87 protein-coding genes, 4 pseudogenes and 2 riboswitches (2 of these 93 only partly in view) are annotated in these 115,343 nt (G+C 56.7%); of the genes and pseudogenes, 51 read left to right on the forward strand and 40 right to left on the reverse strand.

All coding sequences use genetic code 11. The features are described from left to right. Both ACR0AW_RS10290 and ACR0AW_RS10295 read left to right on the forward strand, forming a co-directional pair. Positions 1-77 carry the 3' portion of a mandelate racemase/muconate lactonizing enzyme family protein gene (locus ACR0AW_RS10290; RefSeq protein WP_170776311.1) on the forward strand. 1,027 nt of this gene lie to the left of the window's left edge, so the window shows 77 of its 1,104 coding nt (coding positions 1,028-1,104); its start codon lies beyond the left edge, outside the window; it ends in the stop codon at positions 75-77. Between the two features lie 29 nt (positions 78-106). Beyond that, positions 107-1,468 carry an aminotransferase class III-fold pyridoxal phosphate-dependent enzyme gene (locus ACR0AW_RS10295; RefSeq protein ID WP_480439006.1) on the forward strand — a complete coding sequence of 454 codons (1,362 nt, stop codon included), beginning with the start codon at positions 107-109 and terminating at the stop codon, positions 1,466-1,468. Positions 1,469-1,641: 173 nt separating this feature from the next. Here ACR0AW_RS10295 and ACR0AW_RS10300 read toward each other — a convergent pair whose 3' ends face one another. Beyond that, positions 1,642-2,121 (reverse strand): invasion associated locus B family protein, encoded by a 480-nt coding sequence (locus ACR0AW_RS10300; RefSeq protein ID WP_170407630.1) that lies wholly within the window; start codon positions 2,119-2,121, stop codon positions 1,642-1,644. An 18-nt stretch (positions 2,122-2,139) separates the two neighbouring features. Beyond that, positions 2,140-15,351: an autotransporter outer membrane beta-barrel domain-containing protein gene (locus ACR0AW_RS10305; protein ID WP_170732783.1), complete on the reverse strand. Its 13,212-nt coding sequence runs from the start codon at positions 15,349-15,351 to the stop codon at positions 2,140-2,142. A 384-nt stretch (positions 15,352-15,735) separates the two neighbouring features. Here ACR0AW_RS10305 and ACR0AW_RS10310 point away from each other — a divergent pair, with 384 nt between their 5' ends. Then, on the forward strand, positions 15,736-16,773 hold the full coding sequence (locus ACR0AW_RS10310; protein ID WP_170732849.1) for a zinc-dependent alcohol dehydrogenase family protein: 1,038 nt from the start codon (positions 15,736-15,738) through the stop codon (positions 16,771-16,773). 65 nt (positions 16,774-16,838) lie between these two features. Here the strand turns inward: ACR0AW_RS10310 and ACR0AW_RS10315 are convergent, their stop codons facing one another. Further along, complete coding sequence (locus ACR0AW_RS10315) at positions 16,839-17,651, reverse strand: helix-turn-helix domain-containing protein (protein WP_480439008.1); 813 nt, start codon at positions 17,649-17,651, stop codon at positions 16,839-16,841. Positions 17,652-17,773: 122 nt separating this feature from the next. On the opposite strand from ACR0AW_RS10315, the gene ACR0AW_RS10320 reads away from it, so the two are divergent. The 11 genes from ACR0AW_RS10320 to ACR0AW_RS10370 all read left to right on the forward strand — a co-directional run bounded on the left by ACR0AW_RS10320 (position 17,774) and on the right by ACR0AW_RS10370 (position 31,951). Next, positions 17,774-19,750: a CocE/NonD family hydrolase gene (locus tag ACR0AW_RS10320; RefSeq protein WP_480439010.1), complete on the forward strand. Its 1,977-nt coding sequence runs from the start codon at positions 17,774-17,776 to the stop codon at positions 19,748-19,750. 25 nt (positions 19,751-19,775) lie between these two features. Beyond that, positions 19,776-21,341 carry an ABC transporter substrate-binding protein gene (locus tag ACR0AW_RS10325; protein WP_170509482.1) on the forward strand — a complete coding sequence of 522 codons (1,566 nt, stop codon included), beginning with the start codon at positions 19,776-19,778 and terminating at the stop codon, positions 21,339-21,341. A gap of 86 nt (positions 21,342-21,427) precedes the next feature. Beyond that, positions 21,428-22,366, forward strand: coding sequence for an ABC transporter permease (locus ACR0AW_RS10330; RefSeq protein ID WP_170732785.1), 939 nt, complete (start codon positions 21,428-21,430; stop codon positions 22,364-22,366). A gap of 11 nt (positions 22,367-22,377) precedes the next feature. After that, positions 22,378-23,235 carry an ABC transporter permease gene (locus ACR0AW_RS10335; RefSeq protein ID WP_170732786.1) on the forward strand — a complete coding sequence of 286 codons (858 nt, stop codon included), beginning with the start codon at positions 22,378-22,380 and terminating at the stop codon, positions 23,233-23,235. Then, on the forward strand, positions 23,232-24,212 hold the full coding sequence (locus ACR0AW_RS10340) for an ABC transporter ATP-binding protein (RefSeq protein WP_170465722.1): 981 nt from the start codon (positions 23,232-23,234) through the stop codon (positions 24,210-24,212). The genes ACR0AW_RS10335 and ACR0AW_RS10340 overlap by 4 nt, the downstream gene beginning before the upstream one ends. Continuing rightward, positions 24,209-25,153: an ABC transporter ATP-binding protein gene (locus ACR0AW_RS10345; protein WP_170732787.1), complete on the forward strand. Its 945-nt coding sequence runs from the start codon at positions 24,209-24,211 to the stop codon at positions 25,151-25,153. The genes ACR0AW_RS10340 and ACR0AW_RS10345 overlap by 4 nt, the downstream gene beginning before the upstream one ends. 3 nt (positions 25,154-25,156) lie before the next feature. Next, on the forward strand, positions 25,157-26,800 hold the full coding sequence (locus tag ACR0AW_RS10350) for an amidohydrolase (RefSeq protein ID WP_170732788.1): 1,644 nt from the start codon (positions 25,157-25,159) through the stop codon (positions 26,798-26,800). A 1-nt stretch (position 26,801) separates the two neighbouring features. Beyond that, complete coding sequence (locus ACR0AW_RS10355; protein WP_170732789.1) at positions 26,802-28,307, forward strand: M81 family metallopeptidase; 1,506 nt, start codon at positions 26,802-26,804, stop codon at positions 28,305-28,307. Positions 28,308-29,058: 751 nt separating this feature from the next. Beyond that, complete coding sequence (locus tag ACR0AW_RS10360; RefSeq protein ID WP_170732790.1) at positions 29,059-30,006, forward strand: hypothetical protein; 948 nt, start codon at positions 29,059-29,061, stop codon at positions 30,004-30,006. Positions 30,007-30,220: 214 nt separating this feature from the next. After that, positions 30,221-31,279, forward strand: a complete 1,059-nt coding sequence (locus ACR0AW_RS10365; protein ID WP_170732850.1) for a glycosyltransferase family 2 protein — start codon at positions 30,221-30,223, stop codon at positions 31,277-31,279. Between the two features lie 12 nt (positions 31,280-31,291). Then, positions 31,292-31,951: a sulfotransferase gene (locus tag ACR0AW_RS10370; protein ID WP_170561660.1), complete on the forward strand. Its 660-nt coding sequence runs from the start codon at positions 31,292-31,294 to the stop codon at positions 31,949-31,951. Between the two features lie 289 nt (positions 31,952-32,240). On the opposite strand, the gene nadC is transcribed toward ACR0AW_RS10370, so the two are convergent. From nadC to ACR0AW_RS10395, 5 genes are all read right to left on the reverse strand, one after another. Continuing rightward, a complete protein-coding gene (nadC, locus tag ACR0AW_RS10375) occupies positions 32,241-33,092 on the reverse strand; it encodes a carboxylating nicotinate-nucleotide diphosphorylase (RefSeq protein WP_170732791.1) in 852 nt (283 codons plus the stop codon). 12 nt (positions 33,093-33,104) lie between these two features. After that, positions 33,105-34,643: an L-aspartate oxidase gene (locus ACR0AW_RS10380; protein ID WP_170732792.1), complete on the reverse strand. Its 1,539-nt coding sequence runs from the start codon at positions 34,641-34,643 to the stop codon at positions 33,105-33,107. Further along, positions 34,640-35,611, reverse strand: a complete 972-nt coding sequence (nadA, locus tag ACR0AW_RS10385) for a quinolinate synthase NadA (protein WP_170732793.1) — start codon at positions 35,609-35,611, stop codon at positions 34,640-34,642. The genes ACR0AW_RS10380 and nadA overlap by 4 nt, the downstream gene beginning before the upstream one ends. A 77-nt stretch (positions 35,612-35,688) precedes the next feature. Next, a complete protein-coding gene (locus ACR0AW_RS10390) occupies positions 35,689-36,570 on the reverse strand; it encodes an NUDIX hydrolase (protein WP_170561666.1) in 882 nt (293 codons plus the stop codon). An 865-nt stretch (positions 36,571-37,435) separates the two neighbouring features. Further along, on the reverse strand, positions 37,436-39,475 hold the full coding sequence (locus ACR0AW_RS10395; RefSeq protein WP_480439015.1) for an alkyl/aryl-sulfatase: 2,040 nt from the start codon (positions 39,473-39,475) through the stop codon (positions 37,436-37,438). Positions 39,476-39,792: 317 nt separating this feature from the next. Between ACR0AW_RS10395 and ACR0AW_RS10400 the strand changes: the two genes are divergently transcribed. Next, entirely contained in the window at positions 39,793-41,490 is a 1,698-nt protein-coding gene (locus ACR0AW_RS10400; RefSeq protein WP_170732795.1) for a tetratricopeptide repeat protein, read from the forward strand. A 564-nt stretch (positions 41,491-42,054) separates the two neighbouring features. On the opposite strand, the gene ACR0AW_RS10405 is transcribed toward ACR0AW_RS10400, so the two are convergent. Next, positions 42,055-42,408 (reverse strand): hypothetical protein, encoded by a 354-nt coding sequence (locus ACR0AW_RS10405; RefSeq protein ID WP_170732796.1) that lies wholly within the window; start codon positions 42,406-42,408, stop codon positions 42,055-42,057. Positions 42,409-42,748: 340 nt separating this feature from the next. Beyond that, the gene (acdA, locus tag ACR0AW_RS10410) at positions 42,749-43,966 is read right to left on the reverse strand and encodes a 3-sulfinopropanoyl-CoA desulfinase (protein ID WP_170732797.1); all 1,218 of its coding nucleotides are present in this window, start codon (positions 43,964-43,966) and stop codon (positions 42,749-42,751) included. Between the two features lie 94 nt (positions 43,967-44,060). Here acdA and ACR0AW_RS10415 point away from each other — a divergent pair, with 94 nt between their 5' ends. Then, a complete protein-coding gene (locus ACR0AW_RS10415) occupies positions 44,061-44,990 on the forward strand; it encodes a LysR family transcriptional regulator (RefSeq protein ID WP_170732798.1) in 930 nt (309 codons plus the stop codon). A gap of 293 nt (positions 44,991-45,283) precedes the next feature. On the opposite strand, the gene ACR0AW_RS10420 is transcribed toward ACR0AW_RS10415, so the two are convergent. The 5 genes from ACR0AW_RS10420 to ACR0AW_RS10440 all read right to left on the reverse strand — a co-directional run bounded on the left by ACR0AW_RS10420 (position 45,284) and on the right by ACR0AW_RS10440 (position 51,891). Then, positions 45,284-46,009, reverse strand: coding sequence for an alpha/beta fold hydrolase (locus ACR0AW_RS10420; protein ID WP_170732799.1), 726 nt, complete (start codon positions 46,007-46,009; stop codon positions 45,284-45,286). Then, a complete protein-coding gene (locus tag ACR0AW_RS10425) occupies positions 46,006-47,562 on the reverse strand; it encodes an ABC transporter permease subunit (RefSeq protein ID WP_170635906.1) in 1,557 nt (518 codons plus the stop codon). The genes ACR0AW_RS10420 and ACR0AW_RS10425 overlap by 4 nt, the downstream gene beginning before the upstream one ends. Beyond that, positions 47,559-48,614, reverse strand: coding sequence for a betaine/proline/choline family ABC transporter ATP-binding protein (locus ACR0AW_RS10430; protein WP_170635907.1), 1,056 nt, complete (start codon positions 48,612-48,614; stop codon positions 47,559-47,561). Before ACR0AW_RS10430 ends, ACR0AW_RS10425 begins: the two co-directional genes overlap by 4 nt. An 89-nt stretch (positions 48,615-48,703) precedes the next feature. Beyond that, entirely contained in the window at positions 48,704-49,657 is a 954-nt protein-coding gene (locus ACR0AW_RS10435) for an ABC transporter substrate-binding protein (protein WP_480444206.1), read from the reverse strand. 41 nt (positions 49,658-49,698) lie between these two features. Then, on the reverse strand, positions 49,699-51,891 hold the full coding sequence (locus ACR0AW_RS10440; protein WP_480439018.1) for a DUF1989 domain-containing protein: 2,193 nt from the start codon (positions 51,889-51,891) through the stop codon (positions 49,699-49,701). Positions 51,892-52,139: 248 nt separating this feature from the next. Here ACR0AW_RS10440 and ACR0AW_RS10445 point away from each other — a divergent pair, with 248 nt between their 5' ends. Beyond that, positions 52,140-53,150 (forward strand): LacI family DNA-binding transcriptional regulator, encoded by a 1,011-nt coding sequence (locus ACR0AW_RS10445; protein ID WP_170732801.1) that lies wholly within the window; start codon positions 52,140-52,142, stop codon positions 53,148-53,150. A 390-nt stretch (positions 53,151-53,540) separates the two neighbouring features. Here ACR0AW_RS10445 and ACR0AW_RS10450 read toward each other — a convergent pair. From ACR0AW_RS10450 to ACR0AW_RS10465, 4 genes and pseudogenes are all read right to left on the reverse strand, one after another. After that, positions 53,541-53,768 (reverse strand): annotated as a pseudogene (locus ACR0AW_RS10450) (transposase); the annotation flags it as partial. A gap of 59 nt (positions 53,769-53,827) precedes the next feature. Beyond that, positions 53,828-55,366 carry a glycosyltransferase family 2 protein gene (locus ACR0AW_RS10455; RefSeq protein WP_480776500.1) on the reverse strand — a complete coding sequence of 513 codons (1,539 nt, stop codon included), beginning with the start codon at positions 55,364-55,366 and terminating at the stop codon, positions 53,828-53,830. Positions 55,367-55,437: 71 nt separating this feature from the next. After that, on the reverse strand, positions 55,438-56,568 hold the full coding sequence (locus ACR0AW_RS10460; RefSeq protein ID WP_170611817.1) for a glycosyltransferase family 61 protein: 1,131 nt from the start codon (positions 56,566-56,568) through the stop codon (positions 55,438-55,440). A gap of 522 nt (positions 56,569-57,090) precedes the next feature. Beyond that, a complete protein-coding gene (locus ACR0AW_RS10465; RefSeq protein ID WP_170394191.1) occupies positions 57,091-57,849 on the reverse strand; it encodes a hypothetical protein in 759 nt (252 codons plus the stop codon). 588 nt (positions 57,850-58,437) lie between these two features. On the opposite strand from ACR0AW_RS10465, the gene ACR0AW_RS10470 reads away from it, so the two are divergent. The 13 genes from ACR0AW_RS10470 (at position 58,438) to ACR0AW_RS10530 (ending at position 68,849) form a co-directional block, all read left to right on the forward strand. Further along, complete coding sequence (locus ACR0AW_RS10470; RefSeq protein ID WP_170732803.1) at positions 58,438-59,433, forward strand: glycosyltransferase family 2 protein; 996 nt, start codon at positions 58,438-58,440, stop codon at positions 59,431-59,433. Positions 59,434-59,505: 72 nt separating this feature from the next. Continuing rightward, positions 59,506-60,201, forward strand: coding sequence for an FkbM family methyltransferase (locus ACR0AW_RS10475; protein ID WP_170732804.1), 696 nt, complete (start codon positions 59,506-59,508; stop codon positions 60,199-60,201). 399 nt (positions 60,202-60,600) lie between these two features. Next, a riboswitch (TPP riboswitch) is annotated at positions 60,601-60,701 on the forward strand. Positions 60,702-60,780: 79 nt separating this feature from the next. Beyond that, positions 60,781-61,569 carry a bifunctional hydroxymethylpyrimidine kinase/phosphomethylpyrimidine kinase gene (gene thiD, locus ACR0AW_RS10480; protein ID WP_170732805.1) on the forward strand — a complete coding sequence of 263 codons (789 nt, stop codon included), beginning with the start codon at positions 60,781-60,783 and terminating at the stop codon, positions 61,567-61,569. Next, positions 61,566-62,594, forward strand: coding sequence for an FAD-dependent oxidoreductase (locus ACR0AW_RS10485; protein ID WP_170732806.1), 1,029 nt, complete (start codon positions 61,566-61,568; stop codon positions 62,592-62,594). The genes thiD and ACR0AW_RS10485 overlap by 4 nt, the downstream gene beginning before the upstream one ends. After that, a complete protein-coding gene (thiS, locus tag ACR0AW_RS10490) occupies positions 62,591-62,788 on the forward strand; it encodes a sulfur carrier protein ThiS (RefSeq protein WP_170732807.1) in 198 nt (65 codons plus the stop codon). Before ACR0AW_RS10485 ends, thiS begins: the two co-directional genes overlap by 4 nt. Position 62,789: 1 nt before the next feature. Further along, entirely contained in the window at positions 62,790-63,560 is a 771-nt protein-coding gene (locus ACR0AW_RS10495) for a thiazole synthase (protein ID WP_170732808.1), read from the forward strand. Next, positions 63,557-64,153, forward strand: coding sequence for a thiamine phosphate synthase (locus ACR0AW_RS10500; protein WP_170561737.1), 597 nt, complete (start codon positions 63,557-63,559; stop codon positions 64,151-64,153). The genes ACR0AW_RS10495 and ACR0AW_RS10500 overlap by 4 nt, the downstream gene beginning before the upstream one ends. Beyond that, on the forward strand, positions 64,150-65,118 hold the full coding sequence (locus tag ACR0AW_RS10505) for a HesA/MoeB/ThiF family protein (protein WP_170395061.1): 969 nt from the start codon (positions 64,150-64,152) through the stop codon (positions 65,116-65,118). Before ACR0AW_RS10500 ends, ACR0AW_RS10505 begins: the two co-directional genes overlap by 4 nt. 42 nt (positions 65,119-65,160) lie before the next feature. Next, positions 65,161-66,069, forward strand: coding sequence for an ABC transporter substrate-binding protein (locus tag ACR0AW_RS10510; protein WP_480439085.1), 909 nt, complete (start codon positions 65,161-65,163; stop codon positions 66,067-66,069). After that, positions 66,066-66,737, forward strand: coding sequence for a thiaminase II (gene tenA / locus ACR0AW_RS10515; protein WP_170732810.1), 672 nt, complete (start codon positions 66,066-66,068; stop codon positions 66,735-66,737). Before ACR0AW_RS10510 ends, tenA begins: the two co-directional genes overlap by 4 nt. Beyond that, the gene (locus ACR0AW_RS10520) at positions 66,734-67,459 is read left to right on the forward strand and encodes an ABC transporter ATP-binding protein (protein WP_170423093.1); all 726 of its coding nucleotides are present in this window, start codon (positions 66,734-66,736) and stop codon (positions 67,457-67,459) included. Before tenA ends, ACR0AW_RS10520 begins: the two co-directional genes overlap by 4 nt. After that, positions 67,456-68,109 (forward strand): TenA family protein, encoded by a 654-nt coding sequence (locus tag ACR0AW_RS10525; RefSeq protein WP_170732811.1) that lies wholly within the window; start codon positions 67,456-67,458, stop codon positions 68,107-68,109. Before ACR0AW_RS10520 ends, ACR0AW_RS10525 begins: the two co-directional genes overlap by 4 nt. After that, on the forward strand, positions 68,106-68,849 hold the full coding sequence (locus ACR0AW_RS10530; RefSeq protein WP_170732812.1) for an ABC transporter permease: 744 nt from the start codon (positions 68,106-68,108) through the stop codon (positions 68,847-68,849). The genes ACR0AW_RS10525 and ACR0AW_RS10530 overlap by 4 nt, the downstream gene beginning before the upstream one ends. Before the next feature lie 258 nt (positions 68,850-69,107). Here ACR0AW_RS10530 and ACR0AW_RS10535 read toward each other — a convergent pair whose 3' ends face one another. The 3 genes from ACR0AW_RS10535 to ACR0AW_RS10545 all read right to left on the reverse strand — a co-directional run bounded on the left by ACR0AW_RS10535 (position 69,108) and on the right by ACR0AW_RS10545 (position 72,476). Then, the gene (locus tag ACR0AW_RS10535; RefSeq protein WP_480444201.1) at positions 69,108-70,064 is read right to left on the reverse strand and encodes a glycosyltransferase family 2 protein; all 957 of its coding nucleotides are present in this window, start codon (positions 70,062-70,064) and stop codon (positions 69,108-69,110) included. Then, positions 70,027-71,775 carry an ABC transporter ATP-binding protein gene (locus tag ACR0AW_RS10540; protein ID WP_480439024.1) on the reverse strand — a complete coding sequence of 583 codons (1,749 nt, stop codon included), beginning with the start codon at positions 71,773-71,775 and terminating at the stop codon, positions 70,027-70,029. The genes ACR0AW_RS10535 and ACR0AW_RS10540 overlap by 38 nt, the downstream gene beginning before the upstream one ends. Positions 71,776-71,912: 137 nt before the next feature. After that, a complete protein-coding gene (locus ACR0AW_RS10545) occupies positions 71,913-72,476 on the reverse strand; it encodes a DnaA N-terminal domain-containing protein (RefSeq protein WP_480439026.1) in 564 nt (187 codons plus the stop codon). Between the two features lie 590 nt (positions 72,477-73,066). Between ACR0AW_RS10545 and ACR0AW_RS10550 the strand changes: the two genes are divergently transcribed. The 3 genes and pseudogenes from ACR0AW_RS10550 to istA all read left to right on the forward strand — a co-directional run. Beyond that, on the forward strand, positions 73,067-74,374 hold the full coding sequence (locus ACR0AW_RS10550; RefSeq protein ID WP_170423104.1) for an AAA family ATPase: 1,308 nt from the start codon (positions 73,067-73,069) through the stop codon (positions 74,372-74,374). After that, positions 74,371-75,477, forward strand: coding sequence for a ParB N-terminal domain-containing protein (locus ACR0AW_RS10555; RefSeq protein WP_170512126.1), 1,107 nt, complete (start codon positions 74,371-74,373; stop codon positions 75,475-75,477). The genes ACR0AW_RS10550 and ACR0AW_RS10555 overlap by 4 nt, the downstream gene beginning before the upstream one ends. A gap of 761 nt (positions 75,478-76,238) precedes the next feature. Continuing rightward, positions 76,239-76,870: pseudogene (gene istA, locus ACR0AW_RS10560) on the forward strand (IS21 family transposase); the annotation flags it as partial. Between the two features lie 188 nt (positions 76,871-77,058). Here istA and ACR0AW_RS10565 read toward each other — a convergent pair. Continuing rightward, a complete protein-coding gene (locus tag ACR0AW_RS10565; protein ID WP_170776322.1) occupies positions 77,059-77,487 on the reverse strand; it encodes a MerR family transcriptional regulator in 429 nt (142 codons plus the stop codon). 346 nt (positions 77,488-77,833) lie between these two features. On the opposite strand from ACR0AW_RS10565, the gene ACR0AW_RS10570 reads away from it, so the two are divergent. Further along, on the forward strand, positions 77,834-78,106 hold the full coding sequence (locus tag ACR0AW_RS10570) for a hypothetical protein (RefSeq protein WP_170732852.1): 273 nt from the start codon (positions 77,834-77,836) through the stop codon (positions 78,104-78,106). 41 nt (positions 78,107-78,147) lie between these two features. Here the strand turns inward: ACR0AW_RS10570 and ACR0AW_RS10575 are convergent, their stop codons facing one another. Continuing rightward, entirely contained in the window at positions 78,148-78,810 is a 663-nt protein-coding gene (locus ACR0AW_RS10575; protein WP_170402530.1) for a L,D-transpeptidase, read from the reverse strand. Positions 78,811-79,025: 215 nt separating this feature from the next. After that, a riboswitch (cobalamin riboswitch) is annotated at positions 79,026-79,238 on the forward strand. A 76-nt stretch (positions 79,239-79,314) separates the two neighbouring features. Here ACR0AW_RS10575 and ACR0AW_RS10580 point away from each other — a divergent pair. After that, on the forward strand, positions 79,315-79,998 hold the full coding sequence (locus tag ACR0AW_RS10580; RefSeq protein ID WP_170392744.1) for an energy-coupling factor ABC transporter permease: 684 nt from the start codon (positions 79,315-79,317) through the stop codon (positions 79,996-79,998). 105 nt (positions 79,999-80,103) lie between these two features. On the opposite strand, the gene ACR0AW_RS10585 is transcribed toward ACR0AW_RS10580, so the two are convergent. Then, positions 80,104-80,343, reverse strand: a complete 240-nt coding sequence (locus ACR0AW_RS10585; protein WP_480439028.1) for a transglutaminase-like cysteine peptidase — start codon at positions 80,341-80,343, stop codon at positions 80,104-80,106. A 257-nt stretch (positions 80,344-80,600) separates the two neighbouring features. Between ACR0AW_RS10585 and ACR0AW_RS10590 the strand changes: the two genes are divergently transcribed. After that, entirely contained in the window at positions 80,601-81,851 is a 1,251-nt protein-coding gene (locus tag ACR0AW_RS10590; protein ID WP_170407417.1) for an aminotransferase class V-fold PLP-dependent enzyme, read from the forward strand. Between the two features lie 21 nt (positions 81,852-81,872). After that, positions 81,873-84,317: an FAD-dependent oxidoreductase gene (locus tag ACR0AW_RS10595; RefSeq protein ID WP_170732816.1), complete on the forward strand. Its 2,445-nt coding sequence runs from the start codon at positions 81,873-81,875 to the stop codon at positions 84,315-84,317. 16 nt (positions 84,318-84,333) lie between these two features. Here ACR0AW_RS10595 and ACR0AW_RS10600 read toward each other — a convergent pair whose 3' ends face one another. Beyond that, on the reverse strand, positions 84,334-85,221 hold the full coding sequence (locus ACR0AW_RS10600) for a LysR substrate-binding domain-containing protein (RefSeq protein WP_170732817.1): 888 nt from the start codon (positions 85,219-85,221) through the stop codon (positions 84,334-84,336). 203 nt (positions 85,222-85,424) lie between these two features. Here ACR0AW_RS10600 and ACR0AW_RS10605 point away from each other — a divergent pair, with 203 nt between their 5' ends. From ACR0AW_RS10605 to ACR0AW_RS10635, 7 genes are read left to right on the forward strand one after another with little or no spacing between them, the layout of a single operon-like run. After that, the gene (locus ACR0AW_RS10605) at positions 85,425-86,780 is read left to right on the forward strand and encodes an MmgE/PrpD family protein (RefSeq protein WP_170732818.1); all 1,356 of its coding nucleotides are present in this window, start codon (positions 85,425-85,427) and stop codon (positions 86,778-86,780) included. 16 nt (positions 86,781-86,796) lie between these two features. Further along, entirely contained in the window at positions 86,797-88,038 is a 1,242-nt protein-coding gene (locus tag ACR0AW_RS10610; RefSeq protein WP_170732819.1) for an FAD-dependent oxidoreductase, read from the forward strand. Position 88,039: 1 nt separating this feature from the next. Then, a complete protein-coding gene (locus ACR0AW_RS10615; protein WP_170423136.1) occupies positions 88,040-88,303 on the forward strand; it encodes a sarcosine oxidase subunit delta in 264 nt (87 codons plus the stop codon). Beyond that, a complete protein-coding gene (locus ACR0AW_RS10620) occupies positions 88,303-91,140 on the forward strand; it encodes a 2Fe-2S iron-sulfur cluster-binding protein (protein ID WP_170732820.1) in 2,838 nt (945 codons plus the stop codon). The genes ACR0AW_RS10615 and ACR0AW_RS10620 overlap by 1 nt, the downstream gene beginning before the upstream one ends. Next, positions 91,140-91,691 (forward strand): aminomethyltransferase family protein, encoded by a 552-nt coding sequence (locus ACR0AW_RS10625; protein ID WP_170776323.1) that lies wholly within the window; start codon positions 91,140-91,142, stop codon positions 91,689-91,691. Before ACR0AW_RS10620 ends, ACR0AW_RS10625 begins: the two co-directional genes overlap by 1 nt. Then, on the forward strand, positions 91,688-92,653 hold the full coding sequence (locus ACR0AW_RS10630) for a D-2-hydroxyacid dehydrogenase (RefSeq protein WP_170732822.1): 966 nt from the start codon (positions 91,688-91,690) through the stop codon (positions 92,651-92,653). The genes ACR0AW_RS10625 and ACR0AW_RS10630 overlap by 4 nt, the downstream gene beginning before the upstream one ends. 4 nt (positions 92,654-92,657) lie before the next feature. After that, the gene (locus ACR0AW_RS10635) at positions 92,658-94,196 is read left to right on the forward strand and encodes a trimethylamine methyltransferase family protein (protein ID WP_170732823.1); all 1,539 of its coding nucleotides are present in this window, start codon (positions 92,658-92,660) and stop codon (positions 94,194-94,196) included. Positions 94,197-94,238: 42 nt separating this feature from the next. Here the strand turns inward: ACR0AW_RS10635 and ACR0AW_RS10640 are convergent, their stop codons facing one another. The 6 genes from ACR0AW_RS10640 to ACR0AW_RS10665 form a co-directional block, all read right to left on the reverse strand. Continuing rightward, positions 94,239-94,979 carry an aspartate racemase/maleate isomerase family protein gene (locus ACR0AW_RS10640; protein WP_170732824.1) on the reverse strand — a complete coding sequence of 247 codons (741 nt, stop codon included), beginning with the start codon at positions 94,977-94,979 and terminating at the stop codon, positions 94,239-94,241. Continuing rightward, entirely contained in the window at positions 94,976-96,043 is a 1,068-nt protein-coding gene (locus tag ACR0AW_RS10645; protein ID WP_170732825.1) for an aminotransferase class I/II-fold pyridoxal phosphate-dependent enzyme, read from the reverse strand. The genes ACR0AW_RS10640 and ACR0AW_RS10645 overlap by 4 nt, the downstream gene beginning before the upstream one ends. After that, positions 96,040-97,692 carry a hydantoinase B/oxoprolinase family protein gene (locus ACR0AW_RS10650; RefSeq protein ID WP_480439032.1) on the reverse strand — a complete coding sequence of 551 codons (1,653 nt, stop codon included), beginning with the start codon at positions 97,690-97,692 and terminating at the stop codon, positions 96,040-96,042. Before ACR0AW_RS10650 ends, ACR0AW_RS10645 begins: the two co-directional genes overlap by 4 nt. Then, positions 97,692-99,788 (reverse strand): hydantoinase/oxoprolinase family protein, encoded by a 2,097-nt coding sequence (locus ACR0AW_RS10655; protein ID WP_170732827.1) that lies wholly within the window; start codon positions 99,786-99,788, stop codon positions 97,692-97,694. The genes ACR0AW_RS10650 and ACR0AW_RS10655 overlap by 1 nt, the downstream gene beginning before the upstream one ends. A 257-nt stretch (positions 99,789-100,045) precedes the next feature. Beyond that, positions 100,046-100,255, reverse strand: coding sequence for a hypothetical protein (locus tag ACR0AW_RS10660; RefSeq protein WP_480439034.1), 210 nt, complete (start codon positions 100,253-100,255; stop codon positions 100,046-100,048). 94 nt (positions 100,256-100,349) lie between these two features. Further along, positions 100,350-100,649, reverse strand: coding sequence for an ABC transporter substrate-binding protein (locus ACR0AW_RS10665; protein WP_480439036.1), 300 nt, complete (start codon positions 100,647-100,649; stop codon positions 100,350-100,352). A gap of 284 nt (positions 100,650-100,933) precedes the next feature. Here ACR0AW_RS10665 and ACR0AW_RS10670 point away from each other — a divergent pair, with 284 nt between their 5' ends. The 4 genes from ACR0AW_RS10670 (at position 100,934) to ACR0AW_RS10685 (ending at position 105,415) form a co-directional block, all read left to right on the forward strand. Beyond that, the gene (locus ACR0AW_RS10670) at positions 100,934-101,758 is read left to right on the forward strand and encodes an ABC transporter permease (protein WP_170732828.1); all 825 of its coding nucleotides are present in this window, start codon (positions 100,934-100,936) and stop codon (positions 101,756-101,758) included. Then, positions 101,755-102,675, forward strand: a complete 921-nt coding sequence (locus tag ACR0AW_RS10675) for an ABC transporter permease (protein ID WP_170596389.1) — start codon at positions 101,755-101,757, stop codon at positions 102,673-102,675. Before ACR0AW_RS10670 ends, ACR0AW_RS10675 begins: the two co-directional genes overlap by 4 nt. After that, positions 102,665-104,305 carry an ABC transporter ATP-binding protein gene (locus tag ACR0AW_RS10680; RefSeq protein WP_170732829.1) on the forward strand — a complete coding sequence of 547 codons (1,641 nt, stop codon included), beginning with the start codon at positions 102,665-102,667 and terminating at the stop codon, positions 104,303-104,305. Before ACR0AW_RS10675 ends, ACR0AW_RS10680 begins: the two co-directional genes overlap by 11 nt. Positions 104,306-105,103: 798 nt before the next feature. Next, positions 105,104-105,415, forward strand: coding sequence for a helix-turn-helix domain-containing protein (locus tag ACR0AW_RS10685; protein ID WP_170611906.1), 312 nt, complete (start codon positions 105,104-105,106; stop codon positions 105,413-105,415). A gap of 83 nt (positions 105,416-105,498) precedes the next feature. Here ACR0AW_RS10685 and ACR0AW_RS10690 read toward each other — a convergent pair whose 3' ends face one another. The 7 genes and pseudogenes from ACR0AW_RS10690 to dctP all read right to left on the reverse strand — a co-directional run bounded on the left by ACR0AW_RS10690 (position 105,499) and on the right by dctP (position 112,555). Continuing rightward, complete coding sequence (locus ACR0AW_RS10690) at positions 105,499-106,173, reverse strand: adenylate kinase (RefSeq protein WP_170732831.1); 675 nt, start codon at positions 106,171-106,173, stop codon at positions 105,499-105,501. A gap of 121 nt (positions 106,174-106,294) precedes the next feature. After that, entirely contained in the window at positions 106,295-106,702 is a 408-nt protein-coding gene (locus tag ACR0AW_RS10695; protein ID WP_170732832.1) for a universal stress protein, read from the reverse strand. 127 nt (positions 106,703-106,829) lie between these two features. Beyond that, entirely contained in the window at positions 106,830-108,344 is a 1,515-nt protein-coding gene (locus ACR0AW_RS10700) for a malonate--CoA ligase (RefSeq protein ID WP_170732833.1), read from the reverse strand. A gap of 5 nt (positions 108,345-108,349) precedes the next feature. Further along, a complete protein-coding gene (locus tag ACR0AW_RS10705) occupies positions 108,350-109,606 on the reverse strand; it encodes a malonyl-CoA decarboxylase (RefSeq protein WP_170732834.1) in 1,257 nt (418 codons plus the stop codon). After that, on the reverse strand, positions 109,603-110,919 hold the full coding sequence (locus tag ACR0AW_RS10710; RefSeq protein WP_170423173.1) for a TRAP transporter large permease: 1,317 nt from the start codon (positions 110,917-110,919) through the stop codon (positions 109,603-109,605). The genes ACR0AW_RS10705 and ACR0AW_RS10710 overlap by 4 nt, the downstream gene beginning before the upstream one ends. Before the next feature lie 5 nt (positions 110,920-110,924). After that, positions 110,925-111,467 carry a TRAP transporter small permease gene (locus ACR0AW_RS10715; RefSeq protein ID WP_170732835.1) on the reverse strand — a complete coding sequence of 181 codons (543 nt, stop codon included), beginning with the start codon at positions 111,465-111,467 and terminating at the stop codon, positions 110,925-110,927. A 101-nt stretch (positions 111,468-111,568) separates the two neighbouring features. After that, positions 111,569-112,555 (reverse strand): annotated as a pseudogene (gene dctP / locus ACR0AW_RS10720) (TRAP transporter substrate-binding protein DctP). 138 nt (positions 112,556-112,693) lie between these two features. Between dctP and ACR0AW_RS10725 the strand changes: the two are divergent. Further along, complete coding sequence (locus ACR0AW_RS10725; RefSeq protein WP_170423179.1) at positions 112,694-113,350, forward strand: GntR family transcriptional regulator; 657 nt, start codon at positions 112,694-112,696, stop codon at positions 113,348-113,350. Between the two features lie 104 nt (positions 113,351-113,454). Here ACR0AW_RS10725 and ACR0AW_RS10730 read toward each other — a convergent pair whose 3' ends face one another. Beyond that, a complete protein-coding gene (locus tag ACR0AW_RS10730; RefSeq protein ID WP_170732836.1) occupies positions 113,455-113,619 on the reverse strand; it encodes a hypothetical protein in 165 nt (54 codons plus the stop codon). Between the two features lie 508 nt (positions 113,620-114,127). Between ACR0AW_RS10730 and ACR0AW_RS10735 the strand changes: the two are divergent. After that, positions 114,128-114,520 (forward strand): annotated as a pseudogene (locus tag ACR0AW_RS10735) (IS5/IS1182 family transposase); the annotation flags it as partial. Between the two features lie 240 nt (positions 114,521-114,760). Continuing rightward, on the forward strand, positions 114,761-115,343 hold the start of the coding sequence (locus ACR0AW_RS10740) for a bifunctional 2',3'-cyclic-nucleotide 2'-phosphodiesterase/3'-nucleotidase (protein ID WP_170732837.1). It continues 1,397 nt past the right edge of the window; the window shows 583 of its 1,980 coding nt (coding positions 1-583); the start codon lies at positions 114,761-114,763; its stop codon lies beyond the right edge, outside the window.

Raw genomic sequence — 115,343 nt, forward strand, 5'->3', positions numbered from 1 at the left:
CCCCACCCGAAGGCCCCGGCCTTGGCGTCACGCCTGATGCAGACGCTTTGGGCCAGCCAGTAACCATCATCGATTGATCCCAACCCCGCACGCCAAGAGGCCTGTTATGGAAGACTTCAGCAACGCCTACCCCTCCCATGATCCCGAATGGGTCAAAGACATGCACGCGGATCATTATCTGCAAAGCTGGTCTAAACAGGGCAGCCGCCCGCGTGTCATCACCGGCGCGCAGGGCAGCTGGTTCTGGGACAGCGAAGGTAAACGCTACCTCGATTTCCAAAGCCAACTTGTGAACGCCAATATGGGTCATCAGCACCCCAAGATCGTACAAGCAATTAAGGATCAGGCGGACAAGCTTTGTTATATCGGCCCGGCCATGGGCTCGGATGTTCGATCAGAACTCGCGGCAATCATGACCGAGATCACGCCTGCCAACATCTCATCAACCTTTTTTACAACAGGAGGGTCCGCCGCCAATGAAACCGCGATCCGTTTGGCGCGGCATTACACCGGTCGGACAAAGATCATTGCCCGCTACCGTTCCTACCACGGGGCAACCGGTGGCACGCTATCGCTGACCGGCGACCCGCGCCACCATCTGACCCGCGCCGATATGCCGGGCATCGTGCGGATGCTTGATCCTTACGTCTATCGGTTACCAACTGGCCACAAAGACCCGGCCCAGTGCCCGGTCGCCCAAGGCGGGCCGCATCTGGAAGAAATCCTGATGTATGAAAACCCCAACACCGTGGCCGCTGTCATTCTGGAACCTATTGTCGGCACAAACGGGATCATCGTGCCACCCGACGGATATCTGCAGTCGATCAAGGCAACCTGCGAAAAATACGGCATCCTACTGATCGCGGATGAAGTCATGGCCGGGTTTGGCCGGACCGGAAAATGGTTCGCCGTCGATCACTGGGGTGTTCAGCCGGACATCATTTGTTCGGCCAAGGGCATCAACTCGGGTTACGTGCCGCTTGGCACCATGTCCGTCAGTACCGAGCTGCATGACTGGCTGCGCGATTACCCATTGCCCGGAGGCCTGACTTATGCCGGCCATCCGCTGGCCTGCGCATCTGGCGTTGCCGCGATCCGAGCCATGCAGGAAGAAGGCACGCTGGCCCACGCCACCGCGATGGGTGAGAAGATGCGCGCCGAACTGCGCAAGCTGGCAAAGAAACACCCCTCGATCGGGGATATTCGCGGCAAGGGCATGTTCAACGGGATCGAACTGGTCAAGAACCGCGACACCCGCGAACCGCTGGTGCCGTTTGCCGCCAAAGGCGAAGACGCCAGACCCATGAGCGAGATGATGAGCTTTGCGATGAACGAAGGCCTCTACCTGTCCTTCTTCTCGAACGTGATCCGCCTGACCCCACCGCTCAACATCAGTGAAGACGACCTGATGACAGGGCTGGCGATTCTGGACCGCACCCTCGACATCGCCGACCGGGAGTGTCTCTGAGAACTAGTCGGCGCGAACGATCGCATTTCGGAAATCCAAAGCCATCACATAGCCCTACGCCGCAGCCTCCGCTCGTTGCGAGCGCAATAACAAAATGAACGCTCTGGTCAGACCCTTCTACGCGTTGCTGACCAAGAAGGCCTGCGCGGCCTTCTGGAAGGAAGGCCAGGCAATCACGGCAGCATATCGGATATTCTGCTAAATCCCGCCAGATCGAAACCAAAGGAAATTGGATCGCCGACCCGGTTTACGCTTTCAATACTCAACAGATTGCCAGCGCGCATCTTTGACATCCAGTCCTGAGAGACAGGAGAACGGGCAAAACAACCCTGTGCTTCGCAGGTTAGAAAATCCAGCCGCGCGATCTCGGCATCATCCACTTTAGCAATCAGCCCTTCAGAGAACAGCAGGCCAAATGGCAGTGTCAGCACCGCTTCGATCTCGTCTCTGCCGGCAGGTTTGACGAACGCAATCGAAGCAAGCCTTTGATTATTCTCGGTTAAGATAATGGTCTGGGTCATTTCACAAATCAGTTCAGTTCCGTTGACCTGATTGCTGCAGTTGACCGACCACAATGGCGCTTCGTTTTCCTGTGCGCCAAGTTGAGTTGTCAAACCGAACGACGCCACCAAAGCGTAGATCCAAGTTTTCATACTGCTGTTCCTCATAAACTAGAATTGTATCCCAAGGCCAATGCCAACCTGCAGGGCTTCGGTTGAGTCCCCAAACATATGGTCCAGGCTCAGGTTGATAAAGCTGCTTTCATCCAAAGCAAACAATCCCAACCGCGCGGACACGACGCCGTGGGCGTCACCGATATAGCTGGTATTCACGAACCCTCCGTCGGCGGCGCTGGCCCCACTGAAGCCAGCGGTTACCGACACCGTGTCGTCAGACGAGAGGATGGCACCGGCGCGCAGGCTCGCACGCAGTTTCTGCGAGGCGCTCAGGATCTGCTCGGCCCCGATCTCAATCGACGGCGTCAGCGAATAGATCATCTCGTTGTCGTCCTGCAAGACGATACCTGACAAAGTGGCATCGCCATTGCTTTCCGTCGCCAACCGCGTCGCATCGACGGCCAGTTCGGGGCGCAGATACGCTCCACCAGCGCCAAGTCTTTGATCATACGCCAGGCTGAGCCGCAGGTTCTGGTTGTTCATCTTGTGCTTGATCTCGCTGACACCAACGGTGTCCACAATTGTGCCATTGGGCAAAACGCCCCGGATCCCACCTGCACGGCTTGTATCGTAGTTTGACCAACCTGCCGACAGCATGGCCGCAAACTCCCACGCGCCTGTGTATTTGGTCAGCGATGCACCCAGATTGAACCGATCGCCGGATGCATTGTATTGCGATCCGTTCTGCAGGCTGATCTGGTCGTAGCCCAGGGCAAACCCTGCATACAACTCATCCCCCACCGGTAGACGGACACCCGCCGACCAATTGGTGTTATTGACGTTCAGATCGTTGTAAATCCCGGTCTGCTCGCGGTCGAAGAAATAGCGGCCGCCGGTAAACCAGATACAGTTACGCGGATCATCCCCGGCTTGATAATTGGTGTAGCGTTCACAGTTTTGCAGCGTATCCGCGAATACCCGCGTGCCAAAATACGCATCCACCGCATCTGCGGCGTAGTCCGCTGTCGACAAGCTCTCAATGGCCGCGATCACATCGGCCTCGGATTGCATGTTCCCGATCAGCGCCAAAAGCTCGCCCTGTTCGGACGTTCCCCGCCCGTTCAGGACATCATTGATATAGTCACCGATCGCGGTCTGGTTGGAGTTCATCCTAGGCGTCGAATAGTCTGGTGTGATCACCAGATCGATCGAACTGCCGTCCGACGTCGCCCCGTTCAAACCAATGGAGTAATCAAGAACCACAGTGTCCTGGATGGTCGTGCCAGCATCTGCGGCCGTTCCATCGGGATTGATGATGACAAGCGGCAACGCGCGTTCGAGCGTGTTCAACCGCGGCACCAATGTACCACCAATGGTGGCATCCCCGGTGACATTGATCAGATCGCTGTCTCCGCCCGATATGCCAGTGGTTCGGAAATACACGTCGAACGTTGAAGTCGCAGTGCCGCCAAAGGCCAGACTTCCGGTCACGTTCGTGGTCTGGCTGACATTTTCGGTGAAGGAAAAATCATCCGCTTGAACAGCAGCCGTCAGGCCTCCGTCGACGCCCCAATTTGCGCCCAGAACCAAGTTGCCATCCACCTGCATGAGCCCGGCGTCGCCCAGATTCACGGTATCCAATGCATAGAAGGTTGCACCATCTTCCACGGTCAGGCCATTCGTCCCGTCACCAAGGTTCAGGTTCCCAAGCGCGCGTCCGGACAGCGTAATTTGTTCATTGCCATCGCCGCCGTTCACCAGTTGGTTATTGCCCGCGATCAGCACCGTGTCTTCTGATAGGGTCAGCGTGTTGTCGGTACCTCCGTCGACAATGATCGAGGCAACCGAATTCGCTTGCCCGGTGCCGCCCATGACAACACCATCGAAACCAAGCATGATGGCGTCTGCCCCGTCACGGCCTTCGGATTGAGCAAAGACACCAATGCCCCCGTCGCCGACCGACAACACATTGCCGGTCAGGGTCATGTCGATAGCACCGCCCGACCCGGCGCCACCTGCGGCACCCCGGAATATGGAGTCGACGATGCCGCCACCGCCACCCAGCGATTGCACTGCAACACCGATCGCGTTCTCTCCGCTGGTGATCGTGTTACCAGTTTGCGAGAATAGAATGTCCCCGCCGTCCCCGCCATTTGCAGCTGACAGATTTACGGTCACCTGGCTGGGGTCCAGGTCTGTCGTGACAAGACCACCGCCACCACCGATGCTCTGGATCACGAACGCATGCGATCCGGTACCACTTGTGTTTACGTCACCGGTATTGGTGAAATCGACGTTGCCGCCATCTCCAGTTGAATCGTCCTGCGCCCCGAGGGTCACATCGACGCCTCCAAGACCAGCAACGACAGCTTCACCACCGCCCGCGCCGATGCTTTGAACGCTTTGGCCAAAGGACCGGTCACCGCTGGTGAAGACATCTCCATTCAGATCAAGATCGATATCACCGCCGTTGTTGCGGAAGCTTGGATCGGACCCCAGGATTACCGAAGCAAACCTGTTGGTATCAGCCGTGCCCGTGCTGTTGAGCACCAGCTTACCGCCGCCGCCGCCAATAGATTGCGCCGTACCTGCCGAGGAAAACGCACCATCAGTGCCGACATCGCCCGTCCGGCTGCCGAACACATCGCCACCTGCTGCATCATTCGTATCAATCGCGCCCAGGCGCGCATCAATCTCGATACCGTCGCCATCCTGAAGGCTGATGTTGTTGGCCGATGTGCCACCACCGCCGCCAACACTCTGCAGCATCAGACCTGTCGAGCGGTCGCTGGTGGTCGCTATGTTACCGACGTGCGACTGGGCAACCTGGCTGCCCGCTGTGCCCGAAACATCATCACCGCCCAGCGAGATGTCACTGATATAAACAGTGCCGGTTCCACCCGCGCTTGCCGTCGCAGTCGTAAAGTCGACCGATGTTTCAGAGTTGCCGCCGCCGCCGTTAACGGATTGTGCGAAGATGGCCTCGCTGCCTGCACCATTCACCAGAATGTCACCAGTTGAATTGACATTCGCGGTTCCCACCGATCCGGTGGTCCCTTCTCGCGCGCCCAACACATGAGAGATCGTGTAATCCAGCGCCGAGACTAAGGGCGACGATACCGAATATCCCGCATTGCCGCCGCCGCCACCTACGGATTGGGCATAGATACCGAACCCGTTTTCAGCGTTCACGACAATCGTACCGGTATGGTTGACCGTGACATCTCCACCATCCGCCCCGTCACCACCAGAACCGCCAATGGCGATCTTCGAGTATGACTGGCCGGTCATGGTGTTTTTGAGGTCGTTCACATCCATCGCGACGGCCAAACCACCGTTACCGCCGCCGCCACCAACGGATTGCGCGAAGATACCGTAGGCCCCTTCGCCATCAACGCGGATGTCGCCGGTATTGGTGACAACCGCGTTTCCGGCAGCATTGCCACTGCCACCCGAACCACCGATGTTCAACTGCGCGGTCGGAGAGCTGCTGTCCCCCGTCTTCAGCCGCAAAGTCCCTGTGATCGAACTCCCACCGTTGCCGCCGCCACCACCAACGGATTGAGCAAAGATGCCATGCGCACCTGCACCAATGGTGAGGATCGTACCTGCATTTGTGACGGCCACGTTGCCTCCGGTTCCACCGGAACCACCCGAGCCACCCAGGCCAAACTGCAACGCCCGCCGAGTGCTCGCCTCGGCCCCGCCATAGCGACCATCAACCGAGATTGTCGATCCGCCATTGCCGCCGCCACCGCCGACAGACTGTGCGAAGATACCGTGGCTTTCGGCTCCGCTGGTCACGATGGTACCATCGGCTTCGTTCACAACAGTGGTTGTACTGCCAGAACCACCGGTGCCGCCGGTGCCACCAATAAGGATCGCGTTTGTCGTAGACCCCTCCGAGGACCGGCCCAGAATAATGTTTCGAACCTGCTGTGCATCACCACCGCCACCGCCGACCGATTGCGCGTAGATACCCACCGACTTGTCGCCCGTGGTCAGGATCACGTCCCGGTTGGTCACAGATACCGCCGCCGACATCGCACCCGAGCCGCCGTTGCCGCCGATGGACAATGTCGCGGTGTTTCCAATCTCCTTACGCAGGCTGATGATGCGGTTTTCCACGACACCACCCATGCCGCCGCCGCCTCCGACGGACTGCGCAAAGATACCATGGGCCATGGTGCCTGCAGTGCTGATTATTCCGTCACTCACTACGGTAACGATGTCCGAGGTCATACCGTCCCCACCGGTACCGCCTATATTGATCGATGCTGTGGTGCCGACTGTGGACGGGTTGACCACAGCTTTGATGGTATCGAGGTTCGATTGTCCGGCCTGTACCATGCCGCCAGTTCCGCCTGCGCCACCGATGGATTGCGCCATCAGCCCAATCGAGCGATCTCCTAACGTTGCGATCTGGGCAGTGTTGGTGACGTCCACCGTGCCACCAACGCCTCCGGTGCCGCCGGTACCACCGATGGACAAGGCAATTGAAGTACCCTTGCCAGCCGAGTTGCTGGCCTTGCCACCATTGCCGCCGCCGCCGCCAACGGACTGGGCAAATACGCCATGTGCGTCATCGCCCTGTGTGACAACAGTGCCCGCCACCACAGAAGTCACATCGCCTGCTGCGCCACCCGTACCGCCTTCAAGCCCGACTGACAGGCTGGCTTTGTTGCCTTTGCTGTCGCCGGATTTCGGGGTGCCGATGCTGACCGAAGTTGATGACGAGTTACCCCCGCCATTGCCGATGGACTGTGCAAAGAAGCCATAAGACCGGTTGCCCGTCGTGCTGATCGCGCCGTTCGAGCTGGCATAGACGTCCCCACCGCTGCCCCCGGTTCCACCCGTGCGGCCGATCTGGATGTTTACATTGCCGCCATCAACCGACGTCGATGCCGAATTGTAGCCAGCATTGCCGCCGCCGCCGCCAACTGACTGCGCAAACAGACCATGGGAATCTGCGCCCGAGGTCGCGAGGTCGCCTGTATTGCGCACATCCACCGAACCACCGATGCCGCCCTCACCCGTGCCGCCGCCAATAGCCAAGCCAAAGCCTTTGTTGGTCGCGTCGGAGGCAAGCTCATAGGTCATGCCGAGGTTCAAGGCGGCGTTGCCGCCGCCACCGCCGATGGATTGCCCAAACACACCGTGGCTGCCATCTTGCAAGGTGACGATATCACCATAGTGGTCAACATCGACCTCGCCACCGTCCCCTGCCGTACCTGCATCGCCACCGATGGCAACCACCGCCGACACTCCGGTTTTGTTGCCCGAGGAATCTGCAGGGTTCACCTTGCCTTCAAGCTCATCCAAAACCGCGTTGTAGTTGGCGATGACCGAGTCATCGACGCCGGTATTGGTCGGTGTCTTGCGATCCGTGGAATCGCCGGTGCCGCCGTTACTTTGATTGCCGGTGGTCTTGCTGATACCCACAACTGCGTTGATCCCGGCATCGCCGCCGCCGCCGCCAATGCTCGACGCCTCGATACCGTGCGATCCAACGCCATCGGTCGTGATTGTCCCCGCAGCAAGGGCCGCTGTGCCACGCGCGACGGTCACGTCACCCGCATCGCCGCCACCGCCGCCAAAGCCGCCGATCCCCATCGCGATCGGTGAGCTGTCCTTAGTACCAACAAAGGTTGCATTGATGCCGCCAGTGCCACCGCCGCCGCCGATGCTCTGGGCAAAGATTCCACGCGCGTGATAGCCATTTGTTGCGATGTTGCCGGTCTGAGTGACCGACACGTCACCCGCATCCGCACCAGTACCTCCGTGGCCGCCAAGGCCGCCCACAATGCTCAGATCCGTTTTGCCGTCCGAGTTGTTGGAGTCGCCATAGTTCAGCTGCCCGGTCACATTCAATGCACCGTTGCCACCGCCGCCTGCGATCGACTGGGCCAAAACTCCATGTTTCCAGTTGCCGGCGACTGACACAGTTCCCGCGTGATTGACGCCCACATTGCCCGAGACATTGCCGTCACCGCCAAAGCCTCCGACGCCAAACGTAACCGAAGGGATCTTGCCATCTTTGCTGAGCGCGATTCCACCCGAGACATTCAGACCGCCATTGCCGCCGCCGCCGCCGATGGACTGCGCCAGTAGACCCGCCGAACCGTCAGTATCCGGCTTTTCTTCGTTGAAGACACCCATGTCGATGAACAGGCGTTCCAACCCGAAGTTCGACGCCAATTCCTCGGTCTCATCTACGATCGAGTCGCCCAGGAAATCACGCAGTTTGTCTTCGAACGTCGTTGTATTGGGGATCGATATATCGTCCGGGTTCGTTGTAACCGTAATATCCGCTTGCGAGGTGACCGTGACGTCTCCGGCCTGACCGCCATCGCCTGCGAAACCACCGACGCCCACGATCAGAGAGCTGTCGGATACGATCCCGCCTGACACGTTCAGACCACCGTTGCCACCGCCGCCGCCAACGGATTGGGCCAGCAGGCCGGATTGGCCAGTGCCGTGAGCTGTGATCGTACTGCCTGCGCCAATGTTCACATCGACATTTCCGGCGTCTCCACCGCCGCCACCAAAGCCCCCGACGCCCACGACAACCGCGTAGGATTTGCTGCTATCTGTCTGGCCTGCGCCGGGTTTGCCGCTGATCGCGAGGCCGCCCGAGACGTTCGTACCACCGTCACCGCCGCCGCCGCCAAGCGACTGAGCAATGATGCCACTGGCTCCTTTGCTTTCATCAACAGCGAATGTTCCATCCGGTTGCTCGACCATCGGAATGGCCTGCACATTGCCGGTATAGTCCAGATCGACGTCACTTGCGTCACCGCCAGCCCCGCCAAAGCCGCCAACACCCGCTGAAACCGAAAAGATCGTGTCCGACCCCGATGGTTTAGTCAGCGCCAGAGTGCCCGAAATATTCACGCCCCCGGTACCGCCACCGCCACCAAGGCTTTGCGCAAACAGACCATGCGACCCGTCACCCGCCGTCACTACATCGCTTTGAACATCCAACGTGACCGCATCGGCATTGCCACCACCGCCACCAAAGCCACCAAGTCCCAGGGCAACCGCTGCACCGGATTTGCCGGTGAGATTGACAGCGCCAGAAACGTTCAGACCGCCGTTACCGCCCCCGCCGCCGACCGATTGGGCCATGACACCAATACTGTCTACGCCAGTGGTTACCACCGAAGTTGTGCCACTGCTGTCCGTTCTTGAGCGCAATGTGCTGTTCACTTCACCAGCGTTACCCGCCCCGCCACCGAAGCCGCCAACGCCCAGACTGACCGAGCCGCCATTTTCCTGGCTGATACCCAACGAGGCCGAGATATTAGTGCCGCCGTTGCCACCACCGCCGCCAAGGCTCTGTGTCAGGATCCCGGTGCTGCGATCGCCGGTCGTGGTCACTCCGCCGGTGATTGTCGATTGCACCAACGCTCCGGCATCAGCGCCGCCGCCGCCAAAGCCGCCCACACCGATGCCGACCGCCGCATTGGCTGATCGGGACAGAGACAACGCTGCCGAGATGTTGGTGCCGCCGTTGCCACCACCGCCGCCGAGGCTTTGCGTCAGAATGCCGACCGAGTCATCACCGGTTGTCATGACATCTCCGGTGACCCGCTGCGTGACGTTATCTGCCGCACCACCGTCCCCGCCAAAGCCGCCGACGCCGATCCCCAAACCGCCGGAATAGTTGCTGGCTACAGAAATGGCCCCGGAAATGTTTGTGGCGCCATTGCCGCCACCTCCGCCAAGGCTTTGTGCGATAATACCTGCCGACCGCGGACCCGAGGTGCTCACATTGCCCGAGAACGTGTTGTCGACTACCCCGCTGGTCCCGCCACTGCCGCCGAAGCCGCCCACGCCGATACCTGCCGCACCCGATCCAGTGCGTGCGATGCTCAGAGCGCCCGAGATGTTGACGCCGCCATTACCGCCGCCGCCGCCAACGGATTGGACCAGAACGCCCGTCGCGTTCTCACCACTTGTAGTGACATCGCCGGTGACCGACCCCGTCGCCGCGCTCGCAGCACCGCCATCGCCACCCGAGCCACCGATGCCAACCCCGACGGCGCCGCCCCCGGTCCCCGAGATGTTCACGGCTGCTGATACGTTCAGCCCGCCATTGCCGCCGCCACCCGCAGCAGATTGCACCAAGACGCCGCCAGAATTGTCACCGGTAGTGGTAACATTGCCAACGACCGTGCCTTCGGCCGTATCCGCGTCGCCCCCGTCACCACCGCTGCCACCAAGACCAACAGACGCACCACCGCTGCCGGTTCCTGCGACAGTGACTGTGGCGGAAACATTCATGCCTCCATTGCCCCCACCGCCGCCAAGGCTTTGCACGATCACCCCGCCGGATTCATCGCCATGTGTCGAGACGTTTCCGTTCAATGTGGCTTCAACTGTGCCTCCGTTGCCGCCGGTACCGGACGCCCCACCAAGACCCACGGATGCCCCACCCGAGCCGGTGCCCGCCGCGGCCACTGCAACCGAGACGTTCATGCCACCATTACCGCCGCCACCGCCGACAGATTGCGCCAAGAGACCGCTGGAGGTTTCACCTTGCGTGATCAGATTCCCGGTTACATTCGCCGTGACCGCCGAGGCGTCACCGCCGCCAGTTCCACGACCGCCCAAGCCAACTGCCGCAGCGCCAGAACCCGTACCTGCGCCACCGACGGAAGCAGAAACGTTGAACCCGCCATTGCCGCCGCCGCCGCCGATTGATTGCGCCACAACTGCGCTGGACTGCGCACCTTCGGTTTGAACACTATTGGCAACCGTCAGGCCAACAACACCCCCCGTGCCGCCGCTGCCACCGGACCCACCCAGGCCAACGCTGATCGCGCCCGATCCGGTGCCGGCCCCAGCCAAAGCCGGTGAGACATTGAAGCCACCATTACCACCACCGCCACCAACGGACTGCGCGAGGATACCCACCGAAGCATCCCCTCGGGTTACCACGTTAGCTGTTGTGCTGGCCGTCACCAAACTGCCGTCACCCCCGGCGGACCCTGAGCCGCCCAGACCAACCGAAACTGATCCCGCACCCGTTCCAGCCCCGGACACGGTGGGCGAGACATTGAACCCGCCGTTACCACCGCCACCGCCAAGCGACTGCGCAACAAACCCGCTAGAGGCGAAGCCATCCGTCAGGATGGTGCCATTCGAGGTCAGCGTGACAATGCCGCCATTGCCGCCGGTATCACCTGAACCACCCAGTCCTACACTCACCGCACCACTGGCTGTACCTGCGCCCGACAGAACCGGGGCTACGTTGAACCCACCGTTGCCACCTCCGCCACCGATGGATTGCGCTACGACGCCCGAGGACTGATCCCCCTGCGTTTCAACCGCATTGTTCGATGTGGCATCGACCGTGCTGCCATCGCCTCCACCGCCGCCGTTGCCACCCAATCCGACCGAGACGCCAGCCCCTGCAGTGCCCGATCCCTGAACCGATGCGCTGACGTTAAACCCGCCGTTACCTCCGCCACCGCCGATGGACTGCGCGAGGAATGCTGTCGCCGAGTCGCCTTGCGTCAGAATTGTCCCACTGGATCTTAGCGTAACCGACCCGCCATTACCGCCACCTGCGCCCGTTCCACCAAGCCCGACGCTGACCGCACCGCTTGCAGTACCTGCACCGGCCCCGGTCCCCGAGATATTAAACCCACCATTGCCGCCACCACCGCCGATGGATTGGGCGACGACGCCTGAAGAACGGTCCCCGACAGTTACAATCGTATTTGTATTCGTCAGATTGACAGTGCCACCCGTCGAACCCGTACCTGCGTCGCCGCCAAGGCCAACTGAAACTGCACCGCTCGCAACCCCAGCCCCTGCAAGTGACGCGCTAACATTAAAAGCGCCATTGCCACCGCCGCCGCCAACGGACTGTGCCAGAACGGCAGTTGAGTCCGCGCCACCGGTGCTTACGGTGCCTGTGACTCGACCGGTCACCGATTGACCGATTCCACCTCCTGAGCCGTCGCCACCAAGGCCTACGGTGACGGCACCGCCACCTGCCCCCGCACCAGCAACACCGGCCGTCACGTTGAAGCCACCATTGCCACCACCGCCGCCGATGGATTGGAAAACTACGCCGCCTGAACCTTCGGACACTGTTGTGACGTTTCCTGCAACCTGGCCTTCAACCACGCCGCCATTGCCGCCTGTATCGCCGTTGCCGCCGAGCCCGACGCCAATTGACCCAGCACCGGCTCCTGCCGCTGCCACTCCGGCGGTGATATTGAAACCACCATTACCACCGCCACCGCCGATGGATTGAATAACGACAGCCGTCGAGCGTGCACCTTCGGTCCGAACGTCGCCGTTGACGCGCACGCCGGTTACCGTACCGCCTATGCCGCCGCTGCCTCCGTCGCCGCCAAGTCCGACTCCAATCGTTCCGGCACCGCCACCGCCGGCCGCCAAGCCAGCAGCGACGCTGAAGCCGCCATTGCCACCGCCACCGCCGATGGATTGCACCACGACCGCACCGGCATCATCCCCACGGGTGATGACATCCGCATCAACTTGGGCCGTCACTGTACCGCCCGCACCTCCACCGCCAGCTTTACCGCCGAGGCCTACACTGATGGACCCGGCAGCGCCGCCCGCAATATCGGCACTGGCACCGATGGCATAACCACCATTACCACCGCCGCCGCCAACGGATTGCGCAACGACACCGCTGGAGAATGCGCCACTGGTTTCGATTGAGGTCCCACCGGCACGCAAAGTGACGTTGCCACCGATACCGGCACCACCACCATCTCCGCCGACACCGACGTTGATCCCGACCGCAGCGCCTCCGCTTGCGCTGATACCGGCCGCGATGCTTCCACCACCATTACCGCCACCGCCACCCACGGATTGCGCGATGATCGCGCTGGAGCTTGTGCCAGTCGTGGTCACGTCAGCATTGGTATAGACCTGAACAAGTCCACCATTGCCCGCACTGCCGGCCTTGCCGCCAATTCCAACTGATACGTTGCCCGAAAATAGTGCCGAGGCGCCACCGGTCGCGGCGACCGCCAATCCACCATTGCCACCACCACCGCCGACGGACTGAAACAGCATACCTGTCGACCGGTTTCCGGTCGTGACGACAGTGCCTTCTAACCCAGCTGCTGTTGCGACGCCACTACCATCGAACTGGCCAACCGTGACCGGACCACCCGTGCCGCCCGTACCACCGTCACCGCCAACCCCAACAGCCAGCGAACCCGATACCGGACCTCCAGAGGCTGCGACAGATACGGCATAGCCACCATTGCCCCCGCCACCGCCAACAGATTGCAGCATCACCCCAACCGAGTCGTCGCCACCGGTTTGTACAGAAGCTGAACCGCTGCCGCTAAGCGTGACCGTCCCACCGTTGCCACCATTGCCAGCGGACCCACCAACCGAGACCGATGCCGCGCCAAATGCGCCAACCGCAACCGAGACCGCTCCGCCACCGTTGCCGCCACCGCCGCCGACGGATTGTGCAAATACACCTGCCGAGCGCGCGCCCGAAGTCCGGATAGCCGACGGCTGGCTGCCATCGGTGTTGGATAAGGTTACGTTGACATTGCCACCGGTCCCTCCGGCCCCGCCATCACCACCGATGGCTACCCCGACAAACGCACCTACCGAACCGGACGAACCACCATTGCCGCCACCGCCACCAATCGACTGGGCCAGAATACCCATCGCATCATCACCCGAAGTGGTGATGATCCCGTCATTCACGATCGTCACAGTGGACCCGCTGCCACCGCCGCTGCCATTGCCACCGACCGAGACCATTCCACCGGACGAGCCACCATCACCGCCACCGCCGCCGATGGATTGCGCGATAATCCCGCGGGCGTTGTCGTCTTCGGTTACAATACGCCCGTAGTTGCTGACGCTTACCGCAGCGCCCGTTCCGCCCCGAGATCCTGTGCCACCAATCGCAACAAGCCCATATGAATTTGCACCGGTTCCGCCGCTGCCGCCGATGGATTGCGCCATGACACCGTCAGCCCCAATGCCCGAAGTCAGGATGCTTCCCGAACCTTGCACAGTGACATTCACCGCGTCCCCGCTACCGCCGTTCGAGCCCACACCACCAAGAGAAAGTGATACCAGGCCGCCTGCAGTTCCGCCCGAACCACCGCCGCCGCCGATGGACTGGGCAACAATACCGCGCGCGAAATCACCTTGTGTTTCAATCGCGCCACCATGCGAGACGTTAACCCTGCCTCCATTTCCGCCATTATCGGCCCCGCCAATGAGCGAAACCAACAAGTTGCCACTTGTCCCCGCTGACCCCCCCGAACCGCCGATGGATTGTGCGTAAATACCGTTCGCATAGTCGCCGGTCGTCAAGATGCTACCGCTTGAGGTCGTGTTTACCGTTACGGTGCCACCGCTACCGCCATAGCCTCCGTTACCGGACGAGCCAACCAGCCCCCATTGTGACCCACCATTACCGCCGTTGTTCGAAACGCTCAGCGCATAGATGCCATCAGCCGAGTCGCCGGACGTAGAAATGTCACCCCGCTGCGTAACGGTTACATCGCCACCATCTGCCGAGTGGCCACCGGTGCCCCCACCCGGAGCCGCGAAGCCGCTGCCACCATCACCAGCCTCGCCGCTGCGGCTGAACGCAAATATACCGTCATAGCCGTCGCCCGATGTCTGGATCGTGCTGCTGGAGGATTGTGTTGCGTTTACCGTGCCGCCTTCCCCGCCGTCGCCGCCATCGCGCCCGTCCCAAAAGCTCAGATACGAGTCGCCGCCCTGACCACCGTCACCGCCAACGCTACCCACTTGCCAACCGACATTGCTGGTTGCGTTGACATTCCCGTTCAGGGTTTGAGTCTGGGTTGGGCCATCGGCACCGTTTCCACCTGAACTTGGTGGCACAACAAGCGCACCATCGCGCCCATTGCTGCCATCTCGCCCGTAAACGACCTGGCTCACACCGTTAGGTCCGGAGACGTTCACCGGCGGGGTGACAGAGCCAGGAGTACCCGAACTGTTGAAGTTGCTGTTGTACTGAGACAGGGTCAGCTGAGTGGACAAGCTGGCCGTTCCGGTCGCACCAGAATTACTGATCTGAGCCGTTGTTCCCGTTATGGATACAATCTCAAATGCCAGTGGGGGATTGTCGGAGTTGTAAATTGTATCGCCGGCATCTTTGACGAGAAACACATAGCCATCCGCCGTCTCAACAAAAGCCGTCGTCCCGGCTGTAGGTGTTGAAGCGGGATCCACGATCAGTGCAGTGACCGTCGTATCCAGACCAGTCACAGGGTTGTTAACAGTGTCTCCAACAATTGAATCTGCAGTCGGCGCGGCAAGCAAAGGTGTTGAATTAAATAGAAAAATAGAAAGCGCAAACAGCAGGTTTGAAAACTTTGACACCTTGAGACCCTACAACCCAATTCACCAGCACAGAAGGCAAAGAAGAGCTGCACCCAAAAGCAACACATTGCTTTTGGGAATTTCCCCATCACCACCTAAAGAAAGATATGCGCAAGTTTAAGGAGAGTGGATTTCTTAAATTTGTCTAAAACTGGATTTGGTTAAAATAGTGCTAAAATGCCACAACCTGGGTTCATCCCTATGGCTGGATCAGTTCGGCTGAGTTGGTTTAGGTTCACACAACTTTTCGAAAAAATGAAAGAGCACACTATGAAGGCTGTCCTGTTCGAGAAGTTCCAACAAACCCCCAAGGTTGTCACTGTCGACGACCCTGCACCCGATATTCATGGCGTTGTTCTGAAGGTCGAAGCCACCGGCGTTTGTCGCAGCGATTGGCACGGGTGGATGGGGCATGACAGTGATATCGAGCTGCCTCACATACCCGGTCATGAGTTGGCTGGCGTGGTCGAAGCCGTCGGACGGGATGTAAAGAACTGGAAAGTTGGCGACAAAGTAACCGTGCCTTTCGTCTGCGGCTGCGGAACGTGCAGCGAATGTCACGCAGGGCATCAGCAAGTCTGTCTGTATCAAGAGCAACCCGGCTTTACCCATTGGGGCAGTTTCGCGGAATATGTGCCAATTCATCAGGCTGACCTTAATTTGGTCGCGCTGCCTGAAACCATGGAATTTGCAACCGCCGCCAGCCTTGGCTGCAGGTTTGCCACTTCATTCCGCGCGGTCGTCGATCAGGGAAGGGTCTCGGCCGGTCAATGGGTTGCCGTGCATGGCTGCGGTGGGGTCGGTCTGTCAGCCGTTATGATTGCTGCCGCCGTCGTGGCCAATGTCATCGGGGTTGATCTAGACGAAGCCAGACTCGAACTTGCGCAAGAACTGGGTGCAGTTGCGACCATTAACGGTACAGATGCTGATGTTCCCGAAGCGATCCGCGAAATCACCAAAGGCGGCTCCCATGTGTCAATCGACGCATTGGGTCATCCCGTCACTATGACCAACTCAATCCTCTGCCTGCGTCCGCGCGGCAAGCACATTCAGGTCGGTCTGATGCTGGGTGATCACGCTTCGCCAGCAGTACCCATGCCAAAGATCGTAGGACAAGAGATCGAACTGCTTGGTTCGCACGGGATGCAGGCGCATCGCTATGGCGCGATGCTCGACATGATTAAAAATGGCAAGTTGGATCCGGCCCGGTTGGTGGGGGAAAAAATCAGCCTGGAAGACGCGCCCAAGGCCTTGATAGGGATGGATAAGTTTACCTCAATCGGTGCGACGGTCATCACAAGGTTCTGAGTCACAAACAGGATCCGCCCCGTGCGAAAATGGCGCCACTAAACGGCGATTTCAAAATGCATCACTCAATTGGCAAGTTCTGTTGGTATCGCTGAAAAATGGGCATCGCCTGATCCCAAAAGGTACTTTCGGACCGCCAGGTCGATTGATTTACTCTGTTCTGAATAGACACCGCAGGCAGTGAGCGCTTCACGGGCGGTAATGCGCTCATCAAGCCGTTTCCAGATTGTTTTCGCCGCATAAGGGTGTGGAAACGGCCGCCAAGCCACACCCATTGTCATGCCACGCAAGTATTTTAGCTGTTGGCGATGCGCGGAATAAAGGATGGTCTGCGCTATGCTTCCTTCCTTGCCGCTTTCATGTTCGGTGGCGAAGATCCTGTTACCGCGCAGGGCAACCAGCCCTTCGTAGCGCGAAATCTGCCGAACGCTTTTGTCCGGGGACGTGGCGTTTTCGTGCGAGCGGATCGTCACGACGCCATCCACCTCCTTAAGTCGGATCAGAGAACAAAAAATGCGCCCCTGCCAAGACGGGGTGCAAAAGAAAGAATGATAGAAGCCCACATAGCGTCTGAGATTCTTCACCTGATCACTGTACGGCTTAACAAACAAGCTGGCAGGAGTTTCTTTCCGACGGACGATCGAGTCTTTCAATGTTTCTTCAAAATCCGCCCGAGGTGCAAAAAGCTGCGCCTCAGGCAGATCGAAATACCGAGCGATACGGCGCAGGTTGTGGGCTGATGGCAAGCTTTCGCCGTTGAGGTAGCGATTAAACTGCTGCCTGTTCAGGCCGATTTCTCGACAGACTTGCGAGATATTGCCTCGCTCGGCGCACAAAGACCGTAAATTTGCGGAAAAACTTTCGGACATAAGCGTCATTTCTTTCGCGTTTTGACGCTATAATGCTAAAGATTGAATAAAAGCGCGTAAAGTAGCTCAGTTCAATAATTTTCGGAATGCGGGTTGGCTGTACCAAACGCAACAACGGGACCTCGCTCCGAATGTCCACAAAAATCATCGAAAACTCCTGGATCCCCCTGCCGGATGGTCGGAAACTGGCTGCACGAATTTGGTTGCCCGAAACCGGGCCGTCACCCGCCATTCTGGAATACCTCCCCTATCGCAAACGGGATGGAACTGCGCCGCGAGATGCAACCACTCATCCAGTATTTGCCGAGGCAGGATACGCCTGCATCCGCGTCGACATTGCCGGAACCGGTGATAGCGAGGGGCAGTTCGACGACGAGTATTCGGAACAAGAACTCCGCGATGGTGAAGCCGTCCTGAGTTGGATCGCCGCACAAAACTGGTGCGACGGAAACATTGGGATGATCGGTATCTCCTGGGGAGGGTTCAATGGGCTGCAGCTGGCCTTTCGCCATCCGCCCGAGCTCAAGGCGGTGGTCAGTGTCGCCTCGACCGTGGATCGGTACGCCGATGACATACACTTCATGGGCGGCTGCCTGTTAAGCGACAATATCAACTGGGGCAGTCAAATGTTCGCCTATTTGACACGGCCCGCAGACCCCGAGCTGCGATCTGATTGGCGAGAAGACTGGCTTGCCCGACTTGAGAATGTACCATTCTCAGCAGCCGATTGGCTGCGTCATCCAACGCGCAGCGCGTTCTGGAAACATGGCTCGGTCTGCGAGGATTGGTCGGCGATTCAAGCTCCGGTTCTTGCGATAACGGGTTGGTCGGATGCATATGTCAACGCTCCGCCAGCGCTGGCAGCAAATCTGGCCGTGCCGTCAAAGGCACTGATCGGACCGTGGGAGCACCGCTATCCGCATATCTCGAAACTGGAGGCAGGAGATTTCCATTCCGAGGTGATCGGCTGGTTTGATCGCTGGCTGAAGGGGCAGCAGAATGGCGCCGAAGACCTGCCCGCCTACCGAACCTATATGCAGGATCATTTTGGCCCGAGCAAAAAGAACAAACCCAGGCAGGGCCGCTGGATCGCCGAGACAGAATGGCCGTCGCCCAATGTCAGCGATGAAGTCTGGCATTTGGGATTGGGTGGGTTTTCCGACGTCGCCATTACGGCCGAGACAACCGTATCGAATCCGGCCCATATCGGACAGGCTGGCGGGTATTTCTGCCCGGGCATGCGGATCGACAATGAGTTGGCCGAAGATCAAGCAGCCGATGACGCACTGTCGCTTTGTTTCGATACGGCACCGCTGGACAAGCCGCTTGAACTGCTTGGACGGGCGCGACTGAAACTGTCCTTCACCGTGGACAGACCGGTAGCCCAACTGATAGCGCGGTTGTGTGATGTCGCCCCGGATGGGGTTTCTCAGCGGATCACCTATCGGGCGCTGAACCTGACGCACTACAAGAGCCACGAGACCCCTGAAGCGTTGGTTCCCGGTCAGGTCTACAGTGCGGAAATCGCACTAAATGAGTGCGCGCATCGCGTGAAACCCGGTCATATCCTGCGTCTTGCGCTGTCTACCGCTTACTGGCCTATCGTTTGGCCCGCGCCAGAAGCGGCAGAGGTGACGTTACAACTGCAAGGTTCGGCGCTGTATTTGCCGGTTCGGACGATGTCTGAGGAAGCTGATCCTGCACATCCCGGACCAGCGCAGGATTATCCGACGTTGCAAAGCACCGAGCTGCGCGCGCCGTCGGGCCGATCCGAACGGCGCATAGAAGCGGATGGAACCGTCGTACTTGAGACATTCGACGACTACGGCAAAGCACAGGACCCCGGCCACGGCCTCATCGTCGGAAGCCACGTCGCCATGCGCTATGCGATCCATCCCGATGACCCAGCGACCGCGCAATTCACGGCGGGCTGGCGTTTCACGTTCGAGAGGGACGAATGGCAGGTCGAGATCAGCACCGAAAACGCGATGACCTGTGACGTCGAGAATTTCTATCTGCATCGAAAACTGCGCGCCACCGAAGGCGCGGACAAAACAGAAGTTCTGACAAAGGAATGGAACGAAACCATCCCGCGCAGGCTTCTGTAAACGATCTGACCCAAGGGAGAACATCATGAAAATCGAATGGACAAAAGCAAATGTCGGGCGCAGAGGCTTCTTGAAAGGGGCAACTGCGCTTGGGGCGGCATCCGCGCTGCCTGCAAGCTGGGCCAATCGCGCCTTCGCCGCTGATGACGGGGTGTTGCGGGTGCGCGCCTACGGTGATGCCCAGAACATGGACCCCGCACATTCCGTCGGTGTTGTCGAAGAAGAAGTGCATGCCTCGATTTACAACAAGCTGATCCAATACAAGCCCGGCGAGGAATGGGGTTGGCAGCTGGATGCGGCGGCGATGATCGAGCAGGTTGACCCGACCCATATCAAGTTCGCCCTACGCGATGATATCGGTTTCACCAATGGCTTCGGTGCGATGACCGCTGAAGACGTGAAATTCAGCATGGAGCGCATCGTGGACGATGCGACCGAAAGCCCGAACAAGCCCGATTTGGGTCCGTTCAGCCATGTCGAAGTGAGCAGCGAACGCGAAGGTACCATCGTTCTGAACGAGCCGTTTGCTCCGATTTGGTCGATCGCCCTGCCCTACATAACCGGCAACATCGTCTCGAAAGCTGCGGTCGAGGCCGCAGGGGGCCGCATCGGGGCTGATCCGGTCGCTGAATCCGGCCCTTATCTGCGGGACAGCTGGTCACCCAAAGAAAAAACCGTGCTTAAGCGCAACCCGGATTGGAAGGGTGACGCACCAACATGGGACACAATCGAAATCCTGCCGATCGACGACGAAAACACCGCCGAGATCGCCTTTGAGGCGGGCGAACTGGACATGACTCGAGTTTCGCTGGGATCGGTCGAACGCTATCGGGCCGGTGTTCCGAACGGCGGATCTTTGGTCGAAAAACCCTCACTGTTCTATGTCTGGTTGGGCATGAATCTGGATCACCCCAAGCTTCAGAACCCAAAACTGCGTCAGGCGATTCAACATGCAGTCGACGTACCAAGCATCCTAGAGGCGGCCTATTTTGGAGCCGCTGAACCCTCGACAGGCATCATCGCACCTGGCCTTGCGGGCCACCGCCCGCAATCTCTGGTCCCTCCGGCGGCAAACTTCGAGAAAGCGGCGCAATTGCTGGCGGAATCTGGCGAGACCAATGTGACGCTTACGCTGGACACGCTGAACAAGACCACTTTCACAACGACGGCTCAGATCATTCAGGCAACTCTGGCGCAGATCGGGATCACGGTCGAAGTCAACGTACTGGAATCCGGTGCATTCTGGGCAAGCGGAGACAACGAGAATCTGCAACTGGTTCTGAACCGCTTCTCGATGACCCCCGATCCATATTATGCGACGGCCTGGTTCACCACCGAACAGGTCGGCATCTGGAACTGGGAGCGGTTCAGCAACGCTGAATTTGACGAAATTCACAACTCGGCATTCAAGGAAGCGGATGTGGCCAAACGCGCTGAGATGTATCAGCGGGCGCAGGATCTGATGGAAGAAAGTGGTGCATACCGCTTTATCACCCACGAGGCGACACCGGTGATTCATTCGGCGCGTGTCACCCCCGCGCTAAGACCCGACGGTCTGGCACTGCTGCGGTACTTCGGCAAGGCGACCTGACCTCCCCAAGGTCGGTTATGTCCGGCGGGGTTTGACGCCCGCCGGACAAAACAGCTCGCCACCCATCCAAAAGGAGCCAGCTTTTCATGTTGAAGTTTGCAACCCGCCGCTTCGGGCTAGCGCTGCTTATCCTGTTCGTGGCGGTTACCGTCATGTTCCTGATGATCCGCGCCGTCCCCGGGGACCCGGTCCAGATCATGTTGGGGCCACGCGCAACACCTGAGCTTCAGGCCCAGCTCACCGCTGCGTTGGCGCTGGATCAACCAATCTGGAAACAGCTGGTCATATTCTATAGAAACCTGGCCCGTGGCGATCTGGGAATCGACGTATTCTCGGGCCGGTCAGTGACAGATATCGTGTTCCAGCAGCTACCCTACACTCTGGAACTGATCTTTGCGTCGATCCTGTGGTCCGCCACTTTGGGAATTGCACTTGGGGCATATGCCGCTGCCCATCCAAACACTCTGATCGATCGCATTGCGGCGGCGATTTCGGTCAGTTTTGTTGCAGCACCCGCCTTTGTCGTAGCACTTCTGTCGCTATTGGTCTTTGCCGTGCATCTTCAGTGGTTTCCAGCCATCGGCGCGGGCGAAGGCTTCTGGGGTCGCATTGATCACCTCGTTTTGCCCGCCTTTGCCATCGGGCTAAGCTGGGTGGGCTACATCGCGCGGTTGGTGCGCGCCTCGATGTTGGAAGTCTTAGGCGAAAACCACGTTCGGACCGCACGTGCCTTCGGTATCGCAGAGCGCCGCGTGGTGATGGTTTATGCCTTGCGTATCGCCATTCTTCCGGTTGTCACGGTGATCGGCGTCGGCATGGGTTTCCTGCTGAGTTCGGCCGTATTCGCCGAAATAGTGTTCGCGCGCCCGGGTCTGGGCAAGCTGGTGATCGACAGCATAACCACCCGCAATTACCCGATTGTCATGGGCTCGGTTCTGATCTCAACCGGTTTGTTCGTCGTGTCGACCGCACTGGCGGATCTGATCAATGCGTGGCTCGACCCACGCGCTAGACAAGCGCATTGAGGAAAGCCGAAATGGAAAAATCTCGTTCTGAACTTGGTCAGATCATTGTCGGCGTCGCCCGCGACCCTCTGGGTCTGATTGGTTTGGTCATTGTCGGCACCATCGTCTTCTGTGCGATTTTCGCCTATTGGATTGTGCCCTATGATCCTGTGGCCATGGATATCAAAGCCCGGTTGCAAGGCCCGTCTGCCGAGCACCTTCTGGGTACGGACCAACTTGGCCGCGATACGTTTTCCCGCGTGATTGCCGGCGGTCAGGTTGCGTTGAAAGTCGCCTTGCCTGCGGTCTTTGGTGCGATGGTAATTGGCCTAACCTTGGGAATGATTGCGGGGTATGGGCCAAAATGGCTCGACAACCTGTTGATGTTGTTCTTTGACACCATCCGATCCTTCCCAACCGTGATGTTCGCGCTGGCCGTTGTGGCCCTGGTCGGTCCCAGTTTGCAAACGGTTGTGTTCGTGGTGATGGCGACTTCGATCCCAACCTATGGCCGTGTGGCGCGAACGCAGACCCTGACGTTGCGCAATTCCGAGTACATTCTGGCCGAGCGGTCGATGGGGACCAGCATGGCCCGCATCTTGGGTGTGCACATGCTACCAAATATCGTGGGGGTTCTGGCCGTCCTGGCTGCTATGGACATCCCGACGGTAATCGCGCTTGAGGCGGGGCTGTCCTTTCTCGGGCTTGGCGTGAAGCCCCCAACCCCCAGTTGGGGCGCACTTCTGAAGGACGGGTATTCCCTGATCCGACAGACACCTTGGCTGGTGGTGGGCGGCGGTCTGCCGATCATTCTGGCAACCCTGGGCTTTACGTTTTTAGGGGAATCCCTGCGCGACGTGGTTGATCCCAAACTGAGGAAACAGCGATGACCGAAACTCTTCTGGAAATCGAGAACCTCAGCGTCGATTATGAAACGGCACGCGGAGATCTCAAAGCATTGCGGGATATCACCTTTGACATCCGCAAAGGAGAGATCGTGGGTATTGTCGGTGAGTCTGGTTGCGGAAAATCAACCTTGATCTCGTCGATCCTGCGGCTGACCGCACCGAACACGCGGTTCCGGCAAGGCGAAATACGCTTTAAGGGGCAGGATCTGTTGCAAGTGCCTGAACGCAGGATGCGGGATTTGCGCGGGGCCGATATCTCGATCATCTTTCAGGACCCGATGCAGACCCACAATCCGGTTCTGACCATTGGCCAGCAGATGGTCGATATTCAGCACCGGTCCAAGGCTAGTAAGCAGGAAAAACTGGCCAATGCGGCAAAGATGCTGGGGGCTGTCGGTATCCCGGACCCAGAGGCTCGGTTAAAGCAGTTCCCGCATGAGTTCTCGGGCGGGATGCGGCAGCGGATCGCGATTGCCATGGCGTTGATGTCGAAACCCGACCTGCTGATCGCGGATGAGCCGACCACCGCGCTGGACGCCACGCTTGAGGTGCAGATCATCGAACGCCTGCAAGAGCTGCAGCGCGAATTCCATTGCGCCATCCTATTTATCTCGCACCATCTGGGTGTGATCGCGGAACTGTGCGACCGAGTGGTTGTGATGTACGCAGGCGCCGTTGTCGAAAGCGGTGAAGTGCGCGAGATTTTTCACAATCCCAAGCACCCTTACACGCGCCGTCTAATCGACTGTGACCCGGGCCATATCAAGGAACGCGCACGGGTCCTGCCAACCATTCCGGGCGAAGTACCCGATCTGGCCAACCTGCCCGGTGGATGTATCTTCCGCGACCGCTGCGACCAGGCGATGCCGCGCTGTGCAATGGACGTTCCCCCCTTGGATCTTCTGAAAGAAGGGCATCACGCCGCCTGCTGGCTGAACCATGAGGAGGCCGCGACATGAGCCTGCTGAACGTCCACGACCTGCAAACCAGCTATGGCCCTGTCAACGTGCTGGCTGGCGTCAGTTTTGAGGTCGAAGCTGGCGAAACCTATGCTCTTGTCGGCGAGAGCGGCTCGGGCAAGACAACTGTCATCCGTGCGATTGCTGGTCTGGCCCCGGCGCAAGCCGGCTCGGTCGTGTTTGACACGCAGGAGATACGGGGTGCGCCGGAACGGGTCATGCGCCCACTGCGCAAGGACATGGCGATGATGTTTCAGGACCCTGTGGGCAGCTTGTCACCACGCCTGACAATCCGAAGCTTGATCACGGAACCCTATCGCATTCAGGGCATGAAAGATCGCGATCTGGATACCGAAGCCAAGCGTCTGCTGGAAATGGTGAACCTGCCGGTGCATTTCGCGGACCGCTATCCCTATCAATTGTCCGGTGGCCAGGCACGACGGGTTGGTGTCGCCCGCGCTTTGGCGCTGGAGCCGAAACTGATCCTGGCGGATGAACCAACGGCAGGGCTGGATGTCTCGGTACAGGGTGAGCTGCTGAACCTGCTCAATGACCTGCGGGAACGCCTGGGCCTTGCGATGGTGATCATCACCCACAACCTGAACGTGGTGCGCCACGTGGCAGACCGCATGGGCATTATGTATCTGGGTCGACTGGTCGAGGAAGGCACGACCGAGGCGATCTTCGACGATCCGCGCCACCCCTATACCCGCTGCCTGCTCAGCGCCAACCCCGAGCCGGACCCCGATGCGTGCCTTGAACGGATCGCGCTCAAAGGTGAGCCGCCCAGCCTCTTGCAACGCCCGTCGGGCTGTGAGTTCCGCGAAAGATGCCCGTTTGCCAAAGACATCTGCACACAGACACCGCAATGGGAGGTTGCGGCGGGCCACGGGCTGCGCTGTCTCGCACCCTTGTCGGGTGCGCCTGCTCCGGGTCACTAAAGGATGAGGGAAACACTCTATTTTGGCGGTCCCATCCTGACGATGGACGCCGACAATTCCCGACCCGAGGCGGTGTTGGTGCGGGACGATGTCATCATTGCGGTGGGGGACGAAGCAACGCTGCGGCGGCAGATGTCATCCGATGCGGGTGTATATGACCTAGCTGGCCAGACCCTGATCCCAGCCTTCATCGACTCGCACGGCCACTTCCCAGATCCCGGCTTCATCCAGCTGTTTCGGGTTGATCTTGCATCACCTCCGCGCGGCGCGTGTATGGATATGGCGCAAGCTTTGGAAAAGCTGCGCTGCCGGGCCGAAGAGACGCCTGAGGGCGATTGGGTGATGGGCGTTTTGTTCGACAACACCGCCATTTCAGAAGGCCGCATGCCCTCCCGGGCCGAACTGGATGATGTCTCAACGGCGCATCCAATCTGGGTTCTGCATGCTTCGGGTCACAACGGCGCGGCCAATTCGATGGCGCTGAAGCTGCATGGCGTCAATCGCGACACCCCGGACCCGGCCGGAGGGCGTTATGGCCGCGACCCCGATACCGGCGCCCTGACGGGGCTGGTCGAAGGGCTGTTGGCCATGGGCGAAATGGGCGATACTGATTTTCTGATCGGCCGGGACAGGTTCTGGCAAGGGTTCAACGCCTGCCGTGATGAGTATTTGTCCCACGGAGTAACTTATGCACAGAACGCTTGGGCATCGCAGGTTATGCTCGACCACTTTGCCAGCCTTCGTGCCGATCAGGATCCCGGCATTGATTTGGAATTATTGCCAATTGCCGATCTGGAACCGGCTCTGAGCCAGGGCTGGATCGACGATAACTGGCCCGGCAACCCACATTTTACGCTGGGTGCGCGCAAGCTGTTTACCGATGGCGCGTTCCAGTTACAGACTGCCTATCTGTCTGCGCCCTACCACAAGCCGCTGGACCCCGATCACCCCTGTGGCATGATCTATGCCACGCAGGTCGACATGGATTTCGAGGTTCTCCGCCTACACGCTATGGGGTTTCAGATCCACTGCCATTGCAACGGGGATGCCGGGGCCGAGATGTTCATCGATGCGGTGGACAAGGCCTTGTTAGCGCATCCGCGAGACGATCACCGCCATACAATCATCCACGGCCAGGTTCTGCGCGACGATCAACTGGACCGCATGGCGCGGCTTGGAATAACTGTCAGCTTCTTTTCAGCACATGTGCATTTCTGGGGGGACCGACATTACGATACCTTCCTCGGCCCGGAACGCTCTGAACGGATTTCGCCAGCCGCAACTGCGGAACGATACGGTGTACGCTATACGATCCACAATGACGCGTCGGTTACGCCAACGCGGCCAATCCATCTGGCGCATTGCGCGGTGAATCGACTGACTGCGTCCGGCCGGCAACTGGGTGAAAAGGAAAAGATCAGCGTACTGTCTGCGCTTCGGGCACAAACTATCGATGCGGCGTGGCAAGTGTTTAAAGAAGATCAGCGCGGTTCGATTGAGCCCGGAAAACTGGCAGATTTCGCCATCCTTTCTCGCAATCCCCTAGATGATCCTGAACGGCTGCTCGACACATCGATTGTTGCAACCATCCGGCGAGGACAGATTGTGTTTGGCGCCACCAAATCCAGAAAAGAACTGGAATTTTAGAATGACAGCCAAACGCATTGCCATTGCCGGATTTCAACACGAAACCAACTGCTTCGGAGCGACCAAAGCGGGTCTGCCCGAGTTCGAGATGGCAGATTCCTGGCCCGAAATGTTGCATGGCGCGCGTGTCATCGCAGACACCAAAGGCATGAACCTACCCATCGCCGGGTTTTCTTCCGCCGCGAACCAGGCAGGTTTCGAGCTTTTCCCAATCCTGTGGTGTGCGGCAGAACCTAGCGCTCATGTCACGGATCACGCGTTCGAGAAGATATGTACTATGATCTTGGATGGCCTTCGCGGCGCGGGACCGCTGGACGGAGTGTATCTCGACCTGCACGGTGCCATGGTGACTGAAAGCCTTGCCGATGGTGAGGGAGAACTGTTGCGCCGAGTACGTGATCTGGTAGGGCAGGACGTTCCGGTCGTGGCGAGCCTGGACCTGCATGCCAATATCTCTGACCAGATGATCTCGCAGGCGGACTATCTGGCAATTTTCCGCACGTACCCGCACCTCGATATGGGCGAAACCGGCGCGCGATGTGTGCCGGTTCTGCAAAGGCTACTGGCCGGAGAGAAACTGCACAAAGCCTTCCGGCAGGTGCCCTATTTGATCCCATTGCACGCGCAATACACCTGGGCCGCACCGTTTGATGAGATTTATCAGATGCCCACCCAGTTCGAACATACCCATGTCTTTGCAGAAATCGCGCTGGGTTTTACTGCGGCGGATTATCCCGATACTGGTCCGTCCTGCGTTGCCTACGCGACCAGTGCCGCGCAAGCGACCGCCGCAGTAGATCAAATTGTCGACCTTTTTCTGGCCCGAGAACCTGATGTGGACTGCTCTATGTTGTCGTTGGACGAAGCCGTTCTGGCCTGTCGTTCGCATCGCGACAAACCGCTCGTGTTAGCGGATGTACAGGACAACGCAGGCGCAGGCGGCACATCCGATACCACCGGACTTCTGGCCGCTTTGATAGAGGGGGACGCGCAGAAGGTGTTGATGGGTCTCTTCCACGACGCCGAAAGCGCAGAGAAAGCGCATCGTGCAGGCCAAGGCGCAAAACTGAACCTGGCCATCGGCGGAAAATCAGGTCTGCCCGGACACCACCCCGTTGAGGCAAAGTTCGAAGTTCTGGCCATCGGAGATGGCATCTGCCGATACTCAGGTGAGATGTACGGAGGCGGCATCGCGACGCTTGGCAAAACGGCCGCTCTGAGGATGATAGAGTCTGGCGCGAAGATAGACTTGGTCGTCACCAGTGTGCGCAACCAATGCCTAGACCGCGCTCATTTCACCCATATCGGCCTGAATCCCACATCCTATTCAGTGATCTGTGTCAAAAGCACCACACATTTCCGGGCGGATTTCCAACCCATCGCAAGCGACGTGAAAGCCGTTGCCGCTCCAGGCACCTTTCTCTGCGATCTGGACCAGATCCCCTACTACAACATCGCAGGCAAACGCCGCATCGAAACAAGTGGACCCAAAACCAGAAACCATTGATTTCCCACCCGCATCGCAGCTCGCAATCGACATAGCAGGCGCAGAAACTGCATTGAGACCCGGCTCGTGAACTAAGAGATTGGAAACTTCTCGCTTCCCGTTTTGACATTGCCGCGTCATCTTTCGCTTCAAGCCTACAGAATATAGGGCTTACACCGCTTCTGTTCGGCAGAAACCCAAGCCTGTTACGACCAAGCTTTGATAGAGTAACCCTGCGGCAAATCCCGACCCAGCGAACGGAGCTTGCTAGCGCGATTCACGGTTCGAAATCGAGCGGTGAATATGTCTGACTTATATTGGTTGGCTGGCGCACATATAGCGCGTCTTGAGCCCTTATTCCCCAAATCACACGCCAGTCATCTACGCGAGACCCGCGGAGTTACAGACCCAGATTGTGATGATCTGCTAAAACCCGCTTTTTATCGGAATAGTGAACGAAACCGCAACGCTGGGAAATACCATCACACCGGATACCTCCGCTCAAACAATCTGGTCTGAGATCCGGCCTGTTCGGCGTTGGATGTAGACGGCAAGTGTAGCTATCGATAGACAACTTCCACAGGGTCAAACCGAAAACGAGTGCCCGAGGCAACCCAGGCAACAGGAAGAAACTATGAAGCGCTGTGCAATTGTACAATTTGAACCGCGCCATGAAGAAGTCATCCCCAGCTTGGTGGCCGCCTGTAATGCCAACGGGTACCGACCACGAATCTTTCTGCATCGCCGGATCTTAAAGCTGCGCGGAGATATCATGGCCTTGGTCCCGGGATTGGAATTTGATGTTGAGTATGTGCCTTTAAGCACGCCGGATTACCGGGCTGCGGATGCACCAAAACATATCAAGTCTACTATGGCTGCAATTGAAGCGGCCGAACATGACTTCGTCCTCATGGCCTCTTTGAGTCGTCCAAAAGCGGCAAGCTGGGCGCATGGAGTGAAAAAGCCATTGATCATGGTCCTGCATAATCTGGATCAGTTCAGCCAGATGGCACCCCTGCGCGAGACGCTTCAGATGCCAAATGCGCGCTACATCAGCCTGAGTGCACATGTCACGGCTGAATGGATCAGCCGGGTGGGCAAAGCCCATATGGACAGGATCGCGACGTTGGAGCCGTTTTATTGGATCGATGATCCGGAACCAAAGTTGGGCCAGCCGCGTCAGGTCGTGATCCCCGGCAACGTTAACATGCGGACACGTGATTACCCTGGCCTGCTGGATCTTCTTGGCAATCGACCGGACGCCTTTCAGAATCTGCATTTCATTCTGCCGTCAGGAGGCGGAGATCGCGCCAAGGTTGAAAGTGAGATCCAGGACCGAAAGCTTGACGCGCGTTTTACGTGCGTGCCTTTGGACGACAGCGGGCAGGTGGGGCATGCCGCGTATTTTAACGCACTGGCGGGCGCTCAGGTGATACATCCGCTCATGCCATTTGACTATGAACAATATCAACGGATCAAGATCACATCTGCCCTGTCCTCTTCGGGTGGATTCTGTGTGCCGATCGTCATGGACCGCTGGTCAGAGGCCTGTTACCGACCACCAATGCTGATTGCTGACAATGGGTTAGAGGCAAGCCTGACCCGCATTTCAGAGGCGAGTGATGCAGAACTCAGCGATCTGCAGGTAGCTCTGAAGTCTTACCGCCGATCTGCACTTGAAAACGGAGCCGTCGGGCTACGACGGCTAATTGAACAATAAGTGCCTCTATCCGGTTCACTCTCAGCCTTTTAGATCCACCTACCACCGAGTTGGAAATCACCCAAGTTGGCAACATGATGCCGCGCCGTACTTTTTTCGTTCCTACGCGAAATTCGCAGTTCAGAACATCTGCAAAACCGTTATTCTCAATGAGCACCACATGACATGCGGTCTGGCGGATCACCAGACTGAAGCGTCGGATCAAAGGAATAGAATGACACGAAAGCTAGCGATCCTGACGGTCAAAGATGAAGGCGCGTTCCTGTTGGAATGGCTCGCCCATCATCAGATGGTTGGTTTCACTGATTTTCTGATCTTCTCAAATGATTGCGCGGATGGCACCGATCTGATGTTGCACCGACTCGAAGAGATGGGGCAAATCACTCATGTCAGCCATGAAGCCAAGCCTGATAAGAGCGTACAGTGGCAGGCTATGAAACAAGCCGCCAAACATCCTCTATTGAAAGAAGCAGACTGGATACTGGCGCTCGATATTGATGAGTTTGTAAATATCCATATTGGCGACGGCTCATTAAACGCGCTCATCCATAGCCTACCCGAGGCGGATGCGATCACGCTCACCTGGCGGCTATTCGGAAATGCAGGGATCGTTTATTTTGAAGATGCGCCGGTGACCGAACAGTTCACTTCCTGCGCCCCCAAACCCATCCTTTGGCCCTGGCGCGCCTCAATGTTCAAAACGCTTTATCGCAACAACGGGATTTACCATAAACCAGGCATTCATCGGCCAATTTCGCCTGATCAGACCCGCGTGGATGAGGCGCGCTGGTATGATGGATCAGGCCGTTTGCTTGGTGGCGATCATCGCCGCCAGCGGGTATTTTCCAACTATACGCAAGATACGACCATGAGGGTTCAGCTTAACCATTATGCTTTGGGCGCGATGGACTCCTTTCTGCTCAAACGTGCGCGTGGACGTGGGGTGCATTTCAAAGAGAAAATCGGCATGGATTATTGGGTCGATTACAACTTTAACAGCGATCAGGACGTCTCTATTTCCCGCTACCAATCGGCACGGGCTGCTCGGGTTACCGAGCTAAAATCAGATGCCACACTGAAGAAGCTACATGACAAGGCCTGCGAATGGCGGCACAAGCGATTTAAGGAACTTTTGGAGTCAGAACCTGAACGCGCGTTTTTTGCTCGCCTGATGATGGCTGGCCAAACCACACCTCTGACGGAGCATACGGCCCGTCAGCTTATTTCAGTTGCCATGCGCGCGAACCAGAAAGCCGCCGCAGAGTCCGAGTAGGAGCCTTCCTTCGTGCCGCAATCATCAAAAACCCATCCTGAATATCTGTCTACTCGTGCAGGCCGTACGCGGCGGATATTTCAGGTCGGTTTCAACAAGTGCGGCACAAGGTCGATTTCCGCCTTTCTAGATAACAACGGCATTCCGACGGTTCACTTCAAGCGTGGCAATCTGGCCCGCGCGCTCGCTAACAATCTTAAGTATGGCTATGCGCCGCTCAATGGCATTGACCGTTGGGTCGGCTACACCGACATGCAGATGGTGAGCGGCTCACGCGTGATTGAAGGTTGCCGTTATTTTCGTCAACTCGCGGCATATTATCCCAATTCCTATTTCATATTGAACACTCGAGACAAAGACAGGTGGATCGCAAGTCGCCGAAACCATGGCAATGGGTTTTATGCCGAGCGTTATCGTAAGGGTATGAATTTCGAGTCGGTTGATCAGGTAATTGATCATTGGTCAGAAGAATGGGACCGGCATCATCAGGAGGTGCCCGATTTTTTTAAGGACCAACCGGATAAATTATTGATATATAATATAGAAACAGACAGCCCTGACCAGATGTCCGAGTTCCTTGCGCCTGATTTTGAGACTGATCCGACTTTCTTCGGCCATGAGGGTAAAACGTCCGGAGGCAATGACGCCGACGATGCGGTTTCTCCGAATTGAGATGTCATGGCCTGCTTATTTAAGCAGCATAAGAAATCGAGTGTGGGCGAGAACGAAAGGTTCGGTCGCCAACTCTCTGACGAATGAATGCGACTTAAAACTTGCCCAGCTTAGCTGGCTAACGGAGTGACAAGACTGAACAGGCAGGCTGCGCCGCCGCGCACCTTTTGATTGCCTTGATTCCTAAGGTGCGCGCGATGCTCTTGCCGTTGGCAATCTTTTGGAAAGGCCGTTGATTTCGACAATTTGGGCAATGAGCGTCGTAACTGTTGGTTTACTCTTGGTGCTGTTAGAGCACAAAATCCAGACCAATATCGAGGCAGTGTGCACTGTGGGTGATCCAGCCCATAGAAATCAAATCAACACCGGTGTTCGCCACAGCCCGCACATTATCTGGGGTTATCCCGCCTGAAGCTTCGGCAATGGCTTGACCATCAATCATGCCTATAGCTTCGCTTAAGGTTCTTGGATCCATGTTATCTAGAAGCACCGCATCAACACCGATTTTCAGTGCTTCGGCCAACTGCTCCAGCGTGTCGACCTCGATCTCGATCTTGACCATATGACCGACTGTCTCTTTGGCCCGAGTCAAGGCTGGGCGGACACCCCCGGCTATGGCGATGTGGTTGTCCTTGATCAGCACCGCGTCACTTAGGGAGTAGCGATGGTTCATGCCGCCGCCTGATCGCACAGCGTATTTCTCTAACGCCCGCAAACCGGGCGTTGTTTTTCGGGTACAGACGATGGCAGCACGCGTGCCTTCGACGCGGCGAACCATATCGGCAGTCACACTTGCAATACCCGATAGATGACCCAAGAAGTTGAGCGCCGTACGTTCGGCAATCAGCAGACTGCGCGACGGCCCTTTGAAAGTGGCGATCACTGCGCCGGGCGCAACTGTCCCACCATCCTCGACATGGCGGATTACTTTGATCGCCGGATCTATCAGCTCACAAGCCAATTCAGCACAATCCAGACCGGAAATACATCCGGATTGACGCGCGCAAGCCACAACTTCGGAAACATGATCCGAAGGAATAACAGCCGAAGAGGTGACATCTCCGGCGAGGCCCAAATCTTCATCAAGTGCGCGGCGGATCACCGGCTCCAGCATCGTTCGGGGCAACGGGGCTAGGGGCATGATAGTCATTTCTCAAGCAGTCCTCAAAAAGGGTTCCTGACTGGTCAAACTCGCATGAGCAAGTACTTCGGTCAGAGTCATCAAAAGAGATTGCGCGTTCGCCTCAGGATTGGGGAAGTCACTTCGGTAATGTCCGCCCCGCGATTCACGGCGCAGATCGGCAAAGACCGCGATCGAAAGCGCGACTAGTGCCGGGTCAGAAGCGCAGGCAGCGGTTTCGACCAACGGAGACAACTTTGAAATGACTTGACGCAATCCCACCTCGTCGCGGATCAAACCCAGAAATTTTGTAGCCAAAGGCCGGACAGAGCTAGGGTCAGAACGAGGCAGAGCGGTAACTGTAGGAACAAATGACAGGTTTCTCATTTCTGCCTTGGCAACATCATTTGCGGCGCGGCATCCCATCACCACCGCCTCCAGCAGTGAATTGCTAGCAAGGCGATTGGCACCATGCAGGCCAGTGGCCGCGCATTCACCTATGGCCCAAAGGTCTGACAGAGTGCTTCTTCCATGCTCATCAACGGCGATACCGCCCATGTGGTAATGCGCAGCCGGAAGTATCGGTATGGGATCGCGCGCCGGATCAATTCCGCTTGCTGCGCACAATGCATGGATGCCAGGGAACCGCTGGACAAATTCGGCACCAAGCGCGGCACGAGCATCAAGAAACACTCGCCCACCTTCCAATATGACCTGATGCACGGCACGAGCCACCACGTCGCGCGGGGCCAGTTCAGCCCCCGGAATATGCGACATGAAGCGCTTGCCGGTTTGGTCAATCAGAATTGCGCCTTCGCCCCGGACGGCTTCACTGACCAATGCCAGTGGTGTCTGCTTGGCATCCAGCGCTGTGGGATGAAACTGGACAAATTCCATATCGCGCAACGCTGCCCCGGCGCGGGCGGCCATCATGACACCCTGGCCGAAATTACCTGAAGGGTTGGTGCTGACACCAAACAGACCGCCGCAACCGCCTGTCGCCATAACGACCTGAGATGTGCGCAATACCTCTGCTTGGGCATCTTTTTGCAGATGAACGCCTGTGACGTGTCCGTCTAGCGTCAACACCCGTCGGGCTTCGACTCCGGTCAAGCAAGTGATCGACTGGCATTGCAACACGGCACTCGCAAGGGCCGATGTGATTTCGGCTCCGGTGCGGTCGCCGCCTGCATGCAGTATGCGGCGGCGGGAATGCGCGGCCTCGCGCCCCAAGGCATATGTGCCGTCGGCGGTTCTATCGAAACGAACGCCATGTTTCTCTAAAGCAGTGATCGCCTTTTGCGCTTCGCAGAGAATGGCCGACGCCAGGGTTTCGTCGCACAGCCCGTCGCCCGCCCGCAAAGTATCGGCCAAGTGTTGCGCAGGATCACCATCCGCGCCTAGTTCGGCGGCAATCCCTCCTTGAGCCCAAGCGCTGGAACATTCCTGGCCCAGCCCTGCACGGGTGATTAGTACTACGGGTTGTGGAGCCAGTTCCAGCGCAGCCGTCAGCCCGGCGATGCCGCCACCGATGATGGCAGTTCGACCATGAAGCCCTTCGAGCCCGATCATTTCACTGCCAGCATCCGTTCCACCGCGCGGCGCGCATCTTCTGCGATGGCCGGATCGACGGTGACCTCGTGATGGCCAAGTTCCAATGCGTTGCGAATGTTGCGCAGACTAATGCGCTTCATATGTGGACACAGGTTACAGGGGCGCACGAATTCCACCTCAGGATGGTTCAGCGCCACGTTGTCGCTCATCGAGCATTCGGTCAACAGGCAAACCCGCGTCGGTTTTTTGTCGCTGACGAAATCCGACATGACTGCGGTAGAGCCAGAAAAATCTGCTTCGGCAACCACTTCGGGCGGGCACTCAGGATGGGCCAGGACCGTAACACCCGGCCACGCTTCGCGCATTTCACGTATATCGGCTGGAGTAAACAATTCGTGCACCTCGCAATGTCCATGCCATGCGATCAATTCGACATCGGTCTCTTTGGCGACGTTCTTGGCGAGATACTCGTCCGGGATCATCAACACGCGCGACACCCCGAGGGATTCCACCACCTTTACTGCGTTGCCCGACGTGCAGCAGATATCCGATGCCGCCTTCACCGCTGCCGAAGTGTTTACATATGTGATCACCGGAACGTCGGGATGGGCTTCACGCAAAAGCGCAATATCCTCGGGTGTGATGGAATCCGCCAGTGAACACCCCGCCCCCAAATCTGGGATCAGCACTGTCTTATCCGGATTCAGCAGCTTGGCAGTTTCCGCCATAAAATGCACACCAGCCAACACAATTACATCGGCATTAACCTCGACAGCTTCTCGCGCAAGCGCAAGGCTGTCGCCCACGATATCGGCAACTCCATGGAAGATCTCCGGCGTTTGGTAATTGTGGGCGAGGATGACCGCATTCCTCTCACGCTTGAGATCAAGGATGGCTTCCAGATCATCTTCAAACAGCATCCATTCGGGTTGCGGGATGATCTGCTTTACCCGGTCGTAGAGGTCTGGAAGGCGAAAATCTTTCATTGGCTTCTCCATTTATACTCGAATCGAGTATATTGAGGTCATGCTTATTCTCGATTCGAGATTATGTCAAGCGAGGTTCAGGACCGGGAGAGAGGTAATCTGACGCCCGACAGCATGCGAGCCTCTAGAATGGCCGGCCGATATCGGAACAGGCGTGCCGGACGACCACCGGTGCCGCTGGACATTTCGCCGGTATCTTCAATCAATTCCTGCTGATCAATCTGGCGGCGAAAATTGGGTTTGTGCAGGTGTAGACCAGACAGCGCTTCAACTGTGCGCTGTAACTGCAGCAAGGTGAAGCTTTCGGGCATGAGCTCGAACACAACCGGAGAGTATTTTATCTTGGCCCGCAAGCGAGATATGCCGGTGGCGAGAATGCGACGGTTGTCCGCTTCCATGTGACGACCGAATTCAGGAGTGTCAACAAGCCCTGCTTCGTACATAAGCTCATAACGTTGCAAAACCAGCTCTTCGTTCCAGGTCTTCCCATTCAGACCAAACAGATAGTCCACACGCTGCAGTTTTAGCGGATCACTCCCTGCCCAAGCTGAGATACGTTTGATAATTTGTGGTAGTTCTTCGGGGCTGCGATCGCGATGATCCTCCCATGGGAAGTATTGATACCAGCTACGCCATGCCGGACGTCCAGCACCAGTAGTATCCTGCTCCCGCACCAGACCGAGATAGCTGATCGAGATACGCTGAGAGTTGTCGGCATAACCCGAGCGTGGATCGCGATCCTTGTCTGCAAAGGTGTAAAGCTGTTCAAGATATCCCACCGGATGGCCGGTCTGCGCCTCAATCCAGGCCCGCAAGCCGCTTTGCAAGCTGCGGTGTGAAGATTCGAACGGTCCCGAAGGTAGCGCGTTACCGCCACGCAAGGTCATGACACGCGGCTGATCATCAGTCACGGCGATTAGGATTGCGATCAGTTCGGCAGGGGCTAGTCCACTTGGCAAGGAATTTCCTGTTTGTAGAATGTCGCGAAGCGTTGGTTAGAATGTGCGTTCTAACCCAAATTTAGTACCTTGGCTTGAAGAAAAATACAGTGTGACGGGTGCTTCTTCAGAGAACAAGCATTTCTGGCCCAGTTAATCGTCCCACTGTTCTAACATCAGGTTACTACTTTCGGTCCAATGAACCTGAAATACAGTTTCGTCTCACGACTTGAGAAGTGTCGCAAGATATGGGTTCGGGCTGACCAAACAGCCCGTTGAGGTATTCGTTTCGCTAAAGTAGTTCTCAGAACGGTCTTACGTATGATCTTTTTGAAGGCTGCCGTTTCCGCAAAGACATTAATGATTACACTAAATACTTCGATTTGCGACACACAGTGTCTTATCGAAATTTGGAAGCGATCATAGCATTTCGCAGCTAAGGTCTGACCACTTCACATTCGACAGTTGGGTTGTGAAGCTTCCTCCAGTTCGAAGATACCCATCCGACCCGCGGCGCTAAGCAGCCAGTTCTTTGAATCGTTGTACGGGACGGGGTCCAGGAGTGAATTGAAATCTACGGATCGGGACCTCTAGGTAGTTTGATATCTTGGCTGATGTTCACAAATTGCAAGTTTCAGAACAACCCAGTTTGATTTTTGCGTCATGCGCTTTGACTTTCTTAGGCTGAAGATTCTGATCCCGCATTGACACCACGGATGAAAGAGTCCGCGCACGGCGGTAACAATCCAGCAGTCGTTCGGACGGGGCATTCTGCTGCTCCGATACCAGCACTACTGGTCGAAAACTTCTCCCGGTCCAATAGTCAGAAAGAGAGAGGCCCAGGGCAGCAAAACCCTGAGCCAGCTTTCAATCGGACGGTCCCGCCTCAGCCGCCACTCGAGTTTGCTAACCCGGGCTGGGCAAAATCATTGGCGGGTGGTGTCAAATCCTGCGCACCGGTGCCGGGCATCAACTCGAAACCCAAATCGAATTGATCCAGGGTCGAAGCCAGTTGCGCTACGATCTCGGCGTTGCCCTCAGACTGCGCGGTGCCATCAGCGAGCATCTCGGTCAATCTGCGCTCACCGGTCATGACCTTTTCCAAGTCCGTGCGGCTCAGACTGATCGAAAGATCGGCGCCTTCCGCCACCTGATCGACGATATGAGTCAGAGTGGCATTGCTCATCTCGATAACGATGTTCTCGTCCCGGTCGGGGATCGACAGGTTGATGGTGAACTCCATATCGGCGGCTTTGGCGCTATTGACGCGAATGGCCAGAAAGTCGAGCCACATCGTGGTCTGCATCGCCTTGATCGTATCGGGACCGGTGGTCTCGATGGTAGCGCCCTGCGGAATACCGTTGCGCAGTTCGAACGCCGCACCAAGGAACGAGTTGCGGACCGAAGGGCTTTCCTTCTGATACCCGATCTGCTCGAACGCGTCGGCCAACAGGTCCTTGGCGGCCTGGTTCTGTGGCTCGGCGTAGACCAGTTTGTTCAGAATCCCGGTCGCTTCAAGGTATTTGCCGGTGTTCACCAGTTCCTGCCCTTTTGTCAGGATCGGTTCGGCACCGCCCATCATCTCGACAAACAGCGGCGCGCTGTCTTCTGGCGACAGGGGTGTCAGCGTGGTGGGGTTGGCATCCCAGTAGCCCAGATAACGGTTTATCACCGCCCGGCTGTTATGCTCGACCGAGCCATGATAGCTGCGCGCGGCCCATTGCTGCTGCAGGCTTTCCGGCACGTCATAGACGTTGTGAATCTGATTAATGGTCACGCCTTTGTTGGCCAGATTCAGTACCCCGTTGTTAAGATTGGCGTAAGTGTCACGCTGCGCACGCATCACTTCCTGAATGCGCTCATTTCCGTAACGGGGCCAAGAGTGAGAGGCGAACATCAACTCGGCATCCTGCCCAAACTTGTACAGCGCGTCATTGACATGCTTGGACCAGCTCAGCGCATCGCGCACCAGTGCGCCACGCAAGGTATAGATGTTGTGAATTGTGCCAGTGATGTTTTCCGCCGCCCAGAATGCCTTGAGGTCGGGGAAATAGGTATTCATCTCAGCAGGTGCTTCAGTACCCGGTGTATTCTGGAAGATCATACGCACGCCGTCTACGATGATCTCTTCATACGCGTCCGAGACATAGCGGGTCGGTTCGATCAGGCCCGTGGTGCCAGCCGAGATGTTCTTGCCGATGGACTGATCCACATGACCGAACGGGCTGCGTGGCAGCAATACGCCGTATTGGAAAAACAGACGGCGGTTCATCACGTTGCCCGCATAGACGTTTTCGGAAACCGCATGTTCCATGAAACCTTCGGGCGCGATCACCTCCACGCCGTTTGCCACGTCCTCATCGGTGATCACCCCGCGCACACCGCCATAATGGTCGGCGTGGGAATGCGAATAGACAACCGCCTTGACAGGAAGTTCGCCCACGGTGTCGTTCAGCAGCTTCAGCGCTGCAGCGGCAGTTTCCTTGGAGGCCAGCGGGTCAAAGATGATCCAGCCGGTATCGCCACGAATAAAAGTGATGTTGGACAGATCGAAGCCACGCACCTGATAGATGCTGTCGTCGAGAATCTCGTACAGGCCGAAATTCATGTTCAGGATCGCCTGACGCTGCAACGACGGGTGGATCGAGTCGAACTCTTTGCCCTCGAGCAGATAGTCATAGCTGCCGATGTCCCAGGCGACGGTGCCATCCTCGGTTTTGATCTGGCGGTATTCTGGAACCGCAATTAGCCCCTTGCGGCTTTCTTCAAAGTCACGCTCGTCATCGAACGGCAGGTTATTGCGTTGGGTTTGCTGGAATTCGATCGTGTAATCCGAGGGCAGCTTGCCCTTCGTGTCAAAGTGCTGAGGACTACCATCCTGCGCGACGGCAAGACCTGAGGTCAGCGTCAAAAGGGTGACGGTCAAGAGTAAGGTGGTTCGGCGTGGCATATATAATCGGTTCCTATCATGAACGCTTCAAAAGAGATCGCAGCGCAGGAGGTCTGACGGGACGAACCACGAGGTTGAAATTCGTCCCGCCGGTGCATTGACCTCCAGATGTGCCGAGATGCGCGATCTTTTGGAAGCCGGGTGCCTGCCTGTACGACCAGCAGTGCGGCCCTCTTATCCGCAGAATTTTTCCCGAGAAGTGCAAACATGTTGCCACCTGTCGAAAAACACATGTATCAACGAGGCCAACATAATAGTTTTCCTTGGTTTTCCCGAGGCAGAGGGATATTGAAGTGGATACTACCGAGCGTGAAATTCGGGTACAGATGCAACGTATCCTGGAGCATCCGGATTTCACCGCCAGCCCCAAACGCCGCGCATTTCTGAACTATATCATCGAGGAATATCTGGCTGGTCGTTCAGATCAGATCAAAGGCGTGTCGATTGCCATGTCCGTCTTTGACCGCGACGAAAGCTTCGACCAGCAGGTCGATCCGATTGTCCGACTTGAGGCGCGGCGACTAAGGCAGGACATTGACACCTACTATGCCGGGCCCGGTCGGGGCGATCCGATACGTCTCACCATACCCAAAGGAGGATACGCGCCGCGGTTCGAAAAATCTTCACTGCCCAGCCCTGATCAGGCACCTGCTGACGCCCGGCCAAATGCCGGGTTCAGCGGACGACGACGCGCTGGGATTGGACTGGCTGTCGCCTTTGGCCTGGCATTGTTTGGGCTAATCTGGGGATTGACCCGTTCAGGGACGCCTGAGGAACAGGCAAATCACAGCTTGCCCAAAGGGCCCGTCGTGGCTGTACTGCCCTTTGAAACTCTGGGAGAGGGCCCCGATTACCTCGCCGATGGTCTTACCCGGCAGTTGACGACCGAGTTGATCCGGTTCCGGGACATCTGGGTCTTGCCCCTTGGCAGCACACTGCATTCTGGTGAAACCGAGATTGATACGGCGAGCTTGCGTAAAGAATTCAACGCTGATTTCGCGCTGGAAGGCAATGTGATGGACAGGGGCGACATCTTGCGCCTGTCCGCACGCCTCATTGATCTGAAAGACCGAAGATATATCTGGTCGCAAAGCTATGAGGTCAGCAATACCTCCGAGGAAATCTATGCGGTACAGGACAGCATTATCCGAGATGTAATGGGTAAACTGGCCGGGAAATACGGGCTACTGACGCTTGGCGAGATGCGAGATGCCGATAGAATTCCACCCAACAATCGCGATGCTTATGACTGTGTGCTTGGTTATTACAGCTATCAGGTAACCATCAATCTGGATCGCCATGCTGAAATCAAATCCTGCATCCTGAACGCGCTTGAGAAGGCTCCGGATTATGCCGAGGCCTGGGCGGTGCTGTCGAACCTGTATCTGCAACAGATACGTTTTGGGCTGGGCGGAAATCGCGAACAGATTCTGGCCGCAGCCGATGCCGCAGCACGCCGGGCGGTCGAGATCGACCCAAATCTGGCGGCGGGACATCTGATGATGGCCAATATGCGGTTCGTGCTCGGTGATTTTGCCGGGTTCCGCGAGGCCGGGCAACGGGCGATTGACCTGAATCCGAATGACACCGACATTCTGGCCCATTACGGGATGCGTCTGGCGTTCAGTGGCGAATGGGACAAAGGACTTGCTATTGTAGACCGGGCAATCGCTCTGAACCCTGTGCATCCTCAGTGGTATCTGTTTCCGCGGGTTTTTTACGAGTTCGACCAGGGCGACTATGCAGCGGCGCTGGCACAATTGGAACAAATCGATATGCCAGGTTTCTTCTGGACCCATCTATGGCAGGCCGCGCTACACAGCAAACTGGGAAATGGGGAACAGGCCCAGGCGGCCCTACGCAGCTTGTTGGTTCTACGCCCAGATTTTTCATCTGTTGCATCGGATATACTTGCCATTTGGCAACTTGACGCCACTTTTAAGGAGAACCTGTTGGCCAGCCTTCACAAGGCTGGTTTGTCAGATTCTTGACCGGCTTATCCAGTTTCCGCACACCTATTCATCGGTGGGTTTCACAGTTATCTGGAATCGCATCACCCTTGTACGCAGCAATAAGTAAACCACGTCAGATGGCTGACTTTATATCATCAGATCGTCGTTCATTTTCTAGCTTTCACGCAAGCGGGCCAACGGTCGCTGCCGGTCCATGTCTGGAATGGTTTGTCAGAGTTGGCACATTTTGGGGACGGCCTTTTACGTAGTTTCGGCATTGCAAAACACTTTGCTCATCGGTGCTAAACATGCGGAAGTTGATCACCTGTAGCCTGAAAGAAGCGCGCTTCTGGGTGGGATATGTCAATTCGATGCGCCAACATGCAAGGCAATCGAAACGCGTCTTTGGAAGATCTGCGCGACACTGTTCACCCACCCAATCAGGCCGGTTTCTTTAACTGTTACAACTGAAACGTTTATTCGGCATTAGAGCACTCCTTCTCTGGTCAGAATTTACCCCAAATTACGAATTCTGTTCGGACCCTTTTCTGAGTCACGGCCAAGGCCCCGTTCGATAAACCACTGAGTAATCTGCAGCCATTACTAGCCCACCACACCGTGACCACGCACCTGCATGCAGTTCACAAGCACATGACGCCGCGCCATTTCGTCATTGTACTGGCCGCGCACAGATCCGACTATGCCACCTGCGATCGCACCTCCGATGACATCTTCCTTCTCGCCAACAACCCAACCAGTAACCGCGCCATCAATAGCGCCGAACGTAGCATCTATTTTACGCTGCCCAGGATTGAAACTCGCGGCCATCAATCGGCATTCAGCCTCATCTGTGTAGAAGGTCGCATTCCTGGTTCCGTCAACCATCAGTGGCTTCTGCATCGGGTACTGAGTGCATGCGGTAAGACTGATGAGAGCAACAAAAATGAACTTTTTCATCGCAGCTTTCCTTTCGGGAATCGAAGTAATTGCTTGGCGTACGCGCTAAACTTGCCTGCCTAGGCAAATCTCATTTAGGAAGTTTACGATTGTCGAAAAATAGCCCAGCCATTTTACGCAGCGTAAAATTGCATTTGTTTCGCTGGCTCGGTCGCAAACTTCTCTGGCGCATGAATACAGCGCCTTTCTTGCGCAGCTAAGTTGGCTAACTAGGCAACTAGCTTAACGCGAAAAAACCGTCGGCCGAGCATGCCGCAGGCGTGACGGCACGCAGCCGCGTAGGGCTGCGGCACAAGAAAGTCGGCGGCCCGAAAGTCTTTTTCAATTTTTACAGGGTCTTCTATTCAGCCGCGTAACGCTCCATGTCGGCAAGGCGCGTATATCCGTCCCGCGTCTGTGGTGTTTTAATGCCTAGAATATTTCCGGCGATTTGGGTCCGGAGAATCTGTGCGGTCCCGCCGCCGATAGTGAACATGCGCACATCGCGATACATCCGCTCCAGAGGTTCACGATCGCTGTAGCCGCGCGCGCCGAACATCTGCAGCGCATCGCTGACCACCTTAATAGCCATCTCGGACGCAAAAAGCTTGGCGCGGGCGGCCATGGTCATATCGGGATACTGACTGCCGTTTGGGCCACGCGATCGTGCCGCTTCATGGAGCAGCAGCCTAGCTGCATGAACTTTCGTGTCCATATCGGCCAGCATCCATTGAAGCCCCTGGAATTCTGCAAGCGGGCGCCCGAATTGTTCACGTTGAACGAGGTAGCGTTTTGCATGTTCAAGTGCCCCTGCCGCAACACCCATAGCAACTGCTCCCGCACCGACGCGTTGCGAATTGTAAGCGTTCATCAGGTCGGCAAAGCCACGCTTCAATCCTGAAGGCGGTTTGACCAGCCATTTCTCGTTGATCTCGATATTTTCGAACCGCAATTCTGCTTCGGGCATACCGCAAAGGCCCATCGTGTATTCGCGACCCACCACGGTGAACCCCTTGGGCGTATCACCTGACATCGGATCGGCAAACAGAATGAAACCGCCAATCCCCTGATCGACGCCTGCCTCATCGAGCACGCGGGCAAAGATCAGGTGCAGCTTCGAGACCCCTCCACCAGTGATCCAATGCTTGGACCCGTTGAGGATGTATGTGCGACCCTGTTTCCGCGCGGTAGTCTGCAATTCGGTCGCGGCACTTCCCGAGTCTGGTTCGGTTATGCAGATCGCGGGCTTATCTCCTGCCAGGACATGCTGAGCACAAAAAGCCTTCTGCTCATCATTGCCGTACCCCATGACCGCACTGATGCCGCCCATGTTGCTCTCGACAACGATGCGGGCGGTCAGGGTGCAGGCTTTCGCGATCTCTTCGACCACCATGGTGACATCCAGAAAACTCGCGCCCTGCCCACCATATTTCTTTGGAATGGTCATACCCATGATGCCAGCATCGGCCAATTCACCAACATTCAGCCAGCAATACCTGCGCGATCTGTCCCAATCTGCGGCACGTTTCTCAAATTCTGGGGCCAGTTCTTTCGCAACGTTCACAAGCGGATGCGGCATGCGTGTCCCTCGTCTCTGTTTTTAACAGAATACGCTTGCAGTAATACAACACAATCGAATAAAATTGGATATCTAATCCAATATACCTTAAGTTATGCAGACACGTTCTCTCAGAACCCTCATACGGGTCTCGAATGTCGGCTCCTTTGCGAAAGCGGCCGAGCAGCAAAACATGACATTGTCTGCACTTTCAATGCAGATGAAGGCGCTTGAGGTGGAGCTTGGCGTCGACCTCTTTGACCGCACCGTACGACCACCGCGACTTACGCCAATCGGCCGGAGCGTCGTCGAGGCATCGATCCCGCTCCTGCAGCACGAAGACAGCCTTCTCAAAATCTGTCGCCCGACGGACACGCTTGTTGGGCATTTCCGAATAGGATTTGTCACAACTGCTGCCGTTCGCTTGCTGCCGAACTTCCTGAACAACGCAAAACGTCAAGCACCGCAAGCGACCTTCTCATTCGAAACCGGCCTGTCCAAGGTTCTACAAGAAAAGGTTGTAAGCGGTCAGCTTGATGCCGCCCTTCTTACAGATGCAGAAGGTGTTCCCGACACGCTTGCGGAAAAGGTGCTTCGAGAGGAACCCTTTGCCTTTGCAGCCCATGAGAAATTGCTGAAAGACGGCCTCGCGGGTTTATTGAATGCGCAGCCCTTCTTTCACTTTATGCCCGACACCGGGATCGGAAAACTCATTGCTGGAGAGATGCTTAAGCACAAAAGACCAAAGGGTTCCGAAACCATTGTCCTTGATAACCTTGAAGCGATTATGGAGTGTGTTTCGGCAGGGTTGGGTTTTACGCTTCTGCCTGTCCCCGATGTTTTGCGGTATCGGTCTGACTACGTCAAAAGTATTTGTCTTCCACAATCGTCGGCTCGGAAACTTGTCCTTGCGACCGTACGCAAGGGTGCGCTGGCTGGAAGTGAGGCGATGCTTGCCTCGCTATTCTCGACGGGCGAGGCCGCCGCTGCGAGCGAACAAGACACACCTCTCCCACACTCGCGGCTTCGGCTTGATCGACTATGATCTTGAAACGCACACGTGATCTCCGTTGCGTGTCCGGTCAGTTTGGACGAGTGCCCAAATAGAACCGGCTTCCGATCTTGAAGCCCTCAATTGGGTTCACACATTAACGGCCCGTTATTACCATTTACCTATGGTTGCCATTGCTGCGATTTGGCCCTTAGTATCGGTCATTCGCTGCATCTGCGATGGCAACTCCTCCAATTTGATATAGCGGCCATTTAAGATCGGGTGTGCAATATCTTCTACGCCGCAGAGACGCTAAAATCAGCAACGCTATCAGCACAAGCATCTTTTTAAGTCCGGCGTAAGAAATCCGACAGCACAACATTGAAGATATCGGGTTTTTCCAGATGTACCGCGTGGGCGCAGCCGGGAACGACGGAAAGCTCAGCCTGATTGATCGACGTCCAAAGTTGTTTGGTCTGTGTCCACGAATACGTGCGGTCCATGTCACCCCAGATCACCAGAGAGTTAGCTTTGATGGCAGAGAGATAATCACCGGCGCGCCAAGCGCGCATTGCGTCCAGCCCCTTGAGCATGGCATCCGGTGTACATTGCGCTGCAATCTCAGCGCAGTCTGAGTAAGCTTCAGCAGACCGGCCATCCAAGAACCATGTCGCAGCGATGCGGCGAGCTGTTTCCTGGAAACCCTCGGTTTGGGCACGCCGTTTGCTTTCCTCGATTGTCTCGAAACGGTCGGGCAGGATGCCGACCGCACCGGTGGAGTAGAGGATCAATTGATCTATGCGTTGTGGGGCGCGGTGTATCATTTCCTGCGCTATCATTCCGCCCATCGAATGTCCCAAGAGGTTGAAGTGTTCGACGCCGAGGTGAAATAAATGGTCCAGAACCCAATTAGCAAACCCACCGATCGTTTCGATGCTAGGCAAGTCTGCATTCTGTCCGAACCCAGGCAAATCTATCGTGATCAGCTTTTGGGATTTTGAAAGCGCGCGCTGTTGTGGTGCCCACTGCGCGCTTCCACCCATGAAACCATGGACCAGGACAAGCGGCGTCACTTTCGCTGTCCCTGCACAATGCGATCAAGTATCATGGCGCAGAACAGGATGGCAAAGCCTGCCAGAATTCCCTGTCCGACATTGGCGTATTGCAGCGCCTCAAGTACATCCTCGCCCAGACCCTTGGCACCAATCAGCGAAGCCACCACGACCATGGCGAGCGAGAGCATGATGGTCTGGTTGATTCCTGCCCGGATCGAGGGGCTTGCCAGGGGCAGATCGACCTTAGTGAGCAAATACCATTTGTTTGCACCAAAACTGATTGCCGCTTCGCGCACGCTTTCAGGTACACCGCGCAGGCCCAGTACGGTCAGGCGCACAACAGGAGTACCGCCGAAAATCATAGTGACAATAACGGCTGCAGGCTTGCCAACGCCAAAGAACGCGATCACAGGCACCATGAAGACAAACGCAGGCATGGTTTGCATGAAATCCATAATTGGTTGGATGAAAGCATAAAAACGCGGGCGTCGTGCAGCGAACATACCAAGTGGTATGCCTATAACGATTGATAGACAAGCTGCGGTGCCTAGCAATGCCAGTGTCGTCATTGCCGCCTCCCAAAAGCCCAAAAGACCCATATAGGCCAGGAACGCCCCTGAGTAGATAGCCGTGCTGATACCGGCAGTTAGCCAAGTTAGCAGTATGATCAGACATGCAATTACGATCCAAGGTGTCTGGACAAGGATGACCTCTAAGGCATCGAGCAGTGCACGGATACCGATCGTCAGCCCATCAAAAAAAGCTTCACTGTTGCGGACGCAAAACGCGATGAAGTCTTCCACCCAAGTGATGCCGGTCAAACGGATATCGGGATCTGTTGGAAAGTGACTGAGCAATGAAAAACGCCCGGGGAAGCTGTAGTGCAACATTGCCGCTGTTACGATTAACGCCATGAAAATTGTGCTGAACACGATCTCAGAAACAGGCATAGCTGAACGGATCGAACGATCCGAAATCCATTCTGAAAACCGTGCCTCAAGCGCCCAGTTTGCCACAACCGACTGCACCGCTTTTATGACCAACAGAATAATAAGGCCCGACAATATGATCGCGGGGCCTTGGGCGGCCAATGCTTCGGCTTCGGCTCGTATACCGCCGATATTGGCCTCAAGAGATTCGACAGTACGCTGGTAGACATCAATCTTGTCGGAATTTGCTTCGATCGCAGCAGCCAATTGCTGACGACGCAACTCCAATGTTCCTTCAATTGAAGCGATACGAGCCATCGCGTCGGCTGCGAGGTCTCCAAAAAGACCGCGGGCAATCTGCACATAGGCGAGTGTTTCGATGATTAGGAATGGGAGTGCCCAAGACCACAAGCCACGCGCTCCGAACCAGATTGGACCGAAAATCCCGGCCATCAGATTGAAGGTCGCCGTAAAGCGAGCGGACGCGCCGATCTTGTCAAAGTTTTTGATGTAATAATCGGGGTTAGTACGTACAAATGTGCGAATGTTCTCGCGCCGTTCTTCAGCATATGCCAGAGCAGCTTCGCTTTCGGTGTCTTCCAGCGGGTTTACGCCATCAGGGTTCGCGTCGGATGTGCTCATGATACTTCCGTCCCCTCGATTACTGTGCGCAGCAAATCGGCGCGGGTAATCAAACCCACATCCCTGCCGCCGTCCTCCACCAGGATGGCGCTGTTGTGGTCAATCGCCAAATTGATCAGAGTGCTAAGATTTTCCGCCTCATTGACGCGCGGTGCATCTGCGTCCAACGGGCCATGGGTGGCTACATAGTCTGAAATTGGTTGCATCACTGCGTGCGCGCGCACCACTTTGAGGCGCGAGATACCCGCTACGAAGTCTGCCACGTAATCGTCGGCAGGGTTCATAACGATGTCTTCGGCAGTGCCGATCTGAACCACTTTGCCATCGCGCATGATTGCAATTCGATTACCGATGCGCACCGCTTCGTCCAGATCGTGCGTAATGAAGATGGTAGTCTTCTTCAAAATCTTACTGAGCCGAATAAATTCATCCTGCAATTGTCGTCGAATGAGCGGATCGAGCGCCGAGAACGGCTCATCCATCAACAGCACATCCGGGTTCGCAGCCAATGCGCGCGCCAAGCCCACGCGCTGCTGCATTCCACCGGACAACTCGTGCGCGAATTTTGACCCCCAGGCCCCCAACTCGACAATGTCCAGAATCGCGGCGGCCTGCCGCATACGTTCATTTTTGCTAACTTGTCTGATTTCCAGCGGTAAGGCGACGTTGTCCAAAACCGAACGGTGCGGCATTAGAGCGAAGTTCTGAAACACCATACCGATTTTGTTGTTACGGAACTGCTGAAGCTCTTGCGGCCCCAGTGCCATAACGTCGGTTCCTTCGATCTCTATCTTGCCACCGGTAGGTTCCAGAAGCCGATTGAAGTGGCGCACCAACGTGGACTTGCCGCTGCCAGACAGGCCCATGATACAGAATATCTCACCGCGGTTCACAGACAGGCTGACATCAGCCACGCCGACAACACAGTTGAATTCAGCTAGTACCTCAGCTTTGCTCAGCCCACGCTCACGGATTGCCTGCAATGCGACTTCGGGTTTCGCTCCAAAAATCTTCCAGACATTCGATATTTTAATAACTGTATCGTCACCCATGCGTCCCCCAGCGGCCTCGGAATGGGCCTAGTTGGCTCAGGGTGGCAGCGAAATGGAACTGCCACCATGGTCATTTCTTCAGGTTGGGTTCAAAGACCCAGCCAACCATCCACACGCTCGGGGTTCGCTTCGACCCATTCTCTTGCTACGTCCGCCGGGTCGCGGCCATTGGCGCTGATTTCGAAGGCAAAGGCTGAAACATCATCAGCTGTTAACTTAAAGTTGGCAAAAAACTCAGCAATAGCCGGCGAACGGTCAACCAGCGAGTTGGACCATGCGATCTGCACGTTCTTAAGCGCGTCCTTGGTGGCAACTGTCGACTTTTCATACCAATCGGGATCATCCGACGGCTGCACCATCACATATTTTTCGGGGTCAAATGTGGGCTCCGACAGCATTTCCACGTCAAACATGTACCAAACTGCATGAGGTTTATAGCAATAGAATGCATAGCCCTCGCCCTTGGCGATGCTATCCTTGATACGCGCTGTTTTAACGCTTTCTTCGGCACGGACCGGTTCGATAAAGTCCAACAAGCCGTAGTCGCGCACCTTGACTTCGTTTACATTTGCTGAAGCCCAGCCTGGAGCACCGATCCACATTTCACCACGGCCATTGCCGTCGCTATCCATCAGTGCGGCAACATCAGGACGACCCAGATCGGCAATATCGGTGATGTTGTTCGCTTCACCAAAGTCCTTGGATACACAGAAACCTTGATTACCTTCGTAAGGGTTGGACGACAAGGTGACCGTTCCCGCGTCATCTACGTATTTTTGAGTAAAACTTTGTTGATTAGGTAGCCAAACATCAGGGTGAACATCGATGTCGCCCTTACCTTGGTCCATCGCCTGGAAAATCGTAGCGTTATTGCCGGGTACATACTCGACTGTGCCTCCGATCCTCATCTCGACAACCGCGCCTAGAAGATGTGCGATTGCCTGAGCACCAGTCCAGGATGGGACTCCGATTTTTACCTCTTCAGCCGCAGCGGCGGGCAGGGCCAAGAGGCCCAGCGAGACTGACACTGTCAGGGATTTCATGCTTATATTCATAGTAACTCTCCTGCTGGTAAGTTGAATTCTTATGCGCGCGCCCGCTTTCGTTGCGGGTCTATGAATGGAATTTCTGTGACTTTCGCACCAAGGCGTTTCATGCGCCCGTCAAGCTGCCCGATTTCCAGCCTATTTTCAGTTTTCGAGTGTTCCACCGAAAGGCGTGCGATCGCGATACCGTGCTCAAGCAAAGGAGACTTGGTTGCAGAGGTAATCACCCCGACCTGTCTTTCTTTTGCAAATACCGCATCTCCATGCATGGGAATATCGTCAGTTTCCAAAAGTAATCCCTTGAGAACCTGCCGCGGACTCTGCCGATTACGCTCCAATGCTGCCTTGCCGGTGAATTCGGCCTTGGTCAGATCAACAGCAAATCCCAGGCCGGCCTCGAACGCGTCGACGCCTGGCGCAAATTCAGCATTTGCAGCTGCTAGGCCCGCTTCGATCCGGATGATCTCCAGCGCGGCTGATCCCATAGGGGTGATCCCGAAACCTTCACCTGCTTCCATGATTGCGTCCCAAATGGCTACGGCATCGGCCTTTGAACAGAAAATCTCGTACCCGAGTTCCCCAGTGTAGCCAGAGCGGGACAGCATAAAAGGTGCCCCTTCGCGACCATTTAATCGGGCAACAGTACAGCCAAACCATTTGAGCTGATCAAGGGAGGGCACATGTGGTTGTGTGAAAACGATTTTGCGCAAAACCTCTCGGGACTTCGGCCCTTGCAAAGCCAGGTTTGGTAGCGAATTCCGCAGATCATGGATACGCACTTGGAACCCGCGTTCCTCCGCCAATGACTGCAATGCCCGACCGCTCTCCTCGGCGCCACAACACCAGCGGAACAGGTCATTTGCGAGTCGGAACAACGTACCGTCATCTATTACCGCGCCGGTATCGTCACACATCAGCGTGTAAGTACCCCGCCACTCCGGCAGTTTGGCGACATTGCGCGTGGTTGCCAGCTGCAACAGTTTCTCAGCGTCTGGCCCAATGATGTCGAATTTACGCAACCCACTCATATCCTGCAAAGTTACTGCTTCTCTGCAGGCCCAATATTCGCCCAATGTACCATATGACGGAAAGCTAACAGGTGCCCACATGTCCCGCGCAGGCGCAAAATGTTGGGTCAGCGGCTCCAGACGCTCGTGAAAGGCCGATTCCTGACTTATGGACATGGGGGCATCTTCCTTTTCGCGATAAGCGACCGCACGGCGGATTGGAGTATCTGGACGGTAGATCCGCACGTGCACATCTGTGGGATTCCAGCCATTTATCGGGTCAATGTCGTCTGGGCACGCCGTGGAAGCGCATACCAAGTCTTCCATTGCCCGCATTGCGACGTAATCGCCTGGGCGCGAATAGCTTTCATCTACCAGCAGTTCGTGGGAATTATGATCAATCCAAGTATTCCAGAAGAAATTAACTGCAGGCCAGGCCGCGCGGCGTCTAACTCCATATTGCGCCAGTGTTTCAGAAATGTTGTCAGAACAGTTGACATGGCCTGGAAAACCTCGCTCAGCGTATCCCCGTGCGGTGCAAGCCAACCCGTAAGTATCGTGTCGTCCGCAAGTGTCATGAACGACATTTAGAAGCGGGTTCATGTCACTATCGAAAAACTTGTCGAGCATACCAGGGCCAGGATAAGCGCGCCGGACCAAAGACCGAGTTGCAGTACTGTCGATCAGCCATTCTTCACCTTTTTCGAGTTTATCTGCTCGCATTGCGATAAAGTCCGAGCATTGTTGGCCCTCGACATCAATGATTTGGACTATTTCGCCTTGCTTAACTTCATATGACAATCCAGTGCCGCGCTTTACGGTGAATTCCTTTCGCACATCACCCAGGGGTTCGGGCAATATCGAACTACTGGCATTTGCCATTTGATGAGAGATACTGACTGATCCACCTCTGGACCCGGTTGCCAGTTGATCACGATCCATAGCCCGCATGATCCAAGCTGAAATTGTAGCACTGGCTTTTAGAACGATCAGATCATCATTTTCAGGAAGGTAAGCGATACCAATCTCGGATTCTGGTTTACCTCCCTGAGCTGCAATCCAATTGATCAGTTTTTCGCCATCTACTTTGGAGAAATCCAAAACTCCTGCTTTAATAAGCGCTAGCGACACAAGCGCATCTCCGCCCACTTCGTCAAAAGCAATGACTTGCAGTTGGTTTTTAGGCCAATTGCCTGTCACCGACAGAAGATCACCTGGTCGCATGATAACATTCAGTATTTCGCGCGGACCTAGCGTATATGTTTTTCCGTGCGACGGTTTCTGAAACCCTGGGTAAAAGCGTCCAGGCGTCATGTAACCGCTATTGCTGAACTCATGTAGTATCGAATAATCGCGCATCGTATTCCAAAGTGAGTCGCTTATTGTAACTAGTTACATAATCTTGATGAAACTAGTTACATGTGTCAAGGTAACTGTCGCGAGATCGAGGATATCCAAGGAATTCAAAGGAATTGACCGAGCAGAAATATAAGAAGCGCGCGAACCTTCGGGATGTTGCCAAGGCAGCAGATGTTTCCGTTGCGACGGTGTCGCGCGTACTGAATTCTCCGAAAACCGTGTCTGAAGACACGCGCCACCGTGTGCTTGATGTTATTTCGAAGCTGCATTTTGTACCAAGTGCTGCAGCCCGTGCGATCAATTCCGGGAGAACCCGAGTCGTTGGGGCCATGGTTCCAACTCTGGACAATGCAATATTCTCAAAATTTCTAGCTGCTCTTGAAAAAGGTTTGGCACTAAATGGTTTGTCACTCGTAGTCGCAACTACAAATGGCGACCCGGACGTAGAAACGAATAAAGCGCAAGGTCTGGTTGATATTGGTGCAGAAGCACTGATTGTTTCCGGCATCACACACAGTCAAGACTTCGAAAAGATCATCGAACGGACACGCCTCCCTGTGATCGCCACCTCCTACTATGAAAGGGACCACCATTTTCCGACCATCGGTTATGATAACGCCGGCGCTTCTTGCACCGCTCTCAATTTTCTTCTGTCTGCTGGGCATAGAAATATTGCCGTGATTCACGGGCCAACAAAAAACAACGATAGGACGCTGGCACGGCTTGATGGTTTGAAGAATCCGGATGTGAACCACACCCTGCAAATGTACGAAACGGAAATTTCAATAAAAGGTGGCTGCGTCGCAACTCAGAATCTTCTTGCAGGGGACACGGCCTTTTCTGCTATTCTCTGTTTTTCCGATGTCTTGGCGATGGGCTCTCTTTTTGAATTGCAAAGAAAGCGGGTAAAAGTGCCTCATGAAATGTCAATTGTTGGCATCGACGATCTGCCCTCTTCATCCTGCACCTTTCCTGAAATCACGACCGTGCATTTGCCCGTCACACGGATGGGTGAAGCCACTGCCACAGCGATAGTTGAGTGGTTGGAAAACCAAGCCGTTCCTAAATCGAAACTTCTTCAGGCTGAACTGATTGTGAGGAACTCCACACGAAAATTGGCATAGATTGGCTTCTTGTACTGAAAATAGACTGAAGCGGTGTAAAATGTGTGTTTTTCATCTAAAAGCTGACGCAATGAACATATGACTGCCATTGGGCTACTTCCAGTGAAAGGAGGCTTTGTCCGATCAACCGCCATTCGTTACCTGGCATTGAGCGCCTGGATTATTAGGTTCGCGACGGGCCGAACTCGAAAAGAATAGACGCCAGATCGACGGTTGCTTTGGGTTCGTAGCAGACTTCAGAGGCGACACAGAAACTCGTGATATTTTCCCTTGTCAACGCCGGCTTGACGGTGTGGGCGGACATGGTGGATCGGATGGTCAGTCATAGAAACGCTACACTTACCTGCCATTCGCGCACTTTGCCAGTTTGGAACAAAGGGCTTGTCGTCAGTCAGAAACGGCCTTTTGCAGAAGCTCATTCTCCTTCTGCAAACGCTTGAGTTCCTTTCGTTAATCGGCTCCCATCCCACCATATTGCTTACGCCACAGGTAGTAGGTTTGTTCCGTTATGCGAACCTCGCAGATCACATCTGCACGCATCATTCCCTAACCAACAAGCACATCAACTTGTCGCAGTTTCTGATCTATTTCCTCTGCCTCGTGTCTCTTGATCGAAATTCTCGATCCTCCGCTTTTCAATCATAACGGTGGTTCAAATCAAATGGGGTATTCCATTGTCAGCTATGCATATCCGCATCTATGATGGCGCGGATCCGTTCCGAATCCTCAAGTTCGATGCTGGTGATCTCGTCATAAAGGTTGCGAAACTCGGGCTCATCCATCAAAAACTCAATCTTAGCCTGGTGCCAGGCAACAGCTTTTTCGTGTAGCCGCGCAATCTGGGGAATGGCTAGCAACGCTTCCATCGCCACTGACAATCTGGCCAGGTTGCGTTGGATAGTAACGTCCTGATACTGGTTCCAATCCATCCGTATCCAATAGTTGCGCCCGACAGTGCGATCCACATGCAGGGCTCGTCCGCGTTGACGCTTGACCAAGAAAGACTGCGCAGATCTTAGTGCGTAGTGGTTTAGCTGGACCAGTTCATAACCGATGGTCTTGATATCGGACCTCCAGCCATTCTTTGCCACTTTGTGCGTGATATCCTGACCCGATCCATTGACCCATAGCACCTGTTCGGCTTTTGCTTCTTTCAGCTTATTTGGCCGGTGACAGCTTAGTTTACGATAGGCACGAATATTCCTGGTGGCGGTCTTGAAGCCCCAAGCGGTATGCGGTTTGGGCAGATATGACGGAGCGCATCGGTCAAATTGCGCCAGGACCGGCCTGTCTTCGTAGGTCTTTATCCCGGCCGACCCAAATTGCCGCCAGGTCATGGCAATATTGCTGACTCCGTCGGGCAGGCGCTTATAAAGTTCCGGCAGTGTCCCGTTACCAAAGCGGATGTTGATAAACTCATCCACATCAATATGGATAACCCAATCAGCACGTTTGACCACCTTGAGCTTTGCAGACTGGTTCAGAGCCCACTGTTGCGGGGAATTGCCCTTCCATTTGTTGTTGTCGACATGCGTGACCAGACCGGTTTTGGCCAGCGCATCTAGCATCAGATCCGTGCCATCCTCGCAGCCATTGGTATAGATAACAAAGTGATGCACACCGATCGATTGATGGTATGCAATCCATTCCAATAGGAAAGGGCCTTCGTTTTTCATGCAACCGATCAGCACCGTGCCGCTGGTACCCTCTGGCGGCCTTAGGTCCACCGGCACCGTGTCACCCATGGGTTGACTTTCATCAAAACTGGTCAGGTCATTGCGCGGCAAGAAGCGACGGGCAAATGGCAGCACTTCTTTTGGAGTGGATTCTTCTTTTGCAGAGGAGGCCAGGGTAGAGAATGCAGGAGGCTGCGCAGTCAGATCATCTGGCCAGTCAATCCGGTTAACTATCGCATCGGCCCCAAATTGTGTGGCCCAAATTCTGGCGCGATCAGATCCTGAATCAAGATCAGTCAAAATCAGGATGTCGGCCGCCAATTGCCCCAAAACTTCGTGGACTCGACTAACAGAGACTTCCGTGGTGAGGTTTTCTGCTAGCCCTGGCATGGCCAAAAGCATGAACCACGGTCGCTCATTAGCAATCGCACTAGCGAGTGCGGGCAAAAATTCGGGCGGCTCGGCCTTTGCACGTCTTCGCCGTGTAATCTGCGCAAACGTAACCAGTTGCTGCTGCAAATCCGCATTATCGATACTCAAAACAGACGCAACCCCATTGGCTTGGCGCGCCTGATCCCGAGCTGTGTCGCGTATATCCAGGATTAGCTGCATTAGTCAGCGGGCTCTTGATGGATGGGAACCAGCTGGTCGCCAAGGGCTTTTTCCAGTTTTCGGATGGTTCGCCGCCGCTGCCGCCAGAACATTTCTTCCCAGGCCAGATCAGGTGAGACAAATCCTGCATCGGCAAGCATTTTATGCAATCTGGACATGTCAAGCTCTCCAAGTGAATGGCGGTTGGGACGACCGCGCGAAGCCAATACCCAATCGGTGCGAATGGCATTGGCGACTAAAGGCTCTTGCCCGCAAAAGGCCGCTAGCTGAGCTGAGATATTGTGATGCACCGAAGAAGTGCGGCGCGGGATCATTGCAACCTGCTGATCTGGACGGCCTACCAGAGCAAAAAGATGCAGTGCCGACCCGTCTAGTGCAACGATCTGACGGGCGGCTTTGTAACGCGCGATCTGCTTTTCCATCGGGTGTTGTTCCGGATAGAAAATCTCGTACCCGTTCTGGCGCAAATTCTCTTCGAGAAACTCTTCTCCGATAACGCCACCCCGCCGTATTCCAAGACCTGCGCGCGAGATATAAAGCCGCTCCGGCCCATCAGGGGGAACGTCGGCGCCAAAATTTTGATGGATCAAGGCACGATATTCAGGCGTTCCCGCCACAATCGGGCCCAGCCCAAACCCCTGACCGGGCACATGCAGATATTCTATCTGAGTTGGCTCGGTCACCACTTTGATTGGAAGATCAATACCCAGAAGCGTAAAAAAATTATGCTGCATAGGGCGTGTTTCATCCCCATTGGCGGGTCGCTTGGGGGTAAAGAGGACCCCATCAATATCCTTCGCGATTGCCGGCAGCGGCCAAAGACGTGCGGTGCTTTCAGCCAGGAAATGACCAAAGTGTACCCATAACAGCCCCGCATAAAGCCAGCGACCCGACAATTGCGGCAAAGGGACTGTTGGCGATACCGGTTGGGTGGTCATGGCACGCTTTCCCCGCCAAAGCGCCCCATGCGCGCAATATTCCCGGTCTTCAGTCAGAACACCGGCTTCCTGCACCGTATCGGAGACTGCGGGCGGAACCACGATAGCCCGCTCAAGTGCAACAAGTTCACGTGACCATCCTTGATCAGGCTGAGGAGGTTGGTTCAGATCATTATCGTTAAGCGTAGACATCTTTGTTCACACCCGGTCAGAGCGACCGGGTCGACAAAGACATGCTTTTAGTCGGTCTTCTGGTGTTAAAGGCCGGGATAGATGATCGGCGAATATCCTTGTGATCTGTAGCCAGCTTCTTTGACATTCGCCTATCCCATAAACTGGACCCCAGATTAATCCAAGATCTGTGTTCGGGCTTCATAACATTCGGCCCTATTCACCCCAGTATTCTGATATGGCCGTACCTGCGCCGCTGCAAGTAATCGTAGTGAAATTTCTACGCCAGAAAAAGTAAAGGCTCTATCCGTAGGAAGACAATCGAATATGTTGACAGTGTCGCAGTTTATCATCCTTGCCTGAAGCGACCGCCATTACTTTGATTGCCAAGTTGTTGCACGTTGTACTCAATACAGTGGCCGGTTGGGGAACTGTCTGCCGAACAACTTGGCACTACGGTGTTAGCAGATGACGCCTAGTGTTTTTGATTCCGATCGTCCGAAACTTGGACACATACTGGCGCTTCTGACTTGCCCAGACATTTTAATCTTGGTCAACAGACTTCAGCACATCCTGTGGCATCGCCTTAGAGGGATCGATGTCATGTTTCTTGCATAGCTTGGCGACCTGGCTGTTGGGATGCGGCAAAGGAAACCCACCGTCCATATTGTATTTCTTGCGCATGCTTGAGCCGCCAATGTGATGAACCCCCAACGCGTTTTCATCGAGCGATATGCGGGAAAACCGCGGCCGAAAATAATTCAAGCGCATGGCTGTAGGTTCTTGGGAATAGAATGACTCGGGTGGCAGGGCGTGTTTAACTTCACCGTTTTTGCCCAGAAAATAAGAGATAGCCTGAGGCCCGAACGTATAAAATGGCAGCTGCGACAGGTTTTCCAACGGTACCGAGAAAGAGCCATCTTCATTGGACTTGCCGATGGAAACATCAATATTTTTTTTCCACGGCCAGTCATTGGGGATCACGATCTCAGACCCGTTCATAAAGTCATACATACCTTGCAATGTTGGAGAACTGTGCGGCAACCGGAGAGCCGCATTGTTAAAATAGCGTTTCTCTTTTGCGAAAACATACGGAATGTCGGGGATCGGCTGCATACACAGCATATCGCAATCCATCCAGATTTCGTCGGATTCCCGAAGCATGTTGATCCTGAAAAAATCCGACAACGGGGCATAAGCGCTGTTTCGCTTTTCGTTTCGCCATATTTTCAGGTGGTCAGGTAAGAAAATACGTGCATCCGCATTTTCAACGCCCGGTGGCGTATTCGTGATTTCATTCAAAGAGTACAACTTGACCTTATGGCCGTGATCCACAAAGCTTTTGAGGCAGAGTTGCTCGAAAAAAGTCAGACTGGATCCATGCCAAAACGATGAAATTACTGGAGAAATTTCCATGCTGGATCAATGCCCGTTATATTTTTCGCTTGCTCCGCATTAGCATGGCTCCGGTATTCGATCCACTGGTTTAATGATCCCGATACAAGCGCAATTGTGATGGTGACCCAACCGTCCAATATGAACTGTCTGTAGCGCAGGTCCGTTAGTCAGAATTCTCGCACCTTTGTGTTTCGCGAAAAAGAACGAGCGGTAACGATCAAACTTCAGGGGCTCGCAATAAGCAGTAATTGTTTGGTTACCTCAACTTTGGTCCAATTTTCTCAGTCCTCCCCGACAAAGGTCGCAAGATCACCCAAACTGTCTTAAATCGGATCGTCCAATAAGACCTCAGGATGCTCTTGCTTAAGGCGGAAAATTCACCGATCAAGGTTGCCACAAATCCAGACTTATTGGGCAATAGAGGAAGCCGGTGACTCTAAAGACGTGCAATCAGGGATTTTGGCCCTTCCCAAACACAGGACTCCTTTAAAGATGGCCACCTGGGGTGTCGTTACCATGGTCAAAGAGCCGCCAGAGCTGGTGGCTATATTTGCTTCCTATTATGCGTCACTCAGCGCGCAAGAGATCTTTATCTATCTGGATGGTGATGATCCGAAAGCGCGGCAACTTCTGGCTCAGATACCGAACTGTCGCGTTGAAGTGATGGATGACACGTTTTTTCGAAGAAACTGGGACTGTGCTTATCCAGAAAACAGTTTCAGACGCCAAAGACTGATAGCGACAAAAGCCTATCGAGAAGCAACGGTCGATTGGATGCTTTTCCTCGATGCGGACGAGTATCTGCAAGCCGATGATTTTGCGCAAGAGCTTGCTGACCTGCCCTCGGATGTTGATACGATTTCAATTCCTAATGGCGAGCGCGTGTTTTCGACCGAGGACACCACACCCGGACTTTTTGGTGGTCTTATGCTGAAGCCTAAGCACACCCGCGGCTATGTCGCCCGAAGCTTATTCGGAGAAGAACGACTCAAGTACAGCGACAGAGGATTTTGTGCGCATCGTTTCGGAAAAAGCGCCACCCGAACGGGGAAAAACATCAAGTTAGGTGTTCATGCGCCACAGCGGTGGAGAGGCAACATCAAGCGACATGTTTCTCAACAATCGGTCATTTGTCACTTTGACGGACTGACCGAAATCCACTGGATGCTCAAATTGCTGAGATATCATGATATGGGCACATATGAATCACCTAAGGGCAGCAACGATTTCCGCTATGAACAGGTCCAATTCCTGAAAAATTCATCTTCATTGAATGCTGTTCAAGAGCTTCATGACATTATCCGAAAATACGACAAGGACACCGAAGAAAGACTAAGGGGTCATGGTCTTCTCGATGATGTGCAGGTCCGCCCTTTCCGGGGTTTGGATACCTATTATCCTGACCACGAGTTTGATTTGTCGGTTGAGTGGTTCAACGATGTTCTGAAGATGAATATGTCGGACCTCTATGCGAGATTACCGACATGATGTTTGATGCAAATAGTCTGACCTTATGCAAAACATGCTCTACCGACCGCTCATCCTTGGAATGGAGCAAGAATGACCGAAACGAACCCTGATGTTGCGATCCAGTACCGTGGATTGAAGATACCTTCATCGCCATTTCTGGACGAAACGATTATAAATCTGATCGAGCAGGACAATTATGAAAGCTGGGAAATGGATGGCGCTTTGAGCGTCGTTCAACCTGAGGATCGTATTCTGGAAATGGGCGCCGGGCTGGGTATCGTGAGTGGTGTTGTCGCGCTCGAGAACAAACCAGAGGCTATTCTCAGTTTTGAAGCCAATCCAAATCTAATTCCACACATCCGTCGTTTACATGCCCTAAATGGGCTTTCAGACCGGATCGAAGTCCGGAATGCGATACTAAGCGCCAATCCAAAGGATCCCGACTCTATTCCGTTTCATATTGACGCTTCATATCTAGGGTCTTCAGTTTTTGATAATGAAGGTGAATCAATAACATCAGTGCGCGTAGCTAAAGCGGACTTCGAAGCGGTGAAACGAGAGTTCGCTCCGACGGTTCTTGTGATGGATATTGAGGGGGCGGAACTGGATTTCTTGAGGAATGCGGACCTGTCGGGCATTCGAGCCATTGTTATTGAATTCCATCGCCTCATTTATGGGCACAAAGGTGTACGGGCCTGTAAAAGGATTCTTTCTAACGCGGGTTTTCTACGGCTGGACGATTTGTCTTGGAGGGTCGTTTGGACCTGCACGCGAGATATTGGCTGAGCCCTCTTCATTGCGATGGGCAATTTTCGGGTTAGGTGATTTGGCCAAGCCAGTTGAGCGCCCTGAAATGAGACTATCGGCCGGCTTGTGACCTGAATTTGCCCATCGCAATTCACGCGCTGCAACTATCTGCATCTATGAGCAGTAACTTGTGACAGAATCTCAAAAAAACTGTTTCTGCCTTCAATTTCGGATCGCGGGGCTGGGTCAACGACCACGATGTCGGCGCTGAGTGTCCCTGTCTTATTGTGCCGTTTTCCGGTCATAGCATCTGGAAACACCACCATTTTGCGACACCGGCAACACCCCGAGTTAACTGCAAAGCTCAAAGCGAAGCCGCACCCATCAAACTGTGTGCAACAAAACTGTTGACGAGACCTGATCTCATCAATAGTCGGTAACCATCTGTTGGGGTGCCCCTCGGGGCTGAGATGCTGACTTGCAAACCCATTGAACCTGACCCGGTTAGGACCGGCGGAGGAAACAGACATACCGGGCGCCCCGTGTCACAACTCGTGTCACAATGCAGGCTACGGGTCTTTCCACGCACATCCTGACCATGACAATGAGGGATGTGCCATGGTTGCGACAGCATTGACGATTGCCGGTTCCGACAGCGGGGGCGGCGCGGGAATTCAGGCAGATCTTAAATCATTCGGCGCAATGGGCGTGTTCGGTTGCAGCGTGGTCACCGCGATAACCGCGCAGAATACCTGTGACGTGACCGCAGTACATCCGGTACCCGACAATATTGTCGCGGCTCAGATCAAGGCGGTCCTGGACGACATCCGCATAGACGCCATCAAGATCGGAATGCTGGGCACGCCATCATTGGTCGAAACAGTGGCCCGTGCATTGGAAGGTTTTTCCGGACCTGTCGTCCTCGACCCCGTCATGGTGGCGAAATCCGGGGTCGCCCTGCTTGAAGATCAAGCGATTGCCGCGCTGAAGCAGTATCTTCTGCCGCGCGCTGACCTGCTGACACCAAACCTGCCCGAGGCGGACAAGCTGCTGGGACAAACCCATAAGGGCGACAGTGCCGGACTGGTTGCGCCGTTGCTGGCGCTAGGTCCTAAGGCGGTTCTGATCAAGGGCGGCCATGCCGATGGCATTGAGTGCCTTGATGTGCTGGCAAAGTCAGGGTTCGTTGTCACGCTGGGGGCACCGCGGATCGCGACCCGCAACACGCATGGTACTGGCTGCAGTTATTCCGCAGCAATTGCGGGCTGCCTGGCGCGCGGCATGGATCCTGAGACCGCGGTGCGGCGGGCGCATGGCTGGCTGCACGCTGCAATAAAACGTGCCGACGGGTTGGAGATTGGACAAGGCCACGGCCCGGTGCATCATTTTCACGAGATGTGGGCATGAGCGCTGTCACCATACTGGGTGCAGGGGTTGCCGGGCTTTGCGTGGCAGCCGAGCTGGTGTCACGCCGTGTTTCCGTACGGATGATCGACCCGGCAGGTCCCGTGAATACGCATTCCTGCAGCTGGTGGGCCGGGGGCATGTTGGCACCGAAATGCGAGGGCGCAGTCGCCGAACAGCCCGTGGTGGAACACGGGTGTAAAGCAGCGGATTGGTGGCAAAAGCAGGGGGCGCAGTTCGGTCTGGATGTGACCCGGAACGGTACCTTGGTTGTCGCTCTGGGCCGGGATCAGAGCGAGCTGACGATGTTTGCACGGCGCGCCGAAGGCGTGGAATGGCTGGACCGCGAGGGCATCGCGCTCCACGAGCAGCATTTGGCCGAGCAATTCGGCAAGGCGTTGTTCATCGCAAGTGAAGCGCATCTCAATCCCCGCCCGATGTTGACCGGGTTGCATGCACACCTGGTGGCTTCGGGCGTTGAGTTTCTGACTGCAGGCGAAACGCTGGGTCAGGTCATCGACTGCCGTGGTCTCGCCGCGCAGGATCGGCTGAGCGATTTGCGCGGGGTCAAGGGTGAGATGCTCATCGTGCGCTGCCCGGATGTGTCACTGTCGCGTCCCGTGCGGCTGCTGCATCCTCGTTTCCCGCTCTACATTGTACCGCGCGGCGATGGCGTATTCATGTTGGGCGCAACCCAGATCGAAAGTGGGCAGCGCACCCGCGCAAGCCTGCGATCCGTGATGGAACTAATGAATGCGGCCTATGCGCTGCACCCGGCATTTGGTGAGGCCGAGCTGCTGGAAATTGGCGTCGATGCCCGCCCGGCCTTTGCGGACAATCAGCCGCGCATCCGCCATTTCGAAGATCGCATCATGGTGAACGGGCTGTACCGCCATGGCTATCTGCTTGCTCCGGCGTTGGCGGGGATGGTGGCAGATCTGGTGACCTGCGGCACGCAGCCCGCGCTTTGGTACGAGAACTGCGAAGGCACGAAAAGCGCGTTTGAAACGCTGGGGAGAACCACATGAAACTGATGGTGAATGGTGAGGTCACCGAGGCCAAGGGCCCCAGCCTTGCCGATCTTCTGGTCGAACTAGGCAAAGGCAATGACAAACTGGCCACGGCGGTGAACGAGGTGTTCGTTCCGGCATCAACACGTGCGGCGCAAATGCTTTCCGATGGGGACCGGATCGAGCTGGTTTCGCCGCGGCAGGGGGGCTGACATGCCGGAATTCTACGGCAAGGAAATAGCGTCGCGCCTGATGTTGGGCACCGCGCAGTATCCGTCGCCCGCAGTGCTCGCCGATGCGTTTCGACGTTCGGGCGCAGGCATTGCCACGGTGTCGCTGCGTCGCGAGGCGGGTGGTGAAAGGGCCGGGCAGGATTTCTGGTCTCTGATCCGTGATTTGGGTGTCGAGGTGTTGCCCAATACCGCCGGGTGCTACTCAGTACGCGAAGCGGTCACTACGGCGCAGATGGCGCGCGAACTTTTCGAGACCAACTGGATCAAGCTTGAGGTGATCGGCCATGCCGACACTCTGCAGCCCGACCCGTTCGGCCTTGTGGAGGCGGCGCGCATCCTTGCCGACGATGGGTTCGACGTCTTCCCCTATTGCACCGAAGATCTGGTGCTGTGCGAGAAACTGATCGAGGCAGGCTGTCGTGTGTTGATGCCTTGGGGGGCGCCGATCGGCACCGGACTGGGGCTGAACAACCTTTACGGCCTTCGCTCGGTACGGGCTCATTTTCCCGAGGTGCCTCTTGTGGTTGATGCAGGGCTGGGCCTGCCATCACAGGCGGCACAGGCCATCGAAATCGGCTATGATGCGGTGCTGCTGAACACGGCGGTCGCTAAGGCAGGTGATCCGGCGGCGATGGCCCAAGCGTTTGCCCGCGCGGTTGAAGCCGGTGCCTTGGCCTTCGGTGCCGATGCTATGGAACCGCGCGACATGGCCTCGCCCTCAACACCTGTTTTCGGAAAGGCCATGCTGTGACGCTGCCGTCGTTCTACCCGATATTCGATGACATCTCATGGCTGCGCCGAATGCTGCCGCTCGGAGTGCGGTTGGTGCAGCTGCGCATCAAGGAACATCCCCTGGATGCGGTGCGCGCGCAGTTGGCGGAGGCGCGGGATTTGTGCCGCGACCACGGCGCGCTGTTGGTGGTCAATGACTATTGGGAACTGGCGATTGAGCTTGACTGCGACTGGGTGCACCTAGGGCAGGAAGATCTGGATACCGCTGACCTTGACGCGATCCGAGCTGCTGGATTGAAACTTGGAGTCTCAACCCATGACGAAGCAGAGCTTAAGCGTGCGCTGGCTTTGCGGCCTGACTATGTGGCACTCGGGCCCGTTCATCCGACCATTCTTAAAAAGATGAAATGGCACCAGCAGGGTGTCGAAAAGCTGACCGACTGGAAGGCGCGGATCGGACCTATTCCGCTTGTGGCGATAGGTGGCATGTCGGTCGAGCGCGCGCAGGGTGCGTTCGCCGCCGGGGCCGACATCGTGTCCGCCGTGACCGACATCACCTTGAAGGACGACCCAGAAGCCCGTGTACGCGAATGGCTAAGGATCTGCCTATGAGCCGCTATGCACGCCAGATTGCTGTACTTGGCTTTGGCGCGTCGGGGCAGGAAAACCTGCGCACCGCGCATGTACTGGTGATTGGCGCAGGAGGGCTTGCCGCACCAGTGCTGCAATATCTGGTCGGGGCCGGTGTGGGACGTATCCGTTTGGTTGATGCTGACAAGATCAGCCTGTCGAACCTGCACCGCCAAACGCTGTTCCGTGAACGCGACATAGGGCAATCCAAAGTGCAGGTGGCAGCACGTGAAATGATGGCGCTGAATGATGAGGTGCGGATCGAACCGGTCGAAACCCGCTTTGATCCGGCCAATGCCTCGCAACTTTGTCAGGGCATCAATCTGGTGCTGGATTGTGCCGACAGTTTTGCCGCCAGCTATGTAGCCTCGGATGTTTGCCTTGATGCCGATTTGCCGCTGATCAGCGCCAGCGTGGTGGGCTCGGAGGGCTATGTCGGGGGCTTCTGCCACAAGGCTCCGGGTCTGCGCGCGCTGTTCCCGGATCTGCCTGCAAGGCTGGGTTCCTGTGACGCCGATGGCGTGCTTGGCCCGACGGTGGGTATGATCGGCAGTCTGCAAGCGCAGATCGCGGTTGCGGTGCTGAGCGGGGACCTTACGCCAATGGGGCGTCTGGTGACCTATGAGGCCACCAGCATGCGCTTTGGCGGTTTTCGCTTTGACGGCGCGCCGGATCCCGCACCAGAGCCGGACTTCATAGCGCAAGAGATGCTTCGGGCCGACGATCTGGTAATCGACCTACGCGCCGCAGATGAAACTGGCCCGGAGCTGGCCGGGGCTCAGCGCCTCAGTGTCGATGAAATCGATCCGCGTGACCCCCTTTTGCAAAACAACAGACGCCTCATCCTTGCCTGCCGTTCCGGTCTTCGGGCCTGGCAGGCTGCGATGCGGATTTCCACGAAAAACGGGCCCGAAATCAAGCTTCTGGCCCTTGGTGACAACAACTGAAACGAGGAAACCGAATTGAAACATTTTCTGACCGTAGCGGCGATGCTGATGGCTACACCGGCGCTGGCACAAGACAAGATGACTCTGCTGCTGGATTGGTTCGTAAACCCTGATCACGGTCCGATCATCGTAGCGCAGCAAAAAGGTTATTTCGCAGACCAGAATCTTGAGGTCGAGATTGTGCCGCCTGCTGATCCCTCGGCCCCACCGAAACTGGTAGCCGCCGGGCAGGGTGACATCGCCGTGAGCTATCAACCAAACCAGCACCTCCAGGTAGCCGAAGGTCTGCCGCTGATGCGCGTAGGTACACTTGTGGCAACGCCACTCAGCTGTCTTCTGACACTAAAGGACGGCCCGATCCAAGAGATCAGCCAGCTAAAGGGCGGCAAGATCGGGTTCTCGGTCGCTGGCGTGGAAGAGGCAGTGCTGGGCGCCATGCTGGGCAAGCACGGCGTCGCGCTGAACGAGATCGAGATGATCAACGTCAACTTCTCGCTCAGCCCCTCGGTCATGTCGGGGCAGGTCGATGCGGTGATAGGTGCCTATCGCAATTTTGAGCTGAATCAGATGGAAATCGAAGGCGTCGAAGGCCGATGCTTCTATGTCGAAGAAGAAGGCGTGCCGACATATGACGAGCTGATCTATGTCGCCAACCCCGAGCTGATGGACAAGGACAAGGTGCGCCGCTTCCTGCGCGCCACCGAGCTGGCCACGCAATACATCGTCAACAACCCGGATGAAAGCTGGGAGGTTTTCAAAAGCTACGCGGAAGAGCTGGACGACGAGCTGAATGCAAAGGCTTGGGTCGACACCCTACCCCGCTTTGCCTTGCGTCCTGAGGCGCTGGACGAAGGCCGCTATATCCGCTTCGAGGAATTTCTGGCCAAAAGCGGCCTAGTCGAGGGCACCCGCCCGGTATCGAAAATCGCAGTCGATCTGGGGGCACAATGAACTACGGCACCTCATTTGAGGCATGGCGAGCGGCGGCCGGGGAAACCTGGGCTGCCTATACCCGCCATGCATTCGTGCGGGGCATGGGTGATGGAACCCTCCCGCGCGCGGCGTTTTTGCACTATCTCAAACAGGACTACGTTTTTTTGATCCATTTCGCCCGCGCTTGGGCGCTAGTGGTGACCAAGGCCGAGTCCGTCGCGGATATGCGCCTCGCCGCGGGGACAGTGAATGCACTGATCAATGACGAGCTTGCCCTGCATATCGGCATCTGCGCCGAGGCTGGGATTTCCGAGGAAGAACTTTTTGCAACGCAAGAGCGTCAGGCTAATCTTGCCTATACACGCTATGTACTGGATGCCGGGCATTCCGGGGATATGCTTGATCTTCTGGCCACACTGGCCCCCTGCGTCATGGGCTATGGTGAGATCGGGGCAGAGCTTTCGGCGACAAAGACCTCGGAAACCTATGCCGATTGGATCAACACTTATGGCGGGGAAGATTACCAACAGGTCTGCTGCGATGTTGGCGCACTGATCGATGGCGTGGTAGCGCGGCGCATCGGGGATGACCCGCAAAACTGCCCACGTTGGGCAAATCTTTGCGACCGCTTCCACAAGGCGACCGAGCTTGAGGTCGGCTTTTGGGGCATGGCATCGCAGCCATGAGCCCGGCCCCCGCCCTATATCTGCGCGGATCACTGTCGATTGGCGACACATCCATCGCGCGCGGCATTGATCTGCGACTTGATGCAGGGCGGTGGACCTGTCTTCTGGGGGCCAGTGGTGTGGGCAAATCCACAGTGCTCAAGCTGCTGGCCGGACTGGGAGACCATGTTTCTTTGGACGGTGAAATCTGGGCCTCGGACGGTGGCGCGCTGGCCGGGCGGGTGGCCTTAATGGCGCAGAGTGATTTGTTGCTGCCTTGGCTATCAGCGCTCGACAATGTGGCAATAGGAGCACGATTGCGCGGCGAGAAATTCGATCGGGGCCGGGCCGAGCAGGTACTGGAGCAAGTTGGGCTAGGCACACATCTGGGCAAGAAACCGGGAAAGCTCTCCGGTGGGCAAAGACAGCGCGTGGCCTTGGCCCGAACCCTGATGGAAGACCGCCCCATTGTGTTGCTGGACGAACCATTTTCAGCCCTTGATGCCCTGACTCGGGTGCATATGCAGGACCTCACCGCACAGCTGCTGAAGGGACGTACGGTGCTGCTTATCACCCATGACCCGGCCGAAGTGGCGCGGCTGGGGCAGAACATCATGATCATGACGCGCGACGGGCTGCACCCGGTCGAAACTCCAATGGGCAGCATCCCGCGCCCTGTTGATGATCCGGGCGTGCTAGGCATCCAGGCCGCGCTGCTTCAACAACTCAGGACGGACAGATGAGCGCAAGCGAAACTCTCAGGGCGCTGAAACAGGACAACTGGACAGCGGCCACGACACATGACTTTACCAATGCGCTGGCTACCGGAACGCTCGATCACGGCAAAATGGCTGGCTATTTACAGCAGGATTACCTTTTCGTGGAAGGCTTCGTGCGTCTGCTGGCCTCAGCAGTGGCGCATGCACCCAACCTCGCCGATGCTGTGTCGGGCGCGCGCTTTCTGGGCCAGATCTGCGGGCCAGAGAACACGTACTTCCTGCGTGCATTAGACGCGCTGGACGTGCCCCAGGCAAGCGAAGCCGCACCCGAAACCCTGGCGTTTCAGGCCCTGATGGACGAAGCCCGCACATCCGGGCGCTACGAGCGGATGCTGGCGGTGTTGGTGGTCGCGGAATGGGTCTATCTGGATTGGGCCAGCCCGGTCGAAGCCCGCGCCGAAGATCTGCCGTTCTGGCTGGGGGAATGGATCACTCTGCACTCAGGCGACGGGTTCGAAAGTGTGGTCGCCTACCTACGTGGGCAATTGGACGCGATCTGGTCGACCCTTTCGGACCAGGCACAGGCCGAGGTCGCTGCAACCTTCGGCAAGGCCGTCGCCCTTGAGCGTGCCTTTTTCGATGCCGCATGGGCAGGCTTCCCGGTAGCCCGATGACAGGTTGGCGTGCGGGTATCGCCGCCACCGCAATGGCAGTAGCGCTTTGGCAACTGGTGGTTTGGGCCACCGGCTTGCCGCGTTTTATCTTGCCCCCGCCAGCGCTGGTTTCCGAAACCATTTGGAACAGCCGCAACCTTCTGCTGGAGCATGGGCTGGTCACCGCGACCGAAGTGCTGATCGGGCTGGCCCTTGGTGCAGTGCTGGGCGGGCTGTCGGCCATCGGCCTTGCCGCCTCACCGCTAGCACGCGCGCTGGTGCGACCAATTTTGGTGTTTTCCCAGACCATCCCCGTCTTTGCTCTGGCACCGATTCTGACCCTGTGGCTTGGCTTCGGGCTCGAGGCCAAAATCGCCATGGCGCTGCTGATCATTTATTTCCCGGTTACTTCGTCTTTCTTTGATGCATTGATGCGCAGCAATCGCGACTGGCTGGATCTGGCTCGGGTCATGGGGGCGTCACCCGCCCTAGTAATGTTGCACATCCGTATTCCATCTGCTCTGCCCGGATTTGCCAGCGGCCTGCGTCTGGCTGCCGTCTATGCCCCGATCGGTGCCGTCATCGGTGAATGGGTCGGAGCGTCGCGTGGGCTGGGATATCTGATGTTGCTGGCCAATGGCCGTGCCAAAACCGATCTGATGTTCGCCGCGCTGATCGTGTTGGCGGTACTCACCATCATCCTGCACGCAACGGTCAACGCCCTGTGCAATCGGTACCTGGATCAGCGTGATCAGATATGAACAAAGTACTGACCGTAAGTATACGCGAACGCGGAGATCGACTTTAATCGTGCCACCAGCTGTGATGAATGAGCTCAAAGCTAGAGTACATTGATTTCCAGAGCGCCATGTTAAACAAAGCTAGTTGGTCGAGCGGCGAACACAGAGTGTGCCGCAGTCACTTGTCCAAGAGTCCTACCGTAAGGATCAACTTGAATTAAGCCGAACCAGAACGCGTAGCGTCATGGTCTGAAAGTGGTTTATCATTGCCAGTGGCCACTACTTCCGCTGGTCAGGCCTCCGCAGCCAGAGAAGCCGAATGGTTTCCGTAATTTTTGCAACGCGGATCACATAGTGAACGCCCCACACACCAAAAGCCTGTTTGGTTGACAGATCCTGATTCCTCAGAAGGTTTTTCAACGTCTTGAAGGAAGGGATCAATTTCTGCAAAGGCGGGATGTAATTTACGATGCCGCGCTTGGCATTGCGGCGCAGCCTAGCACCCTCAATACGACGGGCTTTGGTGATGTGATCCCCAAGACTGTCGCGCGCCGGGTGACGGACGATGGCGTCTTCGGCAAACACAATCGCTTCGCCCGCAGATTGAGCACGATCATTCCATTCCATGTCCCCGCCGGACAACACCGTGTCGTTGAACCGACCGATGCGATCCATAAGCTCCCGCCGTACGATCAGATTGGCCGTAACCGCACGCCCCCGTTCCACCCATTTTTTTTGCTCTAACCCCAAATGAACATCATATAGTTCGGTCGTCTTCCAATCCTGCCCGTTCGGGATCAGCACAACATTGCCGCCAAAGCGATTAACCTCGGGGTGGTCTTCGGCTATTTTCAACCCGGCCTCTAGATAGAGCGGGTCAGGCTGACAATCGGAGTCGGTGAAAAACAGTAGCTCCGAGGTGGCTTCTTCGATTCCCCGGTTGCGCGCTGCGTATGAGCCGGGTTTTGCCTCACTTAGGATGCGGGCGTTGGCGGGCAGGCGAAACCCGTCTGGCATGGGGTCGGTCGGATCATTGTTGACTGCAAGTATCTCGAACTGGTTTGTGTTCAGTGTCTGAGAGGCGAGCCCATCCAGACAACGCTGCAATTGGTCCCAGCTTTGATAGGTCGGGATGATCACTGACGCGCTCAGGGACGAACGCGCCTGTGTAATGTCAGGCCGTTGGATCACGTCGGGATCATTCGGCATTGACGGCGTTCGAGTACTGATGGTCATACAGGGTTTTGAATGGCCCCGGTTTCTTCAGCAACTGTTGGGCGCTGCCCTGCTCAAGAACTTCACCAGCCTCAATCACCACGATCTTGTCCGCATGCATGATGGTTGAAAGCCTGTGAGCCACGATGATTGTCGTACGCCCTTCGGTCAGGCGGCCCAAGGCTTCCTGAACCAGATGTTCCGACCGCGAGTCCAGCGCACTAGTTGGTTCGTCCAGCAGCAGGATCGGGCTGTCGCGCAGAAGCGCGCGCGCAATCGCAAGGCGCTGTTTTTGACCACCGGACAGGAAGGCACCATTTTCACCAACCAGAGTGTCAAAGCCTTTCTCAAGCGACATGATGAAGTCATAGGCATTCGCGGCCTTGGCAGCCTCGATCACGTCGTCTTGCGAGGCACCCTCACGGCCAAAACGGATGTTGTCGGCGATTGAGGCCGAAAACAGAAACGTCTCTTGCCCGACGAACGACATGTTCTGGCGCAGTGATTTGAACGAGGCGTACTTGATATCCTGACCATCGATCGATACCGAACCACTGGTCGGGTCATAGAGGCGCAGGGCCAAATTCAGAATGGTCGACTTGCCGCCGCCGGACAGACCAACCAGAGCGGTGGTCTTGCCAGCTTCGAACGTCAACGAAAGCCCTTTCAGGATCGGATCGCGACGACGGTAGCCGAAAGTGACGTCGTCGAACACCACCTCTCGCGGACCATCAGGCAGGCTTTTGGGATTGGCCTCTTCCGGCAGAGTTTCAGGCTCGTCCAACATATTGAACAACATCTGCACCCGGCGCAGACCCAACTCCATCTTCACCCGCACCTTCGTCAGGCGCTTCGCGGGCTCATAGGCCATCATCACAGCGGTCACGAACGACATCAGTTCACCCGGAGTGGACGCTGCAGCGCCAAACAGCTTACCAGCGCTCAACCCGATGACCGAAGCAATTGCAAACCCGGCCAGGATATCCGTCAGCGGGCTCGTTGCAGCTTGCAAACGCGCAAGCTTGTTGCGGCGCTTCTCAACGCTTTTCACCGCCGAATTCATCTCGAGGGCCATGCGCTCTTCCAATCCGAAGGACTTGACCACACGTATACCAGCCGAGGTTTCTTGAATGACCTTCATGATCGCGCCCATTGATTGCAGCTCCATATCCGCAATCTCTCGCACTTTGCGAAGCAGCATGCGAACACCCAAGATCGCCAAGGGGCCGACGATAAGCGTAAACAAAGACAAGATCGGTTGCTGGTAGAACATCACGGCCAAAAGACCAATCAATGTAAGCATATCGCGCACCGCAGTGGTCACCATGATCTCGATCACCGTGCGCGCAGCCTGGGCGGTTTGTGTCACCTTCAACAACAGATCCGAGCTTTCGGTCAAATTGAAGAATGACACCCCTTGCCGCAAAAGCTTGTCGTAAAGCTTGATCTGCTGTTTCGAGACGATCCGGTTACCGGCACGGGTCAGAGCCACAATTTGAACGTAAGTCGCAATCCCTTTGACCAGGAAGATCGAGAATACGGCCATCGAAACGCCGAAAATCTTGGCTGAGTTTTCACTGTCAAACAGCGAATCCACCACATCACGCATGATAAATGCGATACCTGCGGTGGTTGCCGCAACAAATACCATCGCGATGATCGCGATCGTATAAGGTACCGCTTGCTCGCGCATATTCTCGGAGAGCAGTCGCCACAGGACGGAATCACTCAATACAGCCGCAAATTTTGATTTGATCTTTTGCAATGCACATGTCCACTGTGATCAGGATCGAGCTATGTCACATCTGACGCGCTCATAAACAGTTTCCGCTAGATAGTCGCCTGTTGCCAGTTGAGCAAGCCCGCGCCCTATTCTGCCGCTTCAATGCGAATTGTTCGAACCGAAGAGTCTACACGCGAATAAGCGGCCAAAACCCTCCCCGACCATTTCTGTGCAATGTAATCCGCCATAAAACGCGTTGGTGCAATCAGAATCGCCACCCCCCCTGCCCTTTCGGCTTCGTTCAGATGCTTGAACCAACTGGACCAAAGTTCTGGGTCACGCTCATGTAGGATCGATTGAACCTGTGTCCAAACGTCTTCACCCTGCGGCGGCGGGATTGATGGCTTTGACTGAAATGGCACAACATTAGTATCGCGCTCTGGCTTCTGCTGCATTCGTTCCTGGAAATCCGTTCCGATCACGGGCCAGGCTTCCATTGTGTCCAGCATGATCTGCTTGAGGTCGAGTTCATAAACTGCAACCCGACCCCGAGCGGCGGGTCGTTTGACCGCAATCCAGCCTGCGCTGCGCAGCTTAGCCATCTCACGTTTAACTGTGCGTTCGTTCACGGACCACAACCGAGCGATCTCTTCCCGGCCAATCGACAGTTCATTGGAGCGCCAGTTATAGCGCGTGGTAATTAATGTCATGATGCGAAGAACACTGCGATGACGATGCTTGTCACCTGATAAGGCGTGAACGGCGAGAGCCGACAAGATATCGTACTTCAGTGCAGGCGCATTTCGCCCGACCGGTTTCGCAACCTGCATCCGTTTCCTCACCGCTCTTTTTTGCCTCATGCGGGTTGACCCCGCCGTAATCGCGCCGTTTCCCAACGCTTTTCGTGATTGTTCACTGATTAGCGTCCAATACTTCGATTCTGTCAAGAGTTCGTTGAGATCACGCTATTTGATAGGTGCTATTCGTTATCAAAAAATAGAAGAAATAGGTGAATTTATGGTGATGGGGGACATGCTGGGTGTCCCCTTATGGAGCAATAATGTCCCCCTATATGCCGTATCAGCTTGAGTTACGTCCCCCTAAATCTGGTAGGATATCCGAAGTCAGGACGATTGCAGAGAGCAGCAGTGTTCCGAATCGGTCAGCACTAGATACGGACATATTTTCTTACCCATGGGTAACATCACAACCTTACAATAATTTCTTTTGCCAAATATGCAAATCGGGCGTAAATAACAAAAGAGAGAAAAATAACGTCCAGAAGAATGAGAACTGAGGCATGTACACGCACGAAGACCTGAATGCATTGCGCACCCAGTCCCTGAAATTGCAGGGCTGGATTCGCCAGCAGACTTTCAGCCCTGAGATGGAGAAGACGCTAAGGCGGTTCTCAAGCTGGGAGGTGTCCGAACTGATCTTTAAGGTGAACCAATCGACTTTCCGAGGAAAGCTGGCCGCCGATCCTTCATTGCCGGGAGGCGAGGTCGAGCCTGATGGGCGGCAGCGTTGGTTTAGTCTGGAAGAGGTAAATGAGCTCAGGCGGCGGCTTAAGGTTAATCGCAAAGCGCTCACTCCTCCACGCCCTGCGGGCAAGCGGGCGGTTCGGGCCGCTGTTGCCAATTTCAAAGGGGGGGCCGGCAAGTCGACCGTGGCGTTGCATCTTGCGCACGCCGCTGCTCTGGACGGCTACCGAGTATTAGTGGTGGATTTTGACCCTCAGGCGACGCTCAGCCATTCGATGGGTCTGACCGATGTCGCTGAAGATTTCACCGTCTGGGGTATCATGGCGCGGGATCTAATCCGTGAAACCGAGCGCATGAATAACCGCCCTGCGGCTGCGGAGTCAGGAACTGCCCTGCCCCGCCGAGAATTACCACCTTCTATAACGGATATGGGCCTCGGCGAACTGCGCATTTCTGATTTTATCAAGCAGACCTCATGGTCAACGATTGATGCAATCCCTTCTTGCGCCAATGCTGCTTTCGTCGAATTCGCATCGGCACAATATCGGCACCTGAATCCTGAGTGGTCTTTTTTTGCAGCTGTGTCTCGCTATCTGGATCAAATACCGAATGATGCTTATGACCTGATCCTGTTCGATTGCCCGCCTGCGATAGGATACCAATCCATGAATGCGGTGTTCGCAGCAGACATGTTGTATATCCCGTCGGGGCCCGGATACTGGGAATACGATTCAACCACCTCATTCATTGGACAGTTGGCTGAAGCCCTCGAAGATCTGGCCTATGGTTTCGACAAGACCTTACCCACGGGTAAGATTGGTTTACCCAAGACATTCTGCGAAATTCGGTTTTTGCTTACGCGCTACGAACCGGGGAACGCACTGCACACAGCGATGTATGACGCATTCCGCAAAGTCTTTGGTGAGCACCTCGCCGAGCACCCGGTCGAGATGACGCGCGCGGTCGAGCAATCGGGTCGATTCCTGAGTTCAGTTTATGAGATGGATTACCGTGAGATGACGAGGGAAACCTGGCGTCGCGCGCGTTCGACATTTGATAATGTTTATGATGAATTCCGGGGCGTCATGCTATCGGCCTGGGACAAGCTGGAGGATGACGTATGAGCCGAAAACGCAGAATGTTCGATATCGATATGCCAGCGATGGAAGAAATCCCGGTTGGCAAGGTTCCGGATAAAGCGCTTGAGAAAAGGCGCGGACCAATGGCCACTGCAATCTCCGAGAACGCTAATGCGCTACGCGACCAGCAAACTACCGAAGATGCAATCAGAGTCGAAAATGACAGGTTAGCGCACGAGCTTGTGCGACTACGTTCCGAAGGGTATGTTACTGAACAGATCGCATTGGCGGATGTTGTTACCGAGCGCCTGACGCGCGACCGCAAGCCTGGCCCTGATCCTGAGTTGGATGAGTTGAAGGCTTCTATTCAGGATGTGGGTCTTTCGAACCCGATCCGGGTCGAGCGTCGCAACGATGGACGCTTTGAGTTAATTCAAGGAATGCGCAGATTATCGGCATTTCGCGCATTACTTGAGGAAACTGGCGACGCGCGATTTGCGACGATTCCGGCCGGTGTTTCTGACGTTGCAGAGCTGGATGATAGCTATCGTCGCATGGTCGATGAAAACCTGATCCGAAAGGATATCTCGTTTGCGGAAATGGGCGCGCTTGCGCGTGCCTATGCGGAAGACCCCGCCAATGATTGTCCGGATGTCGACAAAGCGGTTTCAACCTTGTTCAAATCTGCAAGCTATACCAAGCGCAGCTATATTCGGGCGTTTGCGAGTTTGCTGGCCATGTTGGAAAAGGTTCTTATGCACCCAAACGACATTCCACGGAATGTGGGGGTTGAACTCAAACGAAAGCTCGACTCTGATCCTGGATTGATCCGACAAGTCAGTGCGGCTTTGGTGAGTGAACCAAATCGCGACAGCGTGCGCGAAGTGGCCATTCTTCGCGATTTTCTCACAATCGAAAATGCGACCGCCGCCAAGCCAAAGGCTGAAGCCGTTGGTAAACCACGCCGCGCGAAGACAACGTTTCAGGTAAGGGGCAGGGCAGGGATTGCAAAATGTTCTGCATCCAGCGGAAGGATCGAACTTCGCTATGATCTCGATTTTACCCGTGTCGATAGGGCGAAATTAGAACGTGCTGTGGCCACCTTGATCGAGGATCTGCGAGAAGAAGACGATCTTACCCACGGGTAAGGCGGGCTTAGCGAGATAGATCCGAAGCGCGGCGCTGGTTAATTTCAGCGCCGTTTTTTTGCACAAACTGGACAGCTGTTTGAGTCAGAACCTCAGGAGGTCATCTGAACCATTTGATCGTACCACCCGGATTCAAACGCTTGTTTTGTGCTTCGGGCGGCTGCATTCCGAGCAGAGGCGATGACATCAAGTCCAGTTAATCAATATAAGGCGTCGCGCCGCATTGATGTTAAACTGGGGCAGGTGATCTGCAATTTATTTAGTTTGTCACGGCGGAACTGATGCACAGTCTATGGGGTAGGGCAGGGACCACGCCACGGCCTCAATCTTCGTGCGCACCGCCGCTGCTTTTCATCAGGAGAACTATCTTGGCGTGCGGTAACATATTCAAAGCACTTGAGCATACAACGGTGTGGCGGTGAGTACCTATCAACGATTGGTATGAACGTGCCGTGGCTTGCCAGAGAAAGCGCGGCGATCGGTTGAATGATCGACAATAGAGAGCATCGTGTGTGAGTAGTGCGCAAAATGTACTAATAACTACTATTACTAATTCTGTCGGTCTGCAGTTTCATGCAGTAAGAGAATGTGATTTCGGTGACATACTTCTTCGCAAGTTTCCTGGGCTGAACAGGCGGTGGTTCTGTCGTAAACTCTGCCCCCACTTGTCAGATCGGACGCAGTCCTGTTAACGCGGGCTGGGACGTGACAGGAGCAAACTGTGACGATCACTTTGAAAGGCGCGCATTTTCCAAGATTAATGGTTGTCGGAGGATCGGCAGCGACCGCGCAAACAGCGGCATATGGTCAAGCGGATCTTCGAGCAGTAGCGCGATGAGCATGGTTTCGAGGGTGGTTACACCATCATCAAGGACTATGTTCGGGAGCATGGTCGACAGCATCGCGAGATGTTCTTACCGCTTCACCATGCATCCGGCTATGCCAAGGCCAATTTCGGCGAAGCAATGGTGGTGATCGGCGGCATTGAGCAGAAGGCTCACTTCTTTGCCTTGGATCGACCGTATAGCGATGCCTGCTACATCCGCGCCTATTCTGCGGCGGCTGCCGAGGCCTGGATGGACGGGCACGTCCATGCCTTTAGGTTCTTTGAGGCCGTTCAGCGGTCGATCCTGTACGATAACGATCAGTGCCTTGTAGCAAAGATCGAGCCCGACGGAACTCGCAGGCGTGCGCGGCTGTTCAGCAAAATGCTGTCCCACTATGTGATCCAGGTCCGCAACGGGCGTCCTGGTACGGGCAACAACAAGGGATCCGTTGAAGGGCTGGTGGTTACTCCCGGCACAATTTCATGGTGCCGATCCCGAACTTTCCAACCAGGGATGCCTTCAACGACAGGCTTGAGAGGCAGTGCCAAAAACGACAGGCAGATCGGACCAGCGCCGTTCCGTTATAAGCCCCAAGATTGCGGGTGTTTCAAAATCAAGCAGAGGTGTGGCGGCTAGCAACGGGTCTCTGTTCAGCATTTGGTCTATCGTCGAATCAACTCTGAAAGACTTGTAATTGCTATAGTGACTATGGCTTCGAGGGGCTAATTCCAGTTCGCAACGACGCTGCCCAGGGTTACGCGCCGATTTCTTCGTGATCAGTAAGACATTCGGAATGATCGCGTAGAACTTCGAGAACACGACAATCCGAGGTGTTGCCGACACAGCTTTCATGCACCATGCGCTCCAGCTCGTTCCGTAACGCTTCCAGCCGTGCCATTCTTTGCTCAATCTGTTTGAGTTGTCGGCGCGCAATACTGTCAGCTTCATGACATGGGCGATCTGGATCGTCGGACAAATCAAGCAGTTCGCGTATTGCCTGAAGCGAAAACCCCAGTTGGCGGGCGTGACGGATAAAAGCCAGACGATCCAGTTCGGTATGGCGATAACGCCGCTGGCCACCTTCGGTGCGCCCCGGTTCCGGCATAAGTCCGATCTGCTCGTAGTAGCGGATAGTCTGAACCTTGGTTCCGGTCTTTTTTCCAAGCGTTCCGATCGTCAGCATCTGGGTCTCCTTACAAAGTTACAGCTTATGTAGGTTCGAGTTGGCACCGCACAATAGCACCTTCCGGCCGGTGGGCCTGTGACACCCAGCCGCTACCGCATGCGTGGTGACCATGTTTGTTTTCGTGGCCATGGTCGTGGCTTTGGGTATCGGATGACATGATTGGACCTCAAGAATCTCTATGGTCCTTTGTAAATAGTTCCTACAGTGACTAGAGCTTCAATACCTTTTATATTTTTTTCATCCGGGTTCTTTGCCTGCGATATTGTTAGTTCATTTCGTCTTGCGGGCCGGCCGTGTGGATGCAATCTAATTGCAGATGACGCAAAAAATTTGGAACAGATCAATGCAGAAACGGATCGCAATTTCCATCACGTTAGTCTCGATTACGGCTGGTTGCTCAGCCCAGTTCACCGGGGCCAAAAGCAAAGCACTTGAACCAGGCAACGTGCCAGATTCGGTCGTAGCGCTGGCAGGGCCGGCGCAGGATTTGACCACAGCGCGCCTCCTGCCCGAAGACAATTGCTTTTGGTATGAGCACAGCGGACCCGTCGAGACGACATTGGTACCATTGCGCGCGACGAATGGCGCTCCGATCTGCATTGCGCGCGACGCCTGATCGAAATGAGGGCAGCGACGTCCATGTACGCTGCCCAATATTCATGAGCGGGCTGTGACGCTATCTTCGGCAGAGTATAGGAAAGCGGTCGAGCCGGTTTTCACGTTTGGGTAGAGGTCATTGATATGAGCCATGATCATTCGCACACATCCAGAACTTGCGCGACCGCCGATGCTTCTTGGCTCAGGCGTGCCGTGAATTCTGAGATATGTGTCTCGGTCTCCAACGTATAGATAAAGGGCACGAGAGCCGAGAGCATTATTCGGCCCGGGCTCCATGCCATTCCGGAATTCCGCGTATTCGGGGTTGCGCTCGATCATTGAAGCGGTTGGTGTCCAGTGTGGCCATTCGACCTTTCGGCGGATAACATAGGTGCCGGGCTCGTAAAGGTTCCCGCGCGCGATCGCTACGCCATAGCGCATTGCGGTCCCGCCTTCTTCGATATGATAAAGATATCGTGCGACGGCATCGACATGGATGTCACCTGGAACCAAACCATCATTTGCCGCGACGCGTCTTGGTAAAAAACGGTCGTGAACACCCCACGGATTTGAGGTCATTGGATCGTAACCAATTGGCGTGACCTGACTGTCCCAATAGGTCTTCTGCGATGCGGTTGGCCAGGTTTTGGCGATCAATGGACTGGCCGCAGACGCCGAGAACAGCGCTGTGGTGGATTGAATGAAATGGCGCCTTGTAAGCATAGGTCTCGTCCTGGTTCACAAGTTTAACGTATTTGGATCGCACTATCGCGAATTAATTCGAATCTTAAAGCCTCTAGCAGCTAGAGCTTCAAGAGGTTTCAGGTAACGCTTGGTTTACCCAGTTGATCACGTGACCGGTTGCGTGAATCCTGCTTCGGTCGAGTTTACATTGGAATAGGTCGCAAAGACAATTGACACAGGCGAAGCCGCCATTGTAGCGGTGATTTGTTTTCGGTTCCTGATGGCGGAAGCCAAAAGGATTAAAAGGGAATACGGTTCGGTGTTTTCAATGGCGCCAATTCCGTAACTGCCCCCGCAACTGTGAGCGGAGAGCGATGCCAAGACACCACTGGTTCGTAATGGAACCGGGAAGGTTGGCGGAGCGAGCACCCGCGAGTCAGGAGACCTGCCGTAAAGCGCCGGGCTATGCCCAGACTGAACCTGTCGGCCTTACGGTCGATTCAACCTGACAAGCCGCCGGGTGAGGCGGTAGGGAGAAAGAACATGCATATCGAACCGGGCATCGTGAATGGTGCCAAAATCGCGCTTTCCTATGTTACCGCCGCAGGTGCGGCTACTTACGCAGCGAAAGAAACGTTTTCCACATTGCGTGCGAATGGACCTGCATCTTTTGTTATGCGCTCGGTGCTCGCCACCGTTGGGGTTTTCCTTTTCTTCGAAGTCCTGCCGCATTTCCCGGTTGGTGTCTCTGAAGTCCACTTCATCCTGGGGTCGACGCTGTTTCTGCTTCTCGGTGCTGCACCCGCGGCTTTTGGATTGGCAGCTGGTCTCCTGATTCAGGGTGTGTTTTTTGCCCCGTTCGATCTTCCGCAGTACTTCATCAACCTGACCACTCTGCTGGTGCCGCTATTTGCGCTACAGGCACTGGCCAGCCGCATCATCGCACCCGGCACAGCATATGTTGACCTCAAATATGGCCAAGCTCTTGCCCTAAGTGCGACGTATCAGGGAGGAGTAGTCGCATGGGTTGGGTTCTGGGCCTTCTACGGCCAGGGTTTCGGCGCAGAAACCATGGCGTCGGTTCTGTCCTTTGGCGGCGCTTATATGCTGGTAATTGTCATTGAGCCGATTGCTGATCTGGCAGTGCTTGCGGCAGCCAAGGCAATGCGCGGTTTGAACAGTACAGGTCTGGTGACTCCGCGTTTGTACAACGCTGCGAAAGCTTGACCAAAGTTTGAAGCGGTGTCCTAAACTTGGGTTGCCGCGAAACAACCAGTAGTCGCAGGACCAAAATTTTATTGTGGCGCGTCTCTAGGGCGCGCCACATTGTTTTTAGCAGCTAGAAACCTGCACCCAACGATCAGGGTGATTTGGGTCCTGTATTCGTAGGAAAAGATACCTCGTTTCCTTCCACGATTTGATCCTGTTGGTGACACTGTCCAGAATCAAATCGCCATCACTCGAGCGACAAACTAGAACAGCATGGCCACTGCGATTGGTGTCCAAGACGGTAGCAATCAGTAGCTTCGCAGGGTCCAAGCCGTTCTGCATTAGATCAAATTTCTTTTGCAAGGCGATGTCTCTAGAACAACGCTCAGGTTACAAACCGTCGGCCTGACCAGCGGTTTCTCAACCAAGCGAAGGCATGCGTGAGGGTGTGATCGGGCCGACGAAATTGAAATTCGCGAACCATATTGCTCTTGTGGCTGAGTTCTCTTGGCTCGATGGTCTCAATTTCCACCCACAATGCCCCAAGTTTTTTTGTGAGTAGTTTTGCAAAAGGGCGCATATATCTTGCCAGAATGACATTTTCGCAGGAATGGTTCCCGATGACCAAGATCACTCCAGAATTGCTTGAACAAATCCGTGCCCGATTTGCGCAGGTTGACCACTGCCCGCAGCAGGGACCGCGTATTTTCTTTGAAAACGCGGGTGGGGCGCTGACGCTGAATTCGGTTGTGGGCACCTCGCAGGCTTATGCTGCGATCCCTGACAATCAGGGCCGCGACAACCCGGGAAGTCACGAACTGGTGCGGGTAATCAACAAGGCCAAAGAAGATATGGCCGTGTTCATGAACGCCCCCGGTGGCCAGTTCTTTGTCGGCGAAAGCGGGACCGAGCTGCTGTTTCGTTTGATAATGAACGCCTGTCTGGGCACAGGCACCGGTCGGGTGCTTGGCACAACGCTGGAACATCCCGCGACCCGAAGCGCTTGCGCGCGTTGGGCCGGGGTGGCCGGGCAAGATCATGTTCTGGTGGTCCATGACGACGCCACAGGCACCGTCACCGCAGATGCTTATGCGGCGCAGGTAACGCCGGACACAAAGGTTGCGACTATCGTGCACACCTCGCCGGTGACCGGTATGGGCGTGGATGTAGCGGCTGTGGCTGCCGAGATCCGCGCCGTTGCGCCCAATTGCTTCATCATAATCGACGGTATCCAGCACGCCGCGCATGGCCGGATCGACCTGACCGCCTATGATGTCGATGGCTATGTGATCTCGCCTTACAAGGTGTTCTCGCGCCATGGTTACGGGGTGGCCTGGATTTCTGACCGGCTGACCAAGCTGCCACATAACAGCTTGATCGACGGCCCCGCCGACAATTGGGAAATGGGGACGCGTGATACCGGCTCTTACGCTACAATGTCTGACGTAATCAGCTATTTCGAATGGCTGGGCGCACAGGTCAGCGACGCCACCGACCGGCGCGCAAAATTCGTCGCTGCCGGAGAGGCGATCCATGAGCAGGAAAAAGCGTTGACTGATGCGATGATCCGCGGAACCGGCAACCTGCCCGGGCTGGCCGAGATGGAGAAGGTGACCATTCTGGGCGGTGTCGATAACCCAGCACGCGAGGGACTGGTGTCACTGCAGGTCGAGGGCGTGCCGTCGGTCGATGTGGTCAAGCAACTGAACGAACAAGGCATCCGTACGCATTTGCGCAAGGCCGATCACTATTCGGGCAACATCCTCACACCGCTTGGCATGGACAGCTGCGTGCGTGTTTCGATGTGCCACTACAACAGCGTCGCCGAAGTGGCCCAGTTTCTGGGTGCAATGAAAACCATCGCCGCCTGAGGCATTTGAGAGGGGAAGCTCATGAAAACGCATGCGCAAGCGGTTGTAATCGGCGGCGGCCTAGCCGGCTGTTCAATTCTGTATCATCTCGCCAAGTTGGGTTGGACCGATGTGGTCCTGCTAGAGCGGGACGAACTGACCAGCGGCTCGACCTGGCACGCGGCGGCCAACATTCATGGGCTGCACGACAACAACAATATCACCCGCATCCAGCACTATACGATGAATCTGTATAAAGAGCTGGAACAGGAAACCGGTCAAAGCTGCGGCGTGTTCCAGCCCGGCTCGCTCTATTTGGCGCAAACCGAAGAACGCGAACATCAGCTGCGCCTGCAGGAAGCCAAGGCTAAATTCTATGGTTTGAATTTCCACGAGGTCAGTCGCGAGAAGGCCAAGGAACTGCACCCGCTGGCGCAGTTCGACGATATCCGCTGCATCATGTATGAACCCGATGGCGGCAATGTGGATCCCTCGGGCGTGCCCCACGCCTATGCTGCCGGTGCCCGCGCCATGGGAGCAACCATAGAACGGTTCTGTCCGGTGCTAGGTACGGATCAGCAACCCGACGGGTCTTGGATCGTGCGTACCGCAAAGGGCGATATTCACACGCAATGGGTGGTGAATGCCGCTGGTCTTTGGGGCCGCGAAGTTGCGGCGCTGGCGGGGCTGACTCTGCCGTTGCAACCGACCGAGCACCAGTATTTCGTGACTGAATCCATCGAAGAAGTTGCCAATCTGGGCCGTCGCCTTCCGTCAATTGCAGACCGGGATGGCGAGTACTATTTCCGTCAGGAAGGCAACGGATTGCTCATCGGGGCCTATGAGAAGGACATGAAGTTCTGGGCCGAGGACGGTACGCCGCTGGACTTTGCCCATGACCTGTTCCCCGACGATTTGGATCGGATCATGGAAAACGTGATCCGCGCTACCGAACGTGTGCCAGTTGCCGCCACCGCAGGGGTCAAACGGGTGATCAACGGGCCGATGATCTGGTCTCCGGACTCCAGCGCCTTGTGGGGTCCGGTGCCCGAACTGAAGAACTATTTCCTCTGCGGCGGACTGATCCCGGGTTTCTCGCAATCGGGTGGTTTGGGCCTGCTGGCGGCGCAGTGGATGATCGAGGGCGAGCCGCAATACGACATGTTTGCATGGGATCTGGCCCGCTTCGGCGACTGGGCCGACAAAAAATTCACCAAGGCACGGGTTGAGGACCAGTATACCCACCGTTTTGCCATCCACTTCCCGAACGAGGAGCGTAGTGCAGGTCGCCCCGCCCGAGTCCGCCCTGCCTATAAAATGCAGAAAAACATGGGCTGTGTCTTTGGTCTGAACTGCGGCTGGGAGCATCCCCTATGGTTCGCCGATCAGCCCGGTGTACAGGAAACCAATGGCTTCACACGCCAGAACTGGTGGGAGCCGGTGGGACGTGAGGTACAGATGCTGCGGGAGAATGTGGGCGTCATCGACATATCGAATTTTGCGAACTACATCATCAAAGGACCCGGTGCGCAAGATTGGCTGGATCGCTTGGTCGCCAACCGCGTACCAACCGTGATCGGGCGGTCTTGCCTGACGCCGCTGATCTCTGTGCGTGGCGGCGTGGCTGGCGATTTCACCATAACCAAGGTGGCCGATGACGAATACATGATGATCGGATCGGGCATGGCCGAGCGCTATCATCAACGCTTTTTCAACATGATCGACCTGCCAAAGGACACAACCCTCGAAGTCGCCACCGACCGCATAGCCGGGTTCAACGTCGCCGGTCCGAAAGCGCGTGACCTGCTGCAGCGGCTGACCAATGCAGACCTGTCGAACGAGGCGTTCCGCTTTATGCGCTCGGCCACAATCGAGGTTGCAGGTGTCACCTGTCTGGCCATCCGCGTCAGCTTTACCGGCGATCTAGGGTGGGAGTTGCACTGCGCCGAAGAAGATCAGACCCGCCTGTACGCTGCGCTTCTGGATGCGGCCAAGCTGCTGGATGGCGGCCCCGTTGGCGGCCGCGCGCTGGGGTCGTTGCGGATCGAAAAAGGTTATGGCTCATGGGGCCGTGAGTATTCGCAGGAATACTGGCCGCAAGAGGTCGGGCTGGCGGGCCTGATCAAGCTGGACAAGGATTTCCTGCACAAGGATGCGTATCTGTCGGTCAAGGACAACGCCGCGCGCGAAGTGCTGTCAATCTTCGAGGTCGAAGTCTCCGAGGGTGCCGACGCTACCGGCGGTGAGCCGATTTTTACCCCGGATGGTACCCCGGTTGGCCGCGTGACATCCGGTGCATACGGCTATTCGGTCGGCAAATCGCTAGCGCTTGGCTATATAAGTCCTGAGGTCGCGCAATCTGGTGATACGGTCGAAGTGTTCATCCTTGGCAAGCCCCATAAAGCGAAAATCCTGTCCGAGCCTCCCTTTGACCCGGATGGAAACCGCCTGCGTGATGTTAAACCGGCACTGGAAGGGGCTGCCTGAGCAGCCCCGTTGCAGGTCAGCGGTTCATGCTGGCGGCGGCGTTTAGCAGCCAGTCCTGAAACAGCCTGACCGACGATGAAACGGGTTTTTCCTTGAGACGCACGAAATAGGCCCAGGGGCTGTCCAAATCGAATTCGAACGGTTCGATCAGCAACCCCCGGTCCACATAAGACCCGGCCAAAGAGCGGGGCAGAGCGACGCAGCCCAACGACTGCGCCGCCATCTCCATTGCCAGATTTGAAGCGTTGGTCCGCAGCCCTTCCTTCTGGTTCAGGTCTGCCAGATCAAAATGACGTGCGACCCGTTCCCAATAAGCTGGACGACCCAGAATATGGATCAGAGGCGCCTCTTGCAGTTGCGCCGGATCGGTCAGCGGCGTGCCTTTGACTGTGAAATCGGGCGCACACACGACCGCAAGCTTTTCGGCCCACAGCTGCCGCGCGCCCACCGTCACATCGTCAATATGATTGACCGTTATCGAAATGTCCGAGACGTTCGGCTCGACATCAATCCAGACGGTGCCGTGTACCGTCAGGTCGATATCCGGGTGCTGATCGCTAAAGCCCCGGATTACGTCCGGTAGCCAATTCTCGGCCAGGCTGACCGGGCAAGACACGACGACTTTGCGGGTGTGTGACCGCTGGATGACCGATTGTGTGGCCACGTCAATCTCATGCAGAGCATGCCGCACTGAAGGCAGATACGCCTCGCCCACGTCGGTCAGCGACAATGACCGGGCATGGCGCACGAACAGAGGCCGCTGCAAAAACTCTTCGAGCGAACGCACATGGTTGCTGACGGCGGATTGGGTGCAGTTCAGCTCATCTGCCGCGCTGGTAAAGCTGAGGTACCGGGCGGCGGCCTCGAAGGAGCGCAGGAAGATCAGGTGGGGCAGGTTCATCATGGCGACATTTTCCTGGGCGGGCGGATGGGTGGTGCGCCGGGAATCCTGTTTCGCGGCGGGAATTGATCTGGTTCATATGCTACAATGGAGCGGAGCCAAAGCTACAAATTTTCCGGGGCCATTGCCCGCGTATTGTTTTCGTGCTGCGATGGGCAAACACACTTAGGTTTTGGCCGAACCCGAAACCTCATCTGTAGGGCATCGTGACCAACACATTTCAAACTATCGCAAAGTTTGCGCTAAATCGAAGGGTGCAGGATTTCCCCGACAGCGCGCTCGAAGCGGCAGCACTGATGCTGCTGGACACGCTGGGGATCACCATCGGGTCCGGACCGATGCAGGCCGGTCAGATCGCGCGTGACAGCGCTATGGCGCTTTACGGTGCGGGCGATCCGGGCCTCAGCGCACGGATGCTGTTCGATGGCCGCAAGGTTAGCGTTGCCGGAGCGGCTTATGCCGCTGCGACTCAGACCGATAATCTGGATGGCCATGACGGCTATAACCCCACCAAGGGCCATATCGGTGTTGCCGTTGTGCCGGTTCTGGCGGCTTTGGCGGAAACGGTCGCGGATTTTTCCGGCCCCGAGGCGTTGGCGACCGTAACTATTGGATACGAAATCGCCGGGCGCGCCGGGATTTCGTTGCATGACACAGTCAGCGACTACCACACTTCCGGCGCATGGAACGCGTTGGGAGTTGTGGCCGTTGCCGCCCGTCTGCGCGGGCTGAGCGCGGAACAGATGCGGCAGGCCATGGGCATCGCCGAATATCACGGGCCGCGCAGTCAAATGATGCGCGAGATTGCCAACCCCACCATGCTGCATGACGGCTCGGGCTGGGGCGCGCTGGTGGGTGTATCCTCGGCAGTGCTGGCCGAGAAGGGATTTACCGGCGCGCCGGCGATCACAATAGAGGCGGATGAGGTCGCGCATCACTGGCGGGATCTGGGCAGCTTCTGGCAGATGGAACATCAATATGTGAAGCCCTATCCGATCTGTCGTTGGGCCCATGCGGCGATTGACGCCACTAGGGCGCTGATGCGTGAATATGGCCTGTCTCATCAGGACATTGCCGCGATTCAGGTGAACACTTTCCACGAAAGTGCCTGCCTGTTTCAGGGTATGCCGGATGACACTTCGAAGGCGCAGTATTCGCTGCCCTTCGCTGTGGCGACGATGGTGGCGCAGGGCCGTATCGGGGTCGAGCATATCACCGGCGCGGGCCTCTCCGATCCGCTGGTCGCGGCGATTGTCGACCGTATCTCGGTGGCCGAGACCGCGCGCCATTCCGACAGCTTTCCTCAAAGCCGCGTTGCCGATGTCGTCATGACCTTGACGGATGGGCGGGAACTGGCGTCGGGCGACGTCCACGCGCGCGGCGGGCCCGAGGCACCCATGGACCGTGACGAAGTGATTGCCAAGTTCATGGAGTTCGCCACTCCACCGCTGGGGGTCAGCCGTGCCGCCGCCATACGCGACGCGGTTCTGGGGTTGCAGTCGCCGGACGCCAAATTCTCGGATCTCGGCGCGCTGATTTATGACGCCGCTGACAACCGCTGAAATCAGGACAACAAAAATGCCGCTAAGGCTGCTGAAATACGGGCTATCCGCCGATTACCCTGTCACCGGAGACATTCCGGCCACGCCAGAGCTTAAATCCAGTTACGATGTGGTCATCGTAGGTGGTGGCGGCCACGGACTGGCCTGTGCCCACTACCTATCAAAGTATCACGGCATCACCAATGTGGCTGTGCTGGAAAAGGGTTATCTGGCGGGCGGCAACACCGCGCGGAACACCACTACCATCCGCTCGAACTACATCACCAAAGAGGGCATCGCGTTCTACAAGGAAGGTGTGCAGCTTTACGGGAAGATGAGCGAAGAGCTCGATTTCAACGTCATGTTCAGCCAGCGCGGTCAACTGACGCTGGCCCATACCGAGGCGACGCTACGCTCGTTCCATCTGCGGGCCGAGATGGGTAAACACGCGGGCACCCGGATCGAGGTCGTTGATGCGCAGACGGTCAAGGACCTGTCCCCGCATCTGAATATGGATGAGGGCGGGCCGCTGGAAATCATCGGCGGTTTGTGGCACGCCGATGGAGGCACTGCGCGGCATGATGCGGTGGCCTGGGGCTATGCAGCGCAAGCCAGTAGGCACGGGGTGGAAATTCATCAACGTACCGAGGTTGAAGGGTTCGACACTGCCGGTGGCAAGATCACAAAAGTGCGCACCAATCGCGGTGATATCAGTGCCGGGCAGGTGATGATTGCTGTCGGGGGCATGAACTACGACATGGCGATGAAAGCCGGGGTGGAATTGCCGATCCGTTGCTATCCGTTGCAGGCGATGGTCACGCAGCCGCTGAAACCGTGGCTGCACACGCTGGTCAGTTCGGTCAGCCTGCACACCTATCTGGTGCAGTCATCGCGAGGCGAGATCGTGATCGGCGGTGGCTCGGACCCTTATCAGCTGTATTCCACCCGCTCGACACTGGACATGAAAGAACATCTGGCCGAAGGCGCGGTACATTTGTTCCCGTTCCTGCACGGGGTGCGTCTGCTGCGACAATGGGCCGGGATTACCGACATGACGCCCGATTACTCACCCATCATGGGTGCCAGCCCATTGTCCAACCTATGGCTAGATTGCGGTTGGGGCACTTGGGGGTTCAAAGCCACTCCGGTGGCGGGCAAGTACATGGCGCAGTCCATCGCCAACCAGAAGGTCGCGCCGATACTCGAACCCTTCACAATGGAGCGTTTCGCCACCTTTAATCTGCTCAATGAAATGGGCGCAACTGCCGCGAGCCACTGACATGAAGATCCTGATCTGCCCGATGAACGGGCCCCGCAATATTAATGAATTCCAGAGCTTCGGCCCTCTGCGCGCCAACCCCGACCCGGATGCAACCAGCGATCAGGACTGGGCACGTCACCTGTTCCGCGCCGACAATTCACGCGGAACGCTGGTGGAATGGTGGCGGCACGTGCCCTCGAACTATTTCTTTCTGGCCGAGCGCAACGCCACCACGAACGAGGTGATCCGCACTTTTGACCCCTCAGGGTTGGAGCAAAGGTGATGGCCCGACTTCCCGCACCCTGGGGCAACAGGATCAACCGAGATGCGCCGGTATCGTTCAGCTTTGAAGGGCAGGCGTTTCAGGGATACGAAGGTGATGTGATCGCCTCGGCTTTGGCCGGGCAGGGGAAGTGGATGCTGTCGCGCTCGTTCAAATACCACCGACCGCGCGGTGCGATGTCGATGGCGGGCACCGAGGCCGATACGCTGGTGCAACTGCCCTCGGACCCGAACGTGCAGGCCGACCGGCATCCGATTTCGGCAGGGCTGCAAGTTACGGCGCAGAACGTCAACGGATCACTGTCGCGAGACCGCGACGCATTCATGGACAAGCTGGGGCGATTCATGCCGGTGGGGTTCTATTATCGCACCTTCATGGGCCCGACGCGCAATAGCTGGCTGAAACTGTGGGAGCCGCTGATCCGCAAGAAGGCTGGGCTGGGCGTTCTGGATATCAACGCACCGAATGAAGACTACGAAAAGGCCAACCTGTTTTGTGACCTGCTGGTCGTCGGCGCGGGGCTGGCCGGGTTGACCGCCGCCATCGAAGCCGCCGAAGCCGGGGCTGACGTCATCCTGGCCGAGCAGGAGCCGGTATTGGGCGGCGCGCTGACCTATGGCCGCGATGTCGACAGGCTGTCCGACCTACTGGCGAAAGTGCAAAGTCTGCCGAACCTTCGCATCATGACCGATACAGTGGTGAACGGCTGGTTCGAGGACAACTGGCTGCCGCTGATCCGGGGCAACAAGCTGTTCAAGACGCGCGCGCGCGAGGTTCTGCTGGCCACCGGCTGCATCGAACAGCCCGCGATCTTCCGAAACAATGACCTGCTGGGCATCTTGCTGGGCACTGGCGCGCAACGGCTTATACGGCACTATGGTGTGAAACCGGGCAAGCGCGCGGTGGTACTGGCCGCCAATCTCGACGGTTATCGGGTGGCGCTGGATCTGTTGGACGCAGGCGTAGAACTGGCGGCTGTGGTTGATCCGCGCCCCGGCGGCAGCGGCAGTGAGCTTGGCCAGCAACTGGCAACAAGGGGAACTCGTGTCATTCACGGCGCCGTGGGCGAGGCGCGTGGCAAGACCCATGTTACCGGCGTAAAGGTCGGAGGCGACTGGCTAGATTGCGATCTGTTGGTAATTTCGGTCGGCTATGCGCCAATGTGGCAACTGCCCTGTCATGCTGGCGCGAAACTTGGGTACAATGAAACGGCGGCGCGGTTTTCCCTGTCTCTGCCAGACGCTCCGCTGGGCATTGCCGGGGGTGTTGCCGGGGTCTTTGCGCCTGATGCGGTGGTGGCCGATGCGCAACGCGCGGCACAGACGGCGTTGACTCGTCTGGGGCTGCCAACCCGCGACATCGCGCAGGTCGAAGATGTCGAAGCTGCGTTGACGAATTTCGAACCGGCAATCGCCGGGCATCCCAAGGGCAAGGATTTTGTCGACCGGGACGAGGATATTCAGATCAAGGACCTGCAAAACGCGGTTAAGGAAGGCTATCGCGAGCTGGAGCTGATCAAGCGCTTTACCACAGTTGGTATGGGGCCGTCACAAGGGCGGCACTCGGCGCTGGCCACCGCCCGGGTGGTGGCCAAGGCGACCGACCGCACAATCGGGCAGATCGGCGTGACTACCGCCCGTCCGCCCTTTGGCCCCGAAACGCTGGGCGTGCTGTCTGGTCATCATCACCCGGCAGACAGGCGCACCGCGCTGCATCACGAACATATCCGGTTGGGGGCGGACATGCGCCCGGTCGGAGCGTGGTGGCGGCCTTATTTCTACGGCCCCAAACAAGACGCCAAGCGCCTTATCGAAGAAGAGGTGCATGCGGTGCGCAATGGGGTCGGCGTGCTGGATGTTTCAACTCTGGGCGGGCTCGAGGTGCGTGGCCCGGATGCGGGCGAATTCCTCAACCGCATTTACACCATGGCCTATAAAAAGAAGCCTGTGGGCCGTTGCCGGTACTGCCTGATGACAAACGAAATGGGCACGGTGGTCGACGATGGCGTGGCGTATCGGCTGGCCGAGGATCTGTTCTGTGTCACCGCCACCACCGGGGCCGTGGCGCGGGTTTATTCGGATATGTTGTTCTGGAATGCGCAGTGGCGGTTGGATGTGGATGTGCTGAACGTCACCTCGGCCTTCTCGGGCTTCAACATTACCGGTCCCAAGGCGCGCTCCGTGGTCGAAGCGCTGGACAGCGACATCGATTTCTCGCGCGATGGATTTTCCTATCTCGACGGGCGTAGCGGCATGGTGGCCGGGGTGCCGGTGCGCGCCATGCGGATTGGGTTCACGGGCGAGTTGAGCTACGAGCTGCACTGCCCCACCAGCTATGCCCACACCCTGTGGGATGCGGTGATGGCGGCGGGTCACGCGCACGAGTTGCGCCCTTACGGGCTGGAAGCCAGCCGGATTCTGCGGTTGGAGAAAGGCCATATCCTGATTGGTCAGGACACCGACGCGCTGACCTCGCCGGATGAGCTGGGGTTCGAATGGGCGATCTCGAAGACCAAGCCGTTTTTCGTGGGCAAGCGCTCAACCGAGATGCGCCGAAACAAAGGCCTGCCGCGCAAGCTGGTCGGGCTGACATTCGACGGGCCAGATGTACCGGGGGAAAGCTGTCTGGTACTGAGGAATGATGTACCGGTGGGGCATGTGACCTCGGTCCTGTGGTCGCCGACGCTGAACACCCATATCGCGCTGGCATATGTGCATGGCGATGACGCTACGCAAGGATCGCAGGTCACGGTGAAGTGCCGCAATGGCAAGCGCGTCGTTACAACTGTGCGCGGCCACACCTTTTTTGATCCTGAAAACAAACGGCAGGAGGTGTGATGATGCGAACCTATCCGCTTGACCCAAAGGGCGCTGCTGAAAACACACTGCTGGTTTCCGGGCAGATTATCGTGCAGGACCTGACCCACACGCCGCGTTTTGGCCTCAAGGGCCGAGGCACCATGGCGTTTTTGCAATCGCGGGGCCTGAAGGTGCCAGACGTCAACGAAACCGCCGATGGCCTTCTGCGTCTGGGTCAGGAAGAGGTGGTGGTACTGGATGCACCTGCCGACCTGTATGCCCGGTGGCAGGTCGCCGCCACGCCAAAGGGCTATTATTCCCGGCGCGAGGAAACCTGGGCCATGATGCACGTGACCGGCCCGCGCCTGTTCGATCTGCTGGCCAAGATTTGCCCGGTCGACCTGTCGCCCGGTGCCTTTCCAGTGGGAAAGATCGCCCAGACCCGCGTGGGCTATGTCGAGGCAATCACATGGCGCAACGACCGCAAAGGTGTGGGGTTCGATGTCCTTTTCGACATCGCCGCCACTGCTTTTTTCGCCAACGCGGTAGCCACTGCCAGCGCTGAGTTCCAACCGGAGGTACCCGCATGAAATCCCCCACCGTGATCTTGCACACCGATAACCCCGACGCTGCCCGTGCGGTTCTTGCTGAAGGTCATCCCGATCTGCCGATCCACACCTGCGACAGCTACGAGGCGCTCACGGGTTTGATCGAGGATACAGGGGCCGAAGTTGTCTATTCCGTTCGCTTTGCGGGCACCCCCGGCTTTCCACGCGCAGCACTGGTCGAGAACCCGCAAATCAAATGGGCTTCGGTCGGCGGCTCGGGTACCGATCACCTGAACCCTTGGAACCCTGATGAGGTAACGGTGACAAATGCCGCCGGGGTCGCCGCCGATATGATGGCACAATATGCGCTGGGGGCGATGCTGCATTTCACGCTGGATTTCCCGGGCTTTCGTGCCGCGCAGGCGCAGCGGGACTGGATTGGCGGCAAAGTCGAGCCCATCAACAGCAAGACGGTGCTGATCATCGGCCTTGGCAAAACAGGAGAGGCTGTTGCGGCACGGTCCAAAGCTATGGGGCTGAACACAATCGGTGTACGGGCCCGCCCGAAACCGACCCCCAACGTGGACGAGGTACACGGGATGGAGGCTTTGCCTAATCTCTGGCCACGCGCTGACTTTATCGTCGTTTGCGTACCACTGCTGGACAGCACGCGCGGTCTGGTCGGGGCGGAGGCCTTTGCCGCCATGAAACCGACGACGGTGATAATCGACGTCTCGCGAGGTGGGGTAATTGACGAAGCACCTCTACTGGCCGCGCTGGAACAGAACCGGATCAGAGGCGCGGCGCTGGACGTGTTCGTTACTGAACCGCTGCCTCAGGGGCACAGGTTCTGGGAACTGGACAACGTGATCGTCACACCGCACTGCAGCTCGGTCTATGACGGCTGGGATCTGAAATCGGTCCGCATGTTTTCCGAGAACCTGATGCGCTATCGCAAGGGCGAGGTGCTGAACAACATCGTAAATCCACAACGGGGATACTAGGTCAATGGCACGAGACAGACGCAGCGGCGGGCGACGCGGCAAATCCGGGCGCGCGGCGGTGGGGATCGAACAGCTGCCCTGGCAACAGGTGCGCAACAGCTATCCGCCATTCGAGCTGTTGAACCCTGAACAGATGGATCAGCTGCATACAACCTCAATGCGCATTCTGTCCGAGGCCGGTATCCGGGTGATGGGCGACAGTGTTATGGACATTTTCGAACGCGCGGGGGCCATCTTAGACCGCGACACCAAGACCATCCGTATGGACGAAACCATTGTCGCCGAAGCGTTGAAAACGGTGCCTTCGGAATTCACGCTGACCTCTCGCAACCGCGCGAAACAGATTACGCTGGGCGGCGATCATGTGAATTTTGGTTTGGTTGCCGGGCCGCCGAACGTACATGACTGTATCAATGGCCGCCGTCAGGGTAATTACGATGACTATTGCAACTTCATTCGGTTGGCGCATCACTTCAACGCTATCCATCTGATCGGCAATCAGGTGATGGCCCCGATCGAAATGCCCGCCAACAACCGCCATCTGGACACCTACAACGCCAACCTGAGCTATAGCGACCTGAGCTTTCACTGCACCGCTATCGGGCGCGGGCGGGCGATGGATGGCATCAACATGATGGCGATTTCGCGCGGTCAGAAACCTGAGGACATGCGCGGCGATCCGGGGGTGATCACAATCATTTCGGTGAACTCTCCACGCCTGTTCGACGATGCCATGGGTGACGGCCTGATCGCGATGGCCGAGTATGGTCAACCTGTGACGGTCACGCCATTCACTCTGATGGGGGCAATGACACCGGTCACGCTTCCTGCCGCGCTGGCGCAACAGAACGCCGAGGCGCTGTTCGGTGTGGTGCTGACGCAGTTGGTCAGCCCGGGAGCGCCTGTCATGTATGGCTCGTTCACCTCGAATGTGGACATGAAATCCGGGGCACCGGCTTTTGGCACACCGGAAAATGCCAAGGCGAATATTGTCGGCGGGCAGCTGGCGCGGCGCTATGGCATTCCGTACCGGACATCGAACGCAAATGCATCCAACGTGGTGGATTTGCAGGCGGCATACGAAACGATGATGGCCACATGGGGCGCGGTTCTGGGAGGGGCCAATATCGTCTATCATGCCGCCGGCTGGCTTGAGGGCGGCCTGACCGCATCTTACGAGAAATTCGTTATGGATATCGAGATCATCCAGAACATGATGGAATTCCTCAAGCCGATGAAATTTGACACGGATGAACTGGGCCTGGACACCATCAAATCGGTGCCCACTGGCGGCCATTTCTTTGGCGTCGATCACACGATGGAACGCTATGAGACCGCGTTCTACAAACCGATGCTGTCCGACTGGCAGAACTATGAAAACTGGGAGGCGGCCGGAGCCAAGGACGCCCTGCAACGCGCCACCGAGGTTTGGCAGCAGGCGCTACGCGAGTATCAGATGCCCGAGATGGACCCCTCCGTGCGTGAGGAGCTGGAGGCCTATATCGCCAAACGCAAGGAAGAGATCGGCAGCGGCGAACCCTGATGGAATATCGGGGCAGGGGGGTCGACCGCTGCCCCGGTTCGTTTACAGAAGATCGAACAACCGGCCCGGCAGAGCCTCGTGGCGTGGCAGATCCAGCGCCCGCATCATGCAGAACATCATCGCCTGATTTGAGGTCACTACCGGCTTGTCCAGCGTGTCCTCGATCTGCTCGATGGCCTCGACTGCGCGCATGTCGGTGCAGCTGAGCACGACGGCTTGCGCGTTCGGGTGGTCTGCCTCACAGGCGAGGTCGTAAACCTCGTCCGGGGTCAGCTCTCCCTGTCCGTAATTGCCCAGCTCGCGGCCAACATCGGCGCAACGCACGGTTTCGATGTCGTTTGCGGCCATGAAATCCATCGCCTGCGTGTTGATCTCGCCCAGATAGGGCGAGGAAAAGCCCACTTTCGTCACCCCAAGCGCCTGAATGGCAGCGATCAGCGATCCGGCGGCTGTCAGCGATTGCGCTCCCGATCCGGCCTTGATCTGCTGCGCCAGATCGGCGTCGAAAGTCGGCCCATGGGTCAGCGTGGCCGAGGTGCAGCCGTACAGCACCACATCTGGCCGCACGCCCGAAATCATCCGCAGATCGTGGCTGATGTCCGAGGCCCCAAGCCCCGCCATCTGGTCCGAGCCGGGGATTTCATCCACGTCATAACCACCCATGCGCTGGAAATGCACGGTGGTGTGCGGGCAGCGCATCAAGGCCATGTCGGCCTCGAGGTTGGTGTTGGTGAAGGGCACCAGCACTCCGATCTTGGCCCGGGTACGCGTTTCGTGGCTCATGACGTTACCTTTCTCAGAACGGCCAGACAGCGATCCATCACCGGCGTGTCGCAGATCGTGGCGCGCAGGCAGTCGGACAGACCATAGCCGCCCATACCGCGCATCAGCAGTTTCTCGGCCCGTAGCGCGGCGTCGGCCTGTTGCGCCTGCTCGGTCGAGGCAAAGTGGATCAGCACGAAATTGGTGTGGCTGTCCGGCACGATCAGCCCCAGATCGCGGCAGTCCTGCGCGAACCGATCGCGAATGGTTGCCGTTTTCGCGACCACGTCCCGCATATGCGCCTGATCGCGCATCGCTGCCGCTGCCGCAGCCTGCGAGGCAATCGAGATGTTGTTGGGGTTCAACAGCTTGCGCAGCTCTCTGGCGATGTCGGTGGGGAAATAGCCCCACCCGGCGCGTGCCCCGGCCAGCCCGTAAGCCTTGGAGAAGGTGCGCGTGATAACGGTATCTCCCCGGTCTGCCAGCCCGAAAACCTCAGTCGGATCGTTGGCGGCATCGGCGAACTCGGCATAGGCCTGATCGACCACCAGCAGCACGTCGCCGGGTAGCGCGTTGCGCAGGCAGGTGATTTCGGTGTTCGGGATCAGGGTGCCGGTGGGATTGCCCGGGTTACAGACAAACACGATACGGGTCGCCGGGGTGACGGCGGCCAGAAGCGCATCGACCGAGACGGTCAGATCGACCTCGGGCGCGGCCACGTATTCGGCCTGCGCCTGTGCTGTCGCCGAAGCGACGAAGGCATAACCATATTGCGTGCCCAGCACGTGATCGCCTGGCCCGGCAAAGGCGCGGATCAGGCAGCCGATCAGCTCCATCGAGCCCGCGCCACACAGCACCCGCGCCGGGTCGACCCCGTGTACCCCGGCAATGGCCGCGCGCATGTCGGGCCATTCGGGATCGGGGTAGAGCGTCAGATCAGCCAGCGCCGCCTGCCCGGCCGCCACTGCGGACGGACTGGCCGGAAAGGTGCTTTCGTTCTGCGCCAGCGAGACGGTGCCTTCTCCACCCAGATCGGCCAGCGCATAGGCGCCCATGGCGCCGACATGAGAAACCGGGCGGATCATGTGTCACCTCCGTAAGCTTTGGCCCCCTCGGCACTGACCAAACCGCGTTTGAGGTCCAGCTCCAGCGCATCCGAGTTGCGGTCGCCCGGATCGCCGAAACCGCCACCACCGGGAGTGTCGAAGATCAGATAATCGCCGCCTTCAACTCGCAGCTCTCCCTTGCCGGGAATGTCGCTGTCGCCTTCGCGAAAGCGGATGCGCCCGGGCGCGCCGGGTTTGCCGCCCATGCGCCCAAGGGCGGGGAACTTTAGTCGCTCGACCGACAGGAACACGATGAAGGGCGCACCGTTGGACGAGGTCATCTCGATCCGCTGCCCCAGCCCGCCGCGATACTTGCCCGCGCCGCCGGAATCCGCACGCAGTTCGCGCCGCCAGATGGTGACAGGCGCGACGCTTTCGGTGATCTCCACCTGCGAACCGAACACGCCCGAGGGGTAGGCGGTGGCTGACAGCCCGTCCGCATGAGGCCGCGCGCCGGTGCCGCCATTATGTACCGGTTCCACTGCGAATTCGCGCCCACCATCGCGGGCCACCTCGGGGGCGTGGCGCATGGGCAGGTCGAACATGCAGCTTGCGCCCTCGGCGGGCACTTCATCAGGTAGTGCCTGATGCAGACAGCCCAGCACCAGATCGGGTGTCACCTGACCCAGCGTGTGCCGCATCGCCACCGGCACCGGGCGCTGTGCGTTCAGGATGCAACCTTTGGGGCCGCCCACGGTGAACGGCTCCAGCGATCCGGCATTGTTGGGGATGTCCGAGCCGACGATGCAGCGCAGCGCAAACACGGTATAGGCGGTGGTATAGTTCAGCGGCACGTTGATGCCCTTGCGCGAACAAGCCGAGGTGCCGGTGAAATCCACATGCATCCTCGATTTACTGACGGTCAGGGCTGCGTGCAACTCCAGCTCATTCTCATAGCCATCCATTTTTAGGACGTTTTTGTAGATACCTTCGGGCACCTCGGCGATGGCCTCAAGCGTGCCACGGCGCGAAGTGTCGATGATGTAGGACCCCAGCGCATCCAGATCGGTCAGGCCAAACTCTTCCATCATCGAAACCAGCCGGTTCACCCCGGCCTCGCAACAGGCGATCAGGGCATAGATGTCGCCCTCGTTGGCGATGGGCTCGCGGCTGTTGGCGCGGATGATGTCCAGCAGCAGCGCGTTGGGGATGCCTTCCTCGACCAGTTTGCAGGGCGGGATCAGCAGCCCCTCGTCATAGATGTCGGAGCCTTCCGGCCCCATGCCCAGACCACCCAGATCAACCAGATGCGAGGTGCACGAGGTGAAGCCCACAACCTTGCCATCCTTGAACGCGGGCATCATCAGCAGGAAGTCGTTCAAATGCCCCGAGGCCAGCCACGGGTCGTTGGTCATGTAGATATCGCCCGGTTTCATGGTCTGAACCGGAAAGGCGGCGCGCAGGTGCTGCACCGCTTCGGCCATGGTGTTGATATGGCCCGGCGTGCCGGTTACCGCCTGTGCCAGCATCCGACCATTGACGTCGAAAATCCCGGCTGAGATATCGCCGCACTCACGCACGATGGGGGAGAAGGCGGCGCGTATCAGGGTCTGGCCTTGTTCTTCGACCACCGCCAGCAGACGGTTCCACATCACTTGCAGGCGGGCGGGGGAAAGATCGGTCGTCATCATGCGCCTCCTTTCTGGTCCTGAACCAGGACGAGGTTTCCTATGGCATCCACATGGGCCGAGAAATCAGTCGAGACCAGCGTGGTGGTCTGCGGCTCGTGGATCAGCGCCGGGCCGCGCACATGGTCGCCGGACTTCAGATCGGCCCGCGCCACGAAGGCGGCCTGTTTCAGCGCGCCGTCCACATCGCAGGTGATCGGGCGAGTGTCGGGTGCGGTGAAGGTCGTCAATGCAGGTGTAGCGGGCACTGGTGGCACGGCGCTGTCAAGGGTCGCGACGCGCACCGCCCAGTTGAGAATCTCAATCTGCATCCCCGGCACCGGGCGTGAGAACTGCTTGCGATATTCTTCCTCAAAGGCGGTGGTCAGCGGTGCAATATCGTCTGCCGTCAGATGCCGGTCGGGCAGAGTGATCTCGATCTCGTGGCCCTGACCGTTGTAGCGCATGAAGGCGGTGCGGTGGGTTTCGGTCGGGGCATCGCCCGCACCCTGGGCAACCACGCCTTTGGCTTCGGAAATCATTGCGTCGAACAGAGCGTTGATCTCATCCATGTCCATGCTGTCCAACAGCGAATATAGCGAGCGGACGATTTCGAACGACACGGGTGCGAACAGGAAGCCCACGGCAGACCCCACGCCCGGATTGGGCGGGATTACAATGCGGCTGACCCCGGCGGATCGTGCCACCCGGCTGGCATGTAACGGCCCGTTGCCGCCAAAGGCAATCATCGTGCGCGGTCCAAGATCCTTGCCCGATTCCACCGCGTGCATCCGGCCCGCGCTGGCCATGCTTTCGTCGACGATGCGGCTGACGCCGTCGGCTGAGCCAACGGCATCGAGATCTAGTTTCGACCCGATCAACTGGCTCAGCGACTGTTTGGAGCCTTCGGGGTCCAGCTTGATATGCCCCTCGGCAAATGTGTCGGGCACGATGTAGCCCAGCGTAATGTCACTGTCTGTCACCGTGGGCTCGGTGCCGCCGCGCATGAAGGCCACGGGTCCGGGTTCAGACCCCGCCGATTTCGGCCCCACGGTCAGCCGCCCCAACCGATCCACCCCGGCGATGGAGCCACCGCCCGCGCCGATCTCGATCATCTCTATCACCGGGATGCGCACTGGCATGCCCGAGCCCTTTATGAACCGCGCGGCGCGGGCGATCTCGAACTGGCGCGAGGTCTGCGGGCGGGCCTTGTCGATCAGGCACAGCTTAGCGGTGGTGCCGCCAACGTCAAAGGACAGCACCTGATCCAGCCCGGTGCGGGCGGCGATGCGGGCGGCCAGAATGGCCCCTCCGGCGGGGCCGGATTCCACCAGTCGGATCGGAAAACGCGCGGCGGTGCGCACGGTGCACATGCCGCCGCCCGCCGTCATCATCAGGATCGGACAGGTGACGCCCTCGGCCTCGAACCGGTCGACGAAACGGGTCAGATAGGTCTGCATCAGCGGCTGGATATATGCGTTGGCGACGGTGGTGCACAGCCGGTCGAACTCGCGCGCCTCGGGGCTGACCTCGGACGAGATCGAGACGGTCAGACCGGGCCGCTTCTCAGCCAGCACATCGCGCAGGCGGCGTTCGTGGGCGGGGTTGGCATAGGCGTGCATCAGGCAGATCGCTATGGCATCGGCCCCGCTGGCGTCGATATCGGCCAGTAGCGCGTCGATGGCTTCGTCTTCCAGCGCGATCAGCACGCCGCCATCCGCCAAGACGCGTTCGCGCACGGTCAGCGCGCGTTCACGCGGGACCAGTAGATCGGGCTTTTCGAGGTTGATGTCGTATTGCGAATAGCGCCGCTCATACGCGATTTCCAGGATGTCGCGAAAACCTTCGGTGGTCACCGTCGCCACCACCGCGCCGCGCCGTTCGATCAGCGCATTGGTCGCAAGGGTGGTGCCGTGGATAAAGCCGGTCACCTGATCCAGCGTCCGGCCCGATTGCTGCATCACCCGCGCGGCGCCCTCCATCGCGCCGTCGGCGGGGTTCTGATGGGTGGTCAGGGTCTTGGTCGAGGCCAGGATTGCCTCTTCGCCGGAGACAAGGACCGTATCGGTGAAGGTGCCGCCAATATCGATGGCCAGGCGCAGCGTTTGAGTTGTCATGAGGTCTTCCGAAATTTCTGTAATCGCAGCGTGAAGCAAAAGGCCCGAGGCCCTGCTTTATGCAAGGATCACAAGATCACAGCCGGTTGCGCGGCGGTCCGTAGGTTTCGGAATATCAGTCTGTGTCATGGGCGAAATGTGCAGTTTCAAGATAGCCGCAGCAAGCTGGATTGCGACAGAAAGGCCTGCAAGCGACATCTATCGTCGTAGCAGGCCAGAGATCTGCCGAAACGGGCCGTCAGACGGCGAGCGCTCGATCAGGCAAGCCACCAGCGTTCAGGGGCTTTGGCACCATCCATTTCCCAATTCGCGGCGATCTCGCCCTGGGCGACGGTTTTGGCAACACCCATGATATGATTGGCGAACATCGGAACGATTGCACCGCCATCATCATGAACCAAAGTCTGCGCCTCGGCATACAGAGTGCGGCGTTTGGCGTCGTCCAGCTCTGCACGGGCCTCGACCACGATGGCGTTGAAGCGATCGGCGGCTTCGCCTGTGCGCCAGGCTCGTACACCTCAATGATTTAGCCACCGGTGCCAATTCCGGATTGTGGGTCGGTCAATTTGCCATCGGTCGAAGGCATAATGACCAAGTGATAGCCAGACAGGATGATGGGAAGTCGGCATTTGCCGGATCCAGCTCGAACACCAAGTTGTTGCCATCGGCGCGCATCGATTTGATTTGGGCAACCAAACCGTTCACCGCAGATTTCGATCCTTCGCCACAGTGGTGGTCGATTGTGGCGATGACAACGGCAGGGGTAAGGGTTTGGTCGTTGTGGAACTCGACCCCTTCACGCAGGGTGAATACCCAAGTGATTGCGTCGTTCGAGGAAAACTCGGTCGCGAGTTCGGGCACCAAATTTCCGTTTGCGTCTAATTCGATCAAGTTGTTGCCGAACAGATAGGCGACAGCGGTTTTGATCGTGCCTTCATAGGTTGCTGGGTCTAAAAAGTCGGTAGTCGAACCGCTGCCAAAGCCAAATTTGATCGCTCCGCCTTTTTTAGGGACCTGCGCAAGTGCTTGTCAGGATAGGCTCAGTGCCGCCGGAATGGCAAGGCCCGCAGCCAGAGCGCTTGATATGAAGATACGACGCGAAATCCGGCCGCTCTGCAGTTTCTGCATCTGAGAGGACAGGAAAGGTGATCCGGGCGGAGCTTGGCCTCGATAAACCTGCCTATATCCGATATTTCGATTGGATCGGTGCGTTGGCGACCGGGGATCTGGGAACGTCGTTCTCAGGTCGGGCGAGTTCGGGTGTGGATCGATCACGTCCGGTAGTGGAACTGGTCGCACCGCGCTTATGGAACACATTGTTTCTTGCGGGTATGGCGGCGCTGATCTCGGTTCCGCTAGCGCTGTTTCTGGGCATCACCACCGCGCTGTGGCGCAATTCGCGCTATGATAAGCTGGCCAGCGCCAGCACCTTGACGGCGATCTCTTTCCCCGAGTTCTTCGTGGCCTATATCCTGATTTTGCTGTTCGGAACGCTATGGCCGGTGTTGCCGTCGTTGGCCAATGTGGAGCCAGGGATGCCGCTGGTCGAGCGGATCGTCAAATGCATATTACCTGCGCTTACACTGACACTTGTAATCGTCGCGCACATGATGCGTATGACGCGGGCTTCGCTGATCAGTCTTCTAGCTTCACCCTATGTCGAGATGGCGCGGTTGAAAGGAGAGAACGCCCGCCGCGTGGTTCTGCATCACGCGCTGCCCAATGCGTGGGCGCCAATTTCAACGGTGGTCGCGTTCAACCTGGCCTATCTGGTAGTTGGAGTGGTCGTGGTCGAGGTGGTGTTCGTCTATCCCGGCGTCGGCCAACTGATGGTCGATGCGGTCAGCTCGCGCGATATCCCGGTGGTTCAGGCGTCCGCCCTGATATTCGCCGCCACATATGTCCTTCTGAACCTGATTGCCGCCATCATTGGAATCGTCACCAACCCGAGGCTTCTGCACCCAAAATGAGCCAGACAAGCAAGACATATTCAGCCGCCGCCGAGGTGGGTCGGGTGCGGACCCGTCGCAGCAAGCGCGAGCGTATTTGGATCGAGCTGAAGAAAGCGCCGCCGACAGCAATTTTCGGCATGTTTGTGATCCTGTTCTATCTAGTCATGGCAATCGGAGCGCCGGTCATCGCGCCTTATGGTGAGGCCGAGGTATTCCCGACGCCTTACGCACCCTGGTCGTCCGAGCATTGGCTGGGTACCGACCAGATCGGGCGTGATATCCTGTCGCGGCTGATCTATGGTGCGCGCAACACCATTGGTATCGCTTTTGTCACTACGCTGCTGGCGTTCTTCATTGGAGGTGGTCTGGGGCTGATCGCTGCGATTAACCGCAGTTGGCTGGATCAATTGATCAGCCGTGGCGTAGATGTATTTATGGCCATTCCCAGCCTGATTTTCGCGCTGATGCTGCTGTCGATTTTCGGCTCGTCGGCGCTGTCGTTGATTTTGATTATTGCGATTCTGGATTCAACCCGCGTGTTCCGCCTGACTCGCGCTGTGGCGGTGAACGTGGCAGTGATGGATTATGTCGAGGCAGCTCGGCTGCGCGGGGAAAAACTGCCTTGGGTGATGCGTCGCGAGATTTTGCCCAACATCATGCCTCCGCTGGTGGCCGAGTTCGGGCTGCGATTCTGTTTCGTTTTCCTAACCATCGCTGCGCTCAGCTTTCTGGGCGTCGGTATTCAGCCCCCCACCGCCGATTGGGGCACAATGGTGCGCGAGACCGCCAACCTGATCCAGTTCGCCAAATATGATTTCAAGGCCGGGATCACGCCGCTGCTGCCCGCTGCCTCGATCGCGTTGATCACTGTGGCGGTCAACTTTGTCGTCGACTGGTTCTTGCACAAAACAAGTGGATTACGCGATGAACACTGAGACTGACCTTCTGCTGGATATGCGCGACATCCGTATCGAGGGGTTCTCGGACGAAAAGTGGAATCCGATCATCAAAGGTGTCAACCTGACCCTGAAGCGCGGTGAGGTGCTGGGCCTGATAGGCGAAAGTGGTGCGGGCAAGTCGACGCTGGGCAAAGCGGCTATGGGATACACGCAGCCCGGCTGTCGTATCACGGGCGGTTCGATCCGGTTCAAGGGGCAGGAGTTGCGGGATCTGGACGACCACGCGCTGCAGCATCTGTGGGGATCGCGGATAGCCTATGTGGCCCAATCGGCGGCTGCGTCGTTCAACCCGGCGCATAAGTTGTTGGATCAGACCGTTGCTGCAACGGTGCGCGAGGGACTGCAACCCGAGAATGTCGCGCGTGAGGATGCCCGCGCGCTTTATGCCTCGTTGTCGTTACCGCATCCCGAAACGATTGGTGACCGCTATCCGCATCAGGTCTCCGGTGGCCAGTTACAGCGGATCATGACAGCCATGGCGATGTCACCCCGTCCCGATCTGATCATTTTCGACGAACCGACAACTGCGCTGGATGTGACGACCCAGGTCGAAGTTCTGACTGCTATGCGCCGGATCGTCGAAGAATTTCATACCGCCGCAATCTACATAACCCATGACCTGGCGGTGGTCGCGCAGATGGCGGACCGGATCAAGGTGCTGCGCTATGGAGAAGAGGTAGAAGAGGCGGAAACGCGCAAAATGCTGTCTGCGCCCGAGCAAGAGTATACCAAATCCCTCTGGTCCGTGCGTCTGTTGCAAAAACAAGCCGAGACTTCGGATGATATCATCCTTAAAATTGACGGTGTGGATGCGGCCTATGGCAAGAGCGCCAAGGTGTTGCACAATGTGTCAATCAGCCTGCCGCGGGGGCGCACGGTGTCGATTGTCGGCGAATCCGGATCTGGTAAATCGACCACGGCGCGGGTGATCACCGGCTTGCTGCCCGCCACAAGCGGGCAGGTCACGTTCAATGGCGAGGTCCTGCCAAACGAACTGAAAAACCGCAGCCGTGATCAGCTGCGCAGAATTCAGATGATCTATCAGATGGCCGATACCGCGATGAACCCGCGTCAAACCGTAGGTGAAATCATTGGACGTCCGCTGGAATTCTATCATGGTCTGCGGGGCCGGGCGCAGCAGGACCGGGTCATCGAACTGCTTGAAGCCATCGAGTTGTCGGAAGACTTCTACGATCGTCTTCCCAGCGAATTGTCCGGCGGACAAAAACAGAGAATTTGCATTGCGCGCGCTCTGGCCGCGGACCCTGAGGTGATTATTTGTGACGAAGTGACGTCCGCACTGGACCAGATTGTGCAGGAAGGCATACTGCAATTGCTGATGCGCCTACAAAAAGAGCGCGGAATCTCCTATCTGTTCATCACGCATGACATTGCCACGGTCGAGGCTATTTCGGACGAGATTGTTGTGATGCTGAATGGTCAAGTCGTCGAGCAGGGATTGAAGAATACCGTTCTATCCGAACCCTTCCCGGACTATACAAAGCTGCTGCTAAGTTCGGTTCCCGAGATGGACCCGGATTGGTTGACGAACCTGCTGAAAGAGCGAAAAGAAAATCACTTAAATACAAAACATGACACTGCGTAGGCGCGGGCAATAACAACACTTGGGAAGCTCAGTCGCAGTGGATTTCTCATTTTGCTTGTATTCCGAAACTCAGTTTTTACCGACATCTCGACAGATCGGTGTAAAGAGAACCTGCAACTCAGGAGCAACTCGCGAATTAAGGTGGCTTTTGACTGGATCGCATTGATGTTCTTGTTCACAATCAGTTCGATCCTCTTTTGGGCTGCCATAGGGTTAATATTTGAGGTCGCCGCAGGCCGTGTAATTGCCTCGTTCTTCGACACCCCATTGGTGACATGGGTTGCAGTCATCGCAACCTTCCTCGCCGGGTTTCTTCAGGCAGCGCGTGCGAAGCCTTGTCGCAAAATACGAGTGCAAGGCTGCGATCAATAATGTGCGAGCGGCGCTTGACGTGATGACTGTCCCAATGGCCGTCATCTCCGACGGTCATGGGACTGCTCTCTGCAATGGGTGCTCGAGTAGTGGCTGGAATGCTGCAGAGCGCACCTTACATGCGTCGCAAAAAGATCTTACCGACTAAACCTCCTAGAACGACATAGTCCAATTTGGTGATGCCTTATGAACAATAGATCTGGGACCGAGTGAACGTCGATCTCAATCTGGCATCCCCTGTCTTGTTCGTTGGAGGTGGCAGTAGCACTTTGCCCAACAAGCTGCTCGCACCGCGACCACTGATGCAGGTCGCCCGGTTTTTTTCTGATCGACCCTGGCGAGCGGGCGCAGAGCTTTTACATCTCTTTTTCGCCCAACCTGACTCATGGGGACAACGCAATCCTTCGAACGCAGCATTGGGTGCAAATGCGTTATGCGGGCCCGATCCCGGTTTCCGAATTGGCCCGCACCGCTCGACTTGAGCTGCGCACTTTTGGATTCCGATTCCTGACGGCCACGGGTTTCACGCCATCGGAATACCTGCAACAGCGTCGCATCACCAATGCCTGTCAGAGGCTGGAACTATCGCAGTCCAGTATCGAAACCATCGCCCGGGATATGAGGTATATGGATGTTTCAGCATTCCGCCGAATGTTTCACGAAATAGTCGACCTCTCGCCAGGAGATTATCGCAAGCGCTTTTCTTTTCTTAAAGACGCTTCGCATTTAAGAAAATGACGTCTGAACAGCCTTTCTTGGGTCTGTTTTTGCTTTGGCCAAGCGTAATTGCGAAGGTCTGATACCTCTGCTTTCTTTTGTAATCACGACCTTGACGATATGGCGGCCTCGATGCTTCGATTGATTGCCTCGATCGGTCCCATTGCGTTAACACTCGCCAAAACGCCCATATGGCTATAGTGGTCGATCAAGGGTGAAGTCTGTTCACGATATTCAATCAGACGTGCAGCGACTGTTTCGGCCTTGTCGTCAGCACGGCGCTTAAACTCAGAGCCTCCGCAATTGTCGCAGCGTTCCGCTGCCTCAAGCGGTTTGAATGTATCATGGTAACCTTCGCCACATCCTGCACAGGTACAGCGACCGGAAATGCGGTCGACCATTTTTTTGTCATCCACCGCAAGACTGACGACAGCACTGATCTGCTGCCCCGTTTCCGCCAATAGTTGATCCAATGCGCGCGCCTGACTAAGCGTGCGTGGAAATCCGTCTAATATCACCCCTCCGGCACAGTCCGAATCGCTCATACGGTCACGCAAGATCGAAATGACGATGTCATCTCCGACGAGCCTGCCTTCAGCCATGATAGATTCCACCGCCTTGCCTGTTTCGCTGCCGCTTTCAATCGATCTGCGGAGCAAATCGCCTGTCGACAACTGAACCAAGTCAAATTTTTGCTCAAGCAGTCGGGATTGCGTTCCCTTACCGGCACCAGGAGGGCCCAGAAGGATTAACACTTTAGACGTATTCGGGCTGGTCACTCTTTTTCCTCTTAGAGAATATCGTAAACACGACTTGGAATAGACCGCTCAGTGCCATTTCAGATGTATTAGCGGTGTATGACTGTCGTGTGTGGGCGTTGCGTCTGGCCCGTAGACCAGACTATCGCACCACATGTTCAGAACAGTTTGCATGCCTGACTACGCGTGCCGCTGTGGACCCCAGAAGATAATCCTGCAATCCAGGCTGGTGGCTTGCGATAACGATGCAGTCTGCATTGTTATTCGTTGCATAATCGAGAATTCCACGGCCCGACTGTCCTTCGACAATTTCAATTTTGGAGTCCGCTACCCCGTCGACTAGTGGGCCCAGTTTGTCAGTAACACTGGTCTTTGCGATATCCAGATGGTTTTCAGGAAGCAGGTCGCTTGTGTATTGCGGAAGGTGCTCAATGACATGCAATAGAGTGATATGACCACCATCCGAGCGGAGAGTTTGTGCGACATCCAGCGCTCTTTGCGCGTCGCGGTCGGTATCAAAGGAAACAGGGACTAGAATATTTCCATACATTTCTGATTCTCCAGCAGGTAGAAAAATTCAACAACCAGAGCAGGGAACAGGTCCGCCTGCCCTGGTTGTTGAAGTTAGGCCCGTAGCATTATCGAGAAGAGGGGCTACTGGGCCGGGGAGGGTCATCTTACGCTGCCACGAACATGTCTTTGTATTGGTCGCGCAGGATGTTCTTTTGAACTTTGCCCATGGTGTTGCGGGGCAGTTCGTCCAGCAGGATCAGTTTGCGTGGATGCTTGAACCGCGCCAAGCTACCGCGCACGGCCTCCATCATTGCGTCCAGATCGGGGGTTTGGCCCGGCTCTGCAACGATCACGCCCAGAACAGTTTCGCCGAAATCGGGATGTGGAACGCCCACCACGGCGCTTTCCAGCACGCCGGACTGGTCATCCAGAACCAGCTCGATTTCTTTGGGATAGATGTTGTAACCGCCTGAAATAATAAGGTCTTTGTTGCGGCCAACAATATGAACATAGCCGTCTTCGTCGATCCGGCCCAAATCGCCAGTGATGAAGAACCCGTTCTCGCGCAGCTCGGCGGCAGTCTTCTCCGGCATCTGCCAGTAACCTTTGAACACGTTGGGCCCGCGTACCTCGATCTCGCCGATCTCGCCCTGAGCCAGCGCATTGCCGTCTGAATCACAGATCTGCAGCTCGACCTCAGGCAATGGAAAGCCCACCGTGCCTGCGCGGCGGTCACCGTCATAGGGGTTCGAGGTGTTCATGTTGGTTTCGGTCATGCCATAGCGTTCAAGGATGCGATGGCCAGTGCGTTCTGCGAACTGTACATGGGTTTCGGCCAGCAAGGGTGCCGAGCCTGAAACAAACAGGCGCATATGTGCGGCCAGATTCTTGGTGAAGCGGTCATCGTCCAGAAGGCGGGTGTAGAAGGTTGGCACACCCATCATGGTCGTGGCATTGGGCATCCGCCCGATGATCTCATCCAGATCGAACTTGGGCATAAAAACGATGCTGCTGCCTGCAGCCAGCGTGACATTGGTGGCCACGAATAGTCCGTGAGTGTGAAAGATCGGCAGTGCATGCAGCAGCACGTCGTCGGATGTGAAGCGCCATTCTTTGACCAGCGTCTGTGCATTCGACAACAGGTTGTTCTGGGTCAGCATCGCACCCTTCGATCGGCCTGTGGTCCCCGATGTATAGAGGAATGCGGCCAGATCGTCGCCATCACGGTCAACGGTCTCAAAGCTGGCAGGCATTGCTGCAGCCTGCTCCATCAGGCTGCCGCTGCCATCGGCGTTCAGGGTTTCGACCTTCGCGCCAAGCTGCGCACCAACCGGGGCGAGTTTCTCTTCGCTCCGGCTGTCACAAACGATCAGCGAGGCGCCACTGTTTTCGATGAAATAGGTCAATTCATCCACAGTGTAAGCGGTATTGAGCGGCAGGAATACAAGACCTGCCTGCGCACAGGCAGCATATAGCGCCAGCGCTTCGGGCGATTTCTCGATCTGTGCCGCAACCCGGTCGCCGGGTTTCAGGCCCAGCTGCGTCGCAACATGGGCGATTTGTGCGGCGGTGCTCAGGAAGTCCTGATGGGTGATGGTCGTTCCGTCGAGCAACTGCAAAAAGGCTGTGTCTTTACCGGCATGTGCGCCGAACAAACCGTCATAGAGAGGATTGGCCATAAGGGTTACCTTTCCTGTGTCGTGGTGAGAGAGGCTGACGCGGCAAGCGATTTGGCCTCGGACGAGGCGATTACCTCGCGGGTGTTGGCGAACTGTTCGTGGTTCTGCGCTACGCGGCCAAGGTCATAAAGATAGTTGACCATGGTGCCACCGGACTGTGCCCGGCCCTTGTCCGAAACATCTGCGTCGGCATGAACCGCATGGACCAGCGCACCGTTGCCAAGATGGAACCGTGCCACTGGATCGAACGGCAGATCGCCCCGACCTTTGGCGTTCAACAGGTAATGTGCGGCCAGTGCTTTCATCTGATCGGGCTCTTCGATGTTCCAATCGATGCCTTCCTGCGACAACCATTTGGTCAGCCCCGGAATCGGCGAGAGCGTGACGAAGGTTTTCAGCCCCGCCAACTCAGCCGACAGGTCCGAGGCCACCTGTTTGATCAGCGAATTGCCGAAAGAGATGCTGGCCAACCCGGCCTGACAGTTGGAGATCGAGTAGAACACAGCCGTATCGGCCTGATCTTCGGGCAACGGATCGCGGTCTTCGGCGAGCAAGGCCTGTACGGAACCCGGAATACCGCTGTTCAGCGCCACTTCGACAAAGATCAGCGGCTCATCCGGCATTGAGGGATGAAAAAAGGCAAAGCAGCGCCGGTCAGTGGGTTCCAGCCTGCGGCGCAGGTCGTCCCAGCTGTCGATGGCGTGGACCGCCTCATACGCAATGATCTTTTCCAGAATATGCGCCGGGCTTTCCCAGTTGATCGGGCGCAGCACCAGAAAGCCACGGTTGAACCAGCTGGCAAACAGGTGCCGGAAGTCCAGGTCAAGCGCCTGCAATTCGGGCTCCTTGCCGCCCAGCCGCAGCAGATCAGCGCGCATCTGTACCAGTGCGCCGGTGGCACCGGGCACGCGGTTCAACCGGCGGATCATTTCCTGCCGGGCCGGTTCCACCGCAGCCGCAAAGCTGCGATAGGTCGCTTTCGATGGGTTGCGCTCGTATTCGTCCAGTGACGAACGTACCGCCTTGGGATCGATATTCATGGCGGTGGCGAGATAGCGGAAGAATTCCAGCTTGTCGTCATCACTCAGCGTATCGAACCGGGTCAGGATTTCCTCGGCCAGCGCCAGCCCCGAAGTTTCTCCCGCTGACCCAACCAGCGGGTCGGCCAGTTCGGTCAGCGGTCGGCCATCCGGAGCCACCGCGCCGTCGCGGCGGTAACGCCGCTCGAACACGGTGGATAGAAGATCCGCCAGCAGGGTCATACCGCTGCTCCCATCACCAGGTCAGGCAGCCATGTGGCCAGACCAGGGAACAGGCACAGCAGGACAATCGCGATCACCATGCAGGCCACGAAGGGGAGAGAGCCTGTCAGGATGGTCTTGAGCGAGATGTCGGGCGCAATGCCGTTGATCACATAGAGGTTCAGGCCGACAGGGGGCGAGATCAGGCCAATCTCCATGTTGATGGTCAGTACAACCGCAAACCAGATCGGATCGAAGCCAGCGGTGGTGATAATCGGCAGCAGGATCGGTGCCGCCATCAGGATCACAGCGACGGGCGGCAGAAAGAACCCGGCGATCAGCAGGAACACGTTGACCGCACCCATCAGAACCCAACGGTTCACGTCCAGCGTACCGATCCATTCGGCAATCGCCTGTGTGATGAACAGCGAGCTGAGCATGTAAGAGAACACACCGGCAGCGGCGATGATGAACAGGATCATCACGCTTTCCTTGGTGCTGTCGCGCAGCACGACCCAGATGTCCTTGGGGTTCCACAGCTTGTAGATGATCATCGCGATCAGCAGGCAGAGCAGGGCACCGACAGCAGCCGTTTCCGACGGGGTGGCGATACCGCCATACATGGCGTAAAGCACACCCAGAATGATGCCGAGGAAGGGCAGCACGCGCGGCAGAATCTCGAACCGTTCGGCCCAGGTGTAGCTGCCCGAACCCAGACGGGTCGCGTCACCGGATTTCCAGGTCGAATACAGCGACCAGGCCATGAACAGACCCACCAGCATAAGGCCCGGGATCACACCGGCCAGAAACAGACGGCCAATCGAGGTTTCGGTGGCAATACCGTAAACGATCATAGTGACCGATGGCGGGATCAGGATTCCCAGTGTACCGCCCGCAGCGATCGAACCGGCGGCGACGCCGTCAGGATAGCCACGTTTGCGCATCTCCGGGATACCCATCTTGCCGATGGCGGCACAGGTCGCGGGTGACGAACCGGACATAGCCGCAAATAGGGCACAGGCACCGAGGTTTGATACGACGAGACCGCCGGGAACACGGGTCAGCCAGCGTTCCAGCGCTTCGTACAAATCCGCTCCGGCTCTGGTAGAGGCGATTGAGGCCCCCATGATGATGAACATCGGGATAGACAGAAGGGCGAAGTTATCGAGTTTGCCGAACAGGATTTCCGGCATCAGTTCCAGCGAGCGCGGGCCGTCGAAGACGATCAGGAACCCAGCCGAGACGATCAGCAGGCCGATGGCCACGGACACGCCCGAGAAAAGAACAAGGATGGTGGCGATGGCGACAATAGCGCCGAGCAGAAGGGGATCCATCGGCTTTACTCCAGACCAAATGGTTTATCGATGCCAAGCAGGACGGCGACGAGATCGGCGATCAGTTGCAACAGCAGCAGACCAAAGCCAACTGGGATGGCGAGGTAGGGAATCCACAGGCGAACGCCCCAAACCGTGTCGGATTTCCAGCCGCGCTCCCATGCGAAGTGCCAATATTCGTAGCCGTAGAACAGCATGACTGAGACGATGGCGATGGACAGAACCGAAGTCAGGATCGCCATGTAAAAGCGGGCTCGAGGTGCGAGCGAAATCGGGATCAGGTCAACATTCACGTGACCGCGCAGGCGCTGCACATAAGGCAGACCGACCAGGGTTGCGGCGATGACCAGATAAATGACCGCTTCGGTTTGCCAAATGGTCGATTGATTCAGCACGAAGCGCACGATGATCATCTGGCAGGTGATGGTGACAGCAGCGACGATCATGCCTGCGGAACACCATCCAGCCAGAGTTGAAAGCGCAGCGACAAAGCGAAGGAAGGGATTGTTCCCTGTGTGGGAAGCAACGGCAGAGCTATGACCGGCCATTTGCGCCTCCTGTGATTGAGATGCAATTAAGTCTGAAGATCAGAGAAGATCAGAACCAAGATCGGATGCCGAGCGGCGGCAGGCCGCCCGGCAAGATGGGGTCATTCGACTGCCAGAGCCTTGTCCAGCAGGTCCTGCCCATCAGGAACCTCTTCTACGAAGGCCTTGTAAGATGTTTCCATTGCCAGCGTACGCCATGCTTCGAAGTCTTCGGCGCTCATCTCCGCAATCTCAACACCGGCGTCGGCAAAAACTTTGGCCGAGTTGGCGTCCTGTTTCTTGGCCTCTTCTAAATAGAAGGCCTGTGCCTTTTCCGATGCTGCCAGCAATGCGGCTTGCTGATCTTCGTTCAGTCCGTCGAAGGTGGATTTGTTCATCAGCAGCGGCTGATACATGAACCACAGCGCCACATCGCCCGCAGGGGTATAGCAGGCAACCTGCTCGTAGATGCGGTAGCTGACAAAGGACGAGGACGACGTGTTGGCCGCCTGCAAAACGCCGGTTTGCATGGCGTTATATATTTCTGACGACGCCATTGATGCGATCGAGGCGTCAGCGCCGGCCAGCATCTGCTCAAAGGATTTACCTGCCGCGCGGGTCTGCAGGCCTGCGACATCCTCAGGGTTCGTGATGCACTTGTCTTTACCGGCGAAGCCACCGGCCAGATAGCCATGCACCAGCACCATCACGTCGTCCTGAGCCATTTTCTCTTCCAACGCCTCCATGAAGGGCGAGTCGGCCAGACGGGCAGCGTGATCGTGGTTTTTCACCAAACCCGGCATCAGCGTCAGATTATAGGCAGGCTGCTGACCGCCGGCGTAGGACAGCGGCAGTATGGTCATATCCAATTGACCGCGGCTGAGCGGCTTGTACTGCTCGCGCGGCTTGAACAGCGATTTCGAGCCGAAAATCTTGATTTCCAGATCAACGTCCGCCGCCGCAACTTCGTCTACAACAATCTGTGCTACTTGATGGCGAATGTCCTTGTTCGACCACTAATGTGACAGGCGCAGTTCCTCCGCTGACCCCAATGTACCTGCGGATGCAAGCGCCAACGCAGCGACGGCCGTTTTGAACACTGATTTCATTTTTTCCTCCCGTTTTCAGTCCCGGATGAGCCGGGGATGAATAGAAGCATAGGGCAGCAATGTTTTTTTAGTCAAGGTTATTGTATACAAGATATGATTTCTTGAGTTCTCGCCTAATCACAAGTAAAACAGAAATCTATGGACCAACGACTTGCAGATACCATCGCTCAGGATTTGGAAGAGCTGATTTTTGACGGGACATTTTCGGACGGTGACCGTCTAGATGAGGTCAAACTGGCTGAGCAGTTCGGGGTCTCACGAACGCCACTTAGGGAAGCATTCCAGAGACTTGCCTTGTCGGGGTTGGTCGATCTGATAGCGCGGCGGGGCGCTTTTGTCCGACAGCCCGGCCCGGTGGAACTGATGGAGATGTTCGAGGTCATGGCCGAGCTTGAAGCCGTTTGTGGTCGACTTGCGGCGTTGCGCATTTCCGATGAAGCTTTGCTTGAACTGACCGAAGCTAACAGCAAATGCCAACTGGCCGTGGATGCGGGCAATCCCGATGCGTACTACCTGGAAAACGAGCGGTTCCATCGAATCATCTATCAACAGTCCGGCAATGCATTCTTAGAGCAAGAAACTTCCAAGCTGCACAGAAGGCTCAAACCATTCCGTCGACAGCAGCTTCGGTTCCGTGGTCGTATGGCCCAGTCCATGGCCGAACACGAAGAAATTGTCAGAGCCCTGAAAAAAGGCGTACCGGAAGAAACAGCGAATGCGCTGCGTGACCATGTCGCCGTACAAGGTGAGAAGTTTCGCAACCTTATGGCTTCACTCAAGAGCGCCGCTGAGTAGCAGTTGCCATTAATACACGCGGAATTTCATTGTGAGCGCGACTGGGTTGGTCAGCTAGCGTTGATGCCAGTGCGCCTTTGAATCAGATCTCAAATATAATCGGGTCAAATTTCGAACCCCATGTAGGTGAAGATGATGACCGTAAGATAGACCATCCCGGCTACAAACGAAGGAATGATGGTCGGTAGGATGATTTCATTGGCGAAGCCACATTGAAGGCTCCCAAGGTTACCGCAGACCAGCAGCAGGATCATTATGGCGGATTTCATCACCCAGCCAACATTTAGAATCCAAAGTATCTTTTAGATAATCTGCATAGTGATCAGTATCATGAACCAACCCAACACGATGGCAATGATCGTAACGCCTCCAGGGCAGAGCTTGAAACCCTGAATTCGCACCATAACGAGGCCAAACAGATAGAAAACCGCTGAAACCTGAAGCGCGCGAGTGGCTCGATAAAGCCAATAGTACCGCGCGCTTATCCCATCGCCGAATGCCCGCTGCACCTAGTCGATCAGCTCGCCTTCATCCGGATAAGTGGTGCCCAATTCGGTTTTGACCACCCGTGCGGAACAAACAAATATTGGTGAAGATGATGAGCCGCCAGACCAGCAATGAGGGTCATATGACTACTGACGAGGCAACGATAACGAGCACCAGAATCAAACTGACGGCGATGAATACAGCTCTGAATATGTTTACTTTGGGCGGGCCGGACACGGGAATGTTCTGAAAGAAAATTGATGTAAGCAAGTTGCAAGTATTTGTTAATTTTCGAAAAACGGCGCAGGGGGGCGTCTGATTGGTCGAACCAAACGCGGCACGAACACCAAGTCACACGCCATCTGCGATAGCCAGAGGCGTTCGCTTAACCTGATTGTCACCGCCGGACAGGTCAGCGTCGGCATTGGCGCATGCGCGATGCTTGGCGACCTTCTAAATGTCGAATGATTGCCCAGGGAACGCGGCCACGATGCCGACCGGTTCCGGGAAGCATTGCAAGACAAGGGGATACGTGCCTGCAATGCAGGCTGAACGCAAAGCAAGACCCCGGTCAAATATGACAAGCGTCGGTACAGACGGCAAAACCGCGTCGAGATCATGTCCGGCAGGCTCAAGGGTCTAATGCGCGTTGCGGCGCTCTTTGACCGCTGTTCGGGGGTCTGACTCTCAGCTAGCGCTCTCGCGGAAACCGCCATCCATTGGTTGGATGGACTGACGATGGGGGCAGTTCGCTGCAATCGCCTTTGGTGCGTAAAGTGGCTTGGACTGAGCAATTCAATACAATAGGCTTTTAGGATCCTACCCCCAAGTTCGACATGTTTGTTGCAAAGATCTTCACTGTCATACCCTTGTTGTGAAAAGCATCCAGAACACGCGTCGATCCACAAACCTGAGAGGTGCCTTATGTCCTATTCCAATCGTAGTTTGATTTCGCGCCGTCAGTTTCTTGCCACTACGACCGCCAGCGCTGCTGCCATCACCTTGCATCCCTTTTCGGCGGCGGCGGCCAACAATCAGGCGCATCTGAGGATCATGGAAACCACTGACATCCATGTTCACGTGTTCCCATACGATTACTATGCGGACAAACCGCGCGATACTGTCGGGCTGTCGCGGACCGCTTCGATCATTAATGAGATCCGTTCCGAGGCGACAAATTCGCTGCTCGTCGATAATGGAGATTTTCTGCAAGGCAATCCGATGGGCGATTACATCGCGTATGAGCGTGGCATGAAAGAAGGCGACAGCCATCCGATCATCACTGCCTTCAATACTGTTGGTTATGACGCTGCCACTTTGGGCAATCACGAGTTCAACTATGGCCTAGATTTCCTTGAAAAAGCGCTTGCTGGTGCAGAATTCCCCGTGGTTCTGGCCAATGTTGCAAAAGAGACTGGGGCGTCCCCCCGCGATGATATGACTCTGGTGAAGCCCTATGCCATCCTTGAGCGTGAGATTGAAATGGGGGATGGCAGCAAGCATCCGA

It is taken from the genome of Ruegeria sp. C5 (genome assembly GCF_056537605.1).

Bases quoted from the DNA above. Each gene is read 5' to 3' on its own strand.
- ACR0AW_RS10295 (WP_480439006.1), top strand. From the start codon at position 107: ATGGAAGACTTCAGCAACGCCTACCCCTCCCATGATCCCGAATGGGTC.
- ACR0AW_RS10300 (WP_170407630.1), bottom strand. From the start codon at position 2,121: ATGAAAACTTGGATCTACGCTTTGGTGGCGTCGTTCGGTTTGACAACT.
- ACR0AW_RS10310 (WP_170732849.1), top strand. From the start codon at position 15,736: ATGAAGGCTGTCCTGTTCGAGAAGTTCCAACAAACCCCCAAGGTTGTC.
- ACR0AW_RS10315 (WP_480439008.1), bottom strand. From the start codon at position 17,651: ATGACGCTTATGTCCGAAAGTTTTTCCGCAAATTTACGGTCTTTGTGC.
- ACR0AW_RS10320 (WP_480439010.1), top strand. From the start codon at position 17,774: ATGTCCACAAAAATCATCGAAAACTCCTGGATCCCCCTGCCGGATGGT.
- ACR0AW_RS10325 (WP_170509482.1), top strand. From the start codon at position 19,776: ATGAAAATCGAATGGACAAAAGCAAATGTCGGGCGCAGAGGCTTCTTG.
- ACR0AW_RS10330 (WP_170732785.1), top strand. From the start codon at position 21,428: ATGTTGAAGTTTGCAACCCGCCGCTTCGGGCTAGCGCTGCTTATCCTG.
- ACR0AW_RS10335 (WP_170732786.1), top strand. From the start codon at position 22,378: ATGGAAAAATCTCGTTCTGAACTTGGTCAGATCATTGTCGGCGTCGCC.
- ACR0AW_RS10340 (WP_170465722.1), top strand. From the start codon at position 23,232: ATGACCGAAACTCTTCTGGAAATCGAGAACCTCAGCGTCGATTATGAA.
- ACR0AW_RS10345 (WP_170732787.1), top strand. From the start codon at position 24,209: ATGAGCCTGCTGAACGTCCACGACCTGCAAACCAGCTATGGCCCTGTC.
- ACR0AW_RS10350 (WP_170732788.1), top strand. From the start codon at position 25,157: ATGAGGGAAACACTCTATTTTGGCGGTCCCATCCTGACGATGGACGCC.
- ACR0AW_RS10355 (WP_170732789.1), top strand. From the start codon at position 26,802: ATGACAGCCAAACGCATTGCCATTGCCGGATTTCAACACGAAACCAAC.
- ACR0AW_RS10360 (WP_170732790.1), top strand. From the start codon at position 29,059: ATGGCCTTGGTCCCGGGATTGGAATTTGATGTTGAGTATGTGCCTTTA.
- ACR0AW_RS10365 (WP_170732850.1), top strand. From the start codon at position 30,221: ATGACACGAAAGCTAGCGATCCTGACGGTCAAAGATGAAGGCGCGTTC.
- nadC (WP_170732791.1), bottom strand. From the start codon at position 33,092: ATGCCCCTAGCCCCGTTGCCCCGAACGATGCTGGAGCCGGTGATCCGC.
- ACR0AW_RS10380 (WP_170732792.1), bottom strand. From the start codon at position 34,643: ATGATCGGGCTCGAAGGGCTTCATGGTCGAACTGCCATCATCGGTGGC.
- nadA (WP_170732793.1), bottom strand. From the start codon at position 35,611: ATGAAAGATTTTCGCCTTCCAGACCTCTACGACCGGGTAAAGCAGATC.
- ACR0AW_RS10405 (WP_170732796.1), bottom strand. From the start codon at position 42,408: ATGAAAAAGTTCATTTTTGTTGCTCTCATCAGTCTTACCGCATGCACT.
- acdA (WP_170732797.1), bottom strand. From the start codon at position 43,966: ATGCCGCATCCGCTTGTGAACGTTGCGAAAGAACTGGCCCCAGAATTT.
- ACR0AW_RS10415 (WP_170732798.1), top strand. From the start codon at position 44,061: ATGCAGACACGTTCTCTCAGAACCCTCATACGGGTCTCGAATGTCGGC.
- ACR0AW_RS10425 (WP_170635906.1), bottom strand. From the start codon at position 47,562: ATGAGCACATCCGACGCGAACCCTGATGGCGTAAACCCGCTGGAAGAC.
- ACR0AW_RS10430 (WP_170635907.1), bottom strand. From the start codon at position 48,614: ATGGGTGACGATACAGTTATTAAAATATCGAATGTCTGGAAGATTTTT.
- ACR0AW_RS10435 (WP_480444206.1), bottom strand. From the start codon at position 49,657: ATGAAATCCCTGACAGTGTCAGTCTCGCTGGGCCTCTTGGCCCTGCCC.
- ACR0AW_RS10440 (WP_480439018.1), bottom strand. From the start codon at position 51,891: ATGCGACCAGGTGATCTTCTGTCGGTGACAGGCAATTGGCCTAAAAAC.
- ACR0AW_RS10460 (WP_170611817.1), bottom strand. From the start codon at position 56,568: ATGTCTACGCTTAACGATAATGATCTGAACCAACCTCCTCAGCCTGAT.
- ACR0AW_RS10470 (WP_170732803.1), top strand. From the start codon at position 58,438: ATGGCCACCTGGGGTGTCGTTACCATGGTCAAAGAGCCGCCAGAGCTG.
- ACR0AW_RS10475 (WP_170732804.1), top strand. From the start codon at position 59,506: ATGACCGAAACGAACCCTGATGTTGCGATCCAGTACCGTGGATTGAAG.
- thiD (WP_170732805.1), top strand. From the start codon at position 60,781: ATGGTTGCGACAGCATTGACGATTGCCGGTTCCGACAGCGGGGGCGGC.
- ACR0AW_RS10485 (WP_170732806.1), top strand. From the start codon at position 61,566: ATGAGCGCTGTCACCATACTGGGTGCAGGGGTTGCCGGGCTTTGCGTG.
- thiS (WP_170732807.1), top strand. From the start codon at position 62,591: ATGAAACTGATGGTGAATGGTGAGGTCACCGAGGCCAAGGGCCCCAGC.
- ACR0AW_RS10495 (WP_170732808.1), top strand. From the start codon at position 62,790: ATGCCGGAATTCTACGGCAAGGAAATAGCGTCGCGCCTGATGTTGGGC.
- ACR0AW_RS10505 (WP_170395061.1), top strand. From the start codon at position 64,150: ATGAGCCGCTATGCACGCCAGATTGCTGTACTTGGCTTTGGCGCGTCG.
- ACR0AW_RS10510 (WP_480439085.1), top strand. From the start codon at position 65,161: ATGCTGATGGCTACACCGGCGCTGGCACAAGACAAGATGACTCTGCTG.
- tenA (WP_170732810.1), top strand. From the start codon at position 66,066: ATGAACTACGGCACCTCATTTGAGGCATGGCGAGCGGCGGCCGGGGAA.
- ACR0AW_RS10520 (WP_170423093.1), top strand. From the start codon at position 66,734: ATGAGCCCGGCCCCCGCCCTATATCTGCGCGGATCACTGTCGATTGGC.
- ACR0AW_RS10525 (WP_170732811.1), top strand. From the start codon at position 67,456: ATGAGCGCAAGCGAAACTCTCAGGGCGCTGAAACAGGACAACTGGACA.
- ACR0AW_RS10530 (WP_170732812.1), top strand. From the start codon at position 68,106: ATGACAGGTTGGCGTGCGGGTATCGCCGCCACCGCAATGGCAGTAGCG.
- ACR0AW_RS10535 (WP_480444201.1), bottom strand. From the start codon at position 70,064: ATGACCATCAGTACTCGAACGCCGTCAATGCCGAATGATCCCGACGTG.
- ACR0AW_RS10545 (WP_480439026.1), bottom strand. From the start codon at position 72,476: ATGACATTAATTACCACGCGCTATAACTGGCGCTCCAATGAACTGTCG.
- ACR0AW_RS10550 (WP_170423104.1), top strand. From the start codon at position 73,067: ATGTACACGCACGAAGACCTGAATGCATTGCGCACCCAGTCCCTGAAA.
- ACR0AW_RS10555 (WP_170512126.1), top strand. From the start codon at position 74,371: ATGAGCCGAAAACGCAGAATGTTCGATATCGATATGCCAGCGATGGAA.
- ACR0AW_RS10565 (WP_170776322.1), bottom strand. From the start codon at position 77,487: ATGCTGACGATCGGAACGCTTGGAAAAAAGACCGGAACCAAGGTTCAG.
- ACR0AW_RS10570 (WP_170732852.1), top strand. From the start codon at position 77,834: ATGCAGAAACGGATCGCAATTTCCATCACGTTAGTCTCGATTACGGCT.
- ACR0AW_RS10575 (WP_170402530.1), bottom strand. From the start codon at position 78,810: ATGCTTACAAGGCGCCATTTCATTCAATCCACCACAGCGCTGTTCTCG.
- ACR0AW_RS10580 (WP_170392744.1), top strand. From the start codon at position 79,315: ATGCATATCGAACCGGGCATCGTGAATGGTGCCAAAATCGCGCTTTCC.
- ACR0AW_RS10590 (WP_170407417.1), top strand. From the start codon at position 80,601: ATGACCAAGATCACTCCAGAATTGCTTGAACAAATCCGTGCCCGATTT.
- ACR0AW_RS10595 (WP_170732816.1), top strand. From the start codon at position 81,873: ATGAAAACGCATGCGCAAGCGGTTGTAATCGGCGGCGGCCTAGCCGGC.
- ACR0AW_RS10600 (WP_170732817.1), bottom strand. From the start codon at position 85,221: ATGATGAACCTGCCCCACCTGATCTTCCTGCGCTCCTTCGAGGCCGCC.
- ACR0AW_RS10610 (WP_170732819.1), top strand. From the start codon at position 86,797: ATGCCGCTAAGGCTGCTGAAATACGGGCTATCCGCCGATTACCCTGTC.
- ACR0AW_RS10615 (WP_170423136.1), top strand. From the start codon at position 88,040: ATGAAGATCCTGATCTGCCCGATGAACGGGCCCCGCAATATTAATGAA.
- ACR0AW_RS10620 (WP_170732820.1), top strand. From the start codon at position 88,303: ATGGCCCGACTTCCCGCACCCTGGGGCAACAGGATCAACCGAGATGCG.
- ACR0AW_RS10625 (WP_170776323.1), top strand. From the start codon at position 91,140: ATGATGCGAACCTATCCGCTTGACCCAAAGGGCGCTGCTGAAAACACA.
- ACR0AW_RS10630 (WP_170732822.1), top strand. From the start codon at position 91,688: ATGAAATCCCCCACCGTGATCTTGCACACCGATAACCCCGACGCTGCC.
- ACR0AW_RS10635 (WP_170732823.1), top strand. From the start codon at position 92,658: ATGGCACGAGACAGACGCAGCGGCGGGCGACGCGGCAAATCCGGGCGC.
- ACR0AW_RS10640 (WP_170732824.1), bottom strand. From the start codon at position 94,979: ATGAGCCACGAAACGCGTACCCGGGCCAAGATCGGAGTGCTGGTGCCC.
- ACR0AW_RS10645 (WP_170732825.1), bottom strand. From the start codon at position 96,043: ATGATCCGCCCGGTTTCTCATGTCGGCGCCATGGGCGCCTATGCGCTG.
- ACR0AW_RS10650 (WP_480439032.1), bottom strand. From the start codon at position 97,692: ATGACGACCGATCTTTCCCCCGCCCGCCTGCAAGTGATGTGGAACCGT.
- ACR0AW_RS10655 (WP_170732827.1), bottom strand. From the start codon at position 99,788: ATGACAACTCAAACGCTGCGCCTGGCCATCGATATTGGCGGCACCTTC.
- ACR0AW_RS10675 (WP_170596389.1), top strand. From the start codon at position 101,755: ATGAGCCAGACAAGCAAGACATATTCAGCCGCCGCCGAGGTGGGTCGG.
- ACR0AW_RS10680 (WP_170732829.1), top strand. From the start codon at position 102,665: ATGAACACTGAGACTGACCTTCTGCTGGATATGCGCGACATCCGTATC.
- ACR0AW_RS10685 (WP_170611906.1), top strand. From the start codon at position 105,104: ATGCGTTATGCGGGCCCGATCCCGGTTTCCGAATTGGCCCGCACCGCT.
- ACR0AW_RS10695 (WP_170732832.1), bottom strand. From the start codon at position 106,702: ATGTATGGAAATATTCTAGTCCCTGTTTCCTTTGATACCGACCGCGAC.
- ACR0AW_RS10700 (WP_170732833.1), bottom strand. From the start codon at position 108,344: ATGGCCAATCCTCTCTATGACGGTTTGTTCGGCGCACATGCCGGTAAA.
- ACR0AW_RS10705 (WP_170732834.1), bottom strand. From the start codon at position 109,606: ATGACCCTGCTGGCGGATCTTCTATCCACCGTGTTCGAGCGGCGTTAC.
- ACR0AW_RS10710 (WP_170423173.1), bottom strand. From the start codon at position 110,919: ATGGATCCCCTTCTGCTCGGCGCTATTGTCGCCATCGCCACCATCCTT.
- ACR0AW_RS10715 (WP_170732835.1), bottom strand. From the start codon at position 111,467: ATGGCCGGTCATAGCTCTGCCGTTGCTTCCCACACAGGGAACAATCCC.
- ACR0AW_RS10725 (WP_170423179.1), top strand. From the start codon at position 112,694: ATGGACCAACGACTTGCAGATACCATCGCTCAGGATTTGGAAGAGCTG.
- ACR0AW_RS10730 (WP_170732836.1), bottom strand. From the start codon at position 113,619: ATGAAATCCGCCATAATGATCCTGCTGCTGGTCTGCGGTAACCTTGGG.